The 115,343-nt window shown below is 32.6% G+C and carries 95 protein-coding genes and 1 tRNA gene (2 of these 96 running past the window's edge); 36 read left to right on the top strand and 60 right to left on the bottom strand.

The features are described 5' to 3' along the window. From D1818_RS05670 to D1818_RS05660, 3 genes are all read right to left on the bottom strand, one after another. Nucleotides 1–187, bottom strand: partial view of a DUF2306 domain-containing protein gene (locus tag D1818_RS05670; RefSeq protein ID WP_118456846.1) — the 5' portion only. It extends 326 nt beyond the left edge of the window; 187 of the gene's 513 nt are visible here — the first part of the coding sequence; the start codon lies at nucleotides 185–187; the stop codon falls past the left edge of the window. Between the two features lie 171 nt (nucleotides 188–358). Further along, on the bottom strand, nucleotides 359–838 hold the full coding sequence (locus D1818_RS05665; protein ID WP_371682599.1) for a DUF1572 domain-containing protein: 480 nt from the start codon (nucleotides 836–838) through the stop codon (nucleotides 359–361). Between the two features lie 167 nt (nucleotides 839–1,005). Beyond that, complete coding sequence (locus tag D1818_RS05660; RefSeq protein ID WP_118456841.1) at nucleotides 1,006–1,653, bottom strand: hypothetical protein; 648 nt, start codon at nucleotides 1,651–1,653, stop codon at nucleotides 1,006–1,008. 295 nt (nucleotides 1,654–1,948) lie between these two features. Here D1818_RS05660 and D1818_RS05655 point away from each other — a divergent pair, with 295 nt between their 5' ends. After that, nucleotides 1,949–2,401 (top strand): hypothetical protein, encoded by a 453-nt coding sequence (locus D1818_RS05655; protein ID WP_118456839.1) that lies wholly within the window; start codon nucleotides 1,949–1,951, stop codon nucleotides 2,399–2,401. Between the two features lie 203 nt (nucleotides 2,402–2,604). On the opposite strand, the gene D1818_RS05650 is transcribed toward D1818_RS05655, so the two are convergent. The 4 genes from D1818_RS05650 to D1818_RS05635 form a co-directional block, all read right to left on the bottom strand. Continuing rightward, nucleotides 2,605–3,141, bottom strand: a complete 537-nt coding sequence (locus D1818_RS05650) for a GNAT family N-acetyltransferase (RefSeq protein WP_118456836.1) — start codon at nucleotides 3,139–3,141, stop codon at nucleotides 2,605–2,607. 623 nt (nucleotides 3,142–3,764) lie between these two features. Further along, on the bottom strand, nucleotides 3,765–4,235 hold the full coding sequence (locus D1818_RS05645) for a hypothetical protein (RefSeq protein WP_118456834.1): 471 nt from the start codon (nucleotides 4,233–4,235) through the stop codon (nucleotides 3,765–3,767). 612 nt (nucleotides 4,236–4,847) lie between these two features. Continuing rightward, nucleotides 4,848–5,498 carry a CPBP family intramembrane glutamic endopeptidase gene (locus D1818_RS05640; RefSeq protein WP_118456832.1) on the bottom strand — a complete coding sequence of 217 codons (651 nt, stop codon included), beginning with the start codon at nucleotides 5,496–5,498 and terminating at the stop codon, nucleotides 4,848–4,850. Nucleotides 5,499–5,613: 115 nt separating this feature from the next. Continuing rightward, entirely contained in the window at nucleotides 5,614–6,441 is an 828-nt protein-coding gene (locus D1818_RS05635) for a LytTR family DNA-binding domain-containing protein (RefSeq protein ID WP_118456829.1), read from the bottom strand. Between the two features lie 510 nt (nucleotides 6,442–6,951). On the opposite strand from D1818_RS05635, the gene D1818_RS05630 reads away from it, so the two are divergent. After that, nucleotides 6,952–8,544 (top strand): IS1182 family transposase, encoded by a 1,593-nt coding sequence (locus D1818_RS05630; protein WP_240338280.1) that lies wholly within the window; start codon nucleotides 6,952–6,954, stop codon nucleotides 8,542–8,544. Nucleotides 8,545–8,614: 70 nt separating this feature from the next. On the opposite strand, the gene D1818_RS05625 is transcribed toward D1818_RS05630, so the two are convergent. Continuing rightward, nucleotides 8,615–9,595, bottom strand: a complete 981-nt coding sequence (locus tag D1818_RS05625) for a hypothetical protein (protein ID WP_118456827.1) — start codon at nucleotides 9,593–9,595, stop codon at nucleotides 8,615–8,617. Between the two features lie 211 nt (nucleotides 9,596–9,806). Between D1818_RS05625 and D1818_RS05620 the strand changes: the two genes are divergently transcribed. Next, entirely contained in the window at nucleotides 9,807–11,399 is a 1,593-nt protein-coding gene (locus D1818_RS05620; protein WP_205487257.1) for an IS1182 family transposase, read from the top strand. Nucleotides 11,400–11,469: 70 nt separating this feature from the next. On the opposite strand, the gene D1818_RS05615 is transcribed toward D1818_RS05620, so the two are convergent. From D1818_RS05615 to D1818_RS05605, 3 genes are all read right to left on the bottom strand, one after another. After that, nucleotides 11,470–13,047 (bottom strand): T9SS type A sorting domain-containing protein, encoded by a 1,578-nt coding sequence (locus D1818_RS05615; protein ID WP_118456825.1) that lies wholly within the window; start codon nucleotides 13,045–13,047, stop codon nucleotides 11,470–11,472. A gap of 26 nt (nucleotides 13,048–13,073) precedes the next feature. After that, a complete protein-coding gene (locus D1818_RS05610; RefSeq protein ID WP_118456823.1) occupies nucleotides 13,074–14,453 on the bottom strand; it encodes an IS110 family transposase in 1,380 nt (459 codons plus the stop codon). A 457-nt stretch (nucleotides 14,454–14,910) separates the two neighbouring features. Then, the gene (locus D1818_RS05605) at nucleotides 14,911–15,267 is read right to left on the bottom strand and encodes a hypothetical protein (RefSeq protein WP_118456820.1); all 357 of its coding nucleotides are present in this window, start codon (nucleotides 15,265–15,267) and stop codon (nucleotides 14,911–14,913) included. 253 nt (nucleotides 15,268–15,520) lie between these two features. On the opposite strand from D1818_RS05605, the gene D1818_RS05600 reads away from it, so the two are divergent. Beyond that, entirely contained in the window at nucleotides 15,521–17,113 is a 1,593-nt protein-coding gene (locus D1818_RS05600; protein WP_205487257.1) for an IS1182 family transposase, read from the top strand. Nucleotides 17,114–17,191: 78 nt separating this feature from the next. Here D1818_RS05600 and D1818_RS05595 read toward each other — a convergent pair whose 3' ends face one another. From D1818_RS05595 to D1818_RS05545, 11 genes are all read right to left on the bottom strand, one after another. After that, complete coding sequence (locus D1818_RS05595; RefSeq protein ID WP_118456818.1) at nucleotides 17,192–17,620, bottom strand: SRPBCC domain-containing protein; 429 nt, start codon at nucleotides 17,618–17,620, stop codon at nucleotides 17,192–17,194. A 105-nt stretch (nucleotides 17,621–17,725) separates the two neighbouring features. After that, a complete protein-coding gene (locus D1818_RS05590; protein ID WP_118456816.1) occupies nucleotides 17,726–18,493 on the bottom strand; it encodes a hypothetical protein in 768 nt (255 codons plus the stop codon). Nucleotides 18,494–18,721: 228 nt separating this feature from the next. Further along, on the bottom strand, nucleotides 18,722–19,360 hold the full coding sequence (locus tag D1818_RS05585; RefSeq protein ID WP_118456814.1) for a hypothetical protein: 639 nt from the start codon (nucleotides 19,358–19,360) through the stop codon (nucleotides 18,722–18,724). A gap of 178 nt (nucleotides 19,361–19,538) precedes the next feature. Continuing rightward, entirely contained in the window at nucleotides 19,539–20,072 is a 534-nt protein-coding gene (locus D1818_RS05580) for a hypothetical protein (RefSeq protein WP_118456812.1), read from the bottom strand. Nucleotides 20,073–20,794: 722 nt separating this feature from the next. Beyond that, on the bottom strand, nucleotides 20,795–21,106 hold the full coding sequence (locus tag D1818_RS05575; protein WP_118456810.1) for a hypothetical protein: 312 nt from the start codon (nucleotides 21,104–21,106) through the stop codon (nucleotides 20,795–20,797). 63 nt (nucleotides 21,107–21,169) lie between these two features. Continuing rightward, entirely contained in the window at nucleotides 21,170–21,391 is a 222-nt protein-coding gene (locus D1818_RS05570; protein ID WP_118456807.1) for a hypothetical protein, read from the bottom strand. A gap of 192 nt (nucleotides 21,392–21,583) precedes the next feature. Beyond that, nucleotides 21,584–22,180 carry a hypothetical protein gene (locus tag D1818_RS05565; RefSeq protein ID WP_147406233.1) on the bottom strand — a complete coding sequence of 199 codons (597 nt, stop codon included), beginning with the start codon at nucleotides 22,178–22,180 and terminating at the stop codon, nucleotides 21,584–21,586. A 78-nt stretch (nucleotides 22,181–22,258) separates the two neighbouring features. Then, nucleotides 22,259–23,224 carry a pyocin knob domain-containing protein gene (locus D1818_RS05560; protein WP_118456803.1) on the bottom strand — a complete coding sequence of 322 codons (966 nt, stop codon included), beginning with the start codon at nucleotides 23,222–23,224 and terminating at the stop codon, nucleotides 22,259–22,261. A 252-nt stretch (nucleotides 23,225–23,476) separates the two neighbouring features. Next, a complete protein-coding gene (locus D1818_RS05555; RefSeq protein ID WP_118456801.1) occupies nucleotides 23,477–24,166 on the bottom strand; it encodes a hypothetical protein in 690 nt (229 codons plus the stop codon). A gap of 181 nt (nucleotides 24,167–24,347) precedes the next feature. Further along, on the bottom strand, nucleotides 24,348–25,034 hold the full coding sequence (locus tag D1818_RS05550; RefSeq protein WP_118456799.1) for a hypothetical protein: 687 nt from the start codon (nucleotides 25,032–25,034) through the stop codon (nucleotides 24,348–24,350). Between the two features lie 149 nt (nucleotides 25,035–25,183). Beyond that, nucleotides 25,184–25,612: a hypothetical protein gene (locus tag D1818_RS05545; RefSeq protein ID WP_118456797.1), complete on the bottom strand. Its 429-nt coding sequence runs from the start codon at nucleotides 25,610–25,612 to the stop codon at nucleotides 25,184–25,186. Between the two features lie 263 nt (nucleotides 25,613–25,875). Here D1818_RS05545 and D1818_RS05540 point away from each other — a divergent pair, with 263 nt between their 5' ends. Beyond that, the gene (locus tag D1818_RS05540; protein ID WP_205487257.1) at nucleotides 25,876–27,468 is read left to right on the top strand and encodes an IS1182 family transposase; all 1,593 of its coding nucleotides are present in this window, start codon (nucleotides 25,876–25,878) and stop codon (nucleotides 27,466–27,468) included. Between the two features lie 51 nt (nucleotides 27,469–27,519). On the opposite strand, the gene D1818_RS05535 is transcribed toward D1818_RS05540, so the two are convergent. From D1818_RS05535 to xerA, 15 genes are all read right to left on the bottom strand, one after another. Further along, nucleotides 27,520–28,695, bottom strand: coding sequence for a DNA cytosine methyltransferase (locus tag D1818_RS05535; protein WP_118456795.1), 1,176 nt, complete (start codon nucleotides 28,693–28,695; stop codon nucleotides 27,520–27,522). Further along, entirely contained in the window at nucleotides 28,673–29,371 is a 699-nt protein-coding gene (locus D1818_RS05530; RefSeq protein WP_118456793.1) for an MAE_28990/MAE_18760 family HEPN-like nuclease, read from the bottom strand. The genes D1818_RS05535 and D1818_RS05530 overlap by 23 nt, the downstream gene beginning before the upstream one ends. Before the next feature lie 5 nt (nucleotides 29,372–29,376). Beyond that, nucleotides 29,377–30,420, bottom strand: coding sequence for a DUF262 domain-containing protein (locus tag D1818_RS05525; RefSeq protein WP_118456791.1), 1,044 nt, complete (start codon nucleotides 30,418–30,420; stop codon nucleotides 29,377–29,379). Between the two features lie 210 nt (nucleotides 30,421–30,630). Then, nucleotides 30,631–31,197, bottom strand: a complete 567-nt coding sequence (locus D1818_RS05520) for a hypothetical protein (RefSeq protein WP_118456790.1) — start codon at nucleotides 31,195–31,197, stop codon at nucleotides 30,631–30,633. A gap of 710 nt (nucleotides 31,198–31,907) precedes the next feature. Further along, nucleotides 31,908–32,306 carry a hypothetical protein gene (locus D1818_RS05515; protein ID WP_118456789.1) on the bottom strand — a complete coding sequence of 133 codons (399 nt, stop codon included), beginning with the start codon at nucleotides 32,304–32,306 and terminating at the stop codon, nucleotides 31,908–31,910. A 63-nt stretch (nucleotides 32,307–32,369) separates the two neighbouring features. Next, nucleotides 32,370–33,203 (bottom strand): hypothetical protein, encoded by an 834-nt coding sequence (locus D1818_RS05510; RefSeq protein ID WP_118456788.1) that lies wholly within the window; start codon nucleotides 33,201–33,203, stop codon nucleotides 32,370–32,372. A gap of 226 nt (nucleotides 33,204–33,429) precedes the next feature. Further along, nucleotides 33,430–34,410, bottom strand: coding sequence for a hypothetical protein (locus D1818_RS05505; RefSeq protein ID WP_118456787.1), 981 nt, complete (start codon nucleotides 34,408–34,410; stop codon nucleotides 33,430–33,432). Between the two features lie 589 nt (nucleotides 34,411–34,999). Continuing rightward, nucleotides 35,000–35,542: a hypothetical protein gene (locus D1818_RS05500; RefSeq protein WP_118456786.1), complete on the bottom strand. Its 543-nt coding sequence runs from the start codon at nucleotides 35,540–35,542 to the stop codon at nucleotides 35,000–35,002. Next, nucleotides 35,542–36,558 (bottom strand): restriction endonuclease PLD domain-containing protein, encoded by a 1,017-nt coding sequence (locus tag D1818_RS05495; protein ID WP_118456785.1) that lies wholly within the window; start codon nucleotides 36,556–36,558, stop codon nucleotides 35,542–35,544. Before D1818_RS05495 ends, D1818_RS05500 begins: the two co-directional genes overlap by 1 nt. Beyond that, a complete protein-coding gene (locus D1818_RS05490) occupies nucleotides 36,548–37,636 on the bottom strand; it encodes a DNA cytosine methyltransferase (RefSeq protein ID WP_118456784.1) in 1,089 nt (362 codons plus the stop codon). Before D1818_RS05490 ends, D1818_RS05495 begins: the two co-directional genes overlap by 11 nt. Nucleotides 37,637–37,645: 9 nt before the next feature. Beyond that, nucleotides 37,646–37,954 carry a helix-turn-helix domain-containing protein gene (locus D1818_RS05485; RefSeq protein WP_118456783.1) on the bottom strand — a complete coding sequence of 103 codons (309 nt, stop codon included), beginning with the start codon at nucleotides 37,952–37,954 and terminating at the stop codon, nucleotides 37,646–37,648. Nucleotides 37,955–38,140: 186 nt separating this feature from the next. Beyond that, nucleotides 38,141–38,602: a hypothetical protein gene (locus D1818_RS05480; RefSeq protein ID WP_118456782.1), complete on the bottom strand. Its 462-nt coding sequence runs from the start codon at nucleotides 38,600–38,602 to the stop codon at nucleotides 38,141–38,143. Beyond that, nucleotides 38,599–39,180 (bottom strand): hypothetical protein, encoded by a 582-nt coding sequence (locus tag D1818_RS05475; RefSeq protein WP_118456781.1) that lies wholly within the window; start codon nucleotides 39,178–39,180, stop codon nucleotides 38,599–38,601. The genes D1818_RS05480 and D1818_RS05475 overlap by 4 nt, the downstream gene beginning before the upstream one ends. 1,551 nt (nucleotides 39,181–40,731) lie before the next feature. Continuing rightward, nucleotides 40,732–41,253: a hypothetical protein gene (locus tag D1818_RS05470; protein WP_120752534.1), complete on the bottom strand. Its 522-nt coding sequence runs from the start codon at nucleotides 41,251–41,253 to the stop codon at nucleotides 40,732–40,734. 118 nt (nucleotides 41,254–41,371) lie between these two features. Then, nucleotides 41,372–42,505 (bottom strand): site-specific tyrosine recombinase/integron integrase, encoded by a 1,134-nt coding sequence (xerA, locus tag D1818_RS05465; RefSeq protein WP_233558606.1) that lies wholly within the window; start codon nucleotides 42,503–42,505, stop codon nucleotides 41,372–41,374. Nucleotides 42,506–42,637: 132 nt separating this feature from the next. On the opposite strand from xerA, the gene D1818_RS05460 reads away from it, so the two are divergent. The 5 genes from D1818_RS05460 (at nucleotide 42,638) to D1818_RS05440 (ending at nucleotide 47,689) form a co-directional block, all read left to right on the top strand. After that, complete coding sequence (locus D1818_RS05460; RefSeq protein ID WP_118456779.1) at nucleotides 42,638–43,015, top strand: hypothetical protein; 378 nt, start codon at nucleotides 42,638–42,640, stop codon at nucleotides 43,013–43,015. 813 nt (nucleotides 43,016–43,828) lie between these two features. Continuing rightward, complete coding sequence (locus D1818_RS05455) at nucleotides 43,829–44,434, top strand: hypothetical protein (protein WP_118456778.1); 606 nt, start codon at nucleotides 43,829–43,831, stop codon at nucleotides 44,432–44,434. A 142-nt stretch (nucleotides 44,435–44,576) separates the two neighbouring features. Beyond that, a complete protein-coding gene (locus tag D1818_RS05450; RefSeq protein ID WP_118456777.1) occupies nucleotides 44,577–46,286 on the top strand; it encodes a tetratricopeptide repeat-containing sensor histidine kinase in 1,710 nt (569 codons plus the stop codon). Then, on the top strand, nucleotides 46,279–47,028 hold the full coding sequence (locus D1818_RS05445) for a LytTR family DNA-binding domain-containing protein (RefSeq protein ID WP_118456776.1): 750 nt from the start codon (nucleotides 46,279–46,281) through the stop codon (nucleotides 47,026–47,028). The genes D1818_RS05450 and D1818_RS05445 overlap by 8 nt, the downstream gene beginning before the upstream one ends. A gap of 409 nt (nucleotides 47,029–47,437) precedes the next feature. Continuing rightward, entirely contained in the window at nucleotides 47,438–47,689 is a 252-nt protein-coding gene (locus tag D1818_RS05440) for a hypothetical protein (protein ID WP_118456775.1), read from the top strand. Between the two features lie 198 nt (nucleotides 47,690–47,887). Here D1818_RS05440 and recG read toward each other — a convergent pair whose 3' ends face one another. After that, on the bottom strand, nucleotides 47,888–49,990 hold the full coding sequence (gene recG, locus D1818_RS05435; RefSeq protein ID WP_118463517.1) for an ATP-dependent DNA helicase RecG: 2,103 nt from the start codon (nucleotides 49,988–49,990) through the stop codon (nucleotides 47,888–47,890). Nucleotides 49,991–50,092: 102 nt separating this feature from the next. Between recG and D1818_RS05430 the strand changes: the two genes are divergently transcribed. Together D1818_RS05430 and D1818_RS05425 are read left to right on the top strand one after the other, a co-directional pair. Further along, on the top strand, nucleotides 50,093–52,213 hold the full coding sequence (locus tag D1818_RS05430) for a M1 family metallopeptidase (protein WP_118456774.1): 2,121 nt from the start codon (nucleotides 50,093–50,095) through the stop codon (nucleotides 52,211–52,213). An 8-nt stretch (nucleotides 52,214–52,221) separates the two neighbouring features. Further along, complete coding sequence (locus tag D1818_RS05425; protein ID WP_118456773.1) at nucleotides 52,222–53,145, top strand: patatin family protein; 924 nt, start codon at nucleotides 52,222–52,224, stop codon at nucleotides 53,143–53,145. A gap of 98 nt (nucleotides 53,146–53,243) precedes the next feature. Here D1818_RS05425 and D1818_RS05420 read toward each other — a convergent pair whose 3' ends face one another. The 9 genes from D1818_RS05420 to D1818_RS05380 form a co-directional block, all read right to left on the bottom strand. Next, nucleotides 53,244–56,042: a PKD domain-containing protein gene (locus D1818_RS05420; RefSeq protein ID WP_147406184.1), complete on the bottom strand. Its 2,799-nt coding sequence runs from the start codon at nucleotides 56,040–56,042 to the stop codon at nucleotides 53,244–53,246. 671 nt (nucleotides 56,043–56,713) lie between these two features. Continuing rightward, nucleotides 56,714–57,238: a hypothetical protein gene (locus D1818_RS05415; protein WP_118456771.1), complete on the bottom strand. Its 525-nt coding sequence runs from the start codon at nucleotides 57,236–57,238 to the stop codon at nucleotides 56,714–56,716. 99 nt (nucleotides 57,239–57,337) lie between these two features. After that, complete coding sequence (locus D1818_RS05410; protein WP_118456770.1) at nucleotides 57,338–57,943, bottom strand: hypothetical protein; 606 nt, start codon at nucleotides 57,941–57,943, stop codon at nucleotides 57,338–57,340. Nucleotides 57,944–57,970: 27 nt separating this feature from the next. Next, entirely contained in the window at nucleotides 57,971–58,489 is a 519-nt protein-coding gene (locus D1818_RS05405) for a hypothetical protein (protein ID WP_118456769.1), read from the bottom strand. Nucleotides 58,490–58,499: 10 nt separating this feature from the next. After that, complete coding sequence (locus D1818_RS05400; RefSeq protein WP_118456768.1) at nucleotides 58,500–60,074, bottom strand: FMN-binding glutamate synthase family protein; 1,575 nt, start codon at nucleotides 60,072–60,074, stop codon at nucleotides 58,500–58,502. A gap of 11 nt (nucleotides 60,075–60,085) precedes the next feature. Further along, a complete protein-coding gene (locus D1818_RS05395; RefSeq protein ID WP_118456767.1) occupies nucleotides 60,086–61,369 on the bottom strand; it encodes an amidohydrolase in 1,284 nt (427 codons plus the stop codon). Nucleotides 61,370–61,383: 14 nt separating this feature from the next. Then, complete coding sequence (locus tag D1818_RS05390) at nucleotides 61,384–61,920, bottom strand: DsrE family protein (RefSeq protein ID WP_118456766.1); 537 nt, start codon at nucleotides 61,918–61,920, stop codon at nucleotides 61,384–61,386. Nucleotides 61,921–62,054: 134 nt separating this feature from the next. After that, on the bottom strand, nucleotides 62,055–64,430 hold the full coding sequence (locus D1818_RS05385; protein WP_118456765.1) for a PKD domain-containing protein: 2,376 nt from the start codon (nucleotides 64,428–64,430) through the stop codon (nucleotides 62,055–62,057). Nucleotides 64,431–64,618: 188 nt separating this feature from the next. After that, the gene (locus tag D1818_RS05380; RefSeq protein ID WP_118456764.1) at nucleotides 64,619–64,906 is read right to left on the bottom strand and encodes a hypothetical protein; all 288 of its coding nucleotides are present in this window, start codon (nucleotides 64,904–64,906) and stop codon (nucleotides 64,619–64,621) included. Between the two features lie 275 nt (nucleotides 64,907–65,181). On the opposite strand from D1818_RS05380, the gene D1818_RS05375 reads away from it, so the two are divergent. From D1818_RS05375 to D1818_RS05320, 12 genes are all read left to right on the top strand, one after another. After that, nucleotides 65,182–67,512: an ATP-dependent helicase gene (locus tag D1818_RS05375; RefSeq protein WP_118456763.1), complete on the top strand. Its 2,331-nt coding sequence runs from the start codon at nucleotides 65,182–65,184 to the stop codon at nucleotides 67,510–67,512. Between the two features lie 448 nt (nucleotides 67,513–67,960). After that, entirely contained in the window at nucleotides 67,961–71,338 is a 3,378-nt protein-coding gene (locus tag D1818_RS05370) for a starch-binding protein (protein ID WP_118456762.1), read from the top strand. 73 nt (nucleotides 71,339–71,411) lie between these two features. Further along, entirely contained in the window at nucleotides 71,412–71,867 is a 456-nt protein-coding gene (locus tag D1818_RS05365) for an isoprenylcysteine carboxylmethyltransferase family protein (protein WP_120752420.1), read from the top strand. A 769-nt stretch (nucleotides 71,868–72,636) separates the two neighbouring features. Continuing rightward, nucleotides 72,637–74,427 carry a type VI secretion system Vgr family protein gene (locus tag D1818_RS05360; RefSeq protein WP_118456760.1) on the top strand — a complete coding sequence of 597 codons (1,791 nt, stop codon included), beginning with the start codon at nucleotides 72,637–72,639 and terminating at the stop codon, nucleotides 74,425–74,427. A gap of 24 nt (nucleotides 74,428–74,451) precedes the next feature. Continuing rightward, nucleotides 74,452–75,246 carry a hypothetical protein gene (locus D1818_RS05355; protein WP_118456759.1) on the top strand — a complete coding sequence of 265 codons (795 nt, stop codon included), beginning with the start codon at nucleotides 74,452–74,454 and terminating at the stop codon, nucleotides 75,244–75,246. 2 nt (nucleotides 75,247–75,248) lie between these two features. Then, nucleotides 75,249–76,961, top strand: coding sequence for a DUF4280 domain-containing protein (locus tag D1818_RS05350; protein WP_118456758.1), 1,713 nt, complete (start codon nucleotides 75,249–75,251; stop codon nucleotides 76,959–76,961). A gap of 36 nt (nucleotides 76,962–76,997) precedes the next feature. Further along, nucleotides 76,998–78,230: a DUF3289 family protein gene (locus D1818_RS05345; RefSeq protein WP_118456757.1), complete on the top strand. Its 1,233-nt coding sequence runs from the start codon at nucleotides 76,998–77,000 to the stop codon at nucleotides 78,228–78,230. Between the two features lie 127 nt (nucleotides 78,231–78,357). Then, nucleotides 78,358–79,950: a LysM peptidoglycan-binding domain-containing protein gene (locus tag D1818_RS05340; RefSeq protein ID WP_118456756.1), complete on the top strand. Its 1,593-nt coding sequence runs from the start codon at nucleotides 78,358–78,360 to the stop codon at nucleotides 79,948–79,950. 4 nt (nucleotides 79,951–79,954) lie between these two features. Continuing rightward, a complete protein-coding gene (locus D1818_RS05335; RefSeq protein ID WP_118456755.1) occupies nucleotides 79,955–80,449 on the top strand; it encodes a hypothetical protein in 495 nt (164 codons plus the stop codon). A 63-nt stretch (nucleotides 80,450–80,512) separates the two neighbouring features. Then, entirely contained in the window at nucleotides 80,513–82,423 is a 1,911-nt protein-coding gene (locus D1818_RS05330) for a hypothetical protein (RefSeq protein WP_118456754.1), read from the top strand. Continuing rightward, entirely contained in the window at nucleotides 82,423–83,361 is a 939-nt protein-coding gene (locus D1818_RS05325) for a hypothetical protein (RefSeq protein WP_118456753.1), read from the top strand. Before D1818_RS05330 ends, D1818_RS05325 begins: the two co-directional genes overlap by 1 nt. A 202-nt stretch (nucleotides 83,362–83,563) precedes the next feature. Next, the gene (locus D1818_RS05320; RefSeq protein ID WP_118456752.1) at nucleotides 83,564–84,877 is read left to right on the top strand and encodes a leucine-rich repeat domain-containing protein; all 1,314 of its coding nucleotides are present in this window, start codon (nucleotides 83,564–83,566) and stop codon (nucleotides 84,875–84,877) included. A 62-nt stretch (nucleotides 84,878–84,939) separates the two neighbouring features. Here D1818_RS05320 and D1818_RS05315 read toward each other — a convergent pair whose 3' ends face one another. Beyond that, a complete protein-coding gene (locus tag D1818_RS05315; RefSeq protein WP_118456751.1) occupies nucleotides 84,940–85,593 on the bottom strand; it encodes a response regulator transcription factor in 654 nt (217 codons plus the stop codon). Beyond that, nucleotides 85,577–87,493: a tetratricopeptide repeat protein gene (locus D1818_RS05310; protein WP_118456750.1), complete on the bottom strand. Its 1,917-nt coding sequence runs from the start codon at nucleotides 87,491–87,493 to the stop codon at nucleotides 85,577–85,579. The genes D1818_RS05315 and D1818_RS05310 overlap by 17 nt, the downstream gene beginning before the upstream one ends. Nucleotides 87,494–87,806: 313 nt before the next feature. Between D1818_RS05310 and D1818_RS05305 the strand changes: the two genes are divergently transcribed. The 3 genes from D1818_RS05305 (at nucleotide 87,807) to D1818_RS05295 (ending at nucleotide 90,258) form a co-directional block, all read left to right on the top strand. Further along, nucleotides 87,807–89,108, top strand: a complete 1,302-nt coding sequence (locus tag D1818_RS05305) for a cytochrome ubiquinol oxidase subunit I (protein ID WP_118456749.1) — start codon at nucleotides 87,807–87,809, stop codon at nucleotides 89,106–89,108. A 3-nt stretch (nucleotides 89,109–89,111) separates the two neighbouring features. Continuing rightward, entirely contained in the window at nucleotides 89,112–90,149 is a 1,038-nt protein-coding gene (locus D1818_RS05300; protein ID WP_118456748.1) for a cytochrome d ubiquinol oxidase subunit II, read from the top strand. A gap of 31 nt (nucleotides 90,150–90,180) precedes the next feature. Then, nucleotides 90,181–90,258, top strand: a tRNA-Pro gene (locus D1818_RS05295). A gap of 111 nt (nucleotides 90,259–90,369) precedes the next feature. On the opposite strand, the gene D1818_RS05290 is transcribed toward D1818_RS05295, so the two are convergent. Together D1818_RS05290 and D1818_RS05285 are read right to left on the bottom strand one after the other, a co-directional pair. Beyond that, nucleotides 90,370–92,469: a thioredoxin domain-containing protein gene (locus D1818_RS05290; RefSeq protein ID WP_370449387.1), complete on the bottom strand. Its 2,100-nt coding sequence runs from the start codon at nucleotides 92,467–92,469 to the stop codon at nucleotides 90,370–90,372. Between the two features lie 78 nt (nucleotides 92,470–92,547). Continuing rightward, nucleotides 92,548–93,624, bottom strand: coding sequence for a formylglycine-generating enzyme family protein (locus D1818_RS05285; protein WP_118456746.1), 1,077 nt, complete (start codon nucleotides 93,622–93,624; stop codon nucleotides 92,548–92,550). A gap of 293 nt (nucleotides 93,625–93,917) precedes the next feature. Between D1818_RS05285 and D1818_RS05275 the strand changes: the two genes are divergently transcribed. The 8 genes from D1818_RS05275 to D1818_RS05240 all read left to right on the top strand — a co-directional run bounded on the left by D1818_RS05275 (nucleotide 93,918) and on the right by D1818_RS05240 (nucleotide 102,386). Next, complete coding sequence (locus tag D1818_RS05275) at nucleotides 93,918–94,916, top strand: GntR family transcriptional regulator (protein ID WP_118456744.1); 999 nt, start codon at nucleotides 93,918–93,920, stop codon at nucleotides 94,914–94,916. Between the two features lies 1 nt (nucleotide 94,917). Further along, nucleotides 94,918–95,841: an aldose 1-epimerase gene (locus D1818_RS05270; RefSeq protein WP_118456743.1), complete on the top strand. Its 924-nt coding sequence runs from the start codon at nucleotides 94,918–94,920 to the stop codon at nucleotides 95,839–95,841. A 132-nt stretch (nucleotides 95,842–95,973) separates the two neighbouring features. Beyond that, a complete protein-coding gene (locus D1818_RS05265; protein ID WP_118456742.1) occupies nucleotides 95,974–97,131 on the top strand; it encodes a cytochrome P450 in 1,158 nt (385 codons plus the stop codon). A gap of 13 nt (nucleotides 97,132–97,144) precedes the next feature. Then, nucleotides 97,145–97,453 carry a 2Fe-2S iron-sulfur cluster-binding protein gene (locus D1818_RS05260; protein ID WP_118456741.1) on the top strand — a complete coding sequence of 103 codons (309 nt, stop codon included), beginning with the start codon at nucleotides 97,145–97,147 and terminating at the stop codon, nucleotides 97,451–97,453. Next, entirely contained in the window at nucleotides 97,453–98,706 is a 1,254-nt protein-coding gene (locus tag D1818_RS05255) for an NAD(P)/FAD-dependent oxidoreductase (RefSeq protein WP_118456740.1), read from the top strand. The genes D1818_RS05260 and D1818_RS05255 overlap by 1 nt, the downstream gene beginning before the upstream one ends. 30 nt (nucleotides 98,707–98,736) lie before the next feature. Next, a complete protein-coding gene (locus D1818_RS05250; RefSeq protein WP_118456739.1) occupies nucleotides 98,737–99,852 on the top strand; it encodes a Zn-dependent alcohol dehydrogenase in 1,116 nt (371 codons plus the stop codon). A 14-nt stretch (nucleotides 99,853–99,866) separates the two neighbouring features. Continuing rightward, the gene (locus tag D1818_RS05245; RefSeq protein ID WP_118456738.1) at nucleotides 99,867–100,664 is read left to right on the top strand and encodes an alpha/beta hydrolase family protein; all 798 of its coding nucleotides are present in this window, start codon (nucleotides 99,867–99,869) and stop codon (nucleotides 100,662–100,664) included. Nucleotides 100,665–100,805: 141 nt separating this feature from the next. Beyond that, nucleotides 100,806–102,386: a solute:sodium symporter family transporter gene (locus D1818_RS05240; protein ID WP_162897262.1), complete on the top strand. Its 1,581-nt coding sequence runs from the start codon at nucleotides 100,806–100,808 to the stop codon at nucleotides 102,384–102,386. 74 nt (nucleotides 102,387–102,460) lie between these two features. Here the strand turns inward: D1818_RS05240 and xylA are convergent, their stop codons facing one another. Together xylA and D1818_RS05230 are read right to left on the bottom strand one after the other, a co-directional pair. After that, a complete protein-coding gene (xylA, locus tag D1818_RS05235; RefSeq protein WP_118456737.1) occupies nucleotides 102,461–103,786 on the bottom strand; it encodes a xylose isomerase in 1,326 nt (441 codons plus the stop codon). Nucleotide 103,787: 1 nt separating this feature from the next. After that, on the bottom strand, nucleotides 103,788–105,278 hold the full coding sequence (locus D1818_RS05230) for a xylulokinase (RefSeq protein WP_118456736.1): 1,491 nt from the start codon (nucleotides 105,276–105,278) through the stop codon (nucleotides 103,788–103,790). Between the two features lie 246 nt (nucleotides 105,279–105,524). Between D1818_RS05230 and D1818_RS05225 the strand changes: the two genes are divergently transcribed. Continuing rightward, entirely contained in the window at nucleotides 105,525–109,799 is a 4,275-nt protein-coding gene (locus D1818_RS05225; protein WP_118456735.1) for a hybrid sensor histidine kinase/response regulator transcription factor, read from the top strand. 174 nt (nucleotides 109,800–109,973) lie between these two features. Here D1818_RS05225 and D1818_RS05220 read toward each other — a convergent pair whose 3' ends face one another. From D1818_RS05220 to D1818_RS05190, 7 genes are all read right to left on the bottom strand, one after another. Beyond that, nucleotides 109,974–110,321, bottom strand: a complete 348-nt coding sequence (locus D1818_RS05220) for an L-rhamnose mutarotase (protein ID WP_118456734.1) — start codon at nucleotides 110,319–110,321, stop codon at nucleotides 109,974–109,976. A 4-nt stretch (nucleotides 110,322–110,325) separates the two neighbouring features. Continuing rightward, nucleotides 110,326–111,657: an L-fucose:H+ symporter permease gene (gene fucP, locus D1818_RS05215; protein ID WP_118456733.1), complete on the bottom strand. Its 1,332-nt coding sequence runs from the start codon at nucleotides 111,655–111,657 to the stop codon at nucleotides 110,326–110,328. Between the two features lie 89 nt (nucleotides 111,658–111,746). Continuing rightward, nucleotides 111,747–112,538, bottom strand: coding sequence for an SDR family oxidoreductase (locus D1818_RS05210; RefSeq protein WP_118456732.1), 792 nt, complete (start codon nucleotides 112,536–112,538; stop codon nucleotides 111,747–111,749). A 6-nt stretch (nucleotides 112,539–112,544) separates the two neighbouring features. Further along, nucleotides 112,545–113,375, bottom strand: coding sequence for an amidohydrolase (locus D1818_RS05205; protein WP_118456731.1), 831 nt, complete (start codon nucleotides 113,373–113,375; stop codon nucleotides 112,545–112,547). Between the two features lie 2 nt (nucleotides 113,376–113,377). Then, nucleotides 113,378–114,832: a tagaturonate reductase gene (locus tag D1818_RS05200; protein WP_118456730.1), complete on the bottom strand. Its 1,455-nt coding sequence runs from the start codon at nucleotides 114,830–114,832 to the stop codon at nucleotides 113,378–113,380. 8 nt (nucleotides 114,833–114,840) lie between these two features. Further along, the gene (locus D1818_RS05195; RefSeq protein ID WP_118456729.1) at nucleotides 114,841–115,026 is read right to left on the bottom strand and encodes a hypothetical protein; all 186 of its coding nucleotides are present in this window, start codon (nucleotides 115,024–115,026) and stop codon (nucleotides 114,841–114,843) included. Nucleotides 115,027–115,029: 3 nt separating this feature from the next. Then, nucleotides 115,030–115,343: the 3' portion of a UxaA family hydrolase gene (locus D1818_RS05190; RefSeq protein ID WP_118456728.1), read on the bottom strand. The gene runs 1,339 nt beyond the window's last position; the window shows 314 of its 1,653 coding nt (coding positions 1,340–1,653); its start codon lies beyond the right edge, outside the window; the stop codon is at nucleotides 115,030–115,032.

The following is a 115,343-nucleotide window of genomic DNA, read 5'->3' as shown; positions in this document are numbered from 1 at the left end:
CAAATGTTCCATGCAGTCTATATAACATAAACGAAGTTGCAAGAACAATGAACATTGATATCGTATATATATAACCGATTTGTTTATGGGGTGTTGTTCCTTTTGATTTATATAAAACTACCGTGCCGGTTATTAATGAAATGATTGAGGACGCGAAGTGAATTACCCCTATGGTACTTAAAAACATAACGTATTAATTTATTCGAAAGTTATTGTTACCTTAAGTAAATGGGTAAAAAACCTTACCGAATTGTCGGATTTGTCATCTGAATTGTATTAGTAGAAGTACATATCCTATATTTGGAATATCCAGATAAGACTAAATAATAAAATTAATTTTAAGTCACATTGAAGTATGTTATTTGCTATTTTTTGTTATAAGTTTTTTAATCAGAGAAATCTGTCCAAGATGATAATAGCTGTGCTCGATGACACCTTCAATATTTCTTAGGTAAGTTCCATACTTTTGATCTACAAATATCTGATCCAATTTTTGATCTTCCATTTTTTCTACTTGTAGAGCAAATTTTTCGGCGTTGGTCAAGAATTCATTTTTAAGGTTTTTCCAATCAGTTTCAGATGTAATGGGTGGTATATCAAAGCTAAAGGTATCTCTAATTTCAAGATTACCCCCTAGAAAAACATTTAGAATCCCGGCAAGATAGTAATTGATATGATATGTGAGTATTGCAATAGTGTTTAGGGTTTCAATCTTTTGATTAGCCTGTTGCCAAGTCACACTTTCTATTTGTTGTTTATAATTGGTGTTTGCTATCCAAGTTCCATTTAATAAAACTTCTCTTAATCGATTGGCAATAAGTTCACTTTTTGTCATCATTAATTAAATTTAGTCTTATAATATCGAAAATACGAATAAATCTACATCTCAATTAAATGAACTAGATTCTTCATTTATTTTAATGATTGTGTTATAACGTCTCTTATATCTTGCGCTTGCTTCCCAAATGGAACATATATGATACTCAAATTGTTGTAAAACACTTTTTAATAGTTTATAGTTAGACCAAGTTCAGGAAATTCTTTTTTCTTGCCCTGAGTTTTATTATCAAACTCAAGATTCAGATGCGTTCTTTTACTTTCCTTGAACGCAATATGATCAAATCCTGTAAAATAATCTGTAAAATGACCTTTACAGATTTTGTCGTTTACTTCAAATTCTATTCGGGTCAAAAACTTAATTCCATTTGAATGTTCAATCGGTTCATCGTTAACTTTCTTTTCTCCTCTATAAGGAAGTCTGAATGTCCAAGGTAATTGAGGGCGTTTCTCGTTAGTAATTATATCAATAGACATCCCTTTTGGGAAATAATCAGGTTGATAAATTTTACTTTCTTTAAACAGTGTGTCAGTAAGATCACAATTTAGTAGGCACAAGCCATAAGGCGAATATCCATTTTCCTTAAATTGGGAACGTTCCCAAAGTGTTGTTTGTGCAGTTGTTTCATTTTGTATTTCCTTTTCATCTATCACCCATAAAATTTCTAGGAAAAAATTCTCGAAATAAAATTTTCGGTTTATTGTCCCTTGTCCTCGATGAATTCTACTACTACCTTCCACAAAGCCAAAACTAACTAAGTCGTCAGCTTCCTTTCCATTATTTTTTGAAAATATAAATATATGGTCTATTTCCATACTTTCTTGGTTGAGTTAAATGTTTTACGTTTATTATTTCTAATAAATACTGAATCTCATGTTTGCAACTTACCAAATTTATTGGGACCGCCAAAGGGTTTAATACTCCGAGGCTTGCCTCGAAATTAAAAATCAGTTCGTTTTAATGCCTCGTGGACTTGTCCCGAGGTAGTTGACTTCTTATCCAAAATATAGAAAACTAATGTCTTAAGTTGAAAAAGTAGAATTTGAAGAAAGAAGGAGAGAAGAATTGAACTAGCATTCATCTTATATTCAAATTACTTATCTTAGTATTATGAAGGTTTTGTTTGTCATTATTATGTTATTGGTTTACGCACCAAGTGTAGCACAGAATGAAGTACTAACTGTAAAGGACAGTCTTTCTGTAAAACTTTTTGATAGAGGAACGCGAAATGTAAATAAATGTACCCCTTGGCATCATATGCAATGTGTTTATATTACTGCTACAGAGGTGTATAAGGACGGGAGTGAAGGGAAGTCTACACGTCATTGGTGGCGTATGTCTTATATTGGAAGGGCATGTACAGCCCAACATGGTACTGTCTTTGGTCAAATATTTGAAGGCTTTTTTGCCATTCCCCATTATATAGCTATAGGTGCAGGGAACGGTATTGCGTATATGGTATATTTGGTACGAGGCTCTCCAGAAAAAAGACAAGCACGAAAGCTAAAGAGAAGTCAAAGAAAATTGCTAAGACAAGCAAAACGAAAAAAAAGAGGTGATTAGGGATAACACTTGTTACTATTCTTATAGATGAAGCCAAATACGTGAATAGGACCAACATAAAGTGTCCCTAGCTTTTAGGTATTCTAGGGCATTGGTTGCTAACTTTTACTTTCGGAGAGTATTGGGTCTTCTCAAAGACACAACAAGATTCAATTAAACTTCTATTTACTTTGAACACATATATCGTGTTGTGGTTTGTTTTTTTATTTATTAGCTATTTTCGAGTAAATATCTATACTAATAAACGCTCCATTCTTAATTTCACAGTCTTGCATAGTACCTTCTAAATTGAATTGTAATTTTGCAAGAGCTTTTTTACAGTTCAAGTTTTCCGTTTCGACAAAACCTTCAATTCTATGTAGTCCAATAGTCTCAAACGCATGTTGTAAGATAAGCGGTATTGTTTCGGTCATAAGTCCTTTTCCCCAATTTTCCGGCAACAACCAAAAACCAATTTCCGCCTTTTTGTTTTCTTTATTTAGATCATTTAATCCACCCGCTCCAAGAAATTTTCCATCATCTTTAGAACAAACAGCCCACCAAATTCCATTTTCATTTTTTTCAAGATCAGAAAACCAAACCATTTGTTCTTTTGTAGCTTCCAAAGTATCGAAACTAATGCCATAATATTTTATAATATCAGGATGAGAAAGTCCTCTAAAAACGTTTTCTAAATCTGATTCAGTAAATTGTCTTAAGATTACTCTTTCGGATTCTAGGATTGGGAATTTACTGCGCATTTTATATTAGGTTTCTGATTAACTTATAAGATCTAGTTTAATAAATGTAGGGTAGAAGGTGATAATCTATATGTTGCGATTATTTTTTTCTCATAAACTCCAAATTTTATATTTGGCGACTTGTAAATTACCTTTTTAATAGTCATAACAGCTTTACGGTTTTCTTCTAGATTATTGCCAAACGCTGTGAAATGAGTAATTTACTAGTAATATTAATACTATTGATAACAGAAATATAAATATGTAAGAAATTACTCTTGTTGATTTATATTTTTGCTTTTTAATATACTTTTTAAAAATAAACTTTTTTAGAACTATAAAAATAATGATGGTTGGTATAACCATCATTAAAAAAAAGAACAGTAAGTATATCCATAATGAACCTCCGTGTAAAAGTATCATAAGATCATTTCGTGTTTCGTTTTAATTTCAAATTGTAACATCTACTAACTCTTTTATAATTCTAGTACATTCAGTTTTGGACATCTTAGATATGTATAGTAACATTTAAAATATATATTATGACAAGGCAAAATGTTGGTTTTTTTTCGTCTTATTAAAAATACAATCAATTGATGAATAACTAATCAGTTATAATTCGATATTTTGGGTTAGCAAAAGTTTTAATTCAACTTCTTTTTAATTTCTGACTTTTCTTCTAGTAATTCGAGAAACTCAGCGAGCGGTATTTTTTTATCTAAAGTTTTTGAATATAACATTCTTAATATTCCTAGATATCCTATTTTTTTACCAAAACCTAACTGTGTAAAATGATACTTACTAAAAACATTATCCGATTCTGTAATAAAAAGATAGAAGGTGTCTTTATTGAATTCAAATATTTTTAAATCCTTAATTAGGCTATAGTTAAAAGCTTTGCCACCAAAGTATACAATGTCCGAAGTGAATTCTACCTTTTTTAAGGAAATACACAAAATAGAAAATAGTATAGCCAAAGCCCAAACTGCATAAAGTAGGAATAGTGAATTGATAGTAACAAGCTTAGTAATTATAAATAAAACAAGAATAGTGAACCAAGACAAGAAATATTTTTTAAATGCTATTCCTACAGAGATTTTTTTTCGTTTTTCCATTTTCTCTAACGTTTACTATATGAGTCATAAAAGTGCAAAATGTTACATTGTTTTATTGATTTTTCTTGCACATTGGTTACTAAGTTTTACTTTTTATAAGTAATTTACTGCACCAAAAAAGTAACAATGAATTATAGGCATTGTCATACTTTGTTTTATCTTATTCCATATGTAATAAGTCTTCAGCTAACCTTCTATTTTCATTTGATTATCAATTAGTTAAAAATCATAAACTTTTAAATTTTCAACTATTCTTTTTAGACTTACATATTTTGGAATTGCAACGACTCCCCTTTGAATTAGCCATTGTAAGGCGATTTGGACTGCTGCTTTAGAATGGAATTTTCTTCTATAAAATCCAAAATTGTTTGCTTGTCTTTTTCTTTGAAGTATGAAAAATTATACATATTTCTATTTGTTTGTCTGCAGGTATTGGTGGTTTTTACATGTCAGTTAACGTTTCGTCTCGTATAAGAAAATAGGGCAGGAGATAAGCACTGTCGTTTCGGTTTACTACTTAGCTAAATATAAGTGTTTTCAGACTTTTCGGCAAGTACAAACTACCCACGTTTCTTATACATTGTATGTATAGATTCTGTACATTTTAAGCTATTAAATCCAACCATAATATAGATATACCAAAGCAATAGTGTCAATAAAACCGTGTACAGCGATATTAAACCACAAATCATCTTTTTTTATATGAAAAACGAGGGCTAAGAACATACCAAGAATACCTGTTATTATTTGACCACTTATACCTTGATATGCATGAGACAGCCCAAAAATAAACCCAAATAGTAAAATATTAATTACAATACTTATTTTACTGGAGCCAAAAAACTTAGTAAACTGCCTCATTAGGTATCCTCTAAACACAATTTCTTCGCCAAATGCTGCGGATGCCAATATATAAACAAATAGGTTTAATATGGCAGGCAGATTTCCTTCAAATGGCTCGAACACCGAATAGTCTAAAGGTTGCCCCGTAAGAGAAGTAACACCTGGAACCAATATATAGGAATAAAACAGAAAAGTGAAAATACCTACTAGTGGTGCTATGATTAATAGATTTTTTACATTTATTCTTTTGCGTTGAAAGCCTAAAGATCTAAATGCATCTTTTTTATACTCTATAGCACTTGCTACTATTAATATTGAAGCGGCTATAATCATTTGAAAATATCCTGATACGTATAGAATACAGCAAAGAATAATAGCGATTACAGGAGTCAGTTTTGTTCTTAAAAAAGTTTTGTTCATTGTTATATCGTTTTAAATTTTAAACGAAGTAACAATAGCAAAGCCATAAAAATCAGGGAAAATCAGGGATTTTTACTGAATGGTATTAAAAAAATAGCTGAATAACCAGGCCAATTTACAGTTTGCTTTCAAACCAATTCATAAATGCAGGTCTTTTATATCTACTAATGTTTATCTGAAAGCTTTTTTCGTCAGAAATTGTTGGTTTAAGTAGTACGGATAGTTTTCCATTTTCTATTGATTTTACTTGTTCGATAGAACGCGCATGAAGAATTATTTGCCTATTTGCTCTATAAAAAATTTGTTCGTTAATTTTACTTTCAACTTCATTTAAGGTGAAATCTGTAATAACTCTAGTTCCATCAGTTTTTACAATATATACGATTTTATTTTCACTATATATAAAGGCAATTTCTGGATACTTAACCAAGGTTATTGCACCGCCTTGTCTAACTTTAAGTGTCCCTTTTATGGAGATAAGTTTGTGAAGTTTATATATATCAGTTGAAAATAAAAGAGCAATTCCGATAGCGCTTATCAGTAAGGAGATTGAAAGTCCTGTTAGTAAATTATAAACACTGTATGATTCAGTCCCGTTAATCAAACCATTTAAACCAAAATATAAAAAGAGATATAATATCGTAATATAACCTAAAGTTGAAAATAGAAACCGTACTAGTATTTGTGAGTTAATCTTTTTAGTAAAGTATTTGTTTCTAAAATAGTTGAAATTAAAGCGAGCAATAATAAGTATTACACTTCCTGCAATAATTGAAACAACAATAGGAAACAAAGGGAATTTATAATCTCTATGAAACGGAAAATATTTTGGCTCAAAAAGGTGATTAACCAAAATGGAAAGTATTATAACTATAGCGCCATTTCTAATCCAAAAATTAGAAAAATTAATATGATTTTTAAAAGAGTTAATTATTGTTTCCATTCAGAATTTTAATCTACAGTTTTATTCTCTTAAGTTTATGTATAAAGTATCTTATGTTGCATTTGCTTCCCGAAGGGAGTATATGCACTATACAGATCTTAAGTTTGAAATATAGCAAATTTAAGATGTAACCAGAAAGAATAAAGAGAGGATTAAGATTAATATACAAATAGAAGCTACAGACTTCGTCAACATAGATAATCCTAGATGCTTCTAGGGATATTCTTTATTTTATTAAATCCTAAATTTAGTGCTCTCATATAGTTTTGATGGTGAAATTTGGGTGGTGTTTTGTGCAATTGATTTAGGTTTTTTTTTGTTAGTATTTTGGTATTCAAGTAATTGAGAAGTTTGGCGTTCAGCTTTACAATTACACACAAAACTGAAAATCCCCGAGATACGAATGAAGCGAACTGGCACCAGCAATTTTCATAAGTATGCGAGAACAAGCAATTACCTATAGCCCTTGTGCCTGTTGCACAAGTTAGTAAAAAGGATTAATTTCATGATATGCAAGGAAAAAAGATATATCAAGAGAAGTTGTTTAGTGATTTCCGTTTAAGTGATCGTGTAGCGGAGACCAATTTTTATTATCGTTTAAAGAGTGTTTTGCATTTAGACTTTTTATATAAAAAAACCAGTACCTATTACGGTAGAAGTGGTCAACGTAGTATTGATCCTGTAGTGTTTTTCAAGCTTTGTTTAGTTGGTTATCTAGAAAATATTATAAGCGATAGAAAGCTTATCGAGCACTGTAGTATGCGCTTGGATATCCTCTATTTTGTGGGCTATGACATTGATGAGACACTACCTTGGCATTCGACTATCAGTAGGACACGCCAGTTGTTCCCTGAAGAAATTTTTGAACAAGTATTCATCCACATTTTGGAGATGTGCATCGGCAAGGGTATGGTAAAAGGGAGCACCCAAGCGATAGATTCTGCACCTGTAAAAGCAAATGCCAGTATGGATAGTCTGGAGTTAAAAGTTCCTTCTCAAGAATTAGAAGCTCATTTAGCTGCTGTACGCCATATAAGCCATAGAGATAAAGAAGTTTTTCGAAAAGCTAAAGTAGATAAATCCAATAGAGAACAGAAAACGATCACAGCCAACAAAAACCAACTTAACAGTATTGTAGCTAGAAACAAGAACTGGAGCAAGGATCAAGACAGGCGCCCAGGGTCAAATAACAAGGGTAGCCGTTATACAAGTAACAAGACCCACTATAGTCCAACCGATCCAGATGCCAGAATAAGTGTGAAGCCCGGCAAGGCTCGAAAACTCAATTATAGCAGCCAACTTAGTGTAGATACAGCAACTCATGTGATTACCGATATTAAAGCTTATCATGCAGATGGTAAGGATAATCAATATATGAAGGACATTGTAGATCGTGTTCAACGGCGGTTGTGGAAGTCAGGGTTTCAATTAGAAAATGTACTGGCAGATACTGGCTATAGTAGCGGAGAGGTGTATGCTTATTTAGAAAGTAAAGGAATCAAAGGTTATATACCTCCCCATGGTACCTACAAAGGAGGTCCAGATGACTTTGAGTATATACAAAGTGAAGATCATTATATCTGTCCCAACAGAGCAATAGTACCTTTCAAGAAAGTGTTCAAAGACTACCGTACCCAAACCTTAAAGAAAGAATACCGTATTTCCAGTAAAATATGTAGAGACTGTCCACTATCACTTAGCTGTTTGGGAAAAACAGCTAAAGAAAAGAAATTTAGTGTAACCTACTATCGGGAGGAATATGAGCGTAACAATGCTCGACTAGCCACTCCCAAAGGCAAAGTAATGAAAGCCAAACGGCAAAGTACTGTAGAGCCTGTTTTTGGAACCCTCACCCAGTTTATGGGACTGCGCAAGATCAACACTATTGGCATAAAGCAGGCTAACAAAGTGATGCATCTATCGGCAATGGCTTATAATTTAAAGAAATATCTAAAATTCACAGAAAAACGAGTAAAAAGTGAAGCAAAAGCACTTGCTCCTCTTTTTTTTGAAAAATTGGTCTTAATACAAACACTAGCCTTCATTTTAAGCACTCAAATTTTTGAAATTTCAACAAGCATTTTCAAAATAAAAGAGGTTTAAAATAGTATTTTTAATGTCAACCCCATCAAAAGTTAAGTACTTGTGCAACGGTTACCATTGTTGTGCGTAGCTATTTTTCTGTCTGCTTTTGAATCCAATCCATAAGTTCATCTTTATTTATCGAGTTCCAAGTTGATTGAGTATTCCTTTCTTGTGATGGATTGTCCCCAGGTTGTAATACAATCAATTCGGTGTTTTTATTTCCTTTTATTCTCAATTCAGCTAGAAAGCCTACTATGTCTGTCGAATTATTCTCGTATAAGGTTCTTAATTGTTTTTTTAGTTTATATTCTATAGCAGGTTCTATATACGCCCGAACTCCATAGTCTTTGTATAGCTTTACATTTTCATTCTTTTCATTAGAGTAACTATACGATGAAAAGTTGTGATAATTTTCTGGATTGGTTATTGGTGTTCCTCCCAAGTTCGTTTCCAATAGATAGTTTATGAATTTTGGTTCCCAAAGGTCAATTCGGTTAATTCTTATGTCACGTTTATGTTGATACCATTTTCTTATAAAGTCCATCGTGAAATTGCAAGCTACGATACCTTTAATTTTAAGTTGAAATTTTAAGTCGTTCTCTTTCATAAATTTGATATAGCGCATCGCTCTATGTCCAACTAAACTTGCTCCTAAAAAGAAAATATTATTATTTGGTAAATTAAATTTATAAAATACTTCTTTAATTAGCTTATGTGTAGAAATCATGGATGATTTAGAAAAGTAAAAGTCAAGAGGAATTTCGGTTGAAACTGATAATACTGCAAAGTCTTTTTCCGATGCTTGAGTATACATCTGCTTTGAGCTGTTGTTCTTTTTGTCATACTTCGAATCTTCGAGGAAAATGAGCACACCTTTTATTTCCTTATTTTCAGGAAGCATTAGAGTATACCCTTTTTGAATGAAAGGTAAAAAGTCATTTTCTCCTATTCCAACTCTCAGGCTATCATTTTTTACCGATTCGTAATATTCATCCATTTTCTGAGAAAAAGATTTCGTACTAAAAAAAATCAAGAAGAGTAAAAATAATACCTTAAAAGGTGTTTTCATTATCGTCTGTTTTTAATTATACATAGCTCCTTGGCTATGGTTAGTATAGGAATTAAAATTAATTAATTATATATTAAGCACTTAGCTAAATCAAAAAGATTTGGTAGACTTCGTATAAATCTCGACATTTTCAGTTAGGTACCAAAAACCCATATTAACTATGACCATTGTGCCTGTTGCACAAGTTAGTAAAAAGGATTAATTTCATGATATGCAAGGAAAAAAGATATATCAAGAGAAGTTGTTTAGTGATTTCCGTTTAAGTGATCGTGTAGCGGAGACCAATTTTTATTATCGTTTAAAGAGTGTTTTGCATTTAGACTTTTTATATAAAAAAACCAGTACCTATTACGGTAGAAGTGGTCAACGTAGTATTGATCCTGTAGTGTTTTTCAAGCTTTGTTTAGTTGGTTATCTAGAAAATATTATAAGCGATAGAAAGCTTATCGAGCACTGTAGTATGCGCTTGGATATCCTCTATTTTGTGGGCTATGACATTGATGAGACACTACCTTGGCATTCGACTATCAGTAGGACACGCCAGTTGTTCCCTGAAGAAATTTTTGAACAAGTATTCATCCACATTTTGGAGATGTGCATCGGCAAGGGTATGGTAAAAGGGCGCACCCAAGCGATAGATTCTGCACCTGTAAAAGCAAATGCCAGTATGGATAGTCTGGAGTTAAAAGTTCCTTGTCAAGATTTAGAAGCACACTTAGCTGCTGTACGCCATATTAGCCATCGGGATCAAGAGGTTTTTCGCAAAGCCAAGGAAAACAAAGCCAGTGAAGAGCAGCAAAGTATTACTGCCACAAAACAAGAACTAAAAAGTATTGAGTCCAGGAACAAGAACTGGAGCAAGAATCAAGACAGGCGCCCAGGTGCAAATAACAAGGGTAGCCGTTATACAAGCAACAAGACACACTACAGTCCAACCGATCCAGATGCTAGAATAAGTGTGAAGCCAGGCAAGGCTCGAAAACTCAATTATAGCAGCCAACTTAGTGTAGACACGGCAAATCATGTGATTACTGACATCAAAGCTTATCATGCAGATGGTAAGGATAGTCAATATATGGAGGACATTGTAGATCGTGTTCAACGGCGGTTGTGGAAGTCAGGATTTCAATTAGAAAACGTACTGGCAGATACAGGATATAGTAGCGGAGAGGTGTACGCTTATTTAGAAAATAAAGAGATCAAAGGTTACATACCACCACATGGCACTTACAAAGGTGGTCCAGATGGCTTTGAATATATAAAAAGTGAAGATCATTATATCTGTCCCAACAGAGCAATAGTACCTTTCAAGAAAGTGTTCAAAGACTACCGTACCCAAACCTTAAAGAAAGAATACCGTATTTCCAGTAAAATATGTAGAGACTGTCCACTATCACTTAGCTGTTTGGGAAAAACAGCTAAAGAAAAGAAATTTAGTGTAACCTACTATCGGGAGGAATATGAGCGTAACAATGCTCGACTAGCCACTCCCAAAGGCAAAGTAATGAAAGCCAAACGGCAAAGTACTGTAGAGCCTGTTTTTGGAACCCTCACCCAGTTTATGGGACTGCGCAAGATCAACACTATTGGCATAAAGCAGGCTAACAAAGTGATGCATCTATCGGCAATGGCTTATAATTTAAAGAAATATCTAAAATTCACAGAAAAACGAGTAAAAAGTGAAGCAAAAGCACTTGCTCCTCTTTTTTTTGAAAAATTGGTCTTAATACAAACACTAGCCTTCATTTTAAGCACTCAAATTTTTGAAATTTCAACAAGCATTTTCAAAATAAAAGAGGTTTAAAATAGTATTTTTAATGTCAACCCCATCAAAAGTTAAGTACTTGTGCAACGGTTACCCTTGTTGTAGCTAGTTATTTTAATATAATTTTTTTCGAAACTTTACCTTGTTCAAATTCGAAGATTATTATATGCATTCCTACTAAACGGTTAATATTAATAGTATTATTATTAAAATCTACTCCAACATTAATTTCTCTACCCAGAGTATCAAAAACTTTAATTTTTGTTGGTTTCTGTTTGCTTTGATAATTTAAAATACTATTTGTAGAATCTAACCAGAGCGTTACGGAATTAAGACTTAAATCAAAATCAGGTGTACTCAAACTAACTTGTTCGAAAACATATAGACCGTTATTAGTATCTGATTCTGCAAAAAAGAAAATTTTGTTAGCATAATGTTGGACATATCCAAAGTTTTCTGATTCCATTGTAAATAATTTTTCAGTACCTTCTGTTGTTCCGTCAGATACATAATAAGAATCAGTACTAAATTCATAAAAAAATAAATTATTATTATAGACACGTTCACTTCCAAAATATCCGCTACCTTCTCCTGAAATTATATCTTTTAGTAAATAACTTGACCGACCATCTGTATAATACATCTCTCTACCAAAATCATCTGAGTTATAACTGCCAAAAACTTTTCCATTATAATCTAAATAATTACTTTCTCCTCTTAGGGAAGTAAAAGACTTACTGTCAAAATCTAAATTTATAGGTGATGGTTGTTGGATACCATCAGACTTATAAAAGCTCTCCTCATTGTTAAAAAACACCTCTCCATCAATAACAAACATATCTTCATAATAAAGATAAAGGGTTTCTGGATTTCCATAATTAAAAGTGAAATTAGAATTTAGAGAATCATTATTTAAGCTAATAGAGATACAAATTATGTTATTGTAATTATCTCTAACATTATAAACTAGATTATCTCCTACTTTTTCCATTCGAGTATACTGATCTAAAGCTATAGCGTGTTCTGGTCCTTGTATACTAGAGTAGAGTGTGCTTAATGAATTAGTAGCTAAATCATATTTATAAATGTAATTATACTTATTGTCTGCATTAGGTGAAGTATTATATTCTGCAAAAAAATAAATACTATTATTGTGGATATAAAATTCATCTGCATTTCTAGCAGTAAACTCACCAATCTGCTGATTAGTTTCTAAATCGTGTATCTTAAAAATACTAAAATCACTAGTAGCACCACTATAAATAATATATTGCCCTACTTGACCTGAATAATCAAAATTCGTTAAGTAGGTTTCTATATTGCTAGTGCCTTTTTGTTTTCTATACAATTCAGATTCAAATCTAAAATAAATATAATTGCCATATTCAAAGAATGTTGTAAAGCTCTGCCATCGACTATCATACCAGAGAGGATTTAGTTCTGGGGTTCGGAAAAAATCATAATCCACTATTTCTATTGAACCTTGCTCTATATCATATTGGGCAATATAGTTCTGCCACCCATTATTAGAATCATATAGTTTCGCAGTGCAGTATAAAATTCCATCCAAATCGATAAAATGTGGAACAACGTAGTTAGAAAAATTGGGAATGGTTATTTTTTCAAAGTCCTGTGACCAGGAAGTTATTGAAATCAAAATAGAAAAAAAATATAAATACTTTTTCATAATTTTTGTTTTAATTCTGACTAACGTCAATTTTGTTTATTGATTATTATGCTGTTGTTAAACCCTAAATCTTCGGGTTTTAAGTCAAATTTATCGATTTGTTTTTTAATTCTTTTGACAAGCCCTAGTTTTCTTTTTTGATCGAGGAATAAATATAGTTTAGGCGGTTGGTATTGTATTTTCTTAGTTATCATATTCCATATTATTACTGCCAACTTTCTAGCTGTTGCGCTTACCGCTGAGTGCCTTCCCTTCCTGTAGGCTACTCTTCTGAAAAAATCAGAAAGATGAGTATCTTTTAAGTTTCCAATAGCATTTGCTGCTTGCCTGAGTGCTATTTTGAGTCTGTTACTTCCTTTGGGCACTCTATTACTTAGTATTTTTCCTCCAGATATTTTGTTGTTGGGAGCCAACCTTAGCCAAGAGGTAAAATGTTTAGCAGTAGGGAATTTTTTAAAACCTTCAGGTCCAATTTCGCTCATAATGCTAAGAATGGATGAATGACTCAATCCTTCAATTGCAAAAAGGTCAACACCATCAAAATATCTAAAAGCAATTTGATTCATATTTTTAATTTTAGGAGCATTTTTATTGATTCTTTTATAAGTTTTTTCTGTTGTTTTGAGTTTTTTTCTTTCGGGATATTGTTTGAGTTCTTGTTTTATAAACTGCTCAATCTTTTTGTCACAAGCTTTTATGTTTCTTTGGAAGAATTGATAACTTTTGAGCTCTTGTTGCAATCCAAAAAGGAAGTCTTCTCTATTATTACCGTGTAGCGCTTTTGCAATTTCTTCTTTAGGTTTTCTACAGTTAAAATGCCGATGTTCTGCTAGGTTATATGGATCAAGATTACCTTTACAGATATCTTCAATGATTTTCATTCCAGTAAGTCCGCAAACATCTTTGACTACTACATCCAATCTGAAGTTCAGTAGTTTTAGATATTTCTGCATTTTATGTGTTGCAGATGAAGCAAGTTCAATCCAATTTGTTCTTTGTCGGCAATATGTTCGTAAATGTTCAGTAACAAGATCTGGTAGAAAACTTCCCGTAAGTAGCCCAAGAGTATGTAGTTTTTGTATCCATCTACAATCTTTCACATCGGTCTTTTTTCCTTTGGCATTTTTAGTGAATTTCCCATTGACTAGTACTACCTCAAAACCAAAACTAATAAGTTCCGTATATAGATTCTGCCAATAATCTCCTGTAGATTCCATAGCTACAGTAGTTACATCGTTGCTCACAAACCACTCACATAATGAAGTCAAATCCTCAGCATATACGCCAAACTCTTTTACATCTTCTAACTCTTGACCAATAGCAGCATAATGAGAACGACTTCCAATATCAATTCCTGCTGCATTGAAATTCACCACATCCATTCCTAGTTTCATTTTTCTTTCCATTTTAAAAAAATTAAAGATTCATAAAAAATGACCCTAAGGAAATGTAACTTTGTACTTGAAAATTATTCTGAACGGGGTAACTGAGCAATCAGTTCCACCACTGAAATTATCAACAAGCCTCTGAACCACGAATTCAGAGGCTTTTACATTTCAACCAGAATTACGCCCGAGCTATTATGCATCAGTTTAAAAATCGGCCTTTCATAGGATCACAATAAAGTTCGGGACTTCGTAACGTTAGCAAAAGAAATTAATAGAGTTTCTTTATGTGGAGAATTAGCTACAACGTTTAATATATGTGTCGTAGCAGGGCAAAATGTTACCTTGCTTTTCGATCTTTCTGCGCATTGGTTGCTAATTTTAACATTCTGCAAGCATTGCACCTTACCAAATATACAAGAACCATTCGATTGATCACCTAACTGCTATGATCACATATATCGTGTTGTAGTTAGTTCTATTTTCCGTCAAATCTTTGAGTTACTTGTGGATCATAAAGAGGACAATCATATTTATCCATCACATCAATAATTCGATTCATATCTTCTCCTTCCATTCCGTAACAGTCAAATCTAACAAATTGCTTTGTGTTGAATATTTGAAAAGCTCCATTTCCTTTAGGATTTTCATAATCAATATTACTTTCCTCCATTTTCCAATCAGTAAATTCGGTTTGAACGTCTTTTAGAATTGAATCGATTGGTAAATCTTCTAAACCCTCTACAATTTTTTCTTCAGAACATTTTTCATAAACCTCCTGATTGTTCAAGTATGTGTCTTTTTTGTATTTCCAAAAATCTAAATCGTAACTCATGTCTAATTTACTTTAATTAACTACAACGTTCCGGCTAAGGTTAGTACGGGGTTAAATTAGTATTTAATTTCGGATTAAGCACTTAGCCAAAACTTTTTATTTTGTTTTAAATTTTTCTTATTCTAAAGCCAAATCAAAAGATTTGGCGGACTTAATAAAAATGCACTAAACTTTGGATTAAGCACCAAAACCCGTATTAATTTTAGCCTTTGTGCCTGTTGCACAAGTTAGTAAAAAGGATTAATTTCATGATATGCAAGGAAAAAAGATATATCAAGAGAAGTTGTTTAGTGATTTCCGTTTAAGTGATCGTGTAGCGGAGACCAATTTTTATTATCGTTTAAAGAGTGTTTTGCATTTAGACTTTTTATATAAAAAAACCAGTACCTATTACGGTAGAAGTGGTCAACGTAGTATTGATCCTGTAGTGTTTTTCAAGCTTTGTTTAGTTGGTTATCTAGAAAATATTATAAGCGATAGAAAGCTTATCGAGCACTGTAGTATGCGCTTGGATATCCTCTATTTTGTGGGCTATGACATTGATGAGACACTACCTTGGCATTCGACTATCAGTAGGACACGCCAGTTGTTCCCTGAAGAAATTTTTGAACAAGTATTCATCCACATTTTGGAGATGTGCATCGGCAAGGGTATGGTAAAAGGGCGCACCCAAGCGATAGATTCTGCACCTGTAAAAGCAAATGCCAGTATGGATAGTCTGGAGTTAAAAGTTCCTTGTCAAGATTTAGAAGCACACTTAGCTGCTGTACGCCATATTAGCCATCGGGATCAAGAGGTTTTTCGCAAAGCCAAGGAAAACAAAGCCAGTGAAGAGCAGCAAAGTATTACTGCCACAAAACAAGAACTAAAAAGTATTGAGTCCAGGAACAAGAACTGGAGCAAGAATCAAGACAGGCGCCCAGGTGCAAATAACAAGGGTAGCCGTTATACAAGCAACAAGACACACTACAGTCCAACCGATCCAGATGCTAGAATAAGTGTGAAGCCAGGCAAGGCTCGAAAACTCAATTATAGCAGCCAACTTAGTGTAGACACGGCAAATCATGTGATTACTGACATCAAAGCTTATCATGCAGATGGTAAGGATAGTCAATATATGGAGGACATTGTAGATCGTGTTCAACGGCGGTTGTGGAAGTCAGGATTTCAATTAGAAAACGTACTGGCAGATACAGGATATAGTAGCGGAGAGGTGTACGCTTATTTAGAAAATAAAGAGATCAAAGGTTACATACCACCACATGGCACTTACAAAGGTGGTCCAGATGGCTTTGAATATATAAAAAGTGAAGATCATTATATCTGTCCCAACAGAGCAATAGTACCTTTCAAGAAAGTGTTCAAAGACTACCGTACCCAAACCTTAAAGAAAGAATACCGTATTTCCAGTAAAATATGTAGAGACTGTCCACTATCACTTAGCTGTTTGGGAAAAACAGCTAAAGAAAAGAAATTTAGTGTAACCTACTATCGGGAGGAATATGAGCGTAACAATGCTCGACTAGCCACTCCCAAAGGCAAAGTAATGAAAGCCAAACGGCAAAGTACTGTAGAGCCTGTTTTTGGAACCCTCACCCAGTTTATGGGACTGCGCAAGATCAACACTATTGGCATAAAGCAGGCTAACAAAGTGATGCATCTATCGGCAATGGCTTATAATTTAAAGAAATATCTAAAATTCACAGAAAAACGAGTAAAAAGTGAAGCAAAAGCACTTGCTCCTCTTTTTTTTGAAAAATTGGTCTTAATACAAACACTAGCCTTCATTTTAAGCACTCAAATTTTTGAAATTTCAACAAGCATTTTCAAAATAAAAGAGGTTTAAAATAGTATTTTTAATGTCAACCCCATCAAAAGTTAAGTACTTGTGCAACGGTTACCATTGTTAGCAACAGGTTTTTTTCTATTGGTTATGTAATTTTTCAATCGCAGGTAATACTACATTATCCCAACCTTTTGCTATATGTCCAATTCTTTCAGAGTCGTCATTAAAGTTCTCAATAGTAGTTGTCAAATGAGTTTTTCCATCTACTTCGTTCAAATCATATGTTACGTGTAAATAATTCACGGGAATGTCTTCAATTCCAAAATTAGGGTCAATTGAAGAGTATTTTAAGCGCTCATTTTTTGTCAGTTCTAAAATAGTTCCTTTTTCTCCACTTTCATATCCGTTAAAGTTTCCTTTCCACTTAATTTGACTTCCAACTTTCCATTCAGAATGAGCTTCACAATTAAACATAAATAGTTTTGTCTTTTTTGGGTTAGTAAGAGTATCCCATACTAATTCACGTTTTGCGTTTAGAATATTTTTTCTGATTATAATTTTTTCCATTTTCTTTTCTGTTGAGCTTTTTTGTACTTGTTGCTAACGTTTAATATAACAAACGTTGTTGTCCTAAAGGGCAACTATGTTTTGTTATATAGTGTTAGCCATAGTTTATTTTAAATTCATGTATGGACTGTTAAAAGTTATCCATTCTGTGGTAAATAATGATTCTCCACCAATATTCGTAGGAGTAAATCTAACTTTATATGTTCCTTCTCTATTATATTTGAATGCTCCAGCACACATTCCATGTCCTACATTTAGATCTACATTATTTGCTTTAATGTAATAAATTGTATTCTCATTAGAGGATAGGTCAACCAACTCTGTTTTGTACCAAATTTCGATTTCTGATTTGTTTTTTACATTAAATACGGCATTTACAGAAGGGCCACACCCATAAGAAATAATTTCCGTTTTTATATAATCTATCTTTAGATCAGAATTAGGTAATTCAGCTTTTTTTTGATTCGTAGTTTTCCAATTTACATTTTCAAATTTTTTGTTTTTTGAATTCCATTTTGTGAATTTATTCTTCTCGGTTAAAGAATCTTTGGAATGTTTTAAAAAATATAGTGTATTAGGTTTTAGCTCTTTTGTAGGTTTAAATATTGCTTGAGTTAGTTTTTTCTGACCCTTTAAAACTTTTAGGAGTTCTAAATTTATTATTTCTCCTTGTTCACTTATTAGAAATATTTCTTCATTTCTTAGATTTTCAATGGTCTTTTGACTTTTATCAAATCCTTGAATTATAAATTTCGAGTTCAAACTAATTTCTTTTTGTTCTGGATAAAACTGTATACCTCCAGCCTTACATTTAGCAAAAGAGGTGTTCATTACAATAATAAGTGAGAACAGAACAATTATATTTTTTTTCATTAGTTGACAATTTTTAATTCATTCATTTTCGTCATTATGGCTAACGGACTTGTGTATGAAACGTAGCGTGTAAAAAGACACTAACTTATCGGATTAACACAGAGCCGAATTTTTATATTTTGTTTTTAATTTATCATTTTTAAAAGCCAAATTAAAAATTTGGCGGTCTTCGCAAATAAATACAAACCTTTCGGTTTAGCATTTATTAGCTATGTTTTATACACCGTGTTACAAGCTTTGCTTTTTTCTCGCATATCTTTGGTCAACTATAATTTCATCGTCCATTTTAATCAATTTTTCTTTTGCAGGTTTAGGAATTCCATTTTCATCTAATTCAGATGCAAATGTCCCCTCCTCAAATTCAACTAGTTCAATATCGAATTGAGGATTAATGTAAATCTCTGAAAATTTAGTATCCACTTTTAAATTTGCAAAACGCTTTGAGTCAGTAAAATAAATTTTAAATTCTTTAATTCCATCATTTCGATCAAACGTAATCAATTCATATGCTTTTTCCTTAACAGGATAGCATATCATTTTTTCATAGAAATATTTTTCAGATGGTTTTTCTGTTTTAATTGTTTTTTCAAAATCAGATGTGATAATTTTTATTTTTTCAGGTAATCCGTAATACAAAATTTGGGTTGTGGATGAACTATCACTTTTTATTCTCAAGTTTTGTTCAACAATATAATTCCGAATTTTTAATTTTCTCCGTTCATCAATTGAATTCCATTTTTCTGTTTTTAGTGTGTCTATAAGTGTTTCATTTCGTTCATCAATTTTTTTAACTTGAACAAAATTAGCTTCTTGACAAAAAGAATTTGAAAAGATTAGAAATACTATTATGTAACTCAGTTTTTGCATTGCTTGTAACGCTAAATATATGAATCGGAGCAAAGCAAGTATACCTGAACCAATCGATCTATCTGCGCATTTTTATTTCTTGTTTAATTTATAAAAATTTAGAGCCATTGCAAAAAGGAAATGACCTCTCGATTGGAACCAAACTTTGCTCTGATTTCATATATAATGTTACCATATGTTATTTTTTTGTCAGTTTTTCGAGTTCTACAATTTCGTTTTCAGCATGTTCGATATGTGAGGAACTTCCATTGCAATAAATATAAGGTGATTCTTGAATTTCACCTTTGATAGCATAAATTAGATATTCTTTGTCAATAAATAATAGCGGAGAGATGGTGCTGAAAATTCTTGAATAAATTTTTATTTTCTTCTTTTTTTTGCCCTTAAAAACCCTATTTGGTTCAAAAATATACCAGTAATGTTGTATTGGCTGAAAATCAATTGGAATTGATTCTCCATTTTCTCCTTCTCCATAATCTGATGGCTCCATCTTTTCGACTCGAATAATTTCAACCACTTTTCCGGTAAAAACAATTTCAGATTCGTTTAGGGCTTCTTTAGTGCTCTGAATTTTCGTTAATCCTGGATAATCGGTACACAATCTTTTTGTATGTATACTATCAATCAAGTCCCTATTCCACCAAATCTCATTTTGCTGACCAAAAGTTAAAAAACCAAATAAAAAGGTTAAACAAAAGATGCATTTATTCATAAATTTGAATTCAGTATGTTCTTTTATATATGGTAACGCTGCATGTATGAATCGGGGCTTGCAAAAAAGCCTTTGCCACCAATCCAGCCGCGCTTATTTTTTATAATTTATACAAACCTATTAAAAATCAGCGCCATTGCAAACACAAAATGATCATTGGGTTGTCCATAAACTGCCCTGATTTCATACATCTTGTTATGGCGGGTACCACTTTTACAAGCCTGTACTTGGCAAATACTCCGCAGTGAGACGATATTACTTGCGTTGTTGTTCCGTATTGATTATTATTTTCTCTCTGCGATCGTCTTGCTGCCACTGGATTATTCCAGAACCAAACCAATAAATCACGGGCTCATTTTTCCACAATTTCATCCAGAATAGCCAAAAAAGCGATTTTTCATCCGATTTTACTCCGTAAACCTCCGTTTTCGTGGTTTTTTATCGCTTTTTTCATTCGGTAGGGCAGGCTGCTCCAAAAATAGACAGTTTGTACCCGCGAGTCCCGTTAGCCAGCATCTCGATTCCGTTTTGCTTTTCCGTTCAACCGTATGCGCCATAACGTTTAATATATGTGTCGTGGCGGAACAAATTGTTACCTAACCTTGGACACTTCTGCGCAGATTTTATACTTTAATTCAGCTTTAAAATCACTGGCCATCCTAAATATACAAGAACCATTCGATTAATCACTAATCAGCTATGATCACATCATATAGTGTTATCTACTTTTTTATTATTTCCGCTCGAACTGCATCTGATCTTTTCATAGCATTATTAGCGTCTCTAATATTTCTATACTTGCGAATACGTGTAAATTCTTTATCACCGTAGAACTTCTTAGTAATACGAATGACTATTTTCTTTTTTAAAGTTTTTCGTCCTCTTAAACTTGGTAGTTCTTCAGATTCAGATAATCCTTTTCCAGTTTTCCTCCAACGTTTATTACCAACTCTTTTTAGATAGGGGCGAAGGTGTTTAGACCATTCACCACCTCTAAAATTTCCTTTGTGATATGTTTTATTCAGGTTATTCATTTTAAATTTTTTAAAAATTCAATTCCGCCTATTCTTTTTCCTGTTAAAATATCCAATATAAGTTCACCTTTTTTTGTCATATAAAGTGATATTTTGTTCAAATTGCCATTCAGAGTTTGGCTGATTAGCATTTTTAGGTTCAATAAAATATCCATAGGCTTTGCTTTCCCAATAAATTTGGGTACAATTTCGGATAGAATTTATTATTTCAATTTCCTCAGGGATTTGTTTCTTAGCTATTTCAGTTAGCCATTCAGGATTATATTCTTCACATTTTATTTCCATTAAATATGTATAGTAGATAACGTTTAATATATGTGTCGTAGCAGGGCAAAATGTTAACCTACTTTTCGATTTTTCTGTGCATTGGTTGCTAACTTTAACATTCTGCAAACATTGCGCCTTACCAAAAATACAATAACCTTTTGATTGATCACTTAGCTGCTATGAGCACATATATGTTGTTGTAACACGTTTTTATTCACGATAAATTACTAATCGTATTTTTCTATAATTAGTTGTATTGCTCCCAAGCATAAATAAATATGCCTTGTTTTCATTTCCATTCAACCATTTAATTCCATCACGAAAGTTTGATTTAGCTGTATCTGAAGCAATTTCAATAAAACTCGGTTCTCCAAGTTTTGATTTTAGTTGTTTTTTCAATCCAGCGTATTTTCTTCGGAACTTTTTTGTGTCTGTTTTCCTGCTTGAGTCAAATCGATTTTGTCCGCGAGGTTCTGTCCATTCGTACATCATTACTCTAACCAAACTATCAGTTGCCGTATAAAAATATTCCGTTTCGAGATTAAACTTATTATTTACAATCCGTTGATACGTTTTCGGTGTCGCTAATTTGTGTTTATTCTTATTTGGATAAAGACTTTCTCCAATACTTACTCCGCTACTTGGCGTTACATCTTTTGAACCAAAATTTGTTTCTATATTTTCCGCTTTTTGAACCGTCAAACTATTGAAGTCAGCGAATCTTTCCGCTTCAAATATTTCCTTATTAGCGACACAAGAAATCAGGATTACTGAAACCGCTAGTGATATGTAGAATGTTTTTCTCAAATGTGTTACAACGGTAAATATAACAAACGTTGTTGTCCCAAAGGGCAACTATGTTTTGTTATATAGTGTTATAAGCTTTTATTTTTTTGTTTCGAGTAGTTTTTTAACTAGTGTTTTTAACTCCGCGATTTCTTCCGATTGCTTATTCAGTTGTTTTTCTTGTTCGATCGTATAAAGTGTCAATTCCTCAATTTTTTGAAGTAATTTAGAGTCCATTTCTCCTAGAAAAATTCCATTTTCTTCTACCTCTTTTTCACTTGGAATATCTTTTAAATGCCCATTCTCTTTAATGTAATTTTCTACTTCTTGTAGAGTTGGTAGTTGATAATCATCAAAAAACACAAAGTCAGACCATCCAGTCTCTACTTTGATTTCTTTTGCTCTAATTTTACCATTAACAGCTAATCTCCAAGATTCAGGGTTAGTTGTACCAATACCGACATTTCCACTATGATTAATAATCATATCATAGCCATTATTAACTGTATTATTGTGAGGAACTTTAAATCCTAAGTATCCTTGATTATTCCCTATAGCATACAAAGAAATATCAGAATGTAACGTTCCACCAGAGTTACTTTTTGATCTGAATCTAATGCTAGCCTCTCTATTTGGAGTATCATTTTCTAAACGCATTGTACTATAACTGTCACCATTTACAGTTAATATTCCATTACTAGTAGTGGTTGTACCTATTCCAACATTCCCGTTGTAATCTGAAAGAATAATTTTTTTCCAATTTTTCCAGTTACCATTAAAATTGTATCTCAACCATAAATCTTCTCTGTTTAGCCCAAAAGCTAGTTGAGCGTCATATCTAGTATCATTAAATTGAGTTTGAAAAATTGACCACCAATTTTGTGAATTTGGAAAGTTGTTTTCTGTTGGAGGAGCAATTTGATTGTTTCTCCAAATTGCATTTTTTTCTCCTATAGCATTATTTGCATTATTAGAAGGAATACTTGTTTTAGATTCAACGTATTCCTGAGCATTAATCAAACTAAATATTCCAAATAAAGAAATAATTAAAATTATTTTTTTCATCATTAAGTTTTTATCATTTATAATTAAGTGTCTTATTTGTAGAAAATGTTACCTTAAAATTTTGAGAAATTGCTTATAACGTTTAATATATGTGTCGTAGCAGGGCAAATTGTTACCCTGTTTTTCGATTTTTCTTGCGCATTGGTTGCTAACTTTTTCATTCTGCAAGCATTGCGCCTTACCAAATATACAAGAACCAATTGATTGATCACTTAGCTGCTATGATCACATATATGTTGTTAGCAAACGTATTTAATATATTATTTCCGTTACAATTAGTCTTTTAACAAAATAATCCGATACATCTACATTCTTGTTCAAAATTTCAGCAGCAATTAATCTTGGATCTAGAATACCTGCAGCTTCTGTCATATCCAAATATTCTTTAATAAAATCACTTTGACCGGCAACAGATTTAAGAGCAGCTCTGTATTTTCCGTAATAATTGATCTCATTGTATTTTTTATATAGCTTTATAATTGAATCGTCACTCTGAGACTTTAGGTCGTTAAATGAAGACTCAGACATTCCAATCCAGTATGTTCCGTCTTGTTTTAAGAACTTCCGTCGAGTCTTAACCCTTGGAACAGAATTATTAAGACTTAGAGTGTCGGGATTTCTTTCAATCCAAACAGAATCAGGAATTCCATATACTTGTAATTTTAAATTACTATTGTCAAATACCTTTCTGCTTTTTTTAGATGTTTTTTTCCAATTTCCAGTTGTATTGTTTTCAAGTTCATTTAAAAATTTGTGATAGGCTTGTTCGGTATTTAAGTCTGGATAATTCCTCTTTAAGAAATCATTTTCAAAATCAGAAACTAGGTAAGTAAGAGTTTTACTGTTTTCTTTTCCTAAAACATTCTCAAATTCAGAAATTTGCTTTTCATTAGAACAGCTGACTATTAAAATCAGTATAAAGAATAGTTTTATGTATTTCATTATGAGTTTTATGTGTGCTAACGCCAAATATATGAATCGGAGCAAGGCAAGTACACCTGAACCAATCGATTTATCTGCGCATTTTTATTTCTTGATTAATTTATAAAAATCTAGCGCCATTGCAAAAAGGAAATAGCCCTTAGATTTGGCACTAAATTCTGCTCTGATTTCATATATAATGTTACCTGCTGGCTTTTCTAACGATTGTTATTTGTCCGAGTAATTCCGTTCCCTCTTGATTGAAGAAAAATGTTGTTGCATCTTTCTTTGGGTTTTCTTTATTTGAGATATGCAAGCTCAATAGTTGGTAATTTGGTTTATATTTTTTTGTGTTTTTGGTTAATTCCTTAAGTCCGTTAATAGTCATAAACTTAGAATTCGATTTTTTAAAAGAATTGTATATACTCAAATTCAATTCAATACTTTGGGAACCAATACTTTTTCTTAAACTGTCTTCATTATATTTTTCGAGGATAGATTTTATAAGTGGTAGATCAATCCTATCGTCTCTATATAGATCTTCTCGATTTAAATATCCTTGTAGTAATTTTTTAAACAGGTTAGAGTCCGATTTTAAATCTGCGCCTTTATAATGAGCAGTATTTCGAGTGATTTTTAATTTGTCAATTTTAATTCCACGTCTTTCGGTCTTGAATGAAGCTTTGTAAATACAATTATCCGTCCAATTTCTAGCCAAGTACAAAAAGTCGTTTAGAATAAAAATATTCCATTTTTCGTCCATACTTCCTGCAAATACCCCTTTTTTAAGAAGCTCGAATTCTTTTTCTGATAAATCAATATCCAATTCCATCTCTATATTTTTTTCAGAGAATGATTCGGCTATTTGTATTTTTCTTTCGTTTGTCATTTATGCGCTTGCAGGTAACGGTTTCGTATAACCGTCAGTTACGGGTTAATATGCTTTAATTTTCGGTTTGGCACTGACGTTAGCAATTCCGAGTGGATTCGGACGTAGTCGAATCCGCCGTAATTGCGATTATACATTGTTGTAAAACGTTATTTTCTTTTTAATTTTTCAATTCCTTTTTCCAAATCATCAAAAAAGAATTTGTTGTCAACTATATCTTTTTCTGTTTCCATTCCAAACATAAGAGTTGATATTGCTTTCCTATTTTTATCTCCAACAATCATCAAAGAAGATTTAGGGTCAGATATGTCAAGCAATAATTCCATATCATCTCCCCATTCATAATCCACTTCGCTAATGTCAATTACTATTTTAAATGGTCTCCAAACAGCTTTTCCCAGTTCATAATTCCCTGTCATATATCCCAATTCAGATTTTCCCATTGAACCAGGTCTATATTTTCCGCTAAATTTGATATGAAGAATGTCAATTAGATGAGTGTCTCTTAAATTTTGAGTAAAAAAGTCACAAGTCATTCCGTTGCAAGTTTCTCCTAAATCTACTTTTTTTAAATTCATTATTGTTTTTAGCGTTCTGATTGGTTAATGTTTTACAACGGTTCGGCTATGATTAGTGCGGGGCGGAAATCCAGCGAATTTCCTTTCTCGCGCTAAGCAAAAGCTTTGGGTTTTGTTTTGTTTTTTTCTTGCACGAAGCAAAATCCCAAAGATTTTGCGACATCATAAATATACACAGATCTTGGCGTTTTAACCCGAAGTCCGCATTAATTATAGCCATTGTGCCTGTTGCACAAGTTAGTAAAAAGGATTAATTTCATGATATGCAAGGAAAAAAGATATATCAAGAGAAGTTGTTTAGTGATTTCCGTTTAAGTGATCGTGTAGCGGAGACCAATTTTTATTATCGTTTAAAGAGTGTTTTGCATTTAGACTTTTTATATAAAAAAACCAGTACCTATTACGGTAGAAGTGGTCAACGTAGTATTGATCCTGTAGTGTTTTTCAAGCTTTGTTTAGTTGGTTATCTAGAAAATATTATAAGCGATAGAAAGCTTATCGAGCACTGTAGTATGCGCTTGGATATCCTCTATTTTGTGGGCTATGACATTGATGAGACACTACCTTGGCATTCGACTATCAGTAGGACACGCCAGTTGTTCCCTGAAGAAATTTTTGAACAAGTATTCATCCACATTTTGGAGATGTGCATCGGCAAGGGTATGGTAAAAGGGCGCACCCAAGCGATAGATTCTGCACCTGTAAAAGCAAATGCCAGTATGGATAGTCTGGAGTTAAAAGTTCCTTGTCAAGATTTAGAAGCACACTTAGCTGCTGTACGCCATATTAGCCATCGGGATCAAGAGGTTTTTCGCAAAGCCAAGGAAAACAAAGCCAGTGAAGAGCAGCAAAGTATTACTGCCACAAAACAAGAACTAAAAAGTATTGAGTCCAGGAACAAGAACTGGAGCAAGAATCAAGACAGGCGCCCAGGTGCAAATAACAAGGGTAGCCGTTATACAAGCAACAAGACACACTACAGTCCAACCGATCCAGATGCTAGAATAAGTGTGAAGCCAGGCAAGGCTCGAAAACTCAATTATAGCAGCCAACTTAGTGTAGACACGGCAAATCATGTGATTACTGACATCAAAGCTTATCATGCAGATGGTAAGGATAGTCAATATATGGAGGACATTGTAGATCGTGTTCAACGGCGGTTGTGGAAGTCAGGATTTCAATTAGAAAACGTACTGGCAGATACAGGATATAGTAGCGGAGAGGTGTACGCTTATTTAGAAAATAAAGAGATCAAAGGTTACATACCACCACATGGCACTTACAAAGGTGGTCCAGATGGCTTTGAATATATAAAAAGTGAAGATCATTATATCTGTCCCAACAGAGCAATAGTACCTTTCAAGAAAGTGTTCAAAGACTACCGTACCCAAACCTTAAAGAAAGAATACCGTATTTCCAGTAAAATATGTAGAGACTGTCCACTATCACTTAGCTGTTTGGGAAAAACAGCTAAAGAAAAGAAATTTAGTGTAACCTACTATCGGGAGGAATATGAGCGTAACAATGCTCGACTAGCCACTCCCAAAGGCAAAGTAATGAAAGCCAAACGGCAAAGTACTGTAGAGCCTGTTTTTGGAACCCTCACCCAGTTTATGGGACTGCGCAAGATCAACACTATTGGCATAAAGCAGGCTAACAAAGTGATGCATCTATCGGCAATGGCTTATAATTTAAAGAAATATCTAAAATTCACAGAAAAACGAGTAAAAAGTGAAGCAAAAGCACTTGCTCCTCTTTTTTTTGAAAAATTGGTCTTAATACAAACACTAGCCTTCATTTTAAGCACTCAAATTTTTGAAATTTCAACAAGCATTTTCAAAATAAAAGAGGTTTAAAATAGTATTTTTAATGTCAACCCCATCAAAAGTTAAGTACTTGTGCAACGGTTACCATTGTTGTGACTCGTTTTTATTTTTCATTTCTAGTATCATACGGGTTAATGCAAAACCTAACTGAGGAGGAACCGCATTGGCTATCATTTTTCTTAAAGCAGTTGAACTTTGTACTCCAGAAAAAATATGATCATCCGGAAAACCTTGGATTCGAGCGGCTTCATTTGACGTAATTGTTCTTTTTTGAGTTGGATGTACATATCGACCTTGACCCATTGATCCATAACCAGAAGTAATGGTTTGGGCAGGAGAGTCATATCTTAATCTCCCATAGTTTGACTTATAAGAATGATTACCGTTTTTATGACATTTTGGTCGTTCGGAATCTGGCAAGTCAAACAATCCATTTTTAAATAAAAAATTTATTCTTTTAGAGTTCTCCTCTGATATTTTGGTAGAGGCATGAAAAGTAGATAAGTTCAGTTCACGAGATTCGAGATCTTTTATAAAGTCAATCAATTTAGGTTGATCATAATCTGAGTTATTAAAAGAAATATAATCTAAAATATCTTTTTTTCTAGAGGCTAACAATACATGTCTCTTTCGAGTTTGGGGTAAACCAAGGTTTACAAAATCAATTTTGACTTCACGTACTTCATATCCCCATTCCTCTAAATCCTCTTTTGTTCGTGATACTACCTTTTCTCTCGCATGGATTACTGTAGGTACGTTTTCAATTAATACAAAATCTGGTTTTAATTCTCGAATGGCATTTAAGCAAGATAAATAAAGATTATTACGAGGATCGTTTCTCCTGGTTGAATTATTTAAATCGGAGTGGCCCTGGCATGGAGGTCCAGCAACTAACAAATCAATAGGCTCTTTTTTAGGAATTAAAACAAAATCATTCGTGTCATTAAGTTCTGTTGGGAAAATTTCTCTGATGTCTTTTAAGAGAATCTTATCTGAAAACGAACTGAAATTATCTTTATAGACTTTCAGCGCATGTGGGTCGAAGTCCAAAGCAAGTGCTATATTTGGTTTAATATTTTGATCAATGCAAGCTTCAACTATTCCAGCAGTTAATCCACCACAACCACAAAAAAGATCTACAATGTTAAATGCTCTAGTCTCTGGATCGAATTGAGTTGTTTTAGGCTCAGATCGAGTCACCCATTTTGAAGTAAATTCACTATTTAAACCAATATTAAACTGCATAACCGTTTCCATCAGCGTATTTTTTAATGTAGCGTAAAGATGATTTTATATAAGTAACAGTCTTTCGCTTTATATTTATTAGATCTTCTACAGTATATTCTTGACCGCATTGACTAAATGAAATATTTCCGTGTGCTAAAGCATTTCTTTTATCCTTTACAGTTCTTAGCTCTCCTCCAGCTAAAGCAGTATAATGAATTTTTAAATCAATTGAATGTTTATTATATAATTCCCTTATTTTTCTAGCATCGAGGTTTCCACTTATTGGTAAGTGGTTAGAATTAAGAGTAAAAAACTCCATGTCTAAAATACTATTAACAACTGTAGTAATTATTTCTCTATAAGTATTTTGATTCGAAGAAAGTGGATCAGCATTTTTAAATTGTTGTTTAATCCAAAGTTTTCGAAAACTTGTATTTATTTGATCAATTGTAGTTTCTTCATTATTTATTTGATCATATAACTCAGTAAATGATTCTTTAATTGTAGACTCGACCAGATTGTAAAGTATAAGAAAACAAGTAGATTTCATTATTTTCAAAGCATCGTTGTCCAGACTAACAATCGATTTTCTATTAGCATATTGTTTATAGATTACGGTTCTAGTGTCATCTAAAGTTTCAAGAACTTTATAGTACTTCTCTACTTCTTTAACCCTCTCATTAAAGTTGTCTAAAACGTCTTGCATTTTAATTATTTTAATAATACATCTCTAACGTATTCGACACGTCCTCGAAGCTTTGGGCCTGAATTACTTGCGTGGGTAGTGGTATGTGTTTTAAATTCTTTAGAATCTAACCAATTCATGGAATGAGGAACTAAATTGGGATTTTGCATAAGCGCCAGATGAACCCCAACAGATATTGACTCAAATCTCACTCTTGGAGTAGACTTATAGCCTTTTTTCTTGGCAAAACCACTTGAAAAATAACGATCAACAAAAGTCAACATATTCTTAAAATCCTTAGCTAATTTATTTTCATCAAATGTATCTTCGTTATCCTTTAAGAATTTATCTAAGAATTTACCAACATCATGTTTGAACTTCTTATATTCACTTGAATAAGCAAAAAATCTAAGAACTAATTCCTCACGTTCTCTTCTATCTTCAAGTTGCTTGGATACTGGACAAAGTGAAACGAACAATGGGTCTTTGGAACATTTTGTAATGAATTGCATGAATTTTGAATCAAAATCTCCACGTCTAATCTCAGAAGGTTTAGCCTTAATAGCGCTGGTATTAATTCTATTGAATATCTCTTGCCTTCTTTCCAAAGTCGTAGAATCTTCAAGAATTACCATTCGAAGAGCTCTTGTATTAAATTTTCGCTGATAAGATTTTGGTAGATCAGAATATTTAAAATTTTCCAAGCTCGTAAGATATTTCAAGTCCTTTAACTTTAAATCGTCATTTCGGAAAGCTTCAAGGGTTTGAATTCTTTGTGCTCCATCCACAATTTCTAATCTTCCATCGTCTAAATCCGCTACAAATAGCATTGGAATTGGTAGTCCTAGAAAAAGTGATTCTATGAAGCCAATCTTATTTTTTTCTGGCCAAATAAATTTTCTCTGATAATCCGGTATGAAGAATAGTCCACTTTGAAATTCTTGAACAATGTAGTCTACAGTAAAGTCTCGTAAATCATATTTCGTTTCTGTTTGCTGCTCTTTTATCTGTTTTTCAGCAGCATCACGCATTTCATCAGTTATCGGCGCCACAATATTTTTTCTTGCCATGATGTAAAGTTAGGAATTTTTACTTTTCTTTCAACTTGATATGAGTCACAACGTTTAATATATGTGTCGTAGCTGGGCAAAATGTTACCTTACTTTTCGATATTTCTGCGCATTGGTTGCTAACTTTTCCATTTTGCAAGCATTGCGCCTTGCCAAAAATACAATAACCAATCGATTGCTCACTTGGCTGTTATGATCACATATATGTTGTTAGGCTTTTGTTTTGTATTCATTTATTATTTGATCATCCCACACTTGAACTTCTATATATTTGTCATATTTTAAACTTTCCTTAGCTTGAGATTTTGCCTCAGATGGTAGTCCATATTCATTAATTAGACTACTTATTTCACTCAATAAGAAAACTCGCCCATTACAATCCTTTCTATATGTATCAAGTTTGGGCTCATCATAAAATTGATATGATACCATACTGTCAGGATAAGTAAAACTTACATGGTTCGCTTTGAAGTCAGTTAACGGTATTTTTATAACACCAGGATTTATATACCAGGATTTTGCCCATTCACATTCTCCTAACGTAAAGTAGAAAGGATCACTTCTGTTAGGTTGTCCACCTTTTAAAATAAACTGTTCCTTAATTCTCTTTTCTAACGAGAATCTTAAATCAAGATAGTTTTCAGGTCTTTTACTATTCCATCCTTCCGAGATTTTATTCTGGATACTCTCAGCTTTTTCGTAACCATATTCAGTAATATTTAAGAATGGCCCATTGTCAAGTTCGTAATAATGAAATAGAAATTCAGGTATATTCATTCAGTTTGTTATTAATAAAGCCTAACAATAAGTGTAAGAAGAGCGATAGCGTCGTTGATTAAATCGTTTGCGCAGCGTTAGCGAAGACAAAGTATTTGATCAATGCATTCTTACATAATGTTATGTGCTTTTCTTTTTTGATTAATTTATCGTAAAATTAAAAAATAAAATCTCAGTTGTTCTATTTTGGCAGGCAAAAAAACTCCCAACTTTTTCGGAGCTACCCAAACCTATGGATTTATAGATCAGTCTATAATCTGTTGGTGCAGGGAACTTAATACTCCGTTTTCCATTCTGATAAACATTCCGCAATTCCGCTTCAAATTTGACTTTGTAAAAAATTTTCGCGACCTTGATCAAGTATTTATAACGTGACAGCGTTTGGATAGTGTAACTCTCCACGATACCATCGCAAAATACTTGGGCAATTCCTTTTAGCAAAGTATTTGTCCGTACTGCATATCAGAATAAAACTCCGTAATACCAGCGTATCCCTTCGAAAAAATTGTCAGATCAAAATGGGACAATTGCACCTAACGCCAAATATATGAATCGGAGCAGGGCAAGCAAGCCTGAACCAATCGATCTATCTGTGCATTTTTATTTCTTGTTTAATTTATAAAAATCTAGCGCCACTGCAAAAAGGAAATGACTTTTCGATCTAGCACTAAACTTTGCTCTGATTTCATATATCTTGTTAGGCAACGTTTTTATGTTCCGTGTTGTCTAACACTTTTAACTTTTCCGTTTTCAAAAGTCAATTCTAATAAATCTGGGTCTGATCCGCTAATGCTTGGAACAAAACCTAGACAATAAGAAATAGTATTTTCAGAATACGAATCATAATCAGAACCCAATATTTCAATAACATTTTCTTTATTCAGTCCGACTAGAATTTTACTCTCAATTATATCTTTTGACATAACATATCTTTCTTCTTTATCTCTAGTCCACAATTCTTTGTCAAATTTTACTTCTACGTAATCCAATCCGTTAAAAATGTCCGAATTTGCAAAACTTACAATAGAATAGGTATAATAAATTAGAGCAAAACAAATAATTCCAATTAAAATTATTCCATAATATTTCAGGTTAGTTTTACTTTTCATTTCTAATGTTGTCTAACGTTAAATATAACAAACGTTGCTGACCTAAAGGGCAGCTATGTTTTGTTATATAGTGTTATGCTCTTTTATTTTTTCGATTATTTCTTCTTTGTTATTCAATATATAAGTGCTCGGTATTTCCATTTCATCAAAGTGTCGATTTAACAACTCATTTTCGTTATCTTGTATTAACCAATACACAACTTTCATTCTAGCGACTAACTCTTTAAAACATTCGTGAAATGTGGATCCCATTCCATCTAAATTTCTAAGATCTAGTATTAGAGATTCGTTCGAGTTTAGGGTTTTAAAGAAGTCAGTTAATTGCTCTTTTTCATGAATGCTTAAACTTCCAAATAATCTTACAGTTAATGGGGTTTTGTTTGTGATTTTCCATTGTTCACTTATTCCAAAATATCCTTGAATTAATTCAATGTGATTTAAAACAGGTCCACTTTTAAAACAATTGTTGAGAATTAAAAATAGGTTTTTGATGATTTCTAATTCTCTAGTTTTATTATTCGGTGAGTGAAATTTAATTATTTTTGATTCCGAATCCAATTCATTTAGGCTGCATTCAATTCCTATTCCGTCTAGAATTATTCTTTCATCAATTTGAGGTTTTTCAAATATTTGAGTAATCAATTCACCTATTTTAAACTTTTCCGAAATATTACTGTCCAGAATTTTATTTTTCGCTGAGTAACGTTCTTTTTCAGCCTCTTCATTAAAAGACTTTAATTTTTTTAATTCAAGATATTCCGCTGTTGTTAATTTGTCTTTTTTATCAAGCCCATTCAGATCTTTGAGTCTAGGGTGAATTTCATATTCAATATCATTTCCATCCAATATAATTGAAGAGAATTTATGAAATGACGGTTTCAGCTTGATTTTTATCATTGAGATTATTAAGTTTTTGAGCGATTGAGCATAACGTTCTATGTATGAAACGTAGCGTACAAAAAGACACTAACTTTTCGGGTTAACACAGAGCCGAATTTTTATATTTTGATTTAATTTTTCAGTTTTAAAGCCAAATTAAAAGTTTGGCGGACTTTCTAAATATACATAAACCTTTGGGTTAAGCACTTATTAGCTATGTTTTATACACCGTGTTACCAGCTGGCTATTTTTTGTTTTTATCATTGAATAAATCGTATTGCTTTTCATCTGCTTCTTTCTTTTTGCGATAGTTTCGTCCTTCTTTCGTCTCAATTGGCTTATCGTTTTCGAAATATTCATTCACTCTAATAACTTCGTATTTAACTATTTTTTCAATTCCTTCGTTGTCAATTTTCTTGTGTATTATTAAATGACAATTGATTGATGAGCCATTTTTAAATTCAATATTCCCAGTTTGTACTAATGTTTTAAACTCATTAGATTTCATATAAAATGGAATAGGTTCTCCATTAAAATATCCAGTCCATTTATATTTTCCTTTTTTTAATACAGGTGATATGATTTCTATAATAGCATTTTCTATATTAATAGGTTCAAGGTCATCAGAAGTTAGAATGTAACTTTTAAATTTTACTCTTTCAATGAAAATATCTTTTGTTGAATTGACTTTTTCCTCGTCAGAAATACGATAGGAAACTTTTTGAACTTTAGGGTATTTATCTAAACTTTCATAAAAGTTAGATTTTTTCTTTTTTATGACATTATTGAAATCAATAGTCTCGATGTCATTTTTGGATTTATCTTGAAGTTCTTTTATCTCAAGTCGTAGTTTCTCTTTTTGCAATTCATTAAGTTCAGTGTCTTCAAATAGTTTATCTATGATTTTTTCAGATATTTTAGCAATCGGAGTTGTTAAAAGAACAGTAACTAAGCTTATTATTACAGCACTTGTTACAGTAGCATTTTTCTTTTCTCCTTTTTTTACAACTTTCAACCATTTTTTAAGACCTCCTTCACCAAAAGGTTCAGTTTCGATTGTTATTTCAGTTCCTAAAAGAGTCGAAACTTCCTTGATAATTCCTAAAATTTCATATTCACACCTATTCTGAACAACAGCATTCATTGTATGAGTTGTATCCTCAAACCAATAATGAATTTCAAGTGTGTTTCCGTAAATGTTATTTTCTGGATTATATAAAATCATTTAGAAATTACGTTTTGTTTTGCTTGCTGGTAACAATAAGTGTAAGAAGAGCGATAGCGTCGTTGATTAAATCGTTTGCGTAGCGATAGCGAAGACAAACTATTTGATCAATGCATTCTTACATAGTGTTATGTGCTTTTCTTTTTTGATTAATTTATCGTAAAATTAAAAAATAAAATCTCAGTTGTTCTATTTTGGCAGGCAAAAAAACTCCCAACTTTTTCGGAGCTACCCAAACCTATGGATTTATAGATCAGTCTATAATCTGTTGGTGCAGGGAACATAATACTCCGTTTTCCATTCTGATAAACATTCCGCAATTCCGCTTCAAATTTGACTTTGTAAAAAATTTTCGCGACCTTGATCAAGTATTTATAACGTGACAGCGTTTGGATAGTGTAACTCTCCACGATACCATCGCAAAATACTTGGGCAATTCCTTTTAGCAAAGTATTTGTCCGTACTGCATATCAGAATAAAACTCCGTAATACCAGCGTATCCCTTCGAAAAAATTGTCAGATCAAAATGGGACAATTGCACCTAACGTCCATTGTATGGTGCGTTTGCATCCCGCAGGGTGCATATGCATTATACAAATTGTTGTATGCCGTTTTTTTTAAGTTGAATGATTAAATCTTGTTGTGTCGAAAATGTAATGAGTTGGTCAAAATTTCTTAATTCGAAAATTTGATCTCTAATATTTACTCCATTAATTTTTATTAGCTTCTTAGTTGCTATACCACTTAAATATACTTTAGAGTCTTCAGTTGCTACTCCCATAACACATAGATTTGCATGATTTAGACTTATTTTTGGATAATTATTTGTTTTAAAAGTAATTAGGTTAATGCTGAAACCTTCAATAAAATATGGTTTTCTTTTATAATTTTTATTCATTCTTTTGTCCCAATCAAATGGAGTTTTAAATAAAGTATTTTCAAAGGCATACTCAGACAAAATGTTATTTCTTAGTTTGTTATAATACATTTGGCCTTCCATTCTATCTCTTAATTGTCCCATATCTTTTAAATTCAAATGATTAAGGGCGCATTCTTGTATTTTTCCAGTAATATACTTTGGAACTTTAACAATTTTAAAATGTGGTATTTGTTTTAAAAAATCTATTTCCATCAGAAAGCCATATAATATTTCCCCTCTTCAAATTTGTAAAAAGTCAACTTGTCACTTCCATATTCCTCTAAAGTTTCCAATGTCACAGGTTCATATTTTTTTAAAACTCCGCTTTTTTCTAATTTTCCCTTTAGCCATATTCCAAAAACCTGTAAACTATCTTTTGAACGGATATTTTTAAAATAATCTCCTTGAGTTCTCATAGGAATTATTAAACCATCATCGGTATAAGCAAGAAAATCGCCTTTAGGATAAAAGGTTTGAGAATTCAAATCATTATTTGCAATAAGTTCTATTTCATACCAAGGTCTTGGTTTAATTTTCCCAGTTTTTTTGTTTTCTCTTCCTTTTCCAAAATAAACATTCAGGTTTGATTTTTCCTTTTCAGCAACTCTGTCTAATGGGAAAATAAATTTTGGTAGTTTTTCTAAAGAAATTGATGAAGAATCATAAGTTTTTAGACTGGTCCAAAGCCTCTCTACTTTATCAAGAACAATTTTCTTTTTACCAGGAACTGTTATATCAGCTTGGTCTATTGAGATAGAGTAGGAAGGTGAGTAAAGGTCATTCAAAAATGCAATTAGATTTACTTTTTGATTGTCATCTAAAATTGGGACTGTACATTCTATATTTCCTTTAGTACCACTTGCAGAAAAATTTGATGAACCAACATAAATATTTGACGTAACATCTTTATCGAATTGATATACTTTACCGTGGTATCTTCTGCCATTAGTTACGAATACACCTGAATTGTTATCGTAAGCTTTTAAAGCATCATTCAATTTTGTTACTGCGATTAGCTTTTTTTGACCTAAACCCTCATAAAATGCCATACCTAATAGCAGTCTCGATGTACCACCTTTTTTGGCAATTTCAATAAACGGTTTTTCAAAAGCATTAATTACGTCAAGTGAAGCGTAGCCTGATGCAACAGTAATATTATTTGACGTCTTAAATTCTTTATCTAAAACATTCCGAAAATCGCCTCCATATTTTTGAATATTAGTGTGCATTAACCTTGATGTTTTCTAAAAATGTTTTAATCTGTTTTGCAAAAGGATAAATACCTGAAGGTGGAACAGAATTTCCAATTTGTTTTCTCACTTCTGTAATAGTACCCTCAAATACAAAATCGTCTGGATAACCAAATAACCTTGCTCTTTCTCTGTTTGTTAATGGCCTTGGTTCATCATAATGATATCCCCAAGTTCCGCCACCACCGGCTGCAATAATGGTCGTTGATGGTTTGTTAGGATGAAGCCTGCGATAAACGTGAGAAATCATTCCTTTTACATAATGTGGTGAGTCTTTTGGTATGTCAGTAAAATTGCCTCCTGGTGGAATTAACTTTAGTTTTTCAATAGTACCAGCCTGTATGTTTTGATGCTCATTGTTATGTTTTACTTTTTTCACCCCTTTTAAGGCTTCTTTGGCAGATAAATAATTGTCAGCGTCATTTGTTGGTGCAGGAATGTCAAAAAATGTATCTAAATCTTTTCTTACTCCAATAATCAAAACTCTTTGACGAAGTTGAGCTACTCCATACTCTGCGAAATTCACTAAATATGCAGTTGTATTATAACCGTGATCTCCTGTTTCTGAAAAGTCTTTAATTATTGTCTTTATGGCTTTTTTCTTATTCGCAGTTAAAATTCCTTTTACATTTTCTGCAACAAACATTAAAGGTTGCTTTTGAGAAACTATTTCAACAAAATTTTGATATAAATTACCTCTGTCTGTTGTTATTCCGCCTCTTTTCCAAATCATAGAAAAATCTTGACAAGGGAAACCGCCAAGAATCAAATCTGCATCTGGTATTTTAGAATAATCTAATTGAGTAATATCTCCACAAACAATATGGTCTCCAATGTTTTTAGCATAAGTTTCGCAAGCTCTTTGTTCAATATCATTTGCCCATTTTATATTGAAACCAGCTTTGTCAAAACCTAAATCCATTCCGCCACAACCTGAAAAAAGTGAAATGACATCAATTTTTTCTTTCGATTGCTCTTTTAATTTTTCAATTGGTGGTGAATATATCCTTAACTGTGGTTCCTTGACAATGTTTACATTTTCTATATCTGTACTCATTCTATCTGATTAGTTTTTAATTGGATGTGATTTCAAATATTTAACTTTTTTTTCGGCTACTTTTAGAACTTTGTTTGCACAATCTTCACCTGCTATTTCATAGGCAATTTTGTCACTCATAAATTGGACTAATAACTCATCTTTATCGAGTGTTAGTATTTCAGCAAGTTTATCCAACATTTCTTTTGTCGGTTTTCGTTCGTTTCTTTCGATTTTACTCAATATAGCTTGGTCGATATCAACATAGGCAGAAACTTGTCTTAAAAGAAGTCCAAGCGCTTGTCTTTGATTGCGTAAAATTTCTCCGATTGTTTCCATTTGAAAATTATTACTTGACAATAAGTGTCAAATTTATATGATTGATTTTATGAAAGCAATAAATTTAATAGAGTTTCTCCAGAAGTTATTAACTGAAGATTATTGAAAATTGAACCGTTGCGTTTTTAATGGCATACAACGGTAAATATAACAAACGTTGTTGTTCCGAAGGACAACTATGTTTTGTTATATAGTGTTATGTTCTTTTTTTATTTGTTCGGTCAACTTTAATATTCTTTTTGAATCCATTTCATCCCAATGAGGTTTTTTATATGAATATGAATTAAATTTTTTGATTGCTCGGTACAATGGTAAAATTATTTGATCATAATTCCCTTCGAATTCTTTGACCAGTTTTACTGGTTTACTTTCGAATTCGTCAGATTCTGAAATTATAATGTTGTAACTTTTCTCAAGTTTTTTTATCTCAAAATAATAACAATGAGGTTCCAAATGCCAGATTACTTTCGAAGGGTTTGTTATTCCGCTACTTAATTGAAGTAACGTATCACATAATTGTTCAATTGGATCGGTTGGAACATTAGAAAGATCTATTTCTAAACTGAAATCCTGCCATTGAAAATTCATAAATAGCCATCCATGTTCTGGAATTCCAAATTCGATATATATCCTGTTGTTCTTTTTCATTTAAATAACTCTGCCATTTCTTTGTTTCCAGAGTTCTGAGCTAAACTATGCCCTAAATTCCAAATCTCTTTTTCCCAGTTTTTCCATCCAGTACTATTTGGATTATTTGCCAAAATTTGAGTTTCAATATTTTTTGCAATTACATTATACTCGTAAGAAACTCCATCCAATGTAATTCCTTTGTTGGCGTCAAACATTTCAAGCTTATTTATTTTCCAGATAGGATCATCAGTATCATTGATTTTGTCTTCAACATATAATTCTGTAATTTCTCCATTAGCGTTATAGAGAAAAAGACCTTGAGTAAGTTTCTCAGGATTATTAATTCCTCTGAATTCAGTTTTGTTATACTTAATTGTTATTAAACCACCCCAACCAACAAATGACAAACTCATTTTTGCGATCCAAATATAATCTATTGAAATTTCGTTGTCACGCCAACCTTTTTCATTACGAATTGTATGTCCGCCAGCATAAAGTTCGTTCAATCCAACTTTAAGAGCTAAATTTCTTTTTATAGCTTCATTCAGCTGGAATTTTTTCAGTTTTTCAGATTGTCTTATTTCAGCTCTAGTCATTTTTTTGATTGAACATAACGATTGATGTATGGTTTGTAGCGGGCGGGCACAAAACTTACCCTCCACCGCCACCCAAAGATAGCAAACGCGCGTGAAATTCCGTTAGGAATTTCCGCCGCTATGAATTATACATTTTGTTATGTGCCGGCTTTTTTGACCCTACACTTTGCAAAATTACCCAAGCAAAGCGATGATTGCTTAACTACTATTTGCGTTATATTTTTTAATTCTCTGCGATCGCTTTGCGACTTTGGATTATGTACTTGCCATCATAAAAATACTCAGACCTTCCGTCAGTCGCTGATTTGTAAGAGACTTTGTATCAGAGCGGACTTTCAAAAACAAACCCAGCCCTCTCGTCCGTGGCCTGTCCGTTTAATTTTTGCTTGCGTTTTGCTTTTCAGTCCTCAGATGCTGGCATATAACGTTTGATGTATGGTTTATAGCGGGCGGGCACAAAACTCACCCTCCGCAGCCACCCAAAGATAGCAAACGCGCGTGAAATTCCGTTAGGAATTTCCGCCGCTATGAATTATACATTTTGTTATATGCCGGCTTTTTTACAAGCCTATACTTTGCAAACTTACCCAAGCAAAGCGATGATTGCTTAGCTACTATTTGCGTTATATTTTTTAATTCTCTGCGATCGCTTTGTGACTTTGGATTATGTACTTGCCATCATAAAAATGCTCAGACCTTCCGTCAGTCGCTGATTTGTACTAGACTTTGTATCAGAACGGACTTTCAAAAACAAACTCAGCCCTCTAGTCCGTAGCCCGTCCGTTTAATTTCTGCTTGCGTTTTACTTTTCAGACCTCAGATGCTGGCATATAACAATAAGTGTAAGAAGAGCGATAGCGTCGTTGATTAAATCGTTTGCGCAGCGTTAGCGAAGACAAAGTATTTGATCAATGCATTCTTACATAATGTTATGTGCTTTTCTTTTTTGATTAATTTATCGTAAAATTAAAAAATAAAATCTCAGTTGTTCTATTTTGGCAGGCAAAAAAACTCCCAACTTTTTCGGAGCTACCCAAACCTATGGATTTATAGATCAGTCTATAATCTGTTGGTGCAGGGAACTTAATACTCCGTTTTCCATTCTGATAAACATTCCGCAATTCCGCTTCAAATTTGACTTTGTAAAAAATTTTCGCGACCTTGATCAAGTATTTATAACGTGACAGCGTTTGGATAGTGTAACTCTCCACGATACCATCGCAAAATACTTGGGCAATTCCTTTTAGCAAAGTATTTGTCCGTACTGCATATCAGAATAAAACTCCGTAATACCAGCGTATCCCTTCGAAAAAATTGTCAGATCAAAATGGGACAATTGCACCTAACGGTTGGGCTATGGCAAGTAGGGCAGGCAAGGAAACTTTTCGTTTCCGTCTAGTCTACGAGCCAGAGCTTTTTGTTTTGTAATTATTTTTTCTTTTTTAATTGCCAAATCCAAAAGATTTGGAGGACTTCGCAAACACGCTTAAGCCTTTAACTATAGCACTTTATGCCCTATTTGTTATAGCCTGTGTTGTGCACAGTATTTTTTCAGTATGCCCACCTTTTGGGTTCTCCCGCAAAAATCCAGTTTTCTCCATCCAGTTTATAGATTACAATTTTCCCTCCGTTATTTCCAAGATTATAGGCAATCAACGCATACTTTTTATCATTTGTATAAATTGGTCGAGAAATTGAGATAGGAAAACTTCTCCATTTGCTTTTGTTATTATTGAATTGACGAATCTGTTTTTTTAATTTTTTAATTTGTTCTTTTTCCGACAATTCGAGTTCACGTTGGACTTTTCGAAAACTTAAGTTTTGATTATTTGATATTAAATAGACATTCTTTAGTTCGTCCTTATTCCAGTTCTTCAAATCCTGTATTTTTGCATTTTCAAACAATTCTACAATTGTCAACGAATCGGTCAGAATGTTTGGGTTGTCTAGAATTATTTTTTGTTCTTTTAATGAACCCAAACGATTTCTATTGGCCCATTTATCATTATCAACTTTGAATTTGTATGGCTTTTGATAAATCAACTTGGTCATATCTTCGAGTCCCTTTTCCATTAGATTTTGTGAAAAGGATATTGCGGTAATGCAAATAATTAATATGGAAGCTAGAGTTTTTTTCATATTGTGCACAACAATAGTATAACTGCTATTGCTGTTATATATCTTTTATCACTTACAAATCTAGGGGATTTTTAATCATTCTAAAAGTATTTGTAGCAACGTGGGTGTAAATTTCAGTTGTTTTACTAGAGCTATGACCCAATAATGATTGTATATAACGAAGATCGGTTCCGTTCTCTAGTAAATGTGTAGCAAAACTGTGCCTTAGCGTATGAGGGGTAATTCTCTTTGTAATTTTAGATTTTTTGGCTGCTTTTTCTATGATTGCTTTTACACTGCTTGCACTGTATGGATTTCCTTTTGGCCCTTCAAATAAAAAATGTTTAGGTTGGTATTGCTTGAAATAATTCCTTAAATCTTTTAATACATTGGTAGATAATAATGTATACCTGTCTTTGTTACCTTTTGCGTGGACAACCCTGATTACCATTCGCTTGCTATCGATATCTGATATTTTTAAATTGAGTAACTCAGCTCTTCGTAATCCAGCAGAATATAATAGACTAACAATACATTTGTGTTTTAGGTTATTTGTATTATTGATGATGGATAAGATTTCCTCTTTGCATAATACAATAGGAAGTTTTTGCTGTTTTCTAGGTCGTTCTATGGCATAAAACCTGTTTGGCATGTTAAGAACAATCTCGTAATAAAACTTTATACTATTAATGGCTAGATTGACATAAGAATTTGATTTTTTTTCACTTATTAATTTTCTAAGATACCTTCTTATTTCTAGCTCACCAATGCTTAAAAGTTCAATATCTGTATAATAATTTATAAAAGCTTCAAAAGCATTCACATAAGATCTTACCGTATTTTGAGAATAACGCTTTAATAATAGTTTTTGCAAATATTCTTCAGGACAAACTCTGTAGGTGTTTGCTAACCTTCTATTCTTAAGTGATTGAAGATTAGCAATTGGGTTAGAATGGTTAATAACCTTATCGCTATAAAAATAATTACAATTGAGCCAAGCCACACCTCTAAACTTCTCAAAAATTAAATCTATGTTTTTTTGATTATTAATAATATAAGGCATTTTGAAACGATGACTCCATCTAGGATTGGGTAATTCTTTGATTAAAGCCTGAATAACTTTATCAGGATAGAACTGCAAACCAATCATTTTTTGTTGATCGATCATTAAGTGCTTTAGAGTGATATTTTTACTTATATGTTTCATGCTGATCAAATATGCTTTTTTTAATAGTGTATTACAACAAAATCCATCGAATTAAACGTTTAATAAACGTTTAATTCGATGGATAGGTAACATTTATAAGAATAATGACACTATATTAGAAAGGGATATGTTATGATGCGAAATTGTACCTATTGTAATGAGAAGTTCGAAGGAAGAATTGGTAAAAAGTACTGTTCCTCTTATTGTAGATCGGCTTTTTATTATCAACAAAATAAGGAGAAAGAAGATACTCTTTTTAAAAAAATAGATGATCAATTAAAAAAGAACCGTAAAATACTAAAGACGTATAATAAAGCTGGTTTAGTAACTATCCGAAAAGAAAAACTTTTAGAAGAAGGTTTCGATCCTAAGTATTTCACTCATTATTGGAAAAATAGCAAAGGGCAAGTCTATTTATTTTGTTATGAATACGGTTTCACTAAGGTACAAAAGCATCAAATAGAAAAGTATGTATTGGTGCAGTGGCAATCCTATATGGATAGTATTTAAATTTTAACATAAACTGTTAATTTAAGTGTTTTTTCCGCTTACATACCTCAAAACCCACTACTATAAGTGTGGGAGGGGTACTTATACCAGTAGGGTGCTTAGTAAGAAAACAAAGCAGAGGGTACTGGTGATGGTGGGGGTACGATATTAAAACATCGGTTTGGGGTACCTAAAACAGAAGAAGCACTAGGTAGAAACAGAAGTGTTGCTATGTCTAGAGAGAAGTCGCTCTTGTGTTAGATGGAAGCACCACTTCTGTTGTACATACCGTAAGGCTACCGTAGAGATAGGAGGGGAGTACTCCTGCAGTACCCCTATCAGGTGCTGTACTGTTAATTTTTTAACAATTATTATGTGGCATTTGGTAGGCTATAGAGATACACCTAGTAGAATTCTCTTTTCTTTTATGAAAACCTCAGCATTTTTTATCAGCAAGGATGAACAGTTGCGACTCACTCTTAGTAGCACGATATAATTGCCAGAGACACTCTACTTCATATGTTATTACCGTTGTGCTAGATTAGTGCTAGAAGTGTATTATATGTTGCCGGAATTTAATTCTTATTATAAAATTTAAGAACACCTGTTTTTTTAGTATCCTTAGTAATCTTGTAAAGACTTGTACGAAATAATGAATTGCATTTGGATTTTAATTTGCTTCTCTGTTTTTGATAGTTTATGCCAAAATTTTCTTGCTTTGTGCCATTTTTAGTAAAGTCTTTACCATTCTATTGTTTTTTTGCAATAGAATTACTTTTGAAGAACATAGTAATGCTATTGCATTAAATAATAACTTTTAAACCTATTTTAATTATGAGTACATTAGAAATTGAACAAACTGTAAAACAACTTAGATATCATAAAATTTTAGAAAGTGCGATTCCTATAAAGGAAGTAGAATTTAATGAACATATTAAGAGTGATGTTGCTGACAATAAACTACCTGTGATGGGAGAAACAAGTGCTATCCCCTTGAGCCCAAAAGAAGGTCTTGATAGCTCATTAAATATTCATAAACAATATTTAAATAATGTAAGAGCTATTCAACCAATAGTGCAGGCTTTTAGAAATGATCATTTCCAAAATCCTTTATCTTCTTCTTTCATTGGTATTTTTCTTTCTGCTACTGTATATGGATATGGGGAACTAAAAAAAACTTTATTTCAATATAATTTTTCTTTAGGCTCTGAAGGAAATTTACAGCTAGATATATATTTTAGTTACAATAGGGAAGTCTTAGCGGAAAAGGGAGGTAATGTGAACAAAAATAAATTTAATGTTTTTCCATATTTTCTTGTATTTCCGGAATCATCAATATTTGGCATTAATACTTTTGAGACAGTCCGAGCTTTTTTATTAGATGAAGATCCAGAAACATCAAGAGGTACAGTAACTACAGTTCAGCCTAGTGATGAATAAAATACTGTCCTAGTATAGTACTTAATGAGTTTAATCATAAGCAGGGGTATTCTCCCTGCTTTTTGTATATTGTAATGGTGTTATTCTGTTAAAAATACTAATGCTACGAACTCTTAAACTATTTTTTCTTTTAATTAGCTTTATGATCGCTAATATTTCTTTTTCACAACAAAAAAAAGAGCAAAGTCTTTTTGAAAAAGAAATTAAAATACATAGTGATCCGTTTATCAGAGAAAAGCATTTTTATAAAGCACAATCATTCTTTTTGCAAAAAGAATGGGACTCTACCTTGGTGTATTCTGCAAAACAACTTAGTCAATCAGTAAAGGATTCTAAGCTTCGGGATTATTGTCATTTTTTTAGAGCGTATAGTTTTAATAAAATAAAGTTGTTTGAAGAAGCTAAAAAAGAATTTGCCAAAATTTCTTCTGACTTTAAATTTTATACTCGTGTAAACATATATTTAGGCGAGATTGCTTTGGAGCTAAGCGAATTTCAAAAAGCGATTGATTATTTTACTAGAATAGAGAAATTAGATGTAAATGATTATGGGCTTATAGGTGTCAAAAAAAGTGGTGTAGAACATAATTTAGGGATTTGTTATTTACACCTAAAACAATATGATAAAGCGGAGTCCTATTTGTTACAAAGTATTGAAGCTCCTGAAATAAAAACCGATACGTTAAAGCTTATCCGTTTTTACGGCGGTATGGCCATTTCAAATTATGAGCAGTACAAGGACCAATTAGCGATAGGATATTTTCTAAAGGCCTATCAATTATCCAAATATACAGATGACTATACAATAAGGCAAAATACGGCACTTAATATGGCAGTGGTAGAGGAGAATAGGAAAAAATTCTCGGATGCTTTACGATATAGAAAAGAATATGAAAAATGGACAGACTCCCTGAATAACCAGAATAAAATTTGGGAAGTCGCTCAGATAGAAAAAGAATTTGCCATAAAAGAAAAACAAAAAGAAGTTAGTCTACTACAGGCAGAAAACAAAGCAAAGATAGCAGAGCGTAATGGGTTATTTTATTCTGCGATTGCATTATTAGTACTGTTAGTAACCGCTGTTTTTTTTTATAAAGAAAAAGTAAAGGTCACTAAGATTATCACAACCCAAAAAGAAGACTTGGATGCGTTAAATGCAACCAAAGATCAAATTTTATCTATTTTAAGTCACGACCTGCGTTCTTCTATCATAGCATTAAAATATAGTAATAGGTTACTGTCGGATGAATTAAATCCTAAAAAGCTTGATAACGTAAACAATCTACTTGATCAAAACAGTACTATGGTAAATAGTTTATATAATTTATTAGATAACTTATTGCATTGGGCATTATCACAAACGAAACAATCGTATTTTGAGATTACTTCGCTGCATTTGTTTCCTATTACAGAACAGGTAGTATATAATTATTTGCCGCTTATGAAAGAAAAAAATATCACGTTTACCAATAAGGTTTTAAAAAGTGATATGATCTTGGCCGATCAGGAATCTTTAAAAATAGTACTTCGTAATTTAGTTGATAATGCCATCAAATTTTCTGAACAGGAGGGAGCAATAAGCTTGTATACAGAAAATAATGATCACGGGTATTGCGACCTTATAGTAGAAGATACGGGTGCTGGGATGACAGAGGTTACTAGGTTAGAACTTTTAAAAGATTCTGTTTTATTGGCTAAAAAAGAACATGAAGATGTTATTGGTACTGGCTTAGGCTTACAGTTATGTAAGACAATGATTAAAAAAAATCAAGGGAAATTTTCTATTGATAGTACCCTAGGAAAAGGTACAAAAATGATTGTATCTTTACCCAAAGCACTAAATAATGGATAGTATAAACGTACTTATTGTAGAAGATAATCCTCACGAGAGTGACCCCCTAGTTGCGGTGCTTAAAACTCATGGCTATACTATTGTGGGTGTCGCGACAAACCTAAAAGAAGCACTTCATATTTTTTACAACACTACTACTATCGATGTTGTCATTCTAGATGTTTTTTTAGATAAAGTGCCTGATGGTATTGCTTTTGCCGAAACAATTAATGCGGTACCCAATGCTTCAAAACCTTTTGTTTTTTTAACCAGCGCTACTGATCGATCTATATTCGAAAGGGCTAAATTAACCCAACCCTTTAGTTATTTACTAAAACCTTTTAATGAGCTAGAGTTATTGTATGCTATAGAAATGGCGGTAGAACGATTCTATGCGCAAAAAGACACTTTTTTAAGCGAGGATGAGGATACGGTAATTAGTGAAACATATTTATACATTAAAAAAGGAAAAATTCTAAAGAAAGTATTTCTTGAGGATATTATTTATATAGAAGTAGAAGAAAAGTATTGTAATATCGTTACCCCAAAAGAAAAATTCGTCATTTTAATTTCACTAACTAAGATTCTGAATCTATTGGATGATACTATGTTTAGTAGAACCCACAGAAATTATGTCGTAAATATGCAAAAGATAGAAGAAATTATACCATCGGATAATCTTATTGTTCTTTCAGGAAATCATCATATTACGTTGAGCGAAAAATATAAAAATATTATAAAAAGAGTACGAACATTAAAATAATGTTCCGGCTTTATTAAGACGTATACGAGAACAAAGATTTTAAGTTAAAAAAACAATTCTCGATACATTATGTCTTGTGTTTCCACGAGTATTAATGAACTACTGGTTAGTATGTATCAAAATGTAATATCTAGATACCACATTTTTTAGATCTTATGCATACGATTCATTGTCTTATTCCATTCTTTCCCATATCGACGATATTTAAGTGTAACTTCATAATGGAAATAGAATAATAGAAAAATTGTTTCCGTTTTAATTAATAATCAGATGTAGTTTAATAATTAGTTGAAGAGAATTTTTAATGTTGGCTATGTTATTACTTTTTTGAATTAATGAATTAAAAATAATGCGGCGTGACCCGAAAAGCCAATATTGAATAGAGTAGGGACTACTTAAACTTAGAATAATGAAAACTTTTGAAGGTACATGGGTAGATTTTGCTGACCAAACTATTTTGGTAACAGAACATAAAAGAAAATTAGAAGTTCGATACGATAATGGCCAAGGTCCGTTTTATGGTCAAATCGTAAATTTTTATTCCTTTGTAATTAACGTAGATTTTGAAGATTTGTCTCCATCGACTGGCGTATTATCTGATGATGAAAATGTTATTTTCTGGAGTAATGCGACAAAATGGATGAGGGCAGACACTATATAGTTAAGTATAACAAAAGAATCATAAGCATATAGGGGGGCTCCGAAAATCTATAACTCACAAAAAGTCTTTTTTTGCATTAACTTTTCTTAACGTTATTTATAGGCTTTCGGAAAGGAAAGGTTGTCTTTGGACAGCCTTTTTCTTTTTTTAAGTAAAATTATGATTATATATTCCTAGCGATAGAATTGTATACCTTCACTAACTAATATAATTCCAAATATTTTTGTGCTTAGCTAATTGTTGATATGTAAACAACAACACTTTATTCTTTTCTAGGGACAAAGAAGGATCTTCTTTTAGAATTTTCGTGGCATAATACCTTGCAGTTTTTAGGATGTCATTATCCCGCACGATATCTGCTATTTTTAGATTTAGAACTCCACTTTGTTGGGTGCCCATAATATCTCCTGGTCCACGTAATTTTAAGTCTACTTCTGCGATATCAAAACCATCATTGGTTCTAACCATAGTTTCCAGTCTTGTTTTACTATCAGAGGATAGTTTAAAACTGGTCATTAGTATGCAAAAACTTTGTTCTGCGCCACGACCTACACGACCTCGTAACTGATGTAATTGTGAGAGTCCGAAACGTTCTGCACTCTCTATGATCATCACACTGGCATTAGGTACATTAACTCCTACTTCGATTACTGTAGTAGCAACCATAATATTGGTTTCTCCTTTTACGAAACGTTCCATCTCATAATCTTTATCCGCTGGTTTCATTTTACCGTGTACTATGGATATCTGATAATCCGGAGTAGGGAAGGAGCGAGCAATACTTTCATATCCATCCATCAAATCTTTATAATCTAAGGCTTCGGATTCCTGGATCAGAGGATATACAATATAGATTTGTCTTCCTTTCTGAATCTCATCAGCAATAAACTTAAAAACCTTTAGACGATTGCTATCATATCGATGTACCGTTTTAATAGATTTTCTTCCTGGCGGTAATTCATCAATCACGGAAATATCCAAATCTCCATACAGACTCATAGCCAATGTTCTAGGAATTGGAGTTGCGGTCATGACAAGAATATGAGGCGGATACGTATTCTTATGCCAGAGTTTAGAGCGTTGTGCTACTCCAAATCGATGTTGTTCATCTATAATTGCTAGTCCTAGATTTTTGAACTTTACTTTATCTTCTAATACTGCATGTGTACCGATAAGGATATGCAATGTACCTTCTTCTAATTCTTGATGGATTACACGACGTTCTTTCGTTTTAGAACTACCCATCAATAATTTTACATTGATGTCTAGGTCTTTAGTTAATTCTACAATTCCCTGATAATGTTGATTCGCCAAAATAGCAGTTGGAGCCATTAAGCATGCCTGAAAACCATTATCTAATGCCAATAGCATCGTCATTAATGCTACGATAGTTTTTCCTGATCCTACATCTCCTTGTAGCAAGCGATTCATCTGCGCACTACTTCCTATATCCTTTCGGATCTCTTTGATAACCCGTTTCTGTGCATTGGTTAGTTCGAAAGGTAAATGATTGTTATAGAAATTAGTGAAATATTCTCCAACTTCGGTAAACGGAAATCCCTTGATTTTCTGTTTACGGATTAATTTTTTCGTAATTAATTGAAGCTGAATATAAAAAAGTTCTTCAAACTTTAGTCGATATTGGGCCTTGGCAAGTAACTCTTGATTTTTTGGGAAGTGAATATTAAGAATTGCTTCACTTTTATGAATAAGTTTTAATTCATTGCGTATTTCTTCAGAAAGAGTGTCGTAAAACCCAGCTTTGGTATCTAGAAACAACTGCATCATCATTTTGCTAATCACACGATTGGTGATACCTCTATTTGATAATTTTTCTGTAGAGGGATATACCGGTTGCATGAGTACTTTCAGGTTTTTTTCATGTTCAGAAAGTAGTTCCATCTCTGGATGTGGCATACTAAACCCATTATAGTATTTAGTCTTACCAAAAATTACATAAGTAGTGTTTAGTTTTATATTTTCCTTAATCCATTTATGACCTCTAAACCATACCAATTCCATTTCTCCAGTATCATCCATAAATTTGGCTACTAAACGTTTTCCTCGTTTTTGCTCTACCATTTTGATATTGATGATCTTACCAACCATTTGTACTTCTGCAGAAGTGCGCTGTAGCTCATTAATTTTATAATAATTGGTTTTATCAATGTATCTATTTGGAAATAAATTAACCAAATCCTGATAGGTATGAATACCTAACTCTGTGCGCAACAGATCTGCACGAGAAGGCCCAACACCTTTTAAATAATCAATAGGAGTTTGTAAGATATTCGGATTCATTAAAGCGAAGATACTATTAATCACAAAAATGTTCAATGCTAAAGTTGTCACATTACCAGACTAAAATCGTTATTTTGGCAGAACATTTGATTATTGATTTGTATGCGATTTATTTTATATCTAATTATATGCTTTACTTCTTTTGCTATATCTGCTCAGCAGGCGGATTCAAGTTTGCTTGAGAATAATAAAAAAGAACAATCTTCGGTAGATTTTTTAAAGGGAAAAGTAAATATCTTTCTAGAAGCTAATTTTAAAAAGGTAGAAGGAAAAGTGACCTATGTGTTTAAAATACTTCAACCTACACAATCCATAAGCATTGATGCACAAAAAATGCAAATTATGGGCGTGTTATTAGATGGAGAAAAAGCAACCGTAGGGTATGATAACGAAAAGATAGAAGTTACTTCTGATTTTCAGTTAGGATCCGAACATAGTATAGAAATTCAATATATAGCAGCTCCTAAAAAAGCATTGTATTTTCTAAAGGATTATCAAGGAAACGATCAGATTTGGACACAAGGACAAGGAAAGTATACTTCTAATTGGTTACCAAGTTTTGATGATATGAATGAGAAGGTCGAATTTGATCTGACAATTAATTATGATGCGAATTATGAGGTTATAGCGAATGGAAAACTTGTTAGTAAACAAACAGTAAATGATTCTATCCAGCGATGGGAATATGACATGCAGCAACCTATGAGTAGTTATTTGCTGGCATTGGCGATAGGTAAGTATGCGAAAGTGGTAGAAAACTCTGAAAGTGGTATCCCATTAGAGATGTATTATTATCCTGAGGATAAAGACAAGTTCGAATCGACCTATAAGCATAGTAAAAAAATGTTTGATTTCCTCGAAAAAGAGATTGGATATGCATTTCCGTGGCAGAACTACAAACAGATTCCTGTAAAAGATTTTTTATATGCAGGAATGGAAAATACTGGAACAACCATTTTTTCTGATGCTTTTGTAGTAGACAAAATAGGATTTAATGATCGTAATTATATTAATGTAAATGCTCATGAATTGGCACATCAATGGTTTGGGGATTTAGTTACCGAAACTGAAGGGAAGCATCATTGGTTACAAGAAGGTTTTGCTACTTATTATGCGTTGCTTGCCGAAAGAGAAATTTTTGGAGATGAGTATTTTCAATATAAATTATACGAAAGCGCAGAGCAGCTCACCGAACAGTCCAAAGCTGCAGATGCTACTTCTTTATTAAACCCTAAAGCAAGTTCTCTTACTTTTTATCAGCGTGGTGCTTGGGCGTTACACGCCTTAAAGAATGTGATAGGAGATGCTAATTTTAAGCTTACTATCACTAATTATCTAGAGAAATACAAATTCAAAAATGTGACTACATCAGATTTTATTGTTATAGCGGAAGAAGTGAGTGGTCAGGACCTATCAGAATACCGAAAAATATGGTTAGAAGCTATTGAGTTTCCGTCTCAGGAAGCATTGGATATATTAACAACATCTACATTTATCAAAAAATATTTAAGCCTAGCCGGCGAGCGTACACAACCTTTAGTAGGAAAATGGGGCACGTTGGCGACAGCATTAGATTTTCCGATCAATGAATATCTGGGGCAAGAAGTGATTTATCAATTAGAAGGCGAAACATCTCAGGAGGCGATTGCTTTATTTACCAAAGCTTTTGAAACAAATAATATATATGTGAGACAAGCAATTGCTAACACGATGAATACTATACCAAAAGGGCTAAAAAAACAATACGAGTCCTTATTGGCGGATGAATCATATGCCACTGTAGAACCAGCATTGTACCATTTATGGGCTAATTTTCCTTCAGAAAGGAATACGTATTTAGAAGTTACTAAAGATATTATTGGGTTTCATGATAAAAATGTACGAATACTTTGGTTAGTATTGGCACTTAGTACACCAGAGTATCAAAAAGAAAAGCATCAGCAATTTTATGCAGAATTATCGAGATATGCTGCTCCTGTGCATCATTTTAGTACCCGCGAGAATGCATTTACGTATTTAGAAAGTCTTAAGGCTTTTTCTGATCAATCTCTTGTCGATTTGATGGATGGAGCGGTACATCATAATTGGAGATTTAGAAACTTTTGTAGGAAAGTACTAGATAACTTATTGAAGAGTCCTGAGATTAAAAAGAAATATGTAGATTTAAAGGATAATTTGCCAAAACGGCAGCAGAAATTTTTAGAAAAAAAATTAACCCCATAAATTAAAATATGCGTGCATTAGTAATTTCCGGAGGAGGAAGTAAAGGAGCGTATGCGGGAGGTGTAGCCCAATATTTAATGCAGGAACAAGGTAGAGCCTATGATCTTTTCTTGGGAACTTCTACAGGAAGTTTGCTAATACCTCAATTGGCATTAGGCAATGTAGATAAGGTATATGATATTTATACAAACGTTAATCAGAATACCATATTTAGTGTTAATCCTTTTAGAACTAGAAAGAAAGGAAATAGAGAGTTTGTTTCCATAAACTTTTTTAATACCGTAATGCAATTTCTGAAACGTAAAAGAACTTTTGGAGAAAGTAAAAATCTAAGAAGGAATATACGTAGAAATTTTTCTGAAATTGAATTCGAACTTGCTAAGAAAAGGGTTAAAGATATCGTAGTAACGGTATCTAATTTAACAAAAAATACTACAGAGTATAAGTCTATTAATGATTTCTCTTATGAGGATTTTTGTGATTGGATATGGATATCCTGTAATTATGTTCCTTTTATGAGTTTAGTAACCAAAAATGGTTGTGAATATGCTGATGGAGGTTTCGGTTCCATGGTTCCTATTAGAGAAGCAATCAAAAGAGGAGCTACAGAGGTAGATGCAATCATTCTGGAATCTGAGAATATGGAACATAATAAGGTCTTAGGGAAGAATCCTTTTTCTTTAATGGTCAATCTTTTTAGTTTTATGTTTGATCAGGTAGAGGGACACGATACTGTGGTGGGCAAGTTAGCAGCTAAGAATAAAGATGTAGTGCTTAATTTATATTATACACCATCTAAACTGACAGAAAACTCCTTGGTTTTTAATAAAAAATTGATGCGTAGTTGGTGGCAACAGGGTTTTGAGTATGCCGCAGAAAAAGCAAAACTTGCAGAAGAGAACAAACTGAAGGATATTGATATGGCAGGTTAATTTTCTAGCTGTGTTTATAATATAAGTAGGCCATACTAAGTTAGTCTAAATAGAGAAACTTAGTATGACCGAATTAGAATAAGATTAATATATTACTTTTAATTTGCTGTTTTAATAAATCGATCCACTAGTTTATTATTAATAAGTAAGAAATATAATCCTGAAGTAAGAGCACTAGTATCTAAGGTCTCGGGAATATCGGATCGATTGATGATAATTTGCCCTAAACTATTTACGATTTTCAGAGAATATTTTTCTTCTAATTTAGATATCCCATCGATATTTAATATTTCTCTAGTCGGGTTAGGGTATAGGGTGATTTGATCTTCTGGGGATTGAACATCTGTAACAGATAAAGATTGAATCTCGATATTTTCAGAAAAAGTACTGCATCCAACATCATTAAATACCTCTAGGGTATAAGTTCCTGTTTCTTCTGCTAAATAGCTAGAAGAGGTGGCACCTTCTATTGCTTGATTATCAAGATACCATTGGTAGGATGTGTAATTTTCTACTGTAGAAATTTCATTCGTATCTGCATTTAGATTCATTGTTGGTGATGCTGGAGTATCTGAAATATTAATTTCTATTACCGCTCGTTCTGTAGTCTGACATCCACCTAAGGTAGAGATTTCCCAATTGTATAGATAATAATAAAATCCTTCTGGCGCGGTAGTTGCGGAACTTCTTTTAATACTAATTACATTTTCTACTATATACGGGTAGTTAATATTATCATTACTTCTGAAAAGATTGGCTTCTTCCAGAAAACCTATTTCTAAATCTGTTCCTGCAGGAATATTCATATTAATATCAATGATATTTTCTCCATCAGGAATGTTTATAGTTTTTGTTTCTAGTACAGTTCCTGTAGCATCAATAAGTTGTAATGTTCTGTTTCCAGATCCTTCTGCTACTACTGTTGCTTTTTTAAGGATAATAGGTTGATCTACATCAAAGACTAGATTAAACCCTCCTCGATGAATATCTCCAGAATTAGATGGTATGTCTTGTATTCCTGTTACTGCAGATATAATAGGTTCAATAGTTCCGGCTACATAAAATGTTTGATCTTCTGTAAGGTTAGAAATATCCAAGTCAGCACCTGTAGCAATAGCTGTATTACTATCTACAGAATCATACCAGATATAACCAGAACTACCCGATGCGGTTATCGTATTGGTATCTCCAGAACATATAGATTGGTTCATATTTTCTGGTAAGGACGCAATATTAATCGTGATTAAATCTTCCTTGATATTAGTATCTTCTCCTATTGTATTAGTCGCTGTTAGTGAGATCGTATATGTACCGTTTGTTGTATAGGTATGCGTAGGATTCAGTTCTGTAGAAGTAGTTCCATCTCCAAAATCCCAAGAAACCGAAGTAATTGTATTGATAGACGTATTTATAAAACGTACTTGATCACAATCTATAGATGCCTCGAAATTAGCAATAGGAGGCTGATTATTGTTTCCAGGAGTGTAGGATCCAGAGATTTCGTAAAAACCAACAGAGGAATAATCCGAATACCCATTAGAAACATTTCCTTCTCCAACACCATCGATTTCTATAAAATAGGTTCCCCCGGCTAACGTAGTATTAATACTAGCACTAAGGTTATTAGTTGGGTTAGAGATGGCTAGTTCTTCTCCTGTACCAGTAATTATTCTGGCTTGAATATTTAGGTTTGGATAAAATGGATCTGGATCAATATTAAAATCCACTTCACCACCGGCCGTAATAAAAGAAAATAAATCTTTATCCTCTTTTGTAGAAATTAAAGCTTGATGTAATGATGGATTAATTGTTCCATCTGCGCTTACTTGTATAGGAGTAGCTTGTGTTATATCATCTGAGTGGTCATCTTCTTTATATCCAAAACCATTTCTATTACCTGATATGATTGCCATATCATCTTCTTGCGTAATGGCATCATCATATTCTCCTTTACTCCATTGTCCAATCGATCTACTAGCACTCCATCCCATAATAGGACTCCAATCTCCGTGACCAGCATAATATTGGTTTCCTGGCACACCATCGTGGGATAGTCCTAGGGTATGGCCAACCTCATGTGATCCAGTTTCTCCAGCTGATCTGGTTCCATTGTTATAAACCCAACAAGGATTATCTATATTGGTATTGGAAAAAGAATTGAGATATGCTACCCCTCCGGATCCAGGAGCTGCATCTGTGGTTGGTGTAAAAATACACATCATCCTTTGATTGATAGGAGTATTTTCGAAAGTAGCTCTATCGGTGGTTATATTAATATCAAAAGGCCTGAAATCTTCGGCCATAATTCTCCATATTTCTGTGATTTTTGCATCACTATATCCCGTTGGTTGCGCATTAATCGTTCCTCCATTAACCCACCAAGTATCACTAACTACTTCTCCATCAAAATCTAAATATACAGTATATGCAGATCCAGGAAGACTTGATAATAAAGGAGCTCTAGAAGATGCTTTATTAGTATCAGTTTCTTCTGAAGTTACTTTTTCATAATCTATACAAAGAACTTTATGAATATCGATTTTTTGAACGAGAACAGTATTCACATCATCTGAGTAATATTTATAGGCTATTTTTTCTTTATATAAAACGATATGACCAGAAATGATATTATTTTGTTTTGTAATATGAAATGTAGAGGTATTATCATTATTGACACTTCCAATAATAGAGTACGCATCTATATTACCTTCTTTTTTGGTGATTTTTCCTTCATAGAATATATCTTTTGAGACGTTAAGTGTGATTATATTGGATTTTTTATTCCAAAATGTTTGGGTAAAAGTTTTTTCATTTCCTAATTTGTAAGGTTCTTGATTTTGCGAGATACCGTTGTAAAAAACGAATAAAGCGAATGTCAAAATAAAATAGGGTTTCATAATCAAACTTTTTTGTAGGTTGTTTGTTGAAATTTGTAAAGGTTTCATGAGTGTGTGTGTTTACTTAAAAAGTTAAATACATAATATGAATTATTAGGGTGTACAAAATCTAGGATACTAATATCCATAATAGATACACCTCACTTGCTATAGAAACGGGAGGTAAGATATCACCAATTTCAATCCAAAAACTGAAATTTAAATAGACGGTTCTGGAGCACATCTATTTCTGGTATTGTTTCATTGCATGTTAGGTAGATACAACTTGAATTAAAAAAGTTATATCTAAAAAGAATAACACAAAATTCCTTTATTTATTATCCATTATATGGAAGCTTTTAGATTTTAAGCATTATTCATATGGATAGAAATAGTTAAAAACAAGATTCTTAGATAGAAAAACTATGTTTATAGGGGCTAAGGGTACTTTTGATTCAATTTCTGTACCATGTGATTATTTCCAAGTAAGAATATATTCACAAAGAAAATTAGTTTTTTAGATGATTGGTATCACAATTTAGGATCACTAAACTATTTATAATTAGTATTGTATTATTAAAACAAATCCATCATTTTATTTTAATAAAATTCTTAAATAATAAAAGCTTAGATTGTATACTTGTAAAAGGAAACTATCTTCGATTAGAAATCTAATGTTGTTCATATTTGTTTTATCCCTGAATCTTGTCAAGCATCTTTCTAGCTCTTCCAGAAACAGACTTTCTTTCATCTGATGTTAATCTTTCTAAATGTGGCACTATCCATTCTCCCAACTCAGTATCTTTTTTCGACCATTTTGTCAAAGTGTCCATTGTTTGGTTTAATACAATCCAATCGTTGTGATTTTCTAGATTGTTTTTCATTATCTTTTTAGCTTGTTCGATTTGTTTGTCGGTCATGTCTTTTTCTAACATTCCGAACAATTGAGATAGCGTCCATTGTGTTGATGCTTGATCAATTTTAGCGATTTCGGTCAAAAATCGATCAATGTAAGGAATGAGTATTGTTTTTTTCTCTTTACAAATACGTTTCATTGCATTTGAAACTCTCAATCGGACAATCTCGTCATTACTAAAATAACAATTAAATAATTCGTTGAAGAGTTCATTTTCTGCTAACACTTCCTCAACAATTTCTATGGTGTTTCCTAATGAATTCGGATGTCCACCTTTTAGTCGGTCTTCAAAAATTTTCATTTGGTTACTCTTTATGCAGTATTATCAATCGTATTTGAAGAAAAAATATAATTGAATTGTTAATGATCATTTTATAGTATTTTTATTAACTACTATTTTTTAACAACAATATAGAAATTCGATGACTTTATTATGTTTAGCAGAATATCCAATAAAACTAATATTTTCTTCATTCAATCCATAAGAAAAAACAGGTCTATTTTCCGTTTTACATTCTAGGTATGTGTCATAATCTCTAAAATCTTCTTGATTTGATTGAAGCAGAATTCCATCAGATTCTTTAAGGTTACTTGGAAAAGAAAAATTTTCTGTACTTAAGAATGATTTAGCTTTGTCGACTATATAACTTTCCATTTGTTCATCCGTTTTTATGCTAATAAGGTCATACCCATTTACTAAATCCGAAACATAAAATTCTTTTTCATATATAATTAGATTGTGGAAGTTTTTAATTCTAAAAACAGCTTTTGATTTATTTATATTACCTGAATTAAGATTTACAATAAAACTGTCTTTATCATTATTATTAGAAAAGTTAGTTATCAGTGTGTCAGTATAAGTGTTTTTTAGTTGTGTATTCGAATAGTCAAAATATACTTGTTGCTCTATTGTAATATTGATATTGGTTTCTTCAATTTTCTTCTCAGCATTTTGACAAGATATTGTAGTTAATATTACGAAAACAAGTAAATACTTTATTCTCATTTTTTCTATTACAAAGGTGTTAAATAACTAAAACAAGTCTGCCACTTCATCTTTGATAGCAGCTAAGGCTGTATCACTTGGAGAACCTTTTTCTACGACTGTGGTCAGAATCATTTCTCTCATTTTATCTGCAGAATCAACTTCTTCTTTTAAAACCGTTTTACGAATCAACGCAATGGTGCCGTTTTTAGCAGCTTTTGCAATATTCCAACATTCATCAGAGATATAAATCTGCTGTGTAAGATTATGATCAAATTCTTGCTCGATTGTATTCACAAGCAAAACTTCATAACTTTTCTTATCATCTGCTAGAGGAGGAGTCCTGAGTAGTAATTTACCCGGTGAAATTCGTTCTAAAAACAATGCCATACGTTCATATGCTTGCAATCTTAATGGTAACGATTGTTTCTGATTTTCTTTGTGTAAAAGGAATCTCCGTCTTTTTTCCTCATTATCAGTGTGTGTTTTAAAATAGTAGAATGCTAATAAGGTAATAAAAAGCGATGGTATTAATGAGATTAATAAAGGTATGATTTCTAGATTCATGTATATTGATTTATTGTTTATCAGTTTGTTTATAATGTCCTCCCAGATATGAGCAATCTTTTAAATCTTGTGTACAAGTATATGTTACAGGCGTTTTACTGTATTTAAATGAATCTTCCAGTGTTTTAGTTAGTTCGCCATCATCCACGTTTACGTCTATATCTTTCATGGTAAACTGACATGGGTGTTCATATCCGGCTGCATGGGTGATTTCTATCAATTCTTTTCTGAACGATTTAAAATATTGGGCTAGTCTATCGGATTTAAGGGGAACGTTAATTCCTTTTTGCAGCCATTTGCTCTGGGTGGCTATACCACTTGGGCATCTATTGGTATGGCATACTTGAGCCTGAATGCAACCTATACTCATCATTGCCTCTCGAGCTACATTAATACAATCCACTCCCATAGCAAATGCCATAGCAGCTTTTGCAGGAAATCCTAATTTCCCACTGCCAATAAAGACAACTCTATCTGTAAGATTATGTTTCTGAAATATTTTGTAAATCGCTGTAAATCCATAAATCCAAGGTAGTGATACATGGTCGGCAAAACTTGGTGGAGCAGCTCCAGTTCCACCTTCACCACCATCAATAGCAATAAAATCAGGGCCTCTATTAGATTTCGCCATAAGTTCTGCTAATAATTCCCATTGCTCAGTTTTACCAATAGCGGCTTTAATACCAACTGGCAATCCCGTTTCTGATGCAATATCTTCGATTAGCTGTAATAACTCAGGAACATTTTTAAAAGCTTTATGACTGGAAGGAGATAATACATCTTTCCCAACTTCTACACCTCTAATTTCAGCGATTTCACGAGTGATTTTGGCTCCTGGTAGCACACCGCCTTTTCCTGGTTTTGCGCCTTGAGAGAGTTTAATTTCAATTGCTCGTATAAATGGATTTTTTTCAACCAAATTTTTCATCTTTTCCATAGAAAAGTTTCCATCTTCAGTACGTACACCAAAATATCCGGTACCAAAATGGAAGATAACATCACCGCCATTACTATGATATGGCGATAATCCACCTTCTCCCGTATTGTGATAGGCTCCTGCTTTTTTTACTCCAATATTCAAAGAGTCTACAGCACGAGCAGAAAGCGAACCAAAACTCATAGCTGATATATTAATAGCAGATGCTGGGCGATATGGTTTTTTACGCTGATTATAAGCTCCCATTACTTTAGCACATGGCAAAAAAGTTTTATCAAGTTTATTCGGATGATCGGTATCCATTTGGAAAGGAATCATACAGTTTTTTATAAAAATATGCTGATGTTCATAGATATCTCTATCAGTTCCAAATCCTTCGTAATTATTTTCATTCTTGGATGAAGCATATACCCATCCTCTTTCAATTCTATTAAAAGGAAGTTCTTCTCTATTATTTGCGACAAAATATTGTCTCATTTCTGGTCCAATACTTTCTAAAAGATATCGAAGATGACCAACAATCGGAAAGTTATGACTTACTGTATGTTTTTTATTAAAAAACATATCTCTTATAGCTACTAGAGCGAGTGCGATCAATATCCACATCCACCAAGAGATTGAACCCAGAAAATTTAAGATAGTATCCATTATAAATTATATTATTGAGCGTTTAAATAGTCTAAAGTTAATTGAGACATTACTTTTACTCCTAATACTAAACCACTTTCATCAATATAAAAATCAGGTGTATGATGAGACGCAGCTTTTTTAGTATCCGGAGATTTTCCGCCTAAAAAGAAATAGAAACCAGGAACTACTTCCTGAAAATACGAAAAATCCTCTCCTCCAGTTGTTGCTTTAGATAAAACCACATTTTCTTTTCCGGCTATTCCCTGAATCGTGGGAAGCATTTGTTTTACCAATGCAGGGTCATTATAAGTGATCGAAGTATTGTTCTGAAAAGTTATGGTTGCATCTCCACCATATGCTTTTGCAATAGCAGGAACCATTTCGTTCATACGACGGATTATCATTTCGCGCATTTTTGGGTCAAGAGTTCTTACAGTTCCGATCATTTCTGCACTTTCTGGAATGATATTAAATCGAACTCCACTAGTAATTTTTCCAACTGTAATTACTGCTGCTTCATCTACCAATGGTGATTCTCTACTAATAATGGTTTGTAAACCATCGATTATTTTGGCCGAGATTAAAATAGGATCAACACCTGTCCAGGGAGCGGATCCATGAGTTTGTTTTCCTTTTACATCGATGACAAAACGTTCTACAGCTGCCATAGTGCCGCCTGGTTTATAACGTATCATTCCTACCGGTGTTCCAGAATTGATATGCAAGCCAAAAATAGCATCAACATCGGGTTTTTTAAGCACACCTTCTTTGATCATCAATTTTGCTCCGCCTTCTTCTCCAGGTGGTGGTCCTTCTTCTGCAGGTTGAAAAATAAACTTAACCGTACCGGATATTTTTTCTTTATTCTTACTTAAAACTTCTGCAACTCCCATCAGGATTGCGGTATGTGTATCGTGTCCACAGGCATGACTAACTCCAACTTCTGAACCAAGAAAAGTAGTTTTAACGGTAGACTTAAAAGGGACATCAGCTCTCTCGGTAACCGGAAGTGCATCAATGTCTGCTCTTAAAGCCACTACTTTTCCTTCTTTACCACCTTTTAGAATCCCTACAACTCCAGTTTTAGCTACATTTTCTGTTACTTCAAACCCAAGATCTTTAAGATGTTTTGCAATTTTCTTAGCAGTTTCGAATTCACGATTAGAGAGTTCCGGATTCTGATGAAAATCTCTTCTCCATTCGATAACCTTGCTTTCTATCTTTTCTGACATTGAATTTACATCAGGATCTATTTTTTGGGCTTGTAAAATTGAACATACTAAAAGAAAAGCGATTAATATATTTTTTTTCATAGGGTTGCGTTGAGTTAAAAATTAATGATATTGTAGTTTTCGTTTTGTAATTGTACTAAAGCGGTCATCGCTGATAAAGCAAACTGTATATTAGGATGAACATCAGACTTAGAGATGTTTCTGTGTGCTGCGGTCTGCCCGCATAAAATAATCTGAACTCCTTTTTCGGTAAGTGCCGATATCAAAGAAGTATTTGGATTGTCCAGCCCAAACTTCGAATTATAATTTTTATCGTTTAAAATATCATTAGCAGCACTTCCATGAATAACTAATCCTACTTTTAGGTTCTCCAATGAAACTCCTGCACTAGCATGCATATTAAGATATCTGGCTGCGGTATTTATAAGTGGATTGACCTTAGTACTATCTCCAAAAGATCGTCCGACATCAAAAACAGCCTTTAATTGACTTGTTGTATCTGTTTTAAAGTCAGGATTATCAACTTCGTATGTATTGCCAAATTGGGTGATAATAGTTCCTGGTTTGGATTCTTTTTGACAAAAAAGTATTCCTGGTAGTGTTGCGAGGAGAATTAAAAATGTGTGTTTCAATCTTAATTTTTTTGGTTTCTAAAGATATTCAAAAATCTATTACAGGAAAGTTAAAATGTGTTTTTGATCTTTATCTAAATAAAAAAGCATATTTCTGAATAGTGAAATATGCTTTTAATAAGGTTAAAAAGGATTTATAGTTTGACAAATTTGCCAACAGATTTATTGTTTATTAGAATCACATAAAGTCCACTAGATAATTTAGTTAAATCTATTTCAGGTTCTATAATAGAATTAATAACTATTTGTCCGGTAGTATTTACTATTCTTATATCATTTTCATTTATAGTAAGTCCATCAATTCTTAGTATATCTCTAGTAGGGTTAGGGTAAAACTTAAAAATGCTTGTTCCTTGGCTTAAATTTAGTTGTGATAAATCAACAGTAAAAGCAGAAGAAATTGCGTTACACCCGGTTTCGTTAAATACTTCAACACTATAATTTCCAATTTGATCTGGTACATATAGAGAATCGTTAGCATCAGTAATTGGTTCCCCATTAAAATACCATTGATATGCAGCGTATGTGGCATCCGTTGTAAGGTTTTTAGTGTCAGGGATTACAATTGTGGGAGGTTCTGGATTTTCCTCTACAATAATATTGATTGCTGTTCTTGTATTTGTCGTGCAATTATCAAAAGAACCTGCTACATAATATGTCTGACTAGATTGTAGTGTAGGTGCTTCAAAAGTAGCTCCTGTATATAATAAAGTGCCACCTGTAGGTGCATTATACCAATTAAATTCACTGTTTCCAGTAACAGTTAATGATGTAGATTCTCCGATACAAATATTTTGATCTGCTCCAATAGGTTGCTGAGGAATATTTATGGTAATAAAATTATCACGTTGTCTTGTGTCTTCTCCAGCACTATTAGATGTCGTAAGAGAAACTGTATAACTACCACTATTAGCGTATGTATGTGCTGGATTCTGTTCAGTAGAGGTGATTCCGTCTCCAAAATCCCACAAGTAAGCATTTACATTATTAATAGTTGTACTATTAAAATTCACCGTAGCACAATTAGTAGCTGCTTCGAAATTTGCTATAGGAGGTTGGTTGTTATCACCAGGAACATACTTTCCAGAAATATAATAATTACCTATAGATGAGTAATCAGAATATCCACTACTTAGATTTCCTTCTCCAACACCATCAACTTCTATAAAGTAAGTTCCAAAACTGAGATCCAAATCAAAACCAGCATTAAGTCCAGAAGGATCAGAAATAGCAATTTCTTCACCAATACCATTCAGAATTCTAGCTTGTATATTAAGATTAGGATGATCCGAACTAGGATTAAAGTTAAAAGAAACATTACCAGTTTCGATTACAAATGAAAATACATCTTTATCATCACGGTTATGAATAAAACCAAAATTTTGATCAGCACTAACATTTCCATCAGCATCCACTAATATTGGGGTAGCTTCTGTAATAACATCTTTATGATCATCTTCTCTAAAACCAACTCCATTTTGAGATCCAGCAATAATTTCTATGTCATCTTGTTGTTGAGTTGCATTGTCATATTCTCCTTTACTCCAGTGACCTAAAGCTTTGTTAGCACTCCATCCCATAATTGGTGACCATTGTCCATGGCCGGCATAATATTCTTCTCCGGGTCTGCCATCGTGACTAAGTCTTAATGTATGTCCTACCTCATGAGATCCTGTCTCTCCGGCTGCTCTTGTGGATAAATTATAAACCCAACAAGGATTATCTGTTCTAGTAGAAGAAAAAGAACCTAAATAAGCAACACCACCTGCAGTAGGCGCTGCATCTTTAGTAGGAGTAAATATGCACATCATTCTACGATTTTGAGGAGCAGCATCATATAAGTCTCTTCGTGTAGTAACGTTTAAATTAAAAGCTCTAAAATCTTCAGCCATTATTTCCCAAACAGCTATGATTTTTTGATCAGAAAAATTTGGAGATTGCGCATTAATTGTACCGCCGCCAACCCAACTTGTGCCGGATACAACTTCTCCATCAAAATCTAAATAGATAATACCTGGTGCTCCCGGAAGGCTTTCTAACTGAGGAGCCATTTTAGAAAATACACCATTTTTATCGCTACTATTTTCCTCTTCAGTTTTTTCAAAATCTATACAAACCAGAGAGTTAATATCTACTTCTTCAATGTATACTTTTCCCAGATCATTTGTGAAAATTTTAAAACCGGTTTTTTCGTTTCTGAGGACTAAAGTTCCTTCTATTTGATTTTTAGTTTTAAATAAAGTAAAAGTAGATAGTTTTTGATTGTTTACACTACCAATAAATGTGGTTAAATCGTTTGCTACTTTTTCTACCTTAAGGTTTAATGAAAGTGAAGTGCTTTTCTTCGATAAATTTATAAATAAGCCTTTTGACTTGTTAATGGTAAGGTTTTCGATGAAGCTATCTGGGTTATTGGCGATTAATTGAGCATTAGAATCCTGAGAATTTATAACCATTACGTTTATAAAGAACAGGAGTAGCATTAATTTTTTATAGTAGGTTTTGAACATTTTTGGGTTTTTGGGTAAAATTAGTTTTTAAATAAGTTTATTATTCTGAATTACATTGATTTAAATACATATTAATTGTTTCATAACACACTAAAAATAGGTTTATTGTATTACATGTTTTAAATAAAAACTCTCAATACATCATTGAGAAGATATTGAGAGCTTTCAAGGCAATAACACTTAAATTTTTATGAGATACTTATAATTCTTTCTAATGGAATAATAGTAGACTGTTTAAGGATTACTTCTTTATCTGTAATTCCCCAAATAGTAGTTTCTACTTTTTTGAGTCCTTTGTTATCAACAAATACAATTTTTACTTTATGTCTTTCTAAGTTGCCAAGAGATAATGCTCTTTGTAATTCTAAAATTCGATCGATTTGATCTTTTCTTTTATTAAGGACATCTTCTTTTGGGAAGGTTAGAAATTTGATTTGTTCTTTTTCAATTGGCTGAACGTTTAAGTTTGGGGACATAAGAAAAAAATTAGGTTAAATTTTGGGGTTAAAATAATTTCTTTAATATCATAAAGATTTTTAAATATATGCATTTTGTCTTATAAAATTGCATTTAAACGATATTATTTTTGAAAAAAGATATTAACAGTGTAAGAAATATTTGTAGTGTGATTATTCTCAACTTCGTGTTTGATTCATAAAAGCGTTAATGATTTGTTTATAAGTATCATCAATATTAGTTAAATAAAAAAGATAGTTTACTTAAATTTCGAAGCTTATAAAACACTGAAAACTTGGAAGAATATTTAGCTGGATTAAATGATGCGCAACGAGCTCCTGTACTGCAGAAAGATGGTCCTATGATCGTGATTGCAGGTGCTGGTTCAGGAAAAACGAGAGTGCTTACTTATAGGATTGCCTATCTTATGAATCAAGGAGTGGATTCATTTAATATCTTATCATTAACATTTACCAATAAGGCTGCGCGAGAAATGAAAAAGCGTATTGCTGATATTGTAGGTGCTAGCGAAGCAAAGAATCTATGGATGGGAACGTTCCATTCGATTTTTGCTAAAATCCTAAGAATTGAAGCTGATAAATTAGGATATCCTTCTAATTTTACGATATATGACACGCAAGATTCTCAGCGATTAATTTCATCGGTAATTAAAGAGATGGGATTGGACAAAGATATTTATAAGTATAAACAGGTTCAATCACGAATTTCATCTTACAAGAACAGTTTGATTACCGTAAAAGCATATTTTCAAAATGCCGAATTAGTAGAGGCCGATGCCATGGCAAAAAGGCCGCGTATGGGAGAAATTTATCAACATTATGTAGATCGCTGCTTTAAGGCTGGAGCTATGGATTTTGATGATTTATTACTTAAAACTAATGAATTGTTGAATCGTTTTCCGGATGTATTGGCTAAATATCAAAATCGCTTTAGATATATTCTGGTGGATGAGTACCAGGATACCAATCACTCACAGTACCTGATCGTAAAGGCATTATCAGATAAATTTCAGAATATCTGTGTGGTAGGAGATGATGCGCAAAGTATTTATGCCTTCCGTGGAGCAAATATTAATAACATCCTTAATTTTCAGAGGGATTATGATAATGTACAACAATATCGATTGGAACAAAATTATCGATCTACCAAAAATATTGTAGAAGCTGCTAACTCTATTATAGATAAGAATAAAACAAAGCTTGATAAGGTAGTTTGGACTGCTAATGATCCCGGTCCTAAAATTTTTGTAAATCGATTATTAACAGATGGTGATGAAGGACGATATGTAGCGAGTTCTATCTTCGAGAATCAAATGCAACATCAGTTGACCAATGGTCAGTTTGCTATTTTATACAGAACAAACGCACAGTCTCGTGCGATGGAAGATGCCCTTCGTAAAAGAGATATTAAATATAGGATCTATGGTGGGTTATCTTTTTATCAACGAAAAGAAATCAAAGATGTTTTAAGTTACTTAAGACTAATCATCAACCCAAAAGATGAAGAAGCACTAAAGCGAGTTATTAATTATCCAGCTCGAGGAATTGGTAGTACTACTGTAGATAAATTAGTGGTAGCAGCGAATCATTATGATCGTTCTATTTTCGAAATTATTGAAAATCTAGATCGAATTAATCTGAAAATTAATAGCGGGACAAAAACCAGGTTAGAAAATTTCATGAATATGATCAAGAGTTTTCAGGTTACCAATCAAACTTCTGACGCCTTCGTGTTATCAGAAATGGTAGCTAAAAACACTGGTCTGCTTCAAGAGCTTAAGAAAGATGGAACACCTGAAGGAATTGCACGTATTGAAAACATAGAGGAGTTACTGAATGGTATTCGAGACTTTGTAGAGGAACAAAAAGAGTTGGCAGATGAAACTGGGTCGCTTGCTGAATTTTTAGAAGATGTGGCACTAGCAACAGATCTAGATCAGGATACTGGTGATGATGATAGGGTAGCTTTAATGACAATACATTTGGCAAAAGGATTAGAATTTCCTTACGTCTATATTGTAGGTATGGAGGAAGATTTGTTTCCATCCGGAATGAGTATGAATACCAGGTCAGAGCTGGAAGAGGAGCGAAGATTATTTTATGTAGCTTTAACCAGAGCAGAGAAACAAGCATATTTAACGTATACGCAATCACGATATCGTTGGGGTAAGCTTGTAGATGCAGAGCCTAGCCGTTTTATAGAAGAAATAGATGCTCAATATCTAGAATACATAACACCAATTGATACCTACCGCTATAAACCATTGGTAGATACTGATATTTTTGGAGATGTTGATAAAAGTAAACTAAGACTTAAAAAACCAATATCAGGATCACCTCCAGTTTCTCATAAACCATCAGAGGAACAATTGCGTAAGCTACGTAAATTAAGACCGATTTCTAATGATGCTACAAGTACTCCTAAAACGAATCTTTTTGATGGAGATTTGGTACCTGGAACCATTGTAGAGCATATGCGTTTTGGTAAAGGAAAAATTCTACAATTAGATGGGGTAGGTCAAGATAAAAAAGCAGAGATTAATTTTGAAAACGGTGGAATTAAAAAGCTATTACTAAGATTTGCTAAGCTGAAAGTGATCGGTTAAGCTTCATTCAAGGTTTTATTTTTATCGTACTGTCGATAGCGTTTATTCTCAATACTATTAGATTAGGTATAAACTCTATCACCTATTTATAATAGTACAGACTATTTTTTTGTAATTAAGTTTTAGAATATGTCAATTATAAATTTCTAATTCGAATGATTTTATAAAAACGTATAATGTTTTTTAAAAAAAATGTCAAATACTGATTTTCTAATTCGGAAACAGATAATACATCAAATTATACGCTAATTTTTTATTTATTATTCAGTTTTTTAACCTTTATGAAATAAAATATCAACACTCAAACGTTTTCGCAAAAAAACGACACTTCGATTATTATATTATCCGGTTTTTTTTTCGAAATATTTATTACAACGTTTGAGGGATTTCTATAACCAAAGATATTTTCCTTCTACGTTTTTTATTAACACACAAACAAAACTTTATTATGAAAAAATTACTCTATTTAGGGGTATTGTTGTGCTTATTTTTACCTAGACTAGGTACAGCACAATCCGAAAGAAACCTCCCATTCTCCTGGGATAACTTAACGGTTTATTTTCTTATTACGGATCGTTTTAACAACGGTGACACTACAAATGATTCGAATTTTGATCGTTTTCAGGATAGTAGAAATAATGAGTTAGACTTTCACGGTGGAGATATTGCTGGAGTTACACAAAAACTCGAGGAAGGATATTTTGATGAGTTAGGAGTTAGCGCTATTTGGGTAACACCTGTAGTAGAAAACAGACATGGGTTTAATAATCCTCCTGCTAATGATCCTACTTTTAGAGACTATCCATATCATGGATATCACACCAATGATTGGACAGCTTTTGATCCTAATTTCACTAGTGCAGAGGATTTTGAAAACTTTATCAATACAGCTCATGATCACGGTATAAGAGTATTGTTGGATATCGTAATGAATCATTCTGGATATAGAACTTTTAAGAATGTAAATGGTCAGTTAGAATTTGTAGATGATGATTATCCATCAGATTGGGTTAGATTACAATGTGGAACTGAGAATGGAGAACTTCCTTGTGATGATTTAACTACACCACTTTTTGGTTTACCGGATATAAGAACAGAATCTTTCAATACAGTAAATCTTCCACAATGGTTATTGGATAAATGGGATGCAGAAGGAAGAAAACAACAGGAATTAGACGAATTAGATGCATATTTTTCCAGAACAGGAAAACCAAGAGCGCCTAGATACTATTTAATCAAATGGTTAACAGATTGGGTTAGAGAATACGGAATTGATGGATTTAGAGTAGATACAGAAAGACATGTTGGTGTTGATGCATGGGCAGAGCTTAAAGATGAAGCGGTTGCCGCTTTAAAAGAATGGAAACAAAATAATCCAACCAAAAAATTAGATGATCTTGATTTTTATATGACAGGAGAACATTCCGGAGTAAATATTATTGGGAATGTCGGTGACCAATTACCAGATGATTTTACAGTTGGAAAGTTTAATAGTATGATCAACTTCCGTTCACCAAAAGAAGCATATACCGAACTTGGGCAAGAAGAAATATTTAGTTCTTTTGCAGCAAAACTGAATGATAATGATGACGGTTTTGGGACTCCTGGAGAATATAATATGATTAGTTATCTAAGATCTCATGATTTTAGTGAATTCTATACTGGCAATATGTTTGAAGGAGCGGTGAAACTATTATTATCACCCGGAGGAGCCCAGATATACTATGGAGATGAATCCGGACGTCAGTTTTTTGATGCTACTACCTATGTTGATGCGGGATATCGTTCTGATATGAACTGGGATTCCATAGACGATGCTATGTTATTACATTGGAGAAAACTAGGTAAATTTAGAAGAGAACATATTTCTATCGGAGGTGGTTCGCATCAGAAATTAAGTGATGCTCCATATATTTTTAAACGTGAGTATAATCGTAATGGCGAAACTGATAAGGCATTGGTATTCCAAGGGCAGGATAATGATTTTGTTGGAGCACTAAATGTTTTCGGAATGTGGCCTGAAGGAACTGTGCTTAAAGATTACTTTTCTGATACAACAGCAACAGTATCTGGTGGGACAATAACTTTTGGGACTACTTTCGGAATTGTTTTAGTAGGAGAACCTTTTGATCTTTCGAATTCTGTAACATTATCGGTAGATCCGGTTTCAGGATTTTATACGGATGCTGTAACTGTAGAAATGACTGCATCTACAACCGCAGAAGGAGCTGCAGTAGATATTTTTTATACGACAGATGGCACTGACCCTTCAGTTTCCAGTATCCAATACACAACTCCTTTTGATGTAACCACTACTACTGCTATCAAAGCAATAGCTTTTGATTCAGAAGGTAATGAATCTAGTATAATACCTAGAGATTATGTAATAGGCGATGGATCTCCATTCGATGTGTATTTTAAAAAACCAGCTAGCTGGTCATCAGCCAATATTTATTTATTTAATCAAAATACTGGTGATGCATTACCAGGATTACCAGCTTGGCCGGGAGCTATTATGGATACCGTAGAAGGAACACCTTGGTTTACTTACAATATAGATCAAGATGTACAGGTTGGTATTGTATTCAATGATAATGGAGGAGATCAAACAGACGATTTAACAAGAATAACAGAAGGTTGGTATGACAACCAATGGTTTGATAGTTGTCCAAGTGATTGTCCTGGACTCCAACTACCAGTATTAACCATCTCTCCTGATTCAGGGGCATATAATGGGAGTGTAGAAGTGAGTATGAGTGCTACTAACTCTGGAGTTATATATTATACTTTAGATGGTTCTACTCCAGATGCAACTAGTACATTGTACGCTGGTACATTTACGATATCCTCTACTGGAACTACAAGTTTTAGAGCAATAGCAATAAATAGTGCTGGAAGTTCTGATATAGTTAATAGAGAATATACTATCCAGGATATATTAGGATATACGGTTAACTTCAGAAAACCAGATAGCTGGAATACGGCTTATGTATATTTGTATGATAAAAATGCAAATGCAGCAATCCCAGGATTTCCTGCTTGGCCAGGAGTTCAAATGTCGCAATTAAGTACTTCTCCTTGGTTTACATATAGCATTGATGAATCAGTAGAAGTAGGAATTGTTTTTAACGATAATGGAGGAGCACAGACAGATGATTTGTTTAGAACAACAGATGGATGGTATAACAATGGTTGGACAAATACCTGTCCTGGAGAATGCCCAGGAATAATTCCTGATTCATCTTTTGATATATATTTTAAGAAACCTTCTTCCTGGAATACAGTATTTATTTATATATATGATAAAAATGCAAACATACCAATCTCTGGTGCTCCAGTTTGGCCTGGTATAGAGATGAATGCTATCAATGGATCACCTTGGTATTCTTCTAAAATAGATGAGTCTGTTGAGGTAGGAATTGTTTTTACTGATAATGGAGGAGCACAAACGGATGATCTGTTTAGAACTACAGAAGGTTGGTATGACAACCAATGGTTTGATAGTTGTCCAAGTGATTGTCCATCTATTAATGATATCAAGGCTTCGTTTTTTGATAAAGCTCCTGCAAGCGATGCACTACAAGTGGCAAGAGCTTGGCCAAATCCTTTTAATGAATCATTGACATTATCTTTCACAGGAAATATGAAAGATAATCAGGTGAGAATAGAAATGTTTGATTTAGCCGGAAAGAAAGCGAATACGACACTTGTAAAGGATACTAGAACAAATACAATAACTATGAATACCTCAAACCTTCCAAAAGGAATTTATCTTCTGAAGATAGTTTCTGATAAAAATGTTAAGGTGATGAAAATGGTTAAGTAAACGATTATTTTGCTGAAGTAAAAAACCTGTTAAGGAAGTGATTATCCTTGGCAGGTTTTTTTATTTTTATGGTATGCAAAAGGATAAAAAAGGGATTGTATATGTGTTGATTCAATTTATATTGTTTGCGTTGTACATACTTCCGATATTTGATTTTAAGATATTTTGTTTTTCATCAATTAGATATCCATTTTTAATAGTGACTATATTTGGAGTAATTATAATTTTCGGATCTATTTTACAATTGCGTAATCAATTATCTCCTTTCCCTGTTCCATTGGAAGATGGAGTCTTAATACAAAATGGATTCTTTAGATTTTTTAGGCATCCTATTTATTCTGGAATATTAATCAGTAGTTTCTTTTATGCCTTATATAGTTGTTCTGGATCCAAAATGATAATTTCTATTGGATTACTCATCTTGTTTTATTTTAAAAGTTCTTATGAAGAAGAATTACTTTCCAAAAAATATACAGAGTACAATAAATATAAGAAAAGAGTAGGACGGTTTTTTCCAAAGATTTTTTGAAAGCGTATGCTTACAATAGCAATCCAAATGTCACTCGTTGATTCTAATTGTGTTGCTAATATAATATGCTTTTTTTTGTTTGAACCTCATGAAGAAGCATCTTAATACTTGTTTTTATATAATTTCTATAAACATTTTTTAATATTTAAATATTTGATTTTCAGTTTTTTAAAATTTTATATTTTGAAGAATAAAAGTTTGGCACGCGTTTTGAAAACTACTTAGCAACCGATCGGGCAATTATGAGTATCGGTTAAAAAATGTTTATTAATTAAAAAAAGGAAATCATGACAAATTTTATTTCATTTAAAATCAATTGGAGCGTTTTAAGAAAGTTTTTACAAGAATTACCAGCAGCTAGTAGCCATGCGATTCACAGATAGACTTTCATAAACCTAAACCCCAAACAAAATGTTTACAAAGTACTTTTAATGACTGGATATAAATTCTATTTTATATCCAGTTTTTCTTTCCATTAAAGTTAAATCGAGATAATTTTTATCTAATTTCTTTCATATTAGCTATGCCATTTTATGGCTTACCCTTAGTTTCTTTAGCAACGAACCATTGCCAGTTGTAGTGGTTTTCAGGGGTGTATTTCCACTGAATATCTGGTTGATTTGAGACCATTAGTTTTCTAAATTTGAAATAACCAATACAGAATTATTGTTTATTCTAAGAACTAATTTATTGTCACAAAATATTTTAGTTAATGAATAGCAGTTTGTTTTTGTAAGTGGGGTACACAAATTAATTTTAAAACTCAACAATGGCACTTCAATCTAATATTCAATTGTTTATTGGTGGAGTTTCTATAAAGGCATTTAAGGAACTTACACTCAAGCAAGAAATTGATGATCATCACACTCTAGAAATACTATGTCGTAGAGACGTGTTGGAAAAAATTTCTGATCTAAACGAGGATGAAAGCAATGACTTTTTGGGTCAAACTATTATTCTTTCTGTCGCATCTTTAGATACTTTAGATATTTATAAAGAATTAAAATTTAATGGTGTAGTTACAGAAGTAAAAGTGACTAATGGTTTTCATCAATCTATGGGAGACTCTATTTTGATTAGAGCCAAGAGTAATTCGATATTAACTGATGATGGCCCGCATTATGCATCTTTTAGTGACGAAAATTTAGAATCAATTTTAACGAGTGTTTTTCAAAAATATGATCGTTCAAAACTAAATACTACAGTATCTACAAGATCTAATGATACTTTGCATTACTGTGTTCAAAATGGAGAAAGTAGTTTTGAGTTTGCAAGTAGGTTATCTGCACAATACGGAGAATGGTTTTATTATGATGGAGAAAATTTAGTGTTTGGGAGGCCTTTAGATGAAGAAGAGACTACATTAACATATGGTTTTGATTTACAAGAGTTCTCTAGAAGTTTACACCCAAGATCTAATAGTTATTCTTTTTTTACAAATGATTATTTGAATAATGAAAAGCACGAGGTTACCACTTCAGAAATTACTAGTTCAATAAACGGACATAATGGATACGCTTCCAATAAAAGTAAGGACATGTTTCCTCATAAAACTCAGGTTTTTCTAAATACATATGATGATACTCAAACGAAACAAAGACTGAGTAACCTTGTAAAAGAACAAAAAAAAGCGGAAGAAATTAAGCAGGTTATTATTACAGGTAAAAGCGATAATCCTGGAGTTAGCTTAGGGAAAAAAGTAAAAATAAAGGAAAAGAATAATGAACAAGGTATTTATCGGATTACTAAAATACAGCATACAGCTACAGAAAATGGTAAGTACATAAATCATTTTGAAGGAATTTCAGTAGATCAAGATGTATACCCTAATACGAACATTCTTAAGACTCCTAAAAGTGAAACTCAGGTGGCAACTGTTACCGCTAATGATGATCCAGATGGAATAGGTAGAATAAAAGTTCAGTTGTATTGGCAGAAGCCTTTAGGAGTTTATACCCCTTGGCTTCGTGTAATGACACCACATTCTGGTGGAGATAAAGGATTTCATTTTATTCCAGAAGTAGGAGAGGAAGTACTTATTGGGTTCGAAGGAGGAAATGCAGAAAGGCCTTTTGTTATGGGAGCACTTTATAATGGAGCTGCAAATCCAGCTGGGTGGAAAACTGATAAAAACAATATAAAAGCAATCAGAACTAGAAGTGGTCATACGATTGAGCTTAATGATACAGATAAATCAGAATTCATTACGATTAAAGATAAAAACGAAAATCTAATTCATATAGATACAGCTAATAATAATATTACCATCACAGCTTTAGAGACAATGACACTAAACGCAAAGAACTTTGAAATGAACGTTCAAGAAGATGCTAATTTTAATATAGGTAGAGACACTACAATTTATACTGAAAGGAATTTTGACACTTCTTCATCGAATCATACAAATACCGTGGAAAATAAAATGAAAACTACAATAGGTGGTGATTTGATTCAGAATAGCGGTAATGCGGAAATCCAAAGTAAAAGAAATATGAAGATTGCCTGTGGAGCAACTGCTTCTTTTCAAGGAGGCGGAAATGTAAAAATCAGTAAAGGATAATCGTATCTTATAACACACAATTCAATGATTCCAAGTAAATATAAATTTAGAACGCAAGAAATTCAACTAAACATTCCAAGAGAAGGAACACATAAATATTTGATAGAGAGCACAAATTTCATTAATTATTCGGGAGAGATACGATGTTCTCATAAGAAAGAAGTCTCGTTTTCTATTCAATATAATGAAGACCAACCTTATATCCGTTTTGTCCAGATTGAGATCCAAAATGATAGTTTTAAATTTTCTGATGGGTCTTTTGCCATGCAAGATATTATAAAAAGAACGGCTTCAGTTTATAAAAAACTTCATTTACAGGTATCTTATAAAGGACAAATCTTATCCATAGATAATATAGAAGAGTTACAGGAAAATTGGCATAAAACAAAAATGTATTTTGAGAGTAAGTATAAGGGAAATCAAATACAACGTTTCATATTAAAAACAGATACTATATTAAACTCAGAAGAAGAGATTATAAAGGATATCTCTCTGTATCATAATTTTGGGGGATTAATAAAATCGATGTATCAGAAATATAGCTCCGACTCTTGTAGTAACACGTCCCAGTATTTATCTACAAAATATGGAAAAATTAATACTGAAGAAGACGTTTTATTACAATCTGCAAAGGAAACAGAAGATGTTCAGTTGCAATTACAGTCACATTACCCTAAAAATGAAGAATATGTTTCGGTAAACGGAACTTATAATTTTAAAGGTATACTTGAGTCCTGGTTACAACGAGCTGTAATTTCTAGTATAGAAAAATATGGAAGACAAGAGTATCACAATACGGTTAGTATAATTCAACTATAATAATGGCTGGACAATTTGTAAAAAATGGAGCTACCTTAAAATGTCCGCTATGTTCTAGTAGTGGTACATTGGTCGTATCGCATACTCAGGTGCAATTACAAGACACTCCTTGCGCTACTAATGGCGATAAGAGTAAGTCTAATCTTGTTTTTGGAGGCGTTTGTAAAAAATGGCGAAAAAGCCCGCCACCTTGTGCAAGTGTAATTGCTCCGACGCAATGGAAAGGCGTAGCGACTGATGTAGAAATTGACGGAGAGTTTATGTTATTAGAGGATTCCACGATTACTTGCAGTACTGGAGGCGTCGATATTGGGATTGATGATACCGCTCAAATGGATGTTCCTACAGATTTACCAGATACCGAGAATACCGTATTAAAAAAGTTTTTGGTTAACGTAAGAAGACCAGATGATTATAAAGGCGAATATGGGTTCGATTGGCTGCGTGATGAATATATCTATCCAATAGAAACTATAGGGTATGATAATACCGGATCTCCTTTTTCTGGACCTTTGAATCAACAATTACCGCTATGTAAAAATGTAGACGATCTAAAGAACGAATATAAAACAAAAGATGTAGTGAATCCTATCACTCCTTATGGAGTCGAGTATTATCCGGCTTGGTTGTCGATTTTCCCTGATGTTTCATACAACGGAGTGAATCAGGTTGAGTTAAATATAGAAATAGAAGAGATAGAACCATTGGTTGGTGATGCAACTGAAATTATTTTTGAATCCGCTAATGATTCGCTTATAGTCACTCCATCGCAAATAAGCTTAAGTGAACTTTTAGGAGAAAAGCAAACTAAGGATTTAGGTGTTACGACAAAAGAGTTTTACGTAACTGAAAAAATGATCACTGTAAAATGTGAAGGGAATGCTCTGGAAAATCACGAAGAAATTAAAATTTATGCAGAGTTAGATGGAGAAAAAGAAGAAGTAGGTAAACTGATGGTTTATAATAATAGTGCTATTGCTAATGCTAATGTTATAGCAGTGAATGTTATTATAGATGGAAATCCTGCAATTTTGAATTCTAATTATAAGACAGCTATTAAATATGAATCTACAGTTCAGCCCTTAATACATACAGAAGTTATTGATGATGGTTTTGATATTGATAGTTTACCTGATACTGATCCAGATGTAAAAAAGTTTAAAGATGATTTTATCACGAAAAATTTGGATATAGGACCTCAATTTGATTCGGTAAATGGATTTTTAAATGATTTGGTTAGGCTATACGATAAATATGGACATTATAAACCCGTAACTGGTATCGAAGAATTTGGCCATAATAAAACGTTCTTGTTTTATACAAATGTAACAGGAATTCTAGAAAGACAAGACCTACCTCCTATACAATGGAGAGGACTTGCAAGCGCAGATCAAACAGATATATCCAATGTAAAATGGGGAAATGCATGTATTATTTTTGGAGGCGGATTGTCAGAAATTCATAATGTTCCTCACGAAATAGGGCACTCTTTTTCATTACCGCATTCTTTTGAAGAAGAATTTAACACGCCTTTCTTTTTCTATAGAGGATTTACGGACAACTATATGGATTATCCAACTCAATTCGAACCAGATCTTAATAAGGAGCCATTAGATAATAGATTTAGAGGTAATATGCATTCTTTCTTTAAATGGCAGTGGGATGTTATAAGAGAAGATAAAAGTTTAGCTTATGATAATACTGATATAGAATAAAATTTTTAGACAAAATACTTTTAAAACCTATGAATTATGTCTGGACAATTTGTAAAAAACGGAGCTGCCTTAAGTTGTCCGCTCTGTTCTAGTGATGGAGTACTTGTTGTATCACATACCGAAGTACAATTACAAGATACTCCTTGTGCCACAAATGGGGACAAGAGTAAATCCAATCTCGTTTTTGGAGGAGTTTGTAAAAAATGGAGAAAAAATCCACCGCCTTGTGCCAGTGTAATTGCTCCAACTCAATGGAAAAGAGTTGCTACTAATCTCGAAATTGATGGAGAGTTTATGTTGCTAGAAGACTCTACAATTACTTGTAGTACAGGAGGAGTCGATATTGCTATAGAAGATACTGCACAGATGGATGTACCAACTGATTTACCAGAATCTATGTTACAAGATATAGAAGTACCTTTTTATGTAGAACGTTATAGAATACCGGGATTGAATGAAGATGGAAGTGCAATTGCAAATGATATGGCCTATGGTTCTGGAGAACCTAGTACGTTGATTTATTCAGAAGAGGAAATACAAACATATACACAAGAGTATGAACAGAATGGTTTTAATGATACAGAGCATATAAAGTTTGCTAACGGAGATAGGATCACTGATAAAGCAATATATAGAACTGAAGAAATAACAGAAATAAGGCCTATTTTATTTAACCTTACTAGATTGAATTTTGATTTTATGCTCTTTGATGATTTTAGAATTATGGCTTTTCAACTCTCTTCTGGAGCATTAAAAGAAAATATAGCATCCATGATCGATAAATTTCAAAATAATGAAGGAGGGATTTATGAGAATGATGAACTTAATCAAGCGGCTATCGAGAGTTCTGCAACAGAAAGATTTTGTACGGCTTTAGAAAATGACATTACACAACGAATACAGAATAGGGGAGGAAATATTGCGGCAGCAGAAGATACATCTATAAGATGGCAAAGAAGACAGGGTGCTTCTCCTTCATTTGCTAGGGGAGAAGACGATAACCTTTTTGGAGGATTGACTATAGCGGTTAATGATGTTTGGAGTTATGAGGTAAGTGTCATTGGATATACTAAACAAGAGAATGGTTATGACATTAAATATGAAGTGATTTATTGGGATCATTTTGGGTTGGATTTACCTGATATGCAAAAATTTTATTCATATGGAGCAGGATTTAGAGGTTGGTTTTTCTTGCAGCATGTGAGAGGTTATAAACCTTTTTTTACAAAAATAACTTTTGAAAAAGAGTTTTTTGTACCTGTTTCCTAATTGGTAAATATTCTTTGAAGAGTGTTAGAAGATAAATAACAAAATAGTTGATATTTTCTAGAAATAAGAGGTGATCTTTTACGATTCTATAGATAAAGAAATATATAATATTAAATCATAAGAAATTATGAGTGGACATAATCAAGAGGCAATTAATGCAGCACGACAAAAAGGCGAAGCTCGTTTAAAACGGATATGGGATCAAGTACGTTGGGATGAAGAAACCAATCAAATTACGTTTACGACGAATGAGCCCGAAGAAGGACTGTTGGATGCTTATTTTGCGGAGAGAAAAGAAAGAGAAGTTCCTGTAGATGATTCTTTAGAAACTGAATCTGAAATATATACTGTAGTTAGTGGAGATAATCTTACCAAGATAGCTGGAAATTATTCTGGAGTAAGTGTAGAAGATATAGCCGGAGCCAATCCAAGTGAAGTAGGCCCAAGACCAAATTACAATATCAGAGTTGGTGCTCAATTAACGATACCAAATCAAACGCCAACGATAACAGAGGTTTTTTATGAAGAAGTAAACAAAGGAACATTAGGAGGAAATGTTTATATCGTAGTAAAAGGATTTGCGTTAAAAGGTAAAGAAGCAACGATAGAAATTTTTGAGAAGAGTCCTTATTTACTGATGGAAAGCGAAACACCTCTTACAGTGATTCAATATGACTCCCTAGAAGCCGAAGATCCTAATACCGAAGTTAATAAAACAGAATTAAAAGCGATCTTCAATGATAATGGAGAAGCTGTGGTAAAAATTAGAATACGCCCTAAAGTTGAAGACCCAGATACGGTTTATCAAAATTGGAAAGAAAAGTTTCAGCCGCCAAAAGTCGAAGTGAATGATTTTGCATTATCTTCTACTAATAATACCGAACCATACACTGAACCAGGTTTAGATGAATTTCAGTTAGACCCGGAAAGATCTTCCTCTGATTTATCTTTACCCCAAAATGGTGGCTACACATTATCTATGGGTAATGGACAAGAAGATGTTTATGTACCAATATTAGATTTTTTATGGTTAAAAGTGAGCAGTGCTGGTAACAATGAACAGTATGAAAAGTCATTTTTGAATACGGGGAATTACTTTATATTACAAAACGAAATAGCACCTTGGATGGAGATCGCTTGGGGAGAATTAGGTGTTTATGAGGGAGATAGAACTACTGGTGGTTTTAATAGAGTAGCTGAGTTTTTCTTAAATGGTGCGGGGCAAGCCTTAGATCCTATTAATCAAGCTTGGTGTTCTAGTTTTACTAATTGGGTATTCATTGAAACGAATAGGGTAAAGAGGACAAATTTTTCTACTATTCCTTTGGATGGACATACTCATAATCCCGCGCTTGCAATAAATTGGTTTAACCCGTCCAGATATAAAGGAGGAGTTAGAATATCACCTGATAAGAAGCCCCCATACGGAAGTGTTCTAATTATGCAAATACGAAATGGCCACTCAGGCCACGCAGCTTTTGTTATAGATTATGTAAAATCAGGAGATAGATTAACGTTTAAACTTTTAGGAGGTAATCAAACCCATAGAGTACAAGTAGAGACTTATGTTTTTATTAAATCAGGTTCTGATTATTTTAAAGGTAATTTTAAACTTTTAGGGTATGTATTACCTAAAGAATATATATATGATGAAAGAAATGAAATATTTTATCAATATCGTAGTGAAGCTCCTTCAGAAGAAGCGGGTCCAATTCAGTAATCGTATGTTACTTATACTTTTGGTTCACTTACTTATTACTTCCTGTGGAAGTAATAAAGACAATGCTATATCTTCTATAAATACTGAGAAGCTTGATACAAAAATTAGTCCTTGGAAAAAGACAGCTTCAGATTCAGTTAATATTAAAAAACTGATGAGAACTTTATATGAAGATTATACCAACATAGATAATGAGTCTCTAAACAATCGTTATTTATCCGATACGATTTTTGGAGATTGTATTTTTTATAAACTAGAATTAGCGCATTTGTATGAAAGAGGAGATATCTATTTGTTAAAGAATAAAATACTAAATAAAAAAGTGTTTACAGAAGATTTAATGGAGGTGCTAAGAAGTTATGGTCCAGTAAGAATGGAAAATAAACTTCTTGTAGTACCTGTTAAGGCAAATGACCAAGAAATAGAATCAACGACTCTTTACAGATTTAAAGTTGATGAAAATCGCCTAGAATTAAAATCTGTAAATTGTATTGGTTGATTAAAATGAATCACATCTAAGATTAAGAAATTATTATAGCTATCTGTGATAAAAATTACGAATATGAGTGGACATAATCAAGGAGCAATTAATGCAGCAAAACAACAAGGTGAAGCTCGTTTAAAAAGAATATGGGATCAAGTTCGATGGCAAGAAGAAACCAATCAAATTACCTTTGCTACTAATGAAGCAGAAGAAGGTTTGTTGGATGCATATTTTGCAGAAAAAAAAATAGGAGAATTAAATGTTCCTGTTGGAACAGATCAATACGCTATAAAAAATCCAATTAATCTTGTTAATCAAGATGGGAACTTGGATCAAGGTGAAATCAATCCCACATTTAGGAATAAAACTAAAAACACTGTAGCAGAAGAAATATTGTTTGTGCTTGAACGAGATTCTCTGCTACCGGATGGACATTACACCAGTGTCGAATCTATAAAAAGAAATTTAGAGCATAGAATCTATAATAAACCAAACAACATAGTTGAATTTGATGTTTTTAGAACTGTTGAAAAACCATTTTATCGAAAAATTAATACGGGTAATTTAGGAGGAGATGCTTATATTTTTGTAAAAGGGTTTGCTTTAAAAGATAAAGAAGCAACCATAGAAATTTTTGAAAGGAGCCCATTTTTATTAATGGAGGATGAAATTCCACTTACAGTTATTCAGTATGATTCGTTAAATGCAGAAGAGCCGAATCAAACTGTAAATAAAACACAATTAAATGCAACCTTTAACGATAGAGGAGAAGCTGTTGTAAAAATTAAATTTCGCCCCAAAGTAGAAGATCCAGATACGGTCTACAGTGAATGGAAAGAAAAATTCACACCTAAAGAACCTATTAGTCTCCCACCGCCTTCTCCAGAAGAAATGCAACAAATAATTCCATCCGTTCCATTAACTTTTGGATCAGAAGTACCACAGAATGGAACAGAAACATCTACAGATCCTGCGGATTATCCTCTACCCTCTAATCAAAAGCCAGAATTACCTCCAATAGTAGATTTTTTATGGTTAAAAGTAAAAGTAAGTGGTGATAAGCAGGATTATGATGAGGAGTTCTTAAATGAAAATAACGATTCATATTTTAAGCTTAAGGTTTGTAATTGCGGGAAAAAATATGATGGGCAGTTTAGATGTACAAGATATGGTAGAACGGTTAAAGTATATGGACCAATATATAACGGTAGTTACAAATTAAAAGATTACGCTAAATGGAACGAAATAATTTCAAAAGGGATAGTTACCAGTATGGAAAAAGATATATTCATAATCATGTCTCCAAACGAAGGTAATCTTGATTCGGTTCAATCTTATGATAGTGAGATAGTTACTGCTGGAGCAATGCAAAAAACAATTAACCCTACTGGGCAAGGAGAGTTCCCTATTCAAGTAGCAGAATTTAAAAATTCTAACGCTGAGAAATATGCTTGTCTTTTTGAGAGTTGTGGTTGGACAGTGGAGAATAATACTATGTTCTATAAAGATCCGGATGATCCTAACGCTCAAAAAATTACAGGTAGCGATTTAAAGCGTAAAATAAGGGAGGGCTTTGATGCCTCTACTTTTGGTTCCAGAATAAAATGTAAGCCACTAGAACCTATAGTTAACGCAGTAAATGATAATGATTTTCAAGTAAAACAAATAGAAGATTTTATCTCAAGATTAAGAGATAGAGTTTTGCCAATTGTACCTAGAGGTTATTCTCATACGTTAGGTGATTTTTTAATATCACGATTAGGAAGAGCGACCGCTTTAGATCATCATATAAATAGACCTGCATATGTTAGAAATGACCTTGGGGATTCCTTGAATAATTTTTTTGCAAGAAATCCTAATGTGTCCGAAAATCCATTAAACTGGGGAGAGAATCATCAGACTTATGAAACTGAAATCTTAGAAGATTATGGAGTAACAAGAAGAGGTACAGATATGGCTGAAAGATTTAACAAAATGAGAAATAGGTAATGATTACTATGAATAATGTTTATAAGCCCTTTGTGATTGTTTTGATTTTGTTAGTTAGTTCATTTTTTAATTGTGCTAGCACTAATAGTTATGAAACCACTTCTAACTCAGTTTTGAAAAGTAATGAAGATACTTTATCCTGCGAAACTAATAGGTTATCAACAATTTTAATTCAGAAAGAAATTATAGGAGATAAATTAATTTTGAAACTGATTATTAAAAGAAAAAATGAAATTATAGTCAAAAAAAATATAGAAATCAACACAAGCACCTTTGGTTATGATTCCTTACCAGATATTGATCTTGAATGCTCTAGTGGTGGATTTAATATAAACTATACTTTTAGTTTTGGTAATGAGTATATTTTATTTAATCATTTTATTGGGGAGGAAGACGATGATAATTTTTATATAAAAAACGTAGTTTTTTATGGGAGTAATAGAAATTCTTTAAGCATCGAGGGTACTAAGGTTCTAAAAAATACATCAATACATAACTATGAAATACATAAGTTAGCTTCATTAGGATTGAAGCCGATTTATTTTGAAGATAATTTACAGACAGTAAATGAGCTAGCATTAAAACCACTTGTAGAGAAGTTAGAAGAAAAATCATATTTTGATATTATTGGAAATGAAAAACTATTAACCATTATTACTCGTGAAATCCCGGTGTCAAAAAAGAATTTAATAAGTTATAACACAATTGAAAACAATCTAAAAAAGAGAGAACTTTACTCAGAAACAGTTTTTTTATCAAAAATTGTTTTACAAAACTATCAAAACCCCCAATCTTATTTGAATATGGGAGATGCGTATTGGAGCTTAAGAAATGAAGAGGACGCAAGGAAGTCTTATGTTAAATATATAGAGTCAATGAATATTAGAGAACAAAAAACTCAAATTCCCAGATATATTCTAAAAAGATTAAATAATTAATTCAAAATTTGGTTCGAAATTAAACTGATATGATATTTGATAGAGTTTGATTTTAACTTTTTGAGTATTAGATTAATGAAAATCCAGTGGTTTTCAGGGTTTGTTTTCCATGGAAATCATGGATGTATACGCTGGTCTTATTTTCTACTTTTGGTAAAGAGATATTACACACAAATAATAAAACTCTTAAAAACCAAAACTAATGAAGGGCTTATTAACCTATAAAAACCTGCTTCTTGTGGTATGCAGTTTGATCATGTTTTCTTGTTCTAAAGAAATAGATGGATCTGATGTTACACTATTAAATTCTGAAAATCAGATATTAGAATTTGCTTTTCTTACCCAAGAAAATGGAGAATTGGAGATCGACGTTACTGCTAACATAAATCAAGAAGATAAAGTAGTGTCTGTTGTATTACCCTATGGAACCCCCGTTAGAGCCTTGAAACCCAGTATTAAAATTTCAGAATCAGCATCCATTGTACAGGATGTAGATGTTTCTTTTGATTTTTCTACGCCAATAATATACAGTATTATGGCAGAGGATGGTACAGTTTCGAATTATACTGTAAGAGTACGCGTAGTAGCAAGTACAGAACTAGAAATATTATTAACAATTTTTAATCAAAATCCAGATAATCTTTTAGGTTGGAATATAGCAAGTGAAGATATTTCTACATGGGAAGGGGTGATTCTTGTAGATGATAAAGTAATCGAATTAGAACTAGAGGAAAAAGGATTAACAGTTTTACCTCCAGAGATTTGTGATTTATTTTATTTAAAGACGTTATCGTTAGAAGGTAATATGATTACCGAAATTCCAAGACAGATCCAGGACTTGTCCAATAATTTAAGAACACTTAATCTAGGAGGGAACCAGATAGATATAATACCACAAGAGTTTTTTAGCTTAACTAAGTTAACAGACCTAAGGGTATATACAAACCTATTAACAGAGGTGCCTTCTGATATTAATAAACTTACGGAGCTTAGGTATTTAAGCTTGTCCAATAATTCTTTAAAAACACTACCTTTAGAATTGTTTGAACTTTCTAAACTAAATTCATTATTCCTTAATAATATAGAATTATCAGAAGTTCCCGAGAGCATAACAGATTTATCCCAATTAACAGCATTAGGGATATCTTCAAATCCTCTAGGAGCTATTCCTGATATTGTTCTTGATATTACAACACTTACTAGATTAGATATCTACAATTCCGGTATAACTAACATTCCCTCAGAAATAACTAAATTAACAAATCTTAAACGACTTCAGTTATCTGGAAATAATTTAATAGAAATTAATGAAGTTATTGGTGATTTATTTCTACTAGAATATTTATTGTTACAAACGAATGCGATTGAAGAAATCCCTAGTGAGTTAAGTAATTTAATCAACCTTAAAACCTTAGATCTAACAGAAAATAATTTGATTACTATACCCAACGCAATTTGTGACTTAGCCAATACAGGTACCGAAATACTATTAGATGAGAATGTAACTTGCCAATAGCTAAATTATAGCTCATTGATTAATGATCGTAAGGATGTAGTCAGGTTAGTATTTACTAAAGTCTAATCGACTAATCCCAATTTAATTGCGTGTTTGGCCAAACCAACTACATTTTTTACATTGAGCTTAGAAATCAGGCTAGTACGATACCCCTCTATAGTATATTTACTTAAAAAAAGCTTATCAGCTATCTCTTGTGTAGTATATTCTTTGGCAATTAATTGAAGTATTTCTTTTTCTCGATTACTTAAATTTACTTCATTATTCTGTTTCTGTTCGAAGATGCTTTTTGTGTATGCTTCTTTTATACTATCAGAAAAGTAATTGGAACCATTTAAGATAGTTTCTATAGCTTGCAGAAGCTCTTCTTTTTTTGCATTTTTTGGAATATATCCATTTACTTGTGCCTGAGTTAATTCATAAATTTTTTGAGACTCTGATAACATGCTAACTATTAGCGTTTTTATTGATGGATGATGCTCTTTAATATGTTGATTAAGGGCAACTCCGTCCATTTTGGGCATATTGATGTCTAGTATTGCTAAATCAATTTGATCAGATGTATTGATGTCCAAATATTTTTTAAGATCAAGACCATTACTTGCTGTATACACAATTTCATAATCTGATTCGTGTGATAAGATACTCAATAGCCCATCTAAAAACATTTTGTGGTCATCAGCAACCACTAATTTATATTTATATTTTTTTGTCATTTAGTACAGTAGGTATTTCAATTCGTATAGCTGTTCCTCGGTTAATTGCAGAATCAATATCTATTTTTGCTTTTAATAACGTTAATCGTTTTTTGATATTTTGTAACCCGATACCATTCATTTCTTTTTTAACATCAAAACCAATACCGTCATCTTCAAAAATAATTTCAATAGAGTCATTATAGGCATTAAGGCATATCTCGATTACTTTTGCTTTAGCGTGCTTTAAAGCATTTGTCATTAATTCTTGAATGATTCTAAAAATTTCAACTTTCTGATTATCATCAATAATATTAATTTTTTCTATTGGATGTGGTATAAATGTAATGTCCGGGTCTGTAACTTTTTCTATAGTGTCAATATATTCACTTATATAATTAGCAAAAGCTGTCTGACTTATTTTTTTGGGGATAAGGTTATGAGATATTTCACGTACTTGTTGATACGTGTTATCTAATTGATTAATTATTGCTTCTTGATACTCTTCGCCCTTTTTTATATCAATCATCTGTAGTTTTATTGCTGCAATATTTCCGCCAATACTATCATGCAATTCTCTAGCAATTCTATTTCGTTCCTCATTTTGAGCAATAACATAAGTGTTTGCAAGTTTTAACTCTTGCTCTTTAAGAAAAGATGTTGTTTTCTGTCTATTAATTTCTTCTTTTTGAGCGTTATATTTAGTCTTTACTTGTAGTTTTTGATAATACACTAGTAGTAAACCAATAATTGGTATGAGTACTACAATAAAACCAATAATATAAAATCGCTTTAGTAGACGTTGCCTTTTAATTTCGGCTTCTTTTACAAGTTGGTCTTCTTTTAATAATAAAATCTCTTTTTCTTTTGTAGCGGTTTCATGTTTGACTTCAAGTTCGGTAATTTCCTTTTTTTGTTTTCTGTTATTTAGAGAATCCTTAAAAATATGATATTGAATCAGTGCTTCATTTGCAGATTTGTGGTCATTAGCATCGTTATAAACAATCACTAGATTATCATAAATATTTTTTTGTATTTCTAGATTAGAAATTTCTTTAGCTTTTGTAATTGCTTTCGTAAGCATTTGGATAGCTTCAGAATGATCACCTAAAAGTCCAATAACAACTGCTTTATGAATAATTGCATTCAGACTTTTATCTACAAAACCGTGTTCATCAGCAATCTGTTTACTTTTTTCGTAATAATCGATTGCTTGTTCGTACTTCTTGTTTTCATAAAGAACAGACCCTAAATTAAGAGCTATCGTAGCAGAAACTTTCGGATCTTTTTCTGGAGGCATCATTTCAAAAGCTTTGAGAAAATATTTTTCAGCATTTTCAAAATCTTTGCGAAAATAATATATCGCACCAATGTTAACATAATTACCGTAGATCGCTTGTTCATTTTCGGCAGCATCAATACTTTCCTGTAAAAACCGTATGGCTTTATCATACTCCTTTTTATTGGCATATAGCAATCCTAAATCAGACTTAACCTTACTTACCATATCTAGGTAATTTATTTCTTCAGAAATAGAGAGACTTAAGTACAATCGTTCTATCGCATTATCCATTTGACCGCTCCTTCTAAAACTAGAACCCAATAATCTGTATGCTTGCGCTAAATGTTTTTTATTTCTGAGATGAATTAAGGAAGCCCTGGTATAATGCATAGATGAGTCTACAACACCAATAGAATTAAAATAGCTACCTAAAAATAGCTTTGCTTTTGCTTTTATAGAATCTTGATAATTTTTACTCTTAGAAATTTTTAATAAAACAGTGTAAGAATAATTTGGATTGGTATTCAAAGAGTCAATTGCATTGTCGAGTTTTGTAATTGCTGATTCTTGTCCGAAGCAGAGAAAAGTGCTCCAAAAAGATACAAGTACTAGTATTTTTCTATATAGTTTTCTATCCATTTCAGCCTATATGAATATAATAAACAGGTCTCTTTGCTAAGGTAAAGATTCGAGGGGTAAGTTTTATGAACTTATCAGACATTTAATAAAACTTAACATGTTAATATTTTTAAAATCGGATCATTGATACGACTTTTAGATATGTAATAACGAATATTTATGGTATTAATTATTTGTTTTTGATTTGTTCAAAACTATTTTTTCAAAAGCCCTATAATAATAGAAAAGACACATCTTTTTTCTTCTTAAAACGGTCTTTGGGTTGTATCTTTATAGGGTAATTAAAATAATTTTCTTTCTCTAAATATTTTCTATGGAAAACCTTGATGCGGCAAGACTCCAGATGGCATTCACCCTTATATTTCACATTGTTTTTGCTTGCATTGGTATGGTGATGCCTTTTTTTATGGTAGTATCACATTATAAATGGCTAAAGACTAAAGATCAAACCTATTTAACGCTAACCAAAGCTTGGCAAAAAGGAGTAGCTATCTTTTTTGTAACAGGTGCTGTTTCCGGTACAGCTTTGTCGTTTGAATTAGGATTGTTGTGGCCAGAATTCATGAAACACGCAGGACCTATTATAGGAATGCCGTTTTCACTAGAAGGAGCAGCATTTTTTGTGGAAGCAATTGCATTGGGATTCTATCTGTACGGTTGGAATAAACTACCGGAAAAGTTTCATTGGTTTACAGGAGTGATTATTGGATTATCAGGAGTAGCTTCAGGGATTTTGGTGGTGGCTGCGAATGGCTGGATGAATTCTCCAAGTGGTTTTGATTATATCGATGGACAGTTTCTTAATATTGATCCGGTACAAGCTATGCTAAATCCAGCTTGGTTTACACAAGCATTACATATGACTTTAGCGGCCTTTACTGCTACAGGATTTGCAGTAGCAGGAATTCATGCATATCAGGTATTTAAGGGACGAAGAGTAAAACTCCATACCAAGGCATTTAAGATTGCAATTACTTTTGGAGCTATTGCAGCGATTCTGCAACCTATTAGTGGTGATATTTCTGCAAAGGATATAGCAGAACGACAACCTGTAAAACTTGCTGCTATGGAAGCGCATTATAATACGGAAAAAGGAGCTCCTTTGTATATAGGAGGTATCGTAAATCCAGAAACTCAAGAAGTAAAATATAAGCTTGCTATTCCTGGAATGTTATCGTTTTTAGCATTTGGTGATTTTGATGCTGAGGTAAAAGGATTAAATGATTTTCCTGAAGATGAAAGACCTAATGTACCTATTGTTCATTATGCTTTTCAGACGATGGTAGGTATTGGAGGAATATTAATGCTAGCAGGACTAGTATATTTCATTTCTTTAAAAAGGAAGAAATGGTTTACGAATAATAAATATTGGTTACTTTTTGTACTATTAGCGCCACTCGGGTTTATAGCTTTAGAAGCAGGATGGATTGTAACAGAAGTTGGAAGACAACCCTGGATCATTCATAAAATAATGCGGACTAAGGATGCCGTAACACCAATGCCTGGAATTGTATTTAGTTTTTATACGTATGTAGTAGTATATGTTACACTTTCTATTGCAGTAACTTGGTTGATGATTCGCCAGATCAAAGTTCTTAATGCCAAAAATAATTAGTTTATGCTATACGTTGTTTTATTCTTTTTGATATTTTCTTTGTATTTATACGTTGTTTTAGGTGGAGCTGATTACGGCGCTGGTATTGTAGAGTTGTTTTCGTCAGAAGAGAATCAGAAAATCACGAAAAAAACGATTTATAGAGTTATGGGACCAGTATGGGAGGCAAATCATATCTGGATTATTATTCTGATTGTAATTTTATGGATAGCTTTCCCTGCATATTATAATATATTGGTAGTGAATCTTCACATTCCATTAACCATAATTTTACTCGGAGTAACACTTAGAGGTGTAGCTTTTGTTTTTAGACACTATGATGCAGTGATTGATAATTCTCAGAAATTATATGATGCCATGTTTAAAGTATCAAGTCTGATTACACCTATATTTTTAGGAATGGTTTTCGGAGGACTTATTAGTGGAGAAATTAGACTTACAGAAGATGTAAGTACCTTGACTTTTTATGAAGCTTTTGTACGACCTTGGTGTAACATTTTCAGTATACTAGTTGGGTTATTTTTTGCGGCTCTTTGTGCTTTTTTGTCTTCGGTATTACTTATTGGTGAATCCGAATCGGGAAAAGAAAATATTTATGTTAGAAAAGCTACCATTGCGACTATTGTAGTTTTTGTAATGGGCTTGATTACGTTTATCTATGGATATGCCAATGAGTCTACTTTTGTAAAAGGATTTATTATGGATCCTTATGCTATTGGAGCTATGGTAATTTCGGGATTGATATTGATTCCTCTTTGGATTACTATAAAAAGGGGTAGGAGAGTATTAAGTAGACTTTTTGCGGGGTTACAGGTATTTTTGATCTTACTTGCAGCCTTTGTATCTCATTTCCCGAACATTATAATTACGGATACACATAGTGTTAGTTTGTTGGATAATATAGCACCGGATAGTGTGATCAATGTTTTGGGCATATCGTTAATTATTGGTGGTGCAGTAATTCTTCCAGGACTGTTTCATTTGTTGAAATCATTTAAGATGATTAAGATTTTAGAACAGCATAATAATCCTTCAGTTTAATAAAAGTATTTTTATATTTGTTTTCCAAATTCGGGATGTGGCGCAGTCCGGTTAGCGTACACGGCTGGGGGCCGTGTGGTCGCAGGTTCAAATCCTGTCATCCCGACCAAGAAAAACCCTTTGTTTTCAATAGATAGCAAAGGGTCTGTTTCTTCTTCGCGTAGTGTGCTGTTATAAAAGAATATGTTTTAGAACCTGATTTATATCTAAGTAGTGTATATTAAAGTTCTTTGACTGCCTTTTCTACATCGATTCTTGGGAGCTTACAAGAGCCATTTACACAGACATAAATATAGGTGTTATCTGAATTATATCTGTTTTCTAGTAATGGTAAATCACTTTGTTTTGAAGCACCAGCAATTAAAATATTAGGTAAGTAATAAGTGTTTAGTTCTTTTAATTTTTCGAGTGCATTATTTCCAGAAATGGCTATCTCGTAATAAGGACTAGCATAATTTAAGTATAAATTAAGCCAGTTAGAATATCCTGAAGGTGATGTTTCTAAATCGTACTTTACATTATTCAGCATTTGTCTTGCCATTTTCTCATAAGATGTATTGTAGTAATAATGGCTTAATTTAAAAAGACTATTTGCTAACATTGAATTTGATGATGGAATAACGTTATCGATGATTTCGAATTTTCTGGTAATGAGATTTTTGTTAACATCTGATGTAAAATAAAACATTCCACTCTCTTTATCTAAGAAATGAGTAATGGTATATGTCATTAAGTCATTAGCAATTGCTAACCAATTTTCATCTAATGTAACTTCGTAGAGTGATATGTAAGTCTTTATTACTGCTGCGTAATCTTCAGAAAAACCTTCAATAGTACTTTTGTTATTTTTAAAATTATGGTACAACCCGCCATCAGATCTTAATTGTTTTTGCTTAATGAATGTTGCATTTTTTAATGCTTTTTCTAAATAATTTTTATTTCCAAAAACACGATAAGCATCGATATAAGCTTGAAGCATGAGTGCATTCCAAGAGGTAAGTGTTTTATCATCTGTTCTTGGTGGTTCTCTTTTTGCTCGTTCTTCGATTAGAATATTTTTCCATTCTAAAATTTTAGAATGAAGAAGATCTTCTGTTAAATTATGCAATGCCATAAATTCTACATCAGATTTGTTTTTTATCAGAACGTATTGGTTGTTTTCCCATTTCCCAAAGCTGTTAATGTTATAGTAGTCCTTAAAGAGATTAAAATCTTCATTTAAGAGTGTTTTTAATTCGTCTTTTGTCCAACAGTAAAAGATACCTTCCTCTAATTCATCTTCTTCATTTTTGCTATCAGCATCCAAAGAGGAATAAAATGCTCCATTGGTATGGGTTAGTTCTCTTTCGATAAATTTTAAGGTTTCTTCGACAATTGTTTTATAGGTTTCATTTTTTGAGACTAAGTACGCATCAGAATATAAACTAACTAACTGTGCATTATCGTAAAGCATTTTTTCAAAATGTGGAATATGCCATTTTTCATCTACAGAATATCGAGAAAATCCACCGCCAATTTGGTCGTAAATCCCACCACTAGCTAATTTTGTCAAAGTTTTGTTTACATAAGATTTTAAATCTTCGTCTTTATTTTGAATACTTTGTCTTAGAAGAAAATGTAAACTTGAAGGCATTGGAAATTTTGGGGCGCCCATGGTTCCGCCGTTTTTATAATCTAACTGTTTTTTAAAACTTTTAATAGTTGTATCTAATGCGATTGATGTAAAATTAGGTTCTTCTCTGTTAACCGAAATTAATTCTGAGTTTTTAACACCTTCAGTCAATTTTTCGGCATAAGCAATAACTTTTTCTGGATTTGTTTTATACAGCTCCGATAGTTCTTTTAAGACTTTAAGCCATTCGTCTTTGGTAAAATAAGTGCCTCCAAAAACGGGTCGTCCGTCTGGTAAAGTGATACAGTTTAAAGGCCATCCGCCACTTCCGGTCATTAGTTGTATGGCGGTCATATAGACTTGATCTATATCTGGACGTTCCTCTCGATCTACTTTTATGTTTACAAATTCTGAATTCATTAGTTTGGCTACAGAATCGTTTTCAAAACTTTCTTTTTCCATAACATGGCACCAATGACAAGCCGAATAACCAATAGAAACTATAACTAGTTTATTTTCAGCTTCAGCCAATGCTAAGGATTCGTCATTCCAAGCTTTCCAGTTTACCGGATTGTGAGCATGTTGTAAGAGGTACGGACTAGTTTCTTTGATAAGGTCATTAGTATGCATAGAAATGCTAGTTGCGCTTTTTTGATTACAACTGCTAAGAATAATTAATGGTATTATGAAATAATAAAGAGTTTTCAAGCGTATTTGATTTTATGCTGAATATAATACTTAATAAATAAATCGAAAATTACTCAAGAGATGGTTAATCTGATGCTGTTATCTTTTTGAAGACAACATCTCTTTTGTAGCAACTGTTCTAAATCCGACGTGGTCTGAACCAGAATCTGGACTAAACCCCATTTTAGATGAAATCCTAAAACTTGCACAGTAAGAAGCATGGCAAAGAAAAGATCCTCCTTTAATCACATGCTCTTGGACATAAGGATTATCGGGGTTGAATGACCTACTGGCACCTTTTGGGTTTATTAAGGTCTTATTTTTATCCAATTTTTGATAATGATTAATGTTGAATAAATCATTTGTTATTTCCCATACGTTTCCAGACATATCATATAATCCAATAGTGTTAGGCTCAAAAGATTTGACAGGAGCTATGTATTCGTAGCCATCAATAGGTTCGTTTTCTGTAGGAAAAATTCCTTGCCATGTATTTGCTTTTTGGTTTAGTAGTTCTGCATCGTTTCCCCAAGTAAAAATAGCGTCACTATGTGTTCCTTGTGCAGCAGCTTCCCATTCAGCTTCTGTAGGTAGTCTTCTGTTTGCCCATTTGCAATAGGCTAGAGCATCTTCATAAGCAACGTGCACTACAGGGTAATTATCTTGTCCATCTATGGAAGAATTAGGACCTTGGGGATGTTTCCAGTTTGCGCCAATTTTCCAGGTCCACCATTGTGCGTAGTTTTGCATATTAACTACAGCATCCACGTTTTTATTAAATAGTAAACTTCCTGGTTGTAAGATAGAGTCAGGAGGTTTAGGAGTACCCGGCGGCAGTTCTTTTTGCATATCTTCCCAGTTAATTGCTCTTTCGGCAACAGTGATGTAGTTAGTTGCTTCTACAAAAGCCTTGAATTGTTTGTTAGTTACTTCTGTGATGTCTATAAAGAAACCATCAACAGTTACTAAATGTGATGGTTTTTCTCTATTCATGGCATATTTGTCATCATTCTTTGCACCTAGTAAAAATGTTTTATTTTTAACCCAGACCATGCCTGTCGGGGTTGCAACTTCAATTTTAACTTTAGGTGTATTTTTGGGTTCTTCTTTACAACTTAAAAAAATGAGGCAACCTAAACTTGCAAAAATTAAATATCTAAAACAGTTAAATTTCATATACGTTTTATAAATAAGAAGTTATAAATGTATTATAATGAAATGACTTACACTTTTTTGTTTCTTGAGTTTTATGCCATTCGCAGGCAGAGTTGATCATTTGATATTGCTCTTTTTTAGTAACCCATACTGACTTTTTTTTAACAAGATCCATTGATACGTATAGAAAAGGGACATCCACTTTATCTTTCATTCGAGTCTTATATAGTATTTAACGAAGGTAATAAATATAAATCAAAAACCTACCAGTACCTACTAGTTGTTGAATTAAAATATTATTCTATATTTGTTTAATGGATATAGTACAAAACATCAATGAGTCCAGTGTACCAAAGTATAGGCAAATAGTTATGGCTATTGAGCAGGCTATAGTTAATGGTGCTTTAAAAAAGGGGGATAAATTACCATCTTTAAATAGTATTAAAAATCAGCACTCACTCTCTAGAGATACAGTTTTGATGGCATTTAGTGAATTAAAGATAAGAGGTATTATAGAATCCAAAGTTGGTAAAGGTTATTATGTGATTAGTGAAGATATTAATGTTAAGCAAAGAGTGTTTTTGTTGTTTGATGAATTAAATGCTTTTAAAGAAGATTTGTATAATTCTTTTTTACATACTCTAGGTACTAATGTTCAAGTAGATATTTTTTTTCATCATTTTAATAAAGAAATGTTTAGTAAGCTCATTAATGATAATGTTGGAGACTATAGTCATTATGTAATTATGCCTGCTAACCTAAAAAATTCACAGGAAATACTTAGACAGTTACCGGCTGATAAAGTTTTTATTTTGGACCAGATGCATACAGAGTTAAATATGTATCCGTCAGTACATCAAAACTTTGAAAAAGATATTTACAGCGGCCTTTTAAAAGCAATAACGCTTATAGAAAAATATAAGAAAATTATTCTGTCATTTTCACCAGAAATACAACCTATGGGTATTCTTTCAGGATTTAAAATGTTCTGTGAAAATCAAGGTTTTGAATATAACATTATTACTTCAATTAAAGATAGAGTTTTAAAAAAAGGAGACCTTTATATTCTGCTTGATGATAAAAATTTAATAAGAACTATAAAGAAAATAAAAGGGCAACAATTAATACTAGGAGAAGAAGTAGGTATAATTTCATACAACGAGACGTTATTGAAGGAAATTTTAGAAGGTGGTATTACGACCATATCTACAGATTTTAATTTAATGGGTAAGCGTTTGGCAGAAATGATACTTGCGGGCGAGTATAATCAAGTAGAAAATCCAAATAGTTTGATCATTAGAAAATCGTTATAAATTGTACAAACAAATAATTCATAAAGAAGAAGGGTTAGAGTTCATAGAACTTTTTGATAATAAGGCTCAGTCAAGAGCAAAAATAAGTTTAGATCAAGGTGCAAGCTTACTAAATCTCAAACTGAATAATACCCAAGTGATAGCTATGAATCCGCTAACTTATGAAGATACATATGCATCTTCTATTTTGTTTCCGTTTGTAAATAGAGTAAAAAATGGAACCTACAATTATAATAATAAAACCTACCAATTAAACTGTAACGATAATGGTAGAAATAATGCCCTTCATGGTTTAGTGTATAATAAAAAAATGGAGTTAAAAAGCTCTGAATTAACCTTAGATTTTGGTTCGGTAACATTACACTATATAAATGAAGGCACATCTATTGGTTTCCCATTCAAATATGAATTATTTATAACATATAGATTAAAAAAGAACGCATTAATTTTAACGGTAAAAGTAAAAAATACGGGTTCAGATTCATTCCCTTTTACTATAGGTTGGCATCCTTATTTTAAAAGTGAAAACCTTTATAATAGTCATGTGAATTTTAACAGTTACAAAAAACTTAAAGTTGACAGTCAACTAATTCCTTCTGGTGTTGAAGACTATGTACAAAACGCAGCATTACGAATTATGGACAATAAGTTAGATGATTGTTACATGTTAACGGATAACGTGGTTGAATTTATAACACCTGAATATGGATTAACGATAAGTACAACATCAACTCGGAATTTTTTGCAATTGTATACGCCAGAAACACCAAATTTCATAGCGATTGAACCTTTGACAGGTATTGCAGATAGTCTTAACAATGAGATAGGATTGCAAGTTCTTGAGGTAGGACAAGATTATGAAATTAGTTGGACTGTTGCTGTTGAAGAATATGCGAATGAAGACACGGAGAAACAGATTATATAATTCTTACTATCCATTAAATTATGAATGAGAAATTGAAAAAATGGGTAATCTGAAGGAAATTTTACTGCAGAATTATTAGCAGAATGTTTAAAAATGTTAGTGAAGTAAATAAGGTTTTTATAAGATACAGTAATGAAAAAAAGCGAATTTTTAGATCCTTTTGAAAAAGCCAGATTAGAAAAAGGTATTGGAGAAATGGATGATCAAGATGATCACGTTGTGATGGCATTGCGTCATAAAGATGTTCGTAGATGCGCACATAATTGGAAAATGTTTCAGTCTGGTGCTGAACCTGGGCGGATTGTAATTCCTTCAGAGGTTAATATTAGGGATATTCGTCAAATTCCGTTTGAGGTAGATCCACCAATGCATGGCGATTACAGAACACTTGTAGAAGCCTGGTTTAAGCGCCCTTTAGAAGAAAATTATCAGATAGAGCTAAAAAAAATAATAACAACTATAGTTGAAGAATCTCTAAAGAAAGATACTGTAGAAGTAATTCGAGAATTTGCGTTAGTATTACAGTCCAGAGCATTGACACTGTTATTTAATGTGCCTTTTTCGGAGTCGGAAACATGGATTTCTTGGGGCACCCATGTTTTTAGAAGTGAAGAAACGGCATTGGATGCAGATAAAGCGAATGTATTATACAAATATATTGATGTTCAAATTGAAAATAGTATAAAAAAACCTGGAGAAGATTTCTATTCAAAATTGTTGGAATCCGAAGTAAACGGTAGAAAGCTTACCAAAGAAGAAATTAAAGGAGTTATTATTTTAACTTTTGCAGGAGGAAGAGATACTGTAATTAATATAGTTTCAAATTCTATCGCTTATTTTTCAGAACATCCTAAAGCGTTAGAAAAATTACGTAGTGATCCAGCATCAATTAACTTCGCTATAGAAGAATTGATTCGTTATTTCTCACCATTAACCCAAATGGGTCGGGTCGTAACAGAAGACGCCCAGGTTTGTGAACATGCAGTGAAAGCCGACACTAGAATTTCGTTAAATTGGGCTTCAGCAAATCGTGATGAGTCAGTTTTTGAAAATGCAAATACAGTTGTTTTGGACAGAAAAATAAATCCACATGTGGCATTCGGATTTGGTGTTCATAATTGCTTAGGGGCGACACATGCTCGCCAAATAATGAAAGTTTTAATTCATACATTAATAGGAAAAGTGCAATCAATAGACTTACTAGATAGTAAAGAAAACATTGAGAACTTAGGGGAGTTTAAGCGTAAAGTGGGGTTTGATAGCTTAAAAGTTAATTTTAATTCAAAATAAAAAATCAATAAAAATGGCGAAAATAACATTTGTGACAAGTGATGATATAAAAACAACTGTAGAGGCGACTACGGGGAATATCATGGAGCTTGCTGTTCAAAATAAAATAAAAGGGATAGATGGTAATTGTGGCGGTGTTTGCTCTTGTGCTACATGTCACGTGCACGTACAACCAGAAGATTGGAGTAAAATAGGGGAACCTAGTGAATTAGAAAAGGATATGTTAGAATTTGATGAAAACGTGAGTGAATATAGTCGTTTGTCATGTCAAATTAAAGTAAGTGATGCTATCGACGGTATTGTATTAAAAGTAGCTAATTAATGTCATCTAATACATCAAATTTAACTTGTGTGGTGATTGGAGCAAGTCACGCTGGGGTAAATTTTGCTTTCGCTTTACGTGGACAAGGTTGGGAAGGAAGAATTATGATGTTTGATAGCGATCCAGAATTTCCATATCATAGGCCACCTTTGTCTAAAAAATATTTAACAATAGCAAGTCAAGAAGATACTCAACACGATGTATTATTTCCAAAAGAGAATTACGAAACAGATAATATCATCTTGAGTTTAGGTAAAAATGTTACTAATATCAATCGTAAGACTAAAAGTATTTTTTTATCAGATGGTTCAGTACAACGATATGACAAATTAATATTGGCAACGGGAGCGCGTGCTTTTATTCCACCAATTAAAGGGATAGAAAATGCTACAAATATATTCTCAATAAGAAATGCTCAAGATGCTATAGATATTAAAAATGCAATAAAAGACTCTTTGCGTAAACGGGTAGTTATTATTGGTGGAGGCTACATTGGCTTGGAAACTGCAGCATCCTTAAAAAAAATAGGAGCTGAAGTCACAGTTTTAGAACGAGAAGAACGAGTGTTGTCGCGAGTAACTGCACCGGAGATGTCAGTTTTTTTTACAGAATTACACAGTCAAAACAATGTTTCAATTTTAGTAAATAAAAATGTAGTATCTATTAATAGTTTACATGCTGGTAGTGAAGTCATTTGTGACGATAATACAAGTTTTAAAGCGGATATACTTATTATTGGAGTTGGTGTAAAAGTAAACACGGAACTAGCAGAACAAGCAGGTTTAGAAATTGATAATGGGATTAAAGTAGATGCTTCAGGAAAGACAAGTGATGATGATATTTATTCGATAGGAGATTGTACTTACCATTTCAATCCTAGTTATAGAAGGTTTATACGTTTAGAGTCTGTTCAAAATGCTGTAGATCAAGCAAAAGTTGCCGCAGCTGCGGTTTGTGGGAAAGCGGCGACTTACGATACAATTCCTTGGTTTTGGTCCGATCAGTATGATGTAAAATTACAAATGGTAGGATTGTCGCAAGGTTATACAGAAACAATTAAACGCATAGAGCCTGATAAAGAAAAGTGTATGTCTGTTTGGTATTTTAAAGATGACAAATTATTGGCTGTTGATGCAGTAAATAATGCAAAAGCATATGTGCTCGGCACACGTTTTATTCAAAACAAGCAAAAAATTGATAAATCAAAATTAGCAGATGTATCGATTCCTATAAAACCAACAAGTTTTTTATAAAAATAGTATAACATTAGTAAAACGCAGAATATGTCGATACAATCAAAATGCGCAATTGCGAAAGGTGATGGTACTTTTAGTATAGAAACTGTTACAATTGCAAACCCCAAAGAAGATGAGGTAGTCGTTAAAATAAAAGCAGCTGGTTTATGCCATACAGATTATGATTCTCTTACTTGGGGAAAACCCATAGTGATAGGTCATGAAGGAGCAGGAATTGTAACACATATTGGAATTAATATTAATGAATTTAAAGTAGGTGATAAGGTTATTTTAAATTGGGCAACGCCTTGTATGAAATGTTTTCAATGTCAAGAAGGTAATCAGCATATATGCGAAAATAATTCACCGGTTACGGCTGGCGGAAATGGGTACACCCCAGGGCATGCCCATTTAGAAGGTACAAAATGGAATGACAAACCTATAGAACGTTCTTTTAATATTGGTACTATTTCAGAATATACTTTGGTAAAAGAATCGGCCTGCGTAAAGTTCGAAAGCAAAATACCGATGGAGTCTGCAAGTATTATTAGTTGTGGGGTGATGACAGGCTATGGGTCAGTAGTGAATTCTGCTAAATTAATAGCAGGAAGTTCCGCAGTCGTTTTAGGAACTGGAGGAGTAGGTTTAAATGTTATTCAAGGAGCTAAAGTATCAGGTGCTTCAAAAATTATTGCGATCGATATCAATGAGAAGCGTCTGGAAATGGCAAAACGGTTTGGCGCAACCCATATTATTTTAGCAGATAAAAAAGATGTTGGCTTACTAAAAGCAGCAGAAAAAGTAAAAAATCTAACAGATGGGCGTGGGGCAGACTACGCTTTTGAGTGTACCGCAGTACCAGCTTTAGGAGCAGCACCTTTAGCTATGATTAGAAATGCAGGTACAGCCGTGCAAGTGAGCGGTATTGAAGAAGAAATTACCATAGATATGAATTTATTTGAATGGGACAAAATATATATCAATCCATTATATGGTAAGTGTAGACCTCAAATTGATTTTCCTAAATTGGTGGATTTATATGATAAAGGTGATTTAATGCTAGATGAAATGATTACGAAAACATATCCAATTGAAGGATTGCAGCAAGCTTTTGATGATATGTTAGCAGGTAAAAATGCAAAAGGCGTTATTGTTTTTGATTAAATCGAAAAATTGTTATGTCAAAATTTAGAACTACTGAAATATCAAATCCAGAGTTTGAAAGCAATAATCTTCGATTTATTACTGTAAAAACGTCAAATTTAAAAGGACGTGGAGATATTTGTGTGTTTGTCCCTTCTGGTGAAAACCTAAAAAACATTCCAATAATCACATTGCTACATGGTGTTTATGGGAGTGCTTGGATTTGGGCGCATAAAGCAGGTGTTCATTTTACAGCAATGAAAATGATGAATGAAGGATCAATACAACCTATGGTAATTGCCATGCCTTCAGATGGACTCTGGGGAGACGGGTCAGCATATTTACCACATAATAGTTTCAATTTTGAGAAATGGATTGTAGAAGATGTTATCGAAGCTACAATTGAAAATATAGCTTGTACGAGTTCTAAATCTAATTTATTTATTTCTGGATTGTCAATGGGAGGTTATGGCGCATTAAGACTAGGAGCTAAATATGCAAATAAATACAAAGGAATTTCTGGCCATTCTTCAATTACCAATATCGACCAAATCAATTTGTTTGTTGAAGAAAGCAAAGCCAATTATAAGCAAGATATAAAGGAGAATGAAGATGTTTTTGCAATAATGAATCAAAATAAAGAAAGTTTACCAGCTATTCGATTTGATTGTGGAATAAATGATTTATTAATAGAGCATAATAGAGCCTTACATCATAAACTTACCGAAGCAAAAATAGATCATAACTATCAAGAATTTGAAGGTTCACATGAATGGGAGTACTGGCAAGATCATATTAAAGATACTTTTTTGTTTTTCAGTGATTTATGCTGAAATCTCTTTTTTTTTGCAGAACATTTTTGAAGTCGGAAAGATCAAAATTGCACCATTAGTGGTAGATATTAACCAATTAATTATACGGTTTTATAGATTTATCCGATAATTTTAGACCTAAATTAAACTCATATTATAAACATGATAGGAATTATTTCTTTTGTTGGTTTCACCTTATTGGTAGCCGTTATAGCTTATTTATCTACTAGAAAAACAAATGAAAACTCAGCTGAAGGTTATTTCTTAGGAGGTAGGAGTCTTACGGCTGGTGTTATTGCGGGTTCACTTTTACTAACGAATCTTTCTACAGAACAAATTGTAGGGTTGAATGGAGATGCATATAGTGACGGTATTTTAGTAATGGCTTGGGAAACCCTGGCCGCTATAGCAATGGTAATATGTGCAATTTTTCTGTTACCTAGATATTTAAAAGGTGGTATTTCTACAATACCAACGTATTTAGAGCGTAGATTCGATAAAGGAACAAAAGCCTTAACTTCTGGTTTGTTTTTAACCGGATATGCAGTTGTTTTATTACCAATGGTTCTTTTTACAGGCTCTAAAGCTATTAGTGGAATGTTTGGTTTACCAGAAATTTTAGGTGTAACTTCTTGGCAGTCTATCTGGATTTGTGTCTGGGCTATTGGTATTATAGGATCGATTTATGCTATTTTCGGAGGTTTAAAAGCTGTAGCGGTTTCTGATACTATTAATGCTGTAGGGCTACTCATTGGAGGATTATTGATTCCTGTTTTCGGTCTAATGGCTATAAGTAATGATAATTCTATACTAGGAGGAATAAATTTATTAATGTCTGAGCATCCAGAAAAATTCGATGCTATTGGAGGAGACGATTCTAGCATACCTTTTGCTACTATTTTTACAGGTATGATGCTCGTGCAGTTATTTTATTGGGGAACCAACCAGCAAATTATACAAAGGGCATTAGGAGCAAAAAATTTAGTTGAAGGTCAAAAAGGTTTATTGTTAGCAGCTGTAGCAAAAATATTTGGGCCGATAATTGTTGTATTGCCTGGTATAATAGCCTTTCATAAGTATGGCGCTAGTCTGCCCAGTTCTGCCGATGCATATCCAGAATTGGTAAAAGATGTATTACCTACAGCTTGGATCGGATTTTTTGCAGCAGTACTTTTTGGTGCAATTTTAAGTTCATTTAATTCTGCGTTAAATAGTTGTGTGACATTGTATGGTGTTGATATTTATAAGCAATTTATAAATAAAGAAGCTACTGAAAAGCAAGTGGTAAAAGTTGGAAAACGATTCGGAGTAATATTAGCAGTTTTTGCAATGTTTATAGCTCCTTTCATGATTTATGCGGATAGTATTTTTGGGTATTTACAGACAGTAAACGGAGCATATAGTATTCCAATACTAACTGTAGTTGTTGTAGGTTTTTTAACGAAAAGAGTTTCAGCCATTGCTGCAAAGTCAGGTATTGTTTTCGCTTTTGTAACCTATGTAACTTATATTATTTTATCAGATGGTTTAGGTGTCGTTACACTGCATATGCTACATATGCAATTTATAACCTTTGTACTTACAATAATAATTATGTTAGTCGTTGGTAAGTTAAAGCCGAGAGAAACGGATTATGTGCAGAAATATACAGAACAGGTAAATATTAAAAGTTGGAAATATGTAAAACCAGCAGGAATTGTTATTTGTTTGATTGTACTTAGTACATATTTTGTTTTTAGCTAATAATAATTGTTACGTTACAAAAAAAACAGTTTGCTCTCGCAAACTGTTTTTTTGTTATGTAGGGGTACGCTATTTTAAATATACTGATTCACAATGTTTTCAAATAATTCCTGTTTTCCACTTTTTAAAGATAATTCGCCATTTTCTTGGGCGATTTTATATAAATCTTTCATAGTTAATTTACCATTTTCAAAATCTTTTCCTTTACCAGAATCAAAAGAAGCATAACGTTCTGTTCTTAATTTTTCGTAAGGCGAAGACGTTATAATCTTGTCAGCAATCAATAATGCTCTTGCAAAAGTATCAGCACCACCGATATGGGCATGAAAAACATCTTCTAAGTCAGTTGAGTTTCTTCTGATTTTTGCATCAAAATTAATACCACCTCCTTGTAAACCACCAGCTTTTAAAAATACGAGCATGGCCTCTGTAGTTTCTTGAATGTTGTTAGGAAATTGGTCTGTATCCCATCCGTTTTGGTAATCACCGCGGTTGGCATCCATACTACCTAACATGCCAGCATTAGCTGCAACTTCTATTTCATGCTGAAATGTATGTTGTGCTAAGGTAGCATGGTTAACTTCAATATTCATTTTGAAATCGTTTTCCAAACCATATTTATGTAAAAAACCAATAGCCGTAGCACAATCAAAATCGTATTGATGTTTCATTGGTTCCATAGGTTTAGGTTCTATAAAGAAATTCCCTTTAAATCCTTGCGCTCTAGCATAATCTCTAGCCATGGTTAAAAATTGTCCCATATGGTCTAACTCTCTTCCCATGTCTGTGTTTAATAAAGACATATAACCTTCACGTCCGCCCCAAAAAACGTAATTTTCTCCTCCTAACGCAATCGTAGCGTCTAAAGCTAATTTTACCTGCGCACCGGCCCTTGCTACAACATCAAAGTCTGGATTTGTTGAAGCGCCATTCATGTAACGCGGATTAGAAAAACAATTTGCAGTTCCCCAAAGTAATTTAATACCCGAAGCGGCTTGTTTTTGTTTTAAATAATCTATGATAGTAGCTAATCGTTCTTCTGATTCGGCTAAAGTTTGACCTTCTTGAATTAAATCATAATCGTGAAAACAAAAATAATCAAACCCCATTTTACTAACAAATTCAAAAGCAGCATCAGCCTTATCCTTTGCAGCTTGAATTGCGTCTGAAGATTTATCCCAAGCAAAACTTTGTGTTCCCGGTCCAAACGGATCACTTCCTTGACCACAGAAGGTATGCCAATACGAAATAGCGAATTTAAAATGTTCTCGCATCGTTTTTCCAGATACAACTTGCTCTGGATTGTAGTATTTAAATGCTAATGGATTGTCTGATTCTTTTCCTTCAAACTTTATGTCTCCAATACCTTTATAATATTCTGTATTACCTATAACTGCCATTTTATATTTGTTTTGTCTTTAATATAGATTCTAGTTCTTGATTCCATTTTATGTAAGCCGTTTTATAAGACTCCCTATTTTTTAAAGGTGTAAATGTCATTATGTGATCATTTTTAGTAATGTTTTTTCCAAAACTTTCTAGGTCACCATCTTTTAAACCAACTGCTCTTGCAGCGCCAACGGCACCTGTTGTATTATAAATTTCAATATCGTGACCAATTAAGGTTGCTACCGTATTTGAAAATATTTCTGAACGAAATAAATTGTCATTTCCGGCTCTAATTACATCTACTTTTGCATTGTCATTTTTTAAAATCTCCATGCCATAAACAAACGAAAAAGCAATCCCTTCTAGGGCCGCTCTACATAAATGAGAATGATTATGATGATTTAAGTTAAGGTTTAAAAAATGAGTACCGATAGTTTTATTATTAAACATTCTTTCTGCTCCATTTCCAAAAGGAATAACAATTAATCCATTAGAACCTATTGGTGCTTCATTGGCCTTTAGATTCATTTCTTCATAAGAATTTACGGAAAGATTATTCTTAAGCCATCGAAATAGAATACCTGCACCATTTATATTTAATAGTTTACCTAAGTTTTTCTTTTCATTAGAGTAATTTACATGTGCAAAGTTATTGATTCTCAGAGATTCTTTAGATTTTAAACTATTTGTAACGGCATAAATTACACCAGAAGTTCCGCCAGTTACAGCAACTTCACCTGGTTTCAAAATATTCAGCGAAAGCGCATTGTTTGGTTGGTCTCCCGCTCTGTATACAATAGGGGTTCCTTCGGGTAAGCCTGTCTCTTTAGCTGCTTTTGAATTTACATTTCCCTGGTTAGTAAAATTGTCTACAATTTCTGGAGTTAAAGAAGTATCAATTCCGTAGTAATCTAATAACCAGTCTGCAACCTTATCTTCTTTATAATCCCAAAGGATACCCTCCGATAGACCATTTTTGGTTGTTTTCATTTCCCCAGTAAGTTTATATGCTATATAATCACCAGGAAGCATATATTTATAGATGTTTTTATAAACTTCTGGTTCATTATCTTTTACCCATTTCAATTTTGATGCTGTAAAATTTCCTGGTGAATTTAACAAGTTTGTTGTACACTTTTCTTCACCTAAATCTACAAATGCTCTATTGCCAATTTCTATGGCTCTACTATCACACCAAATAATTGAATTTCGTAAAGGTTTACCTGCTTTATCAACAACAACTAGCCCGTGCATTTGGTAAGAAATACCAATTCCTATAATCTTTGAAGCATCAATTTGAGATTCTTTAATAATTCTTTTGGTTGCTTTACAAATATAATCCCACCAAATATTTGGATTTTGTTCTGCCCAATCCGTTTGTGGTGAAGCAATATCCATTTCGTTTTTTGGCTCATGAAGGCTCAAAACACTTTTACCTGATTTTTCATCTACCAATGCTACTTTTATAGATGAACTACCTAAATCAAATCCTATGTAATACAATTAATTTTTTTTTAATGAAAAAAGAACTGTAATTAGTTTACAGTTCGAGTAATTCGATAGTTAATTTTAAGAAAGATAAAGATATTTTATTTGATTCAACATCGATACTACAGATGGTGTTAAAAGCAAAACAAATGTTGTATTAGTCTTAAAATAATTTTATAATTTATATAGTTTCAAAACTATTATATGGCATTAGATACTGGTTCAAATTTGGTATATTTAGAAAATTTTTTTAATTAATTTATGTATCTATTCTCAAACAGACTTTTGGTAAATCATTTTTGTTTTTTTGTCTTAGTCTTTTTAATTAATATAAAGCGTAGCGAAGCGCAAAACACAATTCAATTTGATCATATAACAACAGAAGATGGTCTTTCTCAAAGTGATATTAATAGTATTTATCAGGATGATGAAAAGTTCATGTGGTTTGCTACACATGAAGGCTTAAATAAATATGATGGTTATAATTTTGAAATCTTCACGCCAGATACGCGTACACCTAATAGCATTAGTAGTAACTTAATATATGCCTTAACAGGAGATGAATATGGCAATTTATGGATTGGAACAACTGGAAATGGATTAAATCATTTTGATAAATCCTTAGAGAAGTTTACACATTTTGTACATGATGATAAAAACCTGAATAGTTTAGCAAGTAACCATATAAATACATTATACAAAGACAGATTAAACCGTTTATGGGTTGGGACAATTAAAGGTTTAGATTTAGTTGATTTAAAGGTGCCACTAGACGAAATTAAATTTCAACATTTTTTGTTGAATACAAATAACCAGTCGAATAGCTTTGGAAGGAATACGGTATATGCTATTTTCGAAGATAGTGAAAACCAAATTTGGGCTGGCGGAACTCAAGGATTATATAAGTTTTCAAAAGATGATTTTGGTCAGTTTCATTTCAAATTAATGAATAAAGAAATTGGTTTACCCGATTCTACAGTTAGAAGTATTAATGAAGATACTTTTGGAAGATTAATCATTGGAACCAATAATGGACTGTTCATTTTGGATCGAAACCACTCAACTAAAGTTGATGAAATTTACCCTGGGTTTACTAAAAATATACTTATTGAAAATAATAATATCTGGGTTGGAACAAATAGCGGTTTGCTACATTTAGACAATACAGGGAGAGACACTATCCCTAAATTTGTTAACCTGTATGCTTATAATCCCAGAGATCCTTACAGTTTAAGTAAAAACATTGTAAAATCTTTATATAAGGACCATACTGGAGTTATTTGGGTAGGTACAAACGGAGGTGGTGTAAATAAGTTTGACCCGGAGCGAAAGCAATTTAACCATATAAAGAAAACCTCAAATCCTAATAGCTTAAGTTATGATAAGATTCGGTCCATATTTGAAGATAGTAATGGAAGCTTATGGGTAGGTACTGAAGGTGGTGGGCTAAACATGCTGCCTAAATCTGAAAGTGAAAATATTTATAATGGATTTAAAAACTACACAACAATACCAAAACCTTTTGTAACCATTGAAATAGAACGTAATAACAGAAAACTACTATTAATTGGAGCAGAAGATAGTCCTAGTTTTTATCAATTAGATATAACCAATCCTGAAAATGTTGAGGAGACAGATATTGAGAGTTTAGACGAAATCTCTGGAAGTGTGTTTTCTTTATTAGAAGATAAAGATAAAAATCTGTGGATTGGGACCTATGATTCTGGTGTGAATAGGTGGTTATATAATAATCAAACCAATTCTTACAAAAAGGATATTCTATCTAAAAATAGATTAGATTCATTAAGTATTTCAAGTAATATCATTAGAAATATTATTGAAGATAAAAATGGTAATATTTGGTTTGCTACCGCAGATGGTTTATCTAAGCTAAATGCAAAAGAAAAGTATAAAGAAAACCCTAGGTTTGATATATACAGGCACATTCCTTCGGATGAGAACAGTATAAGTCATAACTATATTTTAGAATTATTTGAAAATAGTTTAGGAGATTTATGGATAGGAACCTTAGGAGGCGGACTAAATAAACTTGTTAAAACCAAAGATGGAAAAGAAAATATATTTCTTAGTTATAAGATAGAAGATGGATTACCAAATAATGTAATTAAAGGTATTCTGGAGGATGATAAAAAAAACCTTTGGGTGTCAACAAATAAAGGGTTGTCTAAGTTTAATGTTTCTAATGGTACGTTTAAAAATTACAATAGTAATGATGGATTACAGAGTAATGAGTTTCAGGAATTAGCACGCTTAAAACGAAAAAATGGAGAACTTTTATTTGGAGGTATAAATGGGTTCAATTCATTTTACCCTGAAGCCATCCAAGATAACTCTTACGAAGCAGAAACTGTAATAACGAATCTAACAATCTCTAATAAACCTATTAAAGTTGGTCAAGAAATAAATGGTCGGGTGATCCTTGAACAAACATTGACAGCTACAGATGAGATACAGCTTAAGTATAAGGAAAATAGTTTTTCGTTTGAGTTTGCAGCACTACACTTTGCAGCACCAGGTAAAAATAATTATGCTTATATGCTCGAAGGTTTTAATAAAAATTGGATTTATACTACTTCAGAAAATCGATATGCCACGTATACAAACTTAGAACCTAACACCTATACATTAAAAGTTAAAGCCTCTAATAATGATGGCGTATGGGATTCATCACCTACAGAAATTAAAATAAAAGTAATCCCACCTTTTTGGAGAACAAACTTGGCCTATTTTATTTATGGCTTAATGATCATAGGTTTGTTATTATTATTTAGAAGATTTACTATAATTAAGACCACAAAGAAACATCAATTAGAATTAGAACATTTGGATAAAGAGAAATATGAAGAATTTCAACGTGTTAAGTTAGAGTTTTTTACAAATATTTCTCACGAACTAAGAACACCTTTAACCCTGATAAAAGGGCCATTAAAATATCTTCAAAAAAATGACAAAGACATAAGCGAAGAAGTCCGACAAGAGCAATACGGACTTATGCAAAAAAACAGTGATTATTTATTGAGGTTAGTAAATCAATTACTCGATTTTAGAAAAGTTAATCAAGGTAAAATGCGTCTTGTAATGAGGAAAAGTAATATTATTTCTTTTATAAAAGAAGTATGCGAACCATTTCAGTTTCTAGCACACAAGAATCAGATAATATTTAGTTTTGATTTTTCTGATGAAAAAATAATCACTTGGTTTGATCATGATGCTTTAGAAAAGATAATGAATAATTTATTGTCAAATGCTTTTAAGTTTACACCTCAAAAAGGGGAAATAAAGATAGATGTATCTCTTGCCAAGCGAAAACCTCAAAATAAAAATACAGAAGAAGAAAGTACTAAAGAGTTATATGATGTTATAATAAAAGTTAAAAACTCTGGTGATGTCATTGATGAGGAAAAATTGAATAATATTTTTAAGCGTTTTTATACAGAAAATGAAAATGTAAAAAACAATCTTAAAGGAGTTGGCATTGGCTTATCTTATGTTAAAGATATTGTAGAATTACACCAAGGAAAAATAAAAGTAAAAAGTAATAAAAAGAAGGGAACAGTATTCACAGTTAACTTACCTTTTGAAAAAGAAGCTTACTTAGATATTCCAGAAATAACTTGTAAACATAAATCAGACAGTGATTATAAAGTACGTACTTCCGAACTAGATTCAATGGCAATTAGCATTAATGATGAATTAGTGGACTTAAATTTGGCTAAAGAGAAATCAAGTTTACCAGTATTATTAGTTGTTGATGACAATGCAGATATTAGAAATTTCTTAAAACAAGCGCTAAGCGAAAGATATGTTATTTACGAAGCAGATAATGGAAAAAAGGGATTCGAAATAGCAAATAAATTACTACCAAATGTTATTATAACTGATCTAGTAATGCCGGTAATGGATGGTATAGAATTTTGTAAGAAAGTAAAATCTAATAAAGAGACTAGTCATATTCCTGTTATTATGTTAACGGCAAAATTATCCCAAGAATCTGAGATAGAAGGTCGACAAATTGGTGCAGATGGCTATATAAGAAAACCATTCGATATAGAGCTATTAGAATTAAAACTGAAAAACACTTTAGACTATAGAGAAAAACTAAGAAATACGTTTAATAAAAATATTACTTTTCAACCAAAAGATGTTACAGTTACTACGCTAGATGAGAAGTTTTTACAACAAGCGATAGAAATTGTAGAAAAACATATGATGAATACTGATTTTAGCGTAGAAATGTTAGTGAAAGAAATGGGATTAAGTCGAAGTAATATATATCTTAAGTTTAAGGAAATTACAGGATTATCGTCAAGTGAATTTATAAGAAATATTAGATTAAAACGTGCTGTCCAGTTATTTGAAAAAAGTGATTATTCTGTAAAGGAAATTATGTATATGACAGGTTTTAATACCGCATCATACTTTGCAAAATGCTTTAAGAAACAGTTTGGTGTGATACCGAGTGAATATGTAAGGCAAAGCGTAAAAAAGAAAGAAACAAAAGATGAGGAGGAGTAATTCTTAGAATACATAAAAAGAGGCTGTCTGAAAAGTATAAGAAATTCTGGATTGTCAGTCTGAGCTTGTCGAAGACATTTTGAAAATCAAGACATTAAAAACTTCGACAGACTCAGTTTGACAGGAATACAATACTTTTCAGACAGGCTCTTTTATGTAGAATACTACGTGATGTTAATTATCAAGCTTAAAAATTTTTTCAAGTGCAATCCACTTTTCTCCATCCTTTGCCCAAGGAAGCTCTTGTTGGTAATCCCACATAAGACTTTCCCATTCTTGTACTTTAGGATTGTTAGCATCCATTTTAGCTTTCTTTTCGGAATCAAAGGTTTCATCGACCTCCATGATCATGAACATACGGTTTCCTGTTAGGTAAATTTCCATATCAATAACACCCGCATCTTTAATACTTTTGGTAATTTCCGGCCAGGCATTACCCGCTGCATGATATTTTTTATACTCAGCGATTAATTTAGAATCATCTTTTAAATCGCATGAAAAACAATGTCTCTTTGTACTCATTATTTTATTTTAATTCTTTTTTTGAAATTTTTATAGTACTAAAGCCGTAAAAAGCGACGACAGCGAGGCAAATTAGTGGAAGAATAAACGAGAAATTTATTTCGGGAATAAATCCAAGTATTTTTTTGTCAGCAAAGCCTGTGCCTCCCCAATCTAAAATACTCCCTTGTAAAACAGGCATTAATGCACCACCAACAATTGCCATTACTAGCCCTGCAGAACCAATTTTAGCCTCATCTCCCATATCTTTTAACGCAATACCATAAATAGTAGGAAACATTATAGACATGAAAACTGAAATAGCTACAAGAGAAATTAATCCAGCCATTCCAGGCAATAGAATTGCTCCTAAACTACTTAGTACACCTCCAATTCCAAACAACATTAATAATTTTGAAGGATTGATAGATTTCATTAAAGCAGTACCAATCCATCTTCCTATTAAAAATGAAATCATAGCAGCAACATTATAATAGGTGGCTGTTAATTCCCAACCATATGTTTCATTTAAATTATCTACATACTGAAAAATGTACGTCCAGCACATAATTTGTGCCCCTACATAAAAAGCTTGTGTAACAACGCCTTGTAAATAGTTTCTGTTTGCAAATAGCTTATTAAATGATTCTTTTAAACTCAATTTATTATCTTCAGCTTTTACAGGTATTTTTGTAAAAAAAATAATAGCAAGAATAATTAATACAAAAATTCCCAATCCTATATAAGGGATACTAATGATACCTAAATCATTTTCTCTAACCGCCGCAAGTTCTTCCGAGGTTAATGCATTATATGCTTCAGTTGTATAATCATCTGAGCGTAAGGCATCAATTACAAATAATTGCGCAATAATCATCCCTGTTAAAGAACCTATTGGGTTAAAAGCTTGTGCTAAATTCAATCGCTGTGTAGATGTTTCTTTATCTCCTAATGATAATATTAATGGATTAGATGTAGTTTCTAAAAAAGCTAATCCACAGGTGATAACCCACAACGAAACTAGGAAGTAAACAAACTCTTCATTTGCTGCAGCAGGATAAAATAAAAATGCACCAATAGCATATAGTGTAAGACCGAGTAAAATTCCTGATTTATAACTAAACTTTCTTATAAATAATGCAGCCGGTAAAGCCATGAAAAAATAGCCGAAATAGAATGCAAACTGAACAAGTGATGCTTGTGTGTTTGATAATTCTGGCATTACTTTTTTAAAAGCCGAAACCATCGGATTTGTTAAATCGTTTGCAATACCCCAAAGTGCAAATAACGTGGTAATTATGATAAAAGGAAATAATAATTCTTTTCTTACTACAGGTATTTTTATTGGTTTACTCATAAAAATTAATTTAGGTTAGCTTGTTTGCAATTTACCATACGACCCAAGATTAAATTACTCGGTTCGTTTAAAATGATATAACAAATGTTTTATTCTGTTAATAAAGATCTATCTAAATGCACATAGCCACCATCTACGGTTATAAATTGTCCCGTAGTATGCGAGGATTTATTAGAAATTGTAAATAAACATTGGTCAGCAATTTCTGCGGGTGTGGTCATTCTGTTTTCTAATGGAATTTTCTTAACAATAGATTTCAATTTTTCTTCTCCGTTCTCTAGTGTTTTTATCCAATTGTCATAGGCTGGAGTCCAACTCTCTGAAATGATAATAGCGTTAGAACGAATACCGAATTTTATTAAATCTACAGCCCACTCTCTTGTTAGTCCCAGTACACCTCCTTTTGAAGCTGCGTAACCAGAAGTTCCGCCTTGCCCGGTTAATCCTACTTTAGAACCAATATTTAGGATGTTTCCCTTTGCTTTTTTTAACATGGGTAAACAATACTTAACCATAGCAAAATAGCTTACCATATTTAATTTTAAAGAATACATGAAATCATCAATGGAAGCGTCTAATCCGGCACCATCATTAACACCCACATTATTAATTAAGGCATCGATTTTTCCATATTTTTTTTCAATTTTTTTTACAGCGGTTTCAATTTGTACGGCATCAGACAAATCTGTTTTTACAAATAAAGCATCAATTCCTCTATCTTGTAGTTCTTTTTCGTATCCGAAACCTCTATCATTTCTACAAACAATTACAGGAATTGCGCCTTCGTTTGCTAAATGATTTACAATTGTTTCTCCAATACTTCCTTTTATACCAGCAGCACCAGTAACTACGACTATTTTATCTTTTAAACCTAAATCCATTATTTTCTAATTTATGTTATAAAATTGAATAGCATTTCCGCCTAAAATATTAGCCTGTTCCTGGGAACTTAAGTCTGCTATAAAATCCATTATTAATTGTTTTACTTCTTGGTATGTTCCTGCAACTAAACATACTGGCCAATCAGAACCAAACATGATTTTTTTTACTCCGAATGCTTTCAAAACCAATTCTAAATATGGTTGAATTTGTTGAGGTGTCCATGTTTTGTAATTGGCTTCCGTAATAATTCCAGATAATTTGCAATACACATTAGGAAGCTTTCCTATTGCTGACATCAATGTTGCCCAGCCATCATAAAAGCCATCTTTTATATATGGTTTTGCAATGTGGTCTATGACAAATTTTTGATTTGGGAATTGCTTCACAAATTCCAATACTGCTCCAAGTTGATGAGGGAATACCAAAATATCATAAGTAAAATTATATTTCTCTAAAGCCGAAATTCCTCTTAAAAATTCGGGACGTAATAGAAAATTATGATCTGCTTCTCCTTGTACAACATGTCTAAACCCTTTTACTGCCGGGAATTGATTATAATGATTTAATATGTCATTAATATTTTTAGAACGTAGATCTACCCAACCTACAATTCCTTTTATAAAACTGTTTTTAGAAGCTAGATCGATTAAAAAATCGGTTTCCTCTAAAGTTTGATCTGCTTGCACAGCAATACATCCATTAATACTATTTTTTTTATAAACTTTTTGTAAATCTTCGACCAAAAAATCTTTTCTTATTGATGCCATATCATCATCAATCCAGCTATGTTTTACGGGTTCGTATTTCCAAAAATGTTGATGCGAATCTATAGTCATGATTATAAGTTTTTCAAAGATTCTTTTACACCAAGAGCTTCAATATTGTTGATGTTATTGGTTATCGTTTCGACTAACCCTTCGATGGTTGTTAGATCTTCTCCAACAATTTTTTCATTGGACAATAATATTTTAACTAAGTTTAAAACCGTTTGTTCGCCTTGATCTACCTTATCCCATTCTGTTTTAAAAATCGCTAAAATTTCAGCATCATCTTTTATAACTATGGTTTGATTATTAAAGTGTCCTTTGTAAAATAGTAGCAAACATGATAATGAAAAAGCAATACGTTTAGGAAATGTTCCTTCTAATGCTATATATTCTTTGAAGGCCGGTAATAAACGAGCTTGAAATTTTGATGTGCTATTTAAAGAAATATCAATTAAATAATGTTGTAAAGTCGGGTTTTTAAATCGGTCTAAAACGGCATCTATAAAAGCATCAATTTCTAAAGTTTTAAAATGATTGGTTAGCGTTGGTTTTATTTCTTGAGAAAGAATTTGCTTTATGTGATTGCTTACCAATGCATCACCCATACTATCTTTAACAGTTTTTATACTAGCTAAATATCCAACGGGTACTAAAGATGTGTGCGCACCGTTTAAAATGCGAACTTTCATTTCTCTATACGTCGATAAACTATCTACAAATTGAACGTTTAAGTTGGTTTGAGAAAATGGTAATTCTTTCTGCACAATCGCATTGCCCTTAATTATCCAACTGTGGTAATATTCGCCAGCGACTAATAAATTGTCATTAAAACCTGTTTGTTTTATAATTTCTGAGGCTCTTGCTTCAGGGTAACCAGAAACAATTCTATCTACTAGAGTACTGCAGAAATAATTATTTTCTTTAACCCAACTGATAAATGCAGTTTCTAAATTCCAGTGTTTAGCATATTCAAGAACAGTTTCTTTTAAAACATCACCGTTATTTTCTATCAATTCACATGGCAATAGAATGCAACCTTTATTTTTTTCTCCTTTAAAATAATTAAATCTGTGATATAACCATGCCGTTAATTTTGCGGGAAATTCTTTAGGAGGACTATCACTTTTTTTATCCTCTTCAGAAAATTTAATTCCTGCTTCTGTTGTGTTAGACACAATGAATCGTAATTCAGGTTGTTCAGCTAATTTTAGATACGCTTCCCAATGTGTGTAGGGTTGTATGATGAGATTAACAGATTCTACCAGGGTAATTTCAGAAATTAATTGTCCTTTTTCAAAACCATCTAAAGCCACATGGAATAGTCCTTCTTGCTCTTTTAAAGCAGAATAATCACCTCTTTCAGTCGGTTTTATAACAGCTACACTTCCGTTAAAATCAGTTGTTTTGTTTAAAGTATCAAACATCCAATCGCAAAAGGCGCGTAAAAAGTTTCCACCACCAAATTGCATAACTTTTATAGGATGTTTTATAGTCTTATTTGCTGTTGTTCTATTTAATTTTTGCATAACGAATCTTAACTTTTAAACTCTTTATAAAAATAATCTGCTACAGCAATTACAACTAAACTCCAAATAAGTCTGTAAACCCAAGCATTTATTTCAAACGTGAATAATGTAGTCGATTTTTGAGGACTCGTAAAACTCATAATTACTTTGACTAGTCCAATAATTCCAACAATTAAATTGAATAATCTTTTCATACTTTATAGCGAGACACCTCGTTTCCATGGAATAAAGTCGTTGTTCCCGTGCAATACTGCTTTTGAAGCCACATCGCCACTTGCAACATTTATAATGTGTTCTAATATTTTTTCGCCCATAGACTCTATGGTATCATCTCCACTAATTACAGTTCCGGCATTAATATCTATTATGTCGTTCATTCTTTTATATAAATCAGTATTGCTAGACATTTTTAAAACTGGGGCTACAGGATTACCAGTAGGAGTGCCGAGGCCAGTTGTAAATACAACTACATTGCATCCAGAACCTACTAAACCGGTTGTAGATTCCACAT

It is taken from the genome of Aquimarina sp. BL5 (assembly GCF_003443675.1).
In the GTDB taxonomy this organism is placed as follows: Bacteria; Bacteroidota; Bacteroidia; order Flavobacteriales; family Flavobacteriaceae; genus Aquimarina.
The sequence above is the reverse complement of the archived record's forward strand: the minus strand, read 5'-3'. Positions and strand labels throughout refer to the sequence as shown.

Bases quoted from the DNA above. Each gene is read 5' to 3' on its own strand.
- D1818_RS05665 (WP_371682599.1), bottom strand. From the start codon at position 838: ATGATGACAAAAAGTGAACTTATTGCCAATCGATTAAGAGAAGTTTTA.
- D1818_RS05660 (WP_118456841.1), bottom strand. From the start codon at position 1,653: ATGGAAATAGACCATATATTTATATTTTCAAAAAATAATGGAAAGGAA.
- D1818_RS05655 (WP_118456839.1), top strand. From the start codon at position 1,949: ATGAAGGTTTTGTTTGTCATTATTATGTTATTGGTTTACGCACCAAGT.
- D1818_RS05650 (WP_118456836.1), bottom strand. From the start codon at position 3,141: ATGCGCAGTAAATTCCCAATCCTAGAATCCGAAAGAGTAATCTTAAGA.
- D1818_RS05645 (WP_118456834.1), bottom strand. From the start codon at position 4,235: ATGGAAAAACGAAAAAAAATCTCTGTAGGAATAGCATTTAAAAAATAT.
- D1818_RS05640 (WP_118456832.1), bottom strand. From the start codon at position 5,498: ATGAACAAAACTTTTTTAAGAACAAAACTGACTCCTGTAATCGCTATT.
- D1818_RS05635 (WP_118456829.1), bottom strand. From the start codon at position 6,441: ATGGAAACAATAATTAACTCTTTTAAAAATCATATTAATTTTTCTAAT.
- D1818_RS05630 (WP_240338280.1), top strand. From the start codon at position 6,952: ATGCAAGGAAAAAAGATATATCAAGAGAAGTTGTTTAGTGATTTCCGT.
- D1818_RS05625 (WP_118456827.1), bottom strand. From the start codon at position 9,595: ATGAAAACACCTTTTAAGGTATTATTTTTACTCTTCTTGATTTTTTTT.
- D1818_RS05620 (WP_205487257.1), top strand. From the start codon at position 9,807: ATGCAAGGAAAAAAGATATATCAAGAGAAGTTGTTTAGTGATTTCCGT.
- D1818_RS05615 (WP_118456825.1), bottom strand. From the start codon at position 13,047: ATGAAAAAGTATTTATATTTTTTTTCTATTTTGATTTCAATAACTTCC.
- D1818_RS05610 (WP_118456823.1), bottom strand. From the start codon at position 14,453: ATGGAAAGAAAAATGAAACTAGGAATGGATGTGGTGAATTTCAATGCA.
- D1818_RS05605 (WP_118456820.1), bottom strand. From the start codon at position 15,267: ATGAGTTACGATTTAGATTTTTGGAAATACAAAAAAGACACATACTTG.
- D1818_RS05600 (WP_205487257.1), top strand. From the start codon at position 15,521: ATGCAAGGAAAAAAGATATATCAAGAGAAGTTGTTTAGTGATTTCCGT.
- D1818_RS05595 (WP_118456818.1), bottom strand. From the start codon at position 17,620: ATGGAAAAAATTATAATCAGAAAAAATATTCTAAACGCAAAACGTGAA.
- D1818_RS05590 (WP_118456816.1), bottom strand. From the start codon at position 18,493: ATGAAAAAAAATATAATTGTTCTGTTCTCACTTATTATTGTAATGAAC.
- D1818_RS05585 (WP_118456814.1), bottom strand. From the start codon at position 19,360: ATGCAAAAACTGAGTTACATAATAGTATTTCTAATCTTTTCAAATTCT.
- D1818_RS05580 (WP_118456812.1), bottom strand. From the start codon at position 20,072: ATGAATAAATGCATCTTTTGTTTAACCTTTTTATTTGGTTTTTTAACT.
- D1818_RS05575 (WP_118456810.1), bottom strand. From the start codon at position 21,106: ATGAATAACCTGAATAAAACATATCACAAAGGAAATTTTAGAGGTGGT.
- D1818_RS05570 (WP_118456807.1), bottom strand. From the start codon at position 21,391: ATGGAAATAAAATGTGAAGAATATAATCCTGAATGGCTAACTGAAATA.
- D1818_RS05560 (WP_118456803.1), bottom strand. From the start codon at position 23,224: ATGAAAAAAATAATTTTAATTATTTCTTTATTTGGAATATTTAGTTTG.
- D1818_RS05555 (WP_118456801.1), bottom strand. From the start codon at position 24,166: ATGAAATACATAAAACTATTCTTTATACTGATTTTAATAGTCAGCTGT.
- D1818_RS05550 (WP_118456799.1), bottom strand. From the start codon at position 25,034: ATGACAAACGAAAGAAAAATACAAATAGCCGAATCATTCTCTGAAAAA.
- D1818_RS05545 (WP_118456797.1), bottom strand. From the start codon at position 25,612: ATGAATTTAAAAAAAGTAGATTTAGGAGAAACTTGCAACGGAATGACT.
- D1818_RS05540 (WP_205487257.1), top strand. From the start codon at position 25,876: ATGCAAGGAAAAAAGATATATCAAGAGAAGTTGTTTAGTGATTTCCGT.
- D1818_RS05535 (WP_118456795.1), bottom strand. From the start codon at position 28,695: ATGGAAACGGTTATGCAGTTTAATATTGGTTTAAATAGTGAATTTACT.
- D1818_RS05530 (WP_118456793.1), bottom strand. From the start codon at position 29,371: ATGCAAGACGTTTTAGACAACTTTAATGAGAGGGTTAAAGAAGTAGAG.
- D1818_RS05525 (WP_118456791.1), bottom strand. From the start codon at position 30,420: ATGGCAAGAAAAAATATTGTGGCGCCGATAACTGATGAAATGCGTGAT.
- D1818_RS05520 (WP_118456790.1), bottom strand. From the start codon at position 31,197: ATGAATATACCTGAATTTCTATTTCATTATTACGAACTTGACAATGGG.
- D1818_RS05515 (WP_118456789.1), bottom strand. From the start codon at position 32,306: ATGAAAAGTAAAACTAACCTGAAATATTATGGAATAATTTTAATTGGA.
- D1818_RS05510 (WP_118456788.1), bottom strand. From the start codon at position 33,203: ATGATAAAAATCAAGCTGAAACCGTCATTTCATAAATTCTCTTCAATT.
- D1818_RS05505 (WP_118456787.1), bottom strand. From the start codon at position 34,410: ATGATTTTATATAATCCAGAAAATAACATTTACGGAAACACACTTGAA.
- D1818_RS05500 (WP_118456786.1), bottom strand. From the start codon at position 35,542: ATGGAAATAGATTTTTTAAAACAAATACCACATTTTAAAATTGTTAAA.
- D1818_RS05495 (WP_118456785.1), bottom strand. From the start codon at position 36,558: ATGCACACTAATATTCAAAAATATGGAGGCGATTTTCGGAATGTTTTA.
- D1818_RS05490 (WP_118456784.1), bottom strand. From the start codon at position 37,636: ATGAGTACAGATATAGAAAATGTAAACATTGTCAAGGAACCACAGTTA.
- D1818_RS05485 (WP_118456783.1), bottom strand. From the start codon at position 37,954: ATGGAAACAATCGGAGAAATTTTACGCAATCAAAGACAAGCGCTTGGA.
- D1818_RS05480 (WP_118456782.1), bottom strand. From the start codon at position 38,602: ATGAAAAAGAACAACAGGATATATATCGAATTTGGAATTCCAGAACAT.
- D1818_RS05475 (WP_118456781.1), bottom strand. From the start codon at position 39,180: ATGACTAGAGCTGAAATAAGACAATCTGAAAAACTGAAAAAATTCCAG.
- D1818_RS05470 (WP_120752534.1), bottom strand. From the start codon at position 41,253: ATGGAAAAGGGACTCGAAGATATGACCAAGTTGATTTATCAAAAGCCA.
- xerA (WP_233558606.1), bottom strand. From the start codon at position 42,505: ATGAAACATATAAGTAAAAATATCACTCTAAAGCACTTAATGATCGAT.
- D1818_RS05460 (WP_118456779.1), top strand. From the start codon at position 42,638: ATGATGCGAAATTGTACCTATTGTAATGAGAAGTTCGAAGGAAGAATT.
- D1818_RS05455 (WP_118456778.1), top strand. From the start codon at position 43,829: ATGAGTACATTAGAAATTGAACAAACTGTAAAACAACTTAGATATCAT.
- D1818_RS05450 (WP_118456777.1), top strand. From the start codon at position 44,577: ATGATCGCTAATATTTCTTTTTCACAACAAAAAAAAGAGCAAAGTCTT.
- D1818_RS05445 (WP_118456776.1), top strand. From the start codon at position 46,279: ATGGATAGTATAAACGTACTTATTGTAGAAGATAATCCTCACGAGAGT.
- D1818_RS05440 (WP_118456775.1), top strand. From the start codon at position 47,438: ATGAAAACTTTTGAAGGTACATGGGTAGATTTTGCTGACCAAACTATT.
- recG (WP_118463517.1), bottom strand. From the start codon at position 49,990: ATGAATCCGAATATCTTACAAACTCCTATTGATTATTTAAAAGGTGTT.
- D1818_RS05430 (WP_118456774.1), top strand. From the start codon at position 50,093: ATGCGATTTATTTTATATCTAATTATATGCTTTACTTCTTTTGCTATA.
- D1818_RS05425 (WP_118456773.1), top strand. From the start codon at position 52,222: ATGCGTGCATTAGTAATTTCCGGAGGAGGAAGTAAAGGAGCGTATGCG.
- D1818_RS05420 (WP_147406184.1), bottom strand. From the start codon at position 56,042: ATGAAACCCTATTTTATTTTGACATTCGCTTTATTCGTTTTTTACAAC.
- D1818_RS05415 (WP_118456771.1), bottom strand. From the start codon at position 57,238: ATGAAAATTTTTGAAGACCGACTAAAAGGTGGACATCCGAATTCATTA.
- D1818_RS05410 (WP_118456770.1), bottom strand. From the start codon at position 57,943: ATGAGAATAAAGTATTTACTTGTTTTCGTAATATTAACTACAATATCT.
- D1818_RS05405 (WP_118456769.1), bottom strand. From the start codon at position 58,489: ATGAATCTAGAAATCATACCTTTATTAATCTCATTAATACCATCGCTT.
- D1818_RS05400 (WP_118456768.1), bottom strand. From the start codon at position 60,074: ATGGATACTATCTTAAATTTTCTGGGTTCAATCTCTTGGTGGATGTGG.
- D1818_RS05395 (WP_118456767.1), bottom strand. From the start codon at position 61,369: ATGAAAAAAAATATATTAATCGCTTTTCTTTTAGTATGTTCAATTTTA.
- D1818_RS05385 (WP_118456765.1), bottom strand. From the start codon at position 64,430: ATGTTCAAAACCTACTATAAAAAATTAATGCTACTCCTGTTCTTTATA.
- D1818_RS05380 (WP_118456764.1), bottom strand. From the start codon at position 64,906: ATGTCCCCAAACTTAAACGTTCAGCCAATTGAAAAAGAACAAATCAAA.
- D1818_RS05370 (WP_118456762.1), top strand. From the start codon at position 67,961: ATGAAAAAATTACTCTATTTAGGGGTATTGTTGTGCTTATTTTTACCT.
- D1818_RS05365 (WP_120752420.1), top strand. From the start codon at position 71,412: ATGCAAAAGGATAAAAAAGGGATTGTATATGTGTTGATTCAATTTATA.
- D1818_RS05360 (WP_118456760.1), top strand. From the start codon at position 72,637: ATGGCACTTCAATCTAATATTCAATTGTTTATTGGTGGAGTTTCTATA.
- D1818_RS05355 (WP_118456759.1), top strand. From the start codon at position 74,452: ATGATTCCAAGTAAATATAAATTTAGAACGCAAGAAATTCAACTAAAC.
- D1818_RS05350 (WP_118456758.1), top strand. From the start codon at position 75,249: ATGGCTGGACAATTTGTAAAAAATGGAGCTACCTTAAAATGTCCGCTA.
- D1818_RS05345 (WP_118456757.1), top strand. From the start codon at position 76,998: ATGTCTGGACAATTTGTAAAAAACGGAGCTGCCTTAAGTTGTCCGCTC.
- D1818_RS05340 (WP_118456756.1), top strand. From the start codon at position 78,358: ATGAGTGGACATAATCAAGAGGCAATTAATGCAGCACGACAAAAAGGC.
- D1818_RS05335 (WP_118456755.1), top strand. From the start codon at position 79,955: ATGTTACTTATACTTTTGGTTCACTTACTTATTACTTCCTGTGGAAGT.
- D1818_RS05330 (WP_118456754.1), top strand. From the start codon at position 80,513: ATGAGTGGACATAATCAAGGAGCAATTAATGCAGCAAAACAACAAGGT.
- D1818_RS05325 (WP_118456753.1), top strand. From the start codon at position 82,423: ATGATTACTATGAATAATGTTTATAAGCCCTTTGTGATTGTTTTGATT.
- D1818_RS05320 (WP_118456752.1), top strand. From the start codon at position 83,564: ATGAAGGGCTTATTAACCTATAAAAACCTGCTTCTTGTGGTATGCAGT.
- D1818_RS05315 (WP_118456751.1), bottom strand. From the start codon at position 85,593: ATGACAAAAAAATATAAATATAAATTAGTGGTTGCTGATGACCACAAA.
- D1818_RS05310 (WP_118456750.1), bottom strand. From the start codon at position 87,493: ATGGATAGAAAACTATATAGAAAAATACTAGTACTTGTATCTTTTTGG.
- D1818_RS05305 (WP_118456749.1), top strand. From the start codon at position 87,807: ATGGAAAACCTTGATGCGGCAAGACTCCAGATGGCATTCACCCTTATA.
- D1818_RS05300 (WP_118456748.1), top strand. From the start codon at position 89,112: ATGCTATACGTTGTTTTATTCTTTTTGATATTTTCTTTGTATTTATAC.
- D1818_RS05285 (WP_118456746.1), bottom strand. From the start codon at position 93,624: ATGAAATTTAACTGTTTTAGATATTTAATTTTTGCAAGTTTAGGTTGC.
- D1818_RS05275 (WP_118456744.1), top strand. From the start codon at position 93,918: ATGGATATAGTACAAAACATCAATGAGTCCAGTGTACCAAAGTATAGG.
- D1818_RS05265 (WP_118456742.1), top strand. From the start codon at position 95,974: ATGAAAAAAAGCGAATTTTTAGATCCTTTTGAAAAAGCCAGATTAGAA.
- D1818_RS05260 (WP_118456741.1), top strand. From the start codon at position 97,145: ATGGCGAAAATAACATTTGTGACAAGTGATGATATAAAAACAACTGTA.
- D1818_RS05255 (WP_118456740.1), top strand. From the start codon at position 97,453: ATGTCATCTAATACATCAAATTTAACTTGTGTGGTGATTGGAGCAAGT.
- D1818_RS05250 (WP_118456739.1), top strand. From the start codon at position 98,737: ATGTCGATACAATCAAAATGCGCAATTGCGAAAGGTGATGGTACTTTT.
- D1818_RS05245 (WP_118456738.1), top strand. From the start codon at position 99,867: ATGTCAAAATTTAGAACTACTGAAATATCAAATCCAGAGTTTGAAAGC.
- D1818_RS05240 (WP_162897262.1), top strand. From the start codon at position 100,806: ATGATAGGAATTATTTCTTTTGTTGGTTTCACCTTATTGGTAGCCGTT.
- xylA (WP_118456737.1), bottom strand. From the start codon at position 103,786: ATGGCAGTTATAGGTAATACAGAATATTATAAAGGTATTGGAGACATA.
- D1818_RS05225 (WP_118456735.1), top strand. From the start codon at position 105,525: ATGTATCTATTCTCAAACAGACTTTTGGTAAATCATTTTTGTTTTTTT.
- D1818_RS05220 (WP_118456734.1), bottom strand. From the start codon at position 110,321: ATGAGTACAAAGAGACATTGTTTTTCATGCGATTTAAAAGATGATTCT.
- fucP (WP_118456733.1), bottom strand. From the start codon at position 111,657: ATGAGTAAACCAATAAAAATACCTGTAGTAAGAAAAGAATTATTATTT.
- D1818_RS05210 (WP_118456732.1), bottom strand. From the start codon at position 112,538: ATGGATTTAGGTTTAAAAGATAAAATAGTCGTAGTTACTGGTGCTGCT.
- D1818_RS05205 (WP_118456731.1), bottom strand. From the start codon at position 113,375: ATGACTATAGATTCGCATCAACATTTTTGGAAATACGAACCCGTAAAA.
- D1818_RS05200 (WP_118456730.1), bottom strand. From the start codon at position 114,832: ATGCAAAAATTAAATAGAACAACAGCAAATAAGACTATAAAACATCCT.
- D1818_RS05195 (WP_118456729.1), bottom strand. From the start codon at position 115,026: ATGAAAAGATTATTCAATTTAATTGTTGGAATTATTGGACTAGTCAAA.